The organism is Paraliobacillus salinarum (assembly GCF_014083865.1).
GTDB classification, from domain to species: Bacteria; Bacillota; Bacilli; order Bacillales; family Amphibacillaceae; genus Paraliobacillus; species Paraliobacillus salinarum.
On record NZ_JACEFA010000009.1, the window covers coordinates 1 to 104,001 of the forward strand.

A 104,001-nucleotide genomic window follows, 5' to 3' on the forward strand; every position below is an offset into this window, starting at 1 on the left:
ATAATTCGCCCATGGAGAACTTTTTTGGTTTACTAAAACAAGAGATGTATTACGGAGAGGCACTGTGCTCGTTTGAAGAATTAAAAAATAAAATTAAGGAACATATCAATTATTATAATAATAAGCGCATAAAGCAAAAATTAGCAGGCATGAGTCCAGTTCAATACCGAATTCACACCAGCCAATTAGCTGCTTAATATAATACTCTAACTTTTTGGGGTCACATCAAAAATGCAGTGCTTCTTGATTGTAAATTAAAGTTTTACGATAGGTGACGGAACCCATTATAACAAACAGTTTCCTTTTTTGAAATTAATGATTTTCTTCGTACATAGCTGCTTCTTTTGTTTGATGAACCGTACCAAACGGATGCTCAGGCGGTGCATAAATCGAATATAGTTTCAGTGGACAATTACCTGTATTCACAAGATTATGCCAAGCACCAGCTGGAATCATAATTGCATCTCCATCTGTTACATATTGTCTGAACTCTAACTGATTTGGCCCTTTGCCCATTAACACAAGTCCTTGACCTGCTTCTATTCGTAAAAACTGGTCTGTATTAGGGTGTGTTTCTAAACCAATATCTTCACCTACTCCAATACACATTAACGTAACTTGCAGGTGTGTTCCTGTCCATATCGCAGTACGATAGGTGTTATTTCTTTTTGTAGCTTCCTCAATATTGACAACATAAGGACGACCACCAAAGTCTTGACACATCGATTGCATAGTATAAGGGTTAGCTTGCTGGTGGGAATGATTCCAATTCATATAGTTAGGATAAGCATTCATCATAGGCATCCATTGATTTTGTTGATAAGCTGGGTAATTATAATACACGCGTTCTCCTCCTCTTTTCTCCATTTCTATTTATCTTATGCAACTGCCTATGGAAATGGAAACAGATTAGAGGTAGATTGGGCGCAGGATCTTGCTAAATTGTTTATCTATAATCATACAAATGAGCTTTATCATTTTAAATAGATGACAAAGCTCATTATTGAGTATATATGAAATTTTTTATTGTTTTATTGTACGAATATGAAAAACAAAGTAATAATGCTTATACAAAGCAATTAAAACTAATAGTATTTTCAACCATAGATAATCAACGATAAAGATAGATAAAAGAATCATCGAATCAGCCATAATGTTAATATATATCTTTTTTCTAAGTGTGAGCGCCCTCTCTCTTAGAAACGGCTCTACTTCCTTCATGTATAGTTTCGTTCCCTTAAACCAAGTATCCAAGCGATCAGATCCTCTAAAAAAACAGATCGAAGCCAATATTAAAAAAGGAATACTAGGTAGCAATGGTAAAATAACACCTAGGAACCCTATCGTCATAAAAATAAAACCAAATAATATGTAAATTGCCTTTTTCAAAACTTGAAACATCATCATACTCCTCAATAAAACACTCTATTTACTATCAAGTATAATGAATTTACGCTAACAATGCTACTCAACCATTTTTAAAAATGCTTTTGTTTTTCCTCTTAGTATTTTTTAAAAATCCTCTTAGTATTTCTACTAAGAGGATTAAGTTATTTTCTGAAAAATATTTATTTATTCTTACACTCACGTTCTATAAAACACCATCATTTTGCATTTCTGCTAAAAGCTCTTCAGCTAGACGCAGATAATTATCCCAAGCTGTATTTCTTGTTGTATAGCCACTTGCAGCATAGTCACCTGATTCACCAATTGCAGGAAGATCAGAAAGGTCTAATAAATCCTGTTTTTCAACAACGCTCTCATTTAAAGCATCCATCTGAACATTAAAGCCAATACGTGAAGGCTCATGGTATTCTACGCTTTGATATTTAGATTGTCGATAAAATCGTTTTAATGCTGGATCTTCAATCTCATTTGGTGAATCAGCAAAAATTTCGTCGTATGACACAGAAATTATTTTCTTATCACTTACTACTACCTTTAGTAAACCAGTAAGTCCACCATCTAACTCTTCTGCGATGCTATAATATTTTTGATCAGATGGCTGATCTAATGTAGGTTCAATCTTTTCTGCTAGAGGTACCATTGCTTGATTAATACTATTAGATGCTCCAGATACTACATCAAACTCTCCTGTAATTCGTTGTTCATCTTCCATTTGTTGTTCAACTTTTACAACACTTTGAATCCAAGCAGCACCCTTCTTCTCACCCATAGAGAAGTTGTACTCAGACATACGTTTCGGCACATCTTGGAAATAACGGTGGTAATAGTTCGGTCTTGTTTGCTCATTAAACTCCACATGTGCTATTTCCCCATTATTTGTAACAACTTCCAATTGACCTAAGTGGCCTTGTCTAAAGCGTTCTTCCGCATAATAGTAATCACCCTTAGTAATTCCCAGTTCTGGCTGTATGCTCCACTCTAAATCTGTTTGTTCCTCTCCAGCAGTCGCTTCTTCGTCCTCGCCTGAACAAGCTGCCAATAAAGCAACAAGTAGCATAATGCTAAATAAACTTGCTAGTCTTGATTTGGTTAAATTCATATGTACCTCTCCTTTTTTATGACTGAAAGTTTGTGATATATTTAACATACTTGATCATAAGGAAAGGCACAATGTAAGAACTAAGGATTAAACCCTCATAAAATACAGATTCAATGTTCATCAATTATTTGACAGTTTTTAAATGCTACTGGAGAGTATCCAGTATATCTTTTGAAAATCTTTGAAAAGTATTCTACATTTTTATAACCTAATTGATCTGCTATTTCATAGTTCTTTAAACCATCTTTTAATAAAAGCAGTTTTGCTTTCTCTATTTTTGTCATCATTATATAATTTTTTACTGTTATACCTGTCTCTTGCTTAAAAAGATTTCCTATATAATTTTTCGTAAGGAACAAAGCTTGTGCAATGTTACCCATATTAATTTCTTTGTCCATATTATTCAGTACATAATGACAAACTTGTTCTACAGTCGGACATGAATATGACTGATAGATAAGACGTTTAATGATTGAAACACAATATTCTACTCTTTTCATCAATTTTTCTTGTATCATTTCAAGTGTTTGGTAATGCGTCAAGCTTATACTACTATGGGAATTCATATCTAAAAATTGATCTATCCAACTATATTCTCCTTTTAAGTGAGAAAAAAGATCCCTATAAAATTTTTCTAGCAGCAGTGCGGTCTTCAACCGATCATTATCTAATGTTGTAAAGGCATCTTCTACAATACTTTTCATTAAATCAACAGCTTCCATATTTCCCTTTTTAACTAATTCAATCATGACATGTAACTGTGCTGTGGGATAAAATAAAGTTGTTTGCTCTGTTAATTTGTTCTCTAAAGTTTGAATGTGCGTTTGCACTTGATTGCTTTTTTCCAACTTACTTTTAACCTTATTTAATAGTTCTTCTAACCCTTCTTCACTTACTGGTTTTACTAGATAATTAAAAATACCATTTTCAATCGCCTGCTTTGCATAATCAAACTCGCTGTGTTCACTTAAAAAAACTACACATTTCGCTAAATCATTTTGTTGCACCTCTTTTAAGAGCTCAACACCATTTATTCGAGGCATTCCTATGTCAGTTATTAGTAAATCAACAGGAGCTTGTTGTAGTTTTTCAAGTGCATCTTGTCCATCTTCTGCTTCAGCAATAATGCTAAAATTAGAATCTTCTCCCCATAATGGAAGTCTTTTTATCTGTCTTCTTATAATTTCCATGTCATCTACAATCATTACCTTGAACATTGTTGTCACCCTCTTTATGTTAATCGTTGATGAAAGGTATCGTGAAATACAGTGTTGCCCCTTGATTCTCTTCCCCTTCAATCCAAACATTACCACCGTGTTTTTGAATAATTTTTTTTATTGTAGCAAGACCAATACCTGTCCCTTCAAAATCGTTCGTACGGTGCAACCGTTGAAATACATGAAAAAGTTTATCCGAATACTTCATATTAAATCCGATACCATTATCTTTAATGTAAAAAATGTAGGCATTACCAGTTTTTTTGCAACCTACTGTGATTTGAATGGTTTCTTTATTTCTCGAAAACTTAATTGCATTGGATATTCCGTTTGACATGACTTGTTTAAAAAGTGTGTTATCGACAGAGATTGTTGGGAACTCACCTTCAAATTTTAATTGTATATTGGATGTTGATGCTACAAACTTTTGCTCATTAAAAACCGTGCTCACTATATTCTTTACATCTATTTGTTCTTTTTTTAATGTAGCCTTTGATGTTATAGCATACTCTAATAATCTATTAGTTAAACAAATCATATTTTTACTTATGTCCTGTATAGATTCGATCATCTCATTTGCATCATTATTCAGGGCTCGACCATAGTCCTCTTGCATCATTGTGCTGTATCCTTCAATTGCTCTAAGAGGAGATTTAAGATCGTGCGAAATGGTATAGGCAAAACCCTCTAATTCAGAAACAGTAGTTTCTAATTCAGCAGTTCTATTTGCAATCCGTTGTTCTAACCCTTCATTTAAAGCTTTAATTTCCGTTACTGCATTTTCAAGTTGTTTTTCTCTAATTCTTAAATCATCTTGTACTTCGAGCATTCTCTGGACATACCGAACCGTAATTCCACCCATGATGAAAAATAAGATAGTAGTAAGTAAGAAAGTAATCTTTGTTTTTTCGTTGGGATGCAATAACCAATACAGTATGTGATGTTGATCAATAATATAGTTGTGAATTGCAAGAATAACAAGTGCGAAACTTAATCCAAAAAGTACAATAGTTATCATAATTTTAGTATTATGTTTAGCACTATTGGTAGTTTTAAGCCTGAAAAATTTCCTTACAAATGGTAAGAGAAGTAACGCATCACAAAGCGCCAAAAAAATAGATTCTACAATGATTCCCTTAATTGCAAACAATAAGAGCAATTCATTATCAATGCTTGTTATGATGTCTGTGTTCCAAACAGGTGGTTGGATATTGTTTAAGCGAATCAGTAGTGGAAAAATAAACAAATAAATTAGCATACGTAGAATAATGTAAACAAACTGCAGAAAATAAATATTAAAGTAAATACTTTTACTTTTCTCTCTTTTTTGGGAGCCATAACCATGTATAATAATCCACAAACACAAAGAGATAGCCGGAACCAATGATGCCCATCCATTATAGCTTCCTAAAATAAAAGGATATACAATTACTAAGCCCAAAATTATGCTTACTACACCAAATTTTATGCCCCACGCTAGAGATACTAATAGTGGCAATATAAGACTCCATGTAAAGTTAACTGAAAATCCGTTAAAGTCAAAACTACTTGATAGAAATATCCCAATAAAACCAAAAAAACCCATCGCTACTGAGACAAAAATTTTATATAAACTAATATCTTTCAACTGATTGACGTACATATTTTTAATCATTTTAGTAATCTCCTAGATGTTATTGTCCATGCAATTAAATTATTTGCGCGTTTTTTGTGAATTTATTCACAATTATACTTATAAGGATTAGAAGGTTTGTCCCCATTTCCCATTTAAAAACTTCCTACAAAAGAACAGTTAATCTTTCTATTATTTTAACGTCATACAAGATAGTAAATCAAGGTGGTTTAGTATATAGCTAAAATAAGGTAACAATTGTAATTTTCATCATTAATTTTATAAAAGCTTAATTAATCGATTGATATGACAAAAGACTAATTGAAATTAAATGGGGGCTATAATATAATATATAGACCAGTCGGTTTATGAATGGAGAGATATAATAATGAAAGTCAAAGAAAACGCAAAAGTAAAATTATTAAAAACTGCTTCTCGGCTTTTTCAGTTGCAAGGTTATCATGGTACAGGTTTAAATCAGATTACAAAAGAAAGCGGTGCTCCTAAAGGGTCTTTATATTATCACTTTCCAAATGGTAAAGAACAACTCGCATTAGAGTCAGTTAAATTCACTGCTGAGTCTGTTGCAGAACAAATAGCAGTAGGATTGCAGCAATCAACGGAGCCAGTAAAAGCAATTCAAGATTTTATTAATGACTTGGCAGATCGTTTTACTAAAGAAAGCGCTAAAGATGGAATTCCAATTGCCGCTATTGCTCTAGAAACTTCACTTACAAGCGAAACATTAAGAAAAGCTTGCCAAACTGCTTATGGAAGTTACCAAGCTATTTTCACTAAAAAATTAATGGACGCAGGTTTTGACGAACCAAAAGCTAAACAGCTAGGTGTTTTTATAAATGCAACAATTGAGGGGGCTTTTCTTTTGTCATTTACTACAGGGAACAGTCAACCGTTGCAAATAGCTGCACAACAAATCCCAATCCTTTTAAAAAGAAGTTAAATTTATTGTTTATTATATAGACTGGTCTAATAAAAAACAGTTACATAATTAATTGCAGAAAGAAGGATGAAAATGAAAGTACTAGTCACAGGTGCTTCTGGAAATGTAGGTCAATATGTTACAAAAGCATTAATAGATAAAGGAGAACAAGTAGTTGTAGCAGGGACAAACATTAAAAAATTAGCACGTATGTTTAATAGTGATGTTGATTCTGTTTTACTTGATTTCACAAAAAAAGATACTTTCGATAATGCGCTTAAAAACGTAGACAGAGTATTTTTAATGAGGCCACCTCACCTTGGAAAAGCAGAAGATATGTATCCTTTTATCGATGCTATGAAACGTCATCAAATAAAACTGGTATCCTTTTTATCTTTAATGGGAATTGAATCGAATCCAATTCCTCCGCACTATAAGATCGAAAAATATCTTGAATCATCTGATATTCCTTTTGCCCATGTTCGTCCTGGTTTTTTTATGCAAAACTTGTCCGGAATTCACTCGGTGGAAATTAGGGAAAAGAATGAGGTTTTTGTTCCGGCAGGTAATAGTAAAACAAGTTTTATAGATGCTAAAGACATCGGTCTAGCTATAGCAACCGTATTAAATAACTCAGACATTCACAAAAATACTACGCATACAATCACTGGTGCAGAGGCTTTAGATTATTATCAGATTGCAGAAAAACTTAGTGAAATTACAGGAAGAGAAATTTCATACACTAAACCTGGATATTTAAAATATAGAAAGTACTATATCAATAATAGAGGACTTCCTAAAGCATATGTAGATGTAACCGTAGCATTATATTTTATGACAAGGATCGGTACAGCAAAAAAAGTAACAGATGACTTTTTTAAGTTGACTGGGAAAAAGCCAAGGACTTTCGAAACCTTCGCGCTTGAACACCTAAGCTGCTTCCAATAAACAAAATGGGACATTGGGGTCAGACCCTTTTGTCCCATTTCTACAATTATAATTCTCCTGATGTTATATTTCCTTTATACATAACTGCCTTCCGATTAGGAATTCGTGCTATAGCTTCTGCGGAACAAGTAGCATCCAAAAACACAATATTAGCATCGTCTCCTACTTTAGGCCATTGACGATCTCCTTTATTATCTAAAGGCATTTTCCCCTCTGTGATAAAGCCTAGTGCTCTTGTCAACGAATACTCATCAATCCAACCAAATTTTTCTGCCATTCGACTTGCTCTTTGTAGAAGATCCCCACTACCAAAAGGACTCCAATGATCGTTAATATTATCATTAACAATATGAACTTTAACTCCCTTTTCATGAAGTAACGGAATTGGCGGAGAGGGTACATCTATTGGTACTGTTGTAGCTACGCTAATTTGTTGTTCTACCATATATTCAGCCAACTCACTTACTTCCTCTATAGAACTTTCCCCCATACAATACGCGTGACTAATATTGACTCGCCCTTTCCAATTTGCTTCCTCTACCATTTGAGTAAGTCGTTTAATTGTATATAGACCTAGTGAGCCACCATCATGTAAATGTATATCTACATCGGCATTGAATTCTACTGCAATATCCATCATTTTTTCTAGAGATGCTTCAATATTGTTATCGATGGTAGCTGGATCTAATCCACCTACTACTTTCATACCATTTCGCATCGCGTCTTTCATTAGGCTTGCAGAATTACTTCTTAATAACCCATGTTGCGGAAAAGCTACTAATTCATAATTCAATTTATCTTTATATTCGTCTAAAGCATTTCTAACCCTTTCCATATTACCCAATCCTATAACAGGGTCTACATTACAATGGACGCGAGCAGAAGTTACTCCGTTGTCTGTAATCAACTGTAACAAGCTCTTCGCTCGTTCCGTTGTATGTGTTAGAAATTCAGGGAGAAATTCTACTTCCTCTTTTATCCGATCAAAAACACCACGAAAAGGTGTGCTTGCCTTCCATGGCCCCCCAAAATGTCCTTTATCTAAATGAATATGCTTTTCTGTAAAAGAAGGTAATGCCAATGATTGCTTAGCATCTATAACAGGTATATCACCCGATTCCAATTCACCTTTTTTAATGGCGACAACTTTACCATCTTTAATTAATAAGTGCTCTACTGTTTTCTGCGTAGAAACAATCTCATTATCTTTATACACAAAACCATTCTCTAACAAAACATTGCTTAACCAAAACTGATTATCCATACTCGACTCCTTTCAAAAATGGACAAGGAGTTAGACCCCTTGTCTCAATTAACGATGTAATTTAAAATTATAATGGATAAACCATAGATTAACAACTCCAACTCAACTCTTTACGCCCGTATTGTTTGTATTATAGATTGGAATTCCTCTAGTGAAATTTCCCCACGAGCATAGCGTAGTTTAGCAGCTTCTTCTGCTTCAATTACAGTTGTTTGCTTCTTTTGATTTGGTGAAACCATTGTTTGTTGTTTTCGGTTTTTAAATATCATATATAAAACAATCAAAATTAGTATAAGCAAAATGAAGCTCATAAATGAATTAGTAAACATTCCATCAAACCAATTTGAAGCTGAGTGCATTTCGTTATAACCATAAAATCCGCCGTTATTATTTCCAAAGGAGCCCATATGTCCTCCACCCATCATGTCATTTCCCTCTTTTCTGTTGATTGTATGTCAGTTTCAGTTCTATAGTAAAGCTTTTAGTTTATTATATTCTTCTGCAGATATTTGCCCTGAAGCGTATCTATAGTCAATAGTAGCTTTAATATTATTTGATGTATTATTTTTATTTGTTTGCATATTGCTGAATAGCTTTTGTAGCTCACCGTTTTGATACAAATAAAAAACAATCGCCAAAATTAGTAATAAATACATCATCTATTTCCTCCAAATATTATTTTTGTTTGATGAAATTTGGTAATCAAAGTCGCCTAATGCTATTAATTATGCATATTTCCCATTTCTCTAAACCCTCTATCTTCATTCGAGTCACGATTCATTCCTCGTTCTCTACTTTCAGGACGTTGCACATCAAAATTCCTATGCATCTCATCCATATACTGATACATCTCTTCATTATTCACATGTTCTTCTTCCATGTATCTTTCCATACTTTCGAAATCTTCTTCTGCCATCCAATTACCTGTTTTTTCAACGCCAACTTCCTTCGCATGCACAGGTGCTACTCCATCCATCCAATCATCCATTTCCTCGTATTGCGTTTCTTCTTCTTGAAAACGATTTTGGTGATCAATTGATTTCTCTCTATCATTTGTTCTAAAGCTTCTCATATGATCAAAGTCCATACCATTATTTTTCATAAATTTCTCCATACGATCAAAATCACCCATACGCATCCAATCGAACATTGTTTCAACATGAACGGTTGGATTCTCAAAAAAATTAGGTTGATTTACTTCTTCTTTTCCCGAAAATAACGATAAGCCCATTCCTCCAGAAAAAGCTACAGTTGCTGCTAATATTCCACTAAGTATGTTCATTTTTACATTCTCTCCTTGCTATGGTTGTTTTTGTTTTAGTTGAAAATCTTTATTATTAGCTAATTTGTTGCTTTATTTGTTCGTATTCCTCAGCTGTTATTTCGCCTCTAGCCAATCTAGATTTGGCAATTTCAAGCGCATCTGAATTATTTTGCTGATCATTTCGGTTTTGAGTAGATGATTGTTGATTGTTTACTCCTAAATAAATGAGATAACCAACTAATAAAATGATGACGATCATCATAAACGAACCACCTCCAAATCCAAACATTCCTGAACCATGTCCAATTCCCATCATCGCTTATCTCTCCTTTCAATACCCATATTACCCCCTATCCATGAAGAACTTATGAGCAACATATGTGAAAGTTATGAAGATTTTTTTTGAAAAAAAATGGGACATTGGGGTCAGTCCCCAATGTCCCATTACTTATTTGGATTTACTATAATTTTTCTTACAATAGTTGAAAATAGGTGTTCTTGTTCTTCAATTACTAGATCTGCTTTCTTAATATTGTTCATCGTTCTTCTATTTATGTTGGCTCCCCACATATTAACGGAAATGGGGTTTAATACATCCATTACTTTTCCTACTAATTCATTGTCACTTCTCATATGTTCTAGTAAAAGTATTTTTCCCTCTGGCTTACACACTCTGCGCATTTCTTTTAGTCCCTCGATTGGATCAGGTACCGAACAATAAACACAGGTAGCTACAACAAAATCAAATGTGTTGTCAGGAAAGTCCATCTGTTGTGCATTCATCTCCATCAATGTTACTGGATAAGTTAGCTCAAGCTTATCCGCTTTCTGTTTCACACGTGCTAACATCCCTGGACTGAAGTCAATACCCGTTAAATGCAGGTCGCCAGAATAGAACGGTAAATTTGCGCCTGTACCGATTCCAACTTCCAACACATTTCCTGATATATTCTTAAGCAAGCCTTTTCTCCAGCTTTCCTTGATCATTGCATCCATTGAATCATATATTTTCGAAACCCGATCATATCGCTTCTTAATCGTTTCAGTTAACTTTTGATCCATCTTACACCACTCCTTTGCATAAGATTGGGACAAAAGGGTCTGACCCCAATGTCCCACTTTTGTTTATTTGGTTGGGAGCTGCACTTTGGCTGTTGTTCCGACGCCTAGTTCACTTTCAATCTGAATGTTTCCGCCATGTGCTTCGACAAGAGCCTTCACGATCGACAATCCAATGCCTATGCCTCCTGTTTTTCGGTCGCGAGATTTGTCTCCTCGATAAAATCTTTCATATAAGAAAGGAAGATCATCTACATGAATTCCTTTTCCTTGATCTTGAACAATAAAAGTTAATTCATCGCTTGTTCCTTTAACAGTAATAAAAACACTTTTTCCTTCTGGTGTGTATTGCAACGCATTGTTAATTAGATTAGTTAAAATCTGAATCACTTTATCACGATCTCCAAAGAACCAACGCTCACCCTCAGAATAGTCGATCTTTAAATCCACACCTTTCTTCATAAATAAAGAACTAAATTGACTTTCAATAGAAGACAATAATTTCCCCACTTCAATCTTTGTCTTATCTAATCTGATTTGAGGGTTTTCTGCGGCAATCAATTTTTCTAATTCATTAACTAAGCGAACTAATCGCATCAACTCATCATGGCACTGCCCCAACTTATTTTCATCCGGCTCCCATACCCCATCTTGAAAGGCTTCGATATGACTTCTTAATGTAGCAAGCGGTGTTCGAATCTCATGAGCAAAATTTGCCGTGAATTGTTTCCGCAATGATTCCTCTTGTGCCAATGATTCAGCTAATTCATTAAACGACTCACCTAACGGGCGCATTTCATCTGTCAATTCTTCAACAGGTACTCGACTTTTCCGTTGTGAATTACGGAACCCTGTAACCGCATGAATAATTTTTTTCAAACCTGAAGTTAATCGATTAGAAAATAATAAACTGAATAGCACTGATAAAACAACCGTGACAATTACAGCGAGTATAATATTTCGTTTAATTTCATTTAAGAAAATAAAATCCTCACCCGTTAATTCGTCTGGGTAAAAAACAACCAAAGCTCCGACGGTTCGTCCGTTTTTAGTCAAAGGATAGGAATCTGATTGTAAATCATCTGTCGCATCCGACCTTGAGCCATGCATACCATTCATCATCCCCATCATGGAATGAGACGAGGTAGTATCTAATAACAAATCACCGTCTCCGTCATAAAGCTGATAATATAAGTCCTCTGACATCGCATGCCGGTGCGTAATATCATCTATTTGTTCATTCATTAATTCACCATTTCTTTCATATTGGGAAATGGCTATTTGTTTAATTTCCTCGACTTGCTCTTCTCTACTTTTTTGAAGATAATTAGAGAATTGATTTTCCACACCGAAAAAAATAGTGAAACTCGTAATAAAAACACCACTTAAAGAAACAATTAATAGATAAATAAATATTCTTGATCTAAAGGTTAGATTCATCCTTTTCTCCCCCAAACTTATAACCCATTCCAAATACGGTGAGAATAAATTCCGGATGACGCGTATCTGTTTCGATTTTTTTCCGTAAATTCTTTATATGCGTATCAATGCTTCTCTCGTACCCTTCAAAATAAATATCATCTTCTTGTATCTTTTCTAATAAATCAGCCCTGCTGTAAACTCTACCAGGATAACTAGCCATTGTTATTAAAATTTTATATTCATTAGGAGTGAGTGATAGTATATGCGAATCGAATTTCACTTCTTTTTTAACATGATCTATCATTAGTTTTTGATTGTTAAAACTAAGTTGCTTTGCATTCGTCAACTGTTGTGTTCTTCTTAACAAAGCCTTCACTCTCACTACCACTTCTCTCGGGCTAAATGGTTTTGTGACATAATCATCCGCTCCAATGACGATTCCATTTATTAAATCGTCCTCGGAGGATTTAGCAGTCAGCATAATAATTGGTACATTACTATCTTTTCTTACCAATCGACATACTTCTTCACCAGAAATATCAGGTAACATTAAATCCAACACAATTAAATCTGGTCTCTGCTCTTTCGCTAGCTTCAAGGCTTCTACACCATTAGAAGCAAAATATATTTCCCATCCTTCTTTTTCGAAGTAGGCTTCTAACACCTCAAGTATTACTTTTTCATCATCAACTACAAGTATCTTAGCCATACAATCACCTCTTATATGCATATTATCATTTTCTGTTAGTAAAAAGACAATCTCCACAATTTCCACACAACTTAAACATAGAAACGACATATGTGATGGATATAATAAACGTAACGAAGAAAGGAGATGGAACGAAATGAAAAAAGTTATCGTAAGTTTATTAGGTGCTACCGTACTCATAGGAGGTGCAGCAACCTACACATTTGCACATTCCAACAATGATAATTTTAATAATAATGAACGGTTTAATTATGAAGAAATGAGACCATATATACAAGAGATGCATCCCAATTGGTCAAGTCAAGAACAAAGAGAAATGTTTGAGCTATGCCATTAAGTGAAGCGATTATTAATAAATCGGAATAGTATTGACCTCAAAAAAACATATACGGTTTATGCTCCAAGGTAACTAGGGCTTAAACTGTTCATTTTTTTACTAGACATATGTAATTCATGTGAAAAATTCGCTTGTTTTACTTCTCAAAAATAATGTTTAGACCATTTTTGATTGGGAATATTAACTAATATGTACAAGTGTTTACTGGTAAACCTTGCTTGTTCATGAGACGATACAACACTTTAAAAACAACAAAGACAACAGGAGGAATAACATTGAAAAAAATTATTATCACACTACTTACTATTACCAGTATGCTTTTTCTAGCGGCTTGTGGTGGAGAAGAACCAAAGCCTGAGGAAACGACAGAAACAGAACAACAGAATCAAGAACAAACAGACAGTAGCGATCATGGTGACATGAATATGAGTGGCTCTGGTGAGGTTCCAGAAGGATTAGAAAAAGCAGAGAACCCAACCTATGAAGTTGGCAGTCAAGCTACCGTTGAAAAAGATCATATGGAAGGTATGAAAGGTGCCCAAGCAACAATTGCTGGAGCGTATGACACCACTGTATATACTGTTTCCTATACACCAACAACTGGTGGAGAAAAAGTAACAGATCATAAGTGGGTCATCCACGAAGAGCTAAAAGATGTCTCAGAACAACCGTTAGAACCTGGTGAAGAAGCAACCATTCAAGCTGATCATATGGAAGGCATGAATGGTGCTCAAGCAACGATCGACTCAGCAAAACAAACAACTGTTTATATGATTGATTTCGAACTAACTACGTCTGGTGAGAAAGTAACAAATCATAAGTGGGTAACGGAGGATGAGCTTTCTCCACCTGAATAAATTGTTACCATAAACACACAATTCACTATACTGAAAACGTATACAATCTTAAAAGAGCCTTCAGTTTGGTGGTTTCGTTACTCCCCCCCCCCAAAAGAAGGCTCTTTTCTATCAAACTAAATTTATGTTCTTCACTTTAATCAGTATTTTCATTTTATTGTTTGCTAAATTGCAACTAGTTGTTTTCTCTACTGCTAATAACATTTTCGGTATTTATAAGAAAAACTATCCTTCCCATATTGCACTTCTCCTACTTTGATAAAACCTCTATTTTCATAGAAAGTATGATTATCCTTTCTAAAATCAGATGCTTCTAATTCAAGAATTTCTAAATCATCAAATGTTTCCTCTATATACTTAAAAACCTTTGTTCCAACACCCATTCCTTGATAGGACGGTGCGACAAACAGTCTAACCAACTCATACTTTCCTGGCTCTAAATATAGCAAATAAAATCCGCCAATGATTGTGTTCTCGTCTGTTATTTTATAGTACAAATGACTACCCATCAGCTCTACTTGCCGATCTACTGAATCATAACCTGGTGGACCTCCTCCACAAATAGCAACATCTATTTGAAAGGCTTTAACTTGAACTTCTACTAAGTACTTGGCTTCATATACTGTAGCCTTGGATATCTTGAAGATGTTACTCATCCTCTCTGTTATGTAACCTTACATACTTATGTATTTCACTATAACACATTTAACAACTATTGCTTCTAAGGCCCGTCACTCAAATTTTTTAATCGTAATAAAAGTGCTACTCTTAAGTTTAAGTAGCACTTTTCCATCTCACATCTCAATAGTTGATATTATTTAGCTAATTTATCCCACATTTCATAAAAATAATATACTTCTTCTATAATTGCTTTATCATCATAAATTTTAATCCCACCTCTAATGCGAGAAAGTATACCATTAATCTCAATAATATATTCTTTTTCTACACTATATTGGATTCTTCTCACTATTTTTTTCCACGCATTTTCAGAATAAGCTATATTCTCTTCTGCCATCTCCCATTTCTTCTCTAAAACGTTTTGTTCAATTTGAGTAATGGCTTCATATAATCTATCGTCATCTCCAAATGGCCCTTTTAAAAAATAACCGCTGTTCATAACAACTATAAAAGAGGCAATGGTGAGTATGGGGATAAAATATAATAAAAATTTTTTCACTTTATTCACCTCGTCTACTAATAAGGTCCTTCATAATCGCCCATATCTGCTTCGTCACCTATGTGATCTTCGTATTTATCAATATATAATTGTTCGTTTGGCAAAATCAGAGCATATGCTACTTCTTTAACATCTGTTATTCCACGTCCTTTCAATTGTCCATTTAACCAATCTATATCTTTTTTCCTTTGCTTTAAATTTTGTTCAATAACAATACCATCTTGAATAACCTCTGTCGATAAACGACTTGGTGTGCTTGGTATATGCAAATCTTTTGGTGTTACAGGAAGATTATTAGCTTTTTGTAATACAGAAAGCCCACCATTGATTTCTATAATCGCGTATTCAACCTGGGTAATATCAAAAACTCCTTTATCACGTAATAACATCATTAACTCGCTCATCTTAATTCGCATCTTCTTTAAATTTTTTTCTAAAATTTTTCCGTTTTCTATAACAACAGTTGGTTCTCCATCTAGAACTTTTCCTAAGTAACGATTTTTAACGGTAACATATTGCAAAACGCCAGTTAAAATCGCGTATCCTGCTAAACCTACCCAATGTGCCCAAACTTTAGAGGAAAGATCTGTAGCAAGAGTTGCTGCAATCGAACCTATTGTAATACCATTAATATAATCAAAAAAAGTTAATTGTCCCACTTCTTGCTTTCCAAGAATTCTTGTGAAAATTAAGAGAGAAAAAAAAGATATAACTACTCTTACAATAACAACGAGTGCTTCGTCTAACATTCCATCCCTCCTCCCATAATGCTCTAACTAAAACGACTATTGAACTCACCAAAAATCTACTCATTTTACAGTCAGAACCATATCCAGTTTTTGCATTTTTTAAAGTATATTTTAAAAAACATACATTGTAGTTAAAACTGTTATTTTTATTGTATTAATAAAATTTGCAAAATCAGCATTTTTATACAGAAATTTCATACAGTTTCAGGAAAATCCTTATTTAACACACGTCGTTTGTCTCAATGGATCTCTACTTATTTTTGTTTAGTTAGGGTAATTAGGTACAATATCTAAGCCCGTCGCATAAGATAACTCGAAAAACTAGAAGGGATTGAAATAAATGTACTATGTGCCTTATATCCACCCGTATCAACCCTATTATGCCAACATGCCAATATATAATGACGGAAGACAACTTGTCTATTCAAATTATTCAGATAGATTAGAGCATCCAAACAGATACGACTTTGTTCGCTCTTCAAACATTAATGGAAAGATTCCTTTAAAAGATTATGGCCCAAATCCATTTGTTGTTAATATTAATGAAGCAACGAAGCAAAATAATACGTACCGCACTGCACTATGGACAGGACCTCACTTACAAGTTACTTTAATGAGCATCGATGTTGGTGAAGATATCGGATTGGAAATACACCCTGATGTTGATCAATTTTTACGTATTGAACAAGGTCAAGGAATTGTGCAAATGGGGAAAAGTAGAGATAATTTGAATTTTGAAAGAGATGCATATGATGACTTCGCAATAATGATACCGGCTGGAACATGGCATAATGTTACCAACACAGGTAATACACCAATCAAACTTTATTCGATTTACGCTCCTCCTAACCATCCATTTGGTACGGTTCATGTTACCAAAGCAGATGCTGCAGAAGAAGGTCACGCTCATAATGAGAGCACAGTTATTTTTGGTATGACTCCGGATGAATGGATCAAGCATACTGAATTCTTAGTAAATGAAGGATTAGAGGATGTTGAGAGAGGGATCAATGCTACGCACATTCTTCAAGAATTTATTCTAATGGGCGTTCTTGTAGGAAAAGGCTATTCACCTGAAAGGGCCTATGAAACAGTAGAGGAATGGGAGCGTACAGGGGAATCCAAGCTTCTTCAGCAAAGTAAGAAAATGTAGAAATAGAGCGAATGCATATGTATTTATTACAAAGAAAATGAGCACCTTCATCAGCCAAATAGATAAAGGTGCTCACTTATTATTTTTCGTAAGAGTACCAATCAGCGAGTTGTAATGCTGATTCAACATCCACTTCATTTAACATCACATGTCTACCTGCTAATCTACTTAATATTGCCGTATCAATGCTTGCTAGATTATGCCGTCGGTGCAGGAAATGTTGCTTGACTGCAAAAGATTGTAATCGATGATGTTTTAATAAGAGAATATCTTTATTTAACACCCTGGTTTGAATCATTAACTGATGATTAGATAATTGATAACGAGCAGAACGATATTGAAAATACCCTATAACAGCGGACAATATAAATACAATAAGGGCAACAGCAATCCAATCTACAGCAATAAACGCTACTATAATAGATGCGATAAGCGGAATAAATGCTGTTCTAACCAAGTAGTAAGGAAGAGCACGCTTAGGTAATTTCATTTGTTTTTCTATTGGTAGATGATACTCTGGCAATATTTCAGCTAAAAAGGAATGTATGTTTTTTCGGTTCATTAACGGAAAAACTAGTGTTTTCATATCACCACTATTGTTGATATCACCACTAGCAATTTCAACATATACAGTAGAAAAGCCAAAAAGCTGTCTGATGATTGTTTCCTTTATGCCCACTGCTTGAATTCTTTTTAATGGGATCGTCATCTGCTTTTTCTCTAACAGTCCACGTGTAATAAATAGTTCTTTTTCATAACGCGTAATCGTAAATTTCCAGTATTGAAATAAGGTGACTAAAATTCCTAGGGCCCATATTATAATAAAGAAAGTTAGCGCCATGACTATCATTGCTTGTATCGTTAAATTCACCACCCAAGCAGATGCTTGATTGTAAAACGAATCAGGGATAATGACTTCTAACTCTGAAAATCCCAACGCAAATAAACCAATGATAAAACCAAAGCTAGCTGACGTTGATCCAGCAATTAATAGTTCCTTTGTGCTTACCTGTTTTGAAGGGTAGCTCACCACTTCGACTTGATCATCGGTACGCTGCATTTCTACTGTCTGTTTATATTTTAATTGATCGTGTAATTTCTTTCCCTCTTGTAACGTGACTGCGTGAAGCGCTGCATCTATTTTATGATCGCTTCCTGCTGTTTCTATCTGCACCTTTGTTAATCCAAACAATCGATGAATGATATTTTGTGATAGGTCAATCGATTGAATTCTGTGCTTAGATATTGTTCTTTTTTTCCGTATAAAAACACCGTGTTCGATCCGTAACTGGTCCTCTTCTACTTGATACGTGTATCGCATCCAAGTTAATACACTGAACCCAACTATAAGTAACAACAGCACACCTATACCTAATACTAAGTAAAAAAACATACCATCACCAATTGCTAAAATAGCTATTGGCAAGAACCCCAATATTAATTGTTTAAATGTTTGAATCGTCGTGAAGATGACAGATACAGGATGAAGACGTTTCGGCTCAAACATCATCTTGTTCCACCCTTGCTAATTCAGAAATCTGATCACGAAGATTCGATGCTTCTTCTTCTAAAAGTGCTGGTATTTCATGCGTAGTCGCTGCTGTTGAAATAGTTAAACTAGCAAGCTTGTAATTTTTTAAAATTGGCCCTTGCTTCGTATCCACATGCTGAATTCTAATCATAGGGATAATTGTTCTTGTAACTACTAAAATACCATGTTGTACATAGATTTCTTGATCAAAAATTTGATAACGCCAACGATTCCACCTTATTTTCGGGATAAACACAATAGTTACAACCGCTTCTATTATAGTAAATACAGTTAGACCAATAGCAAACCAATAACTGAATTCGAAATAATAAGCAAGAACAAATAAAGCGATCGTTATTAATAATGGAATAATAGATAACATAATGGCTGATACTTTCCATGCTTTTATCGCATCTGTTGCAATTCTTTCAGTCGGTGCGTTTCTCATAGTAACCCTCATTTCTTATTTGTTCTTCTATGGTTTACGACAAGACTAATGAATAAGTTTCATACTCTTTGCTTAATTTCATAGCTGTATAAATCTATTCTATTGATTTCTTCATTAGATAATTTGTTAACAGAACGCCTCGTCTAATAACTTCTTGTTCCTTGATTATTTTAAAGCCTCTCCTAATAAAGAACTGCTTCGCGGTAATAGATGCACAAGTTGTGATGGCATCTGCATCAACCGATTTTTCTAGGCCGTTACATAGTATAGTCGCTATGCCTTGGTTCTGGTAGTCTTTATGTACATACAATCTATTTAAATACCCTGTTTTCTCTATATCTCCAAAACCCACTATTCTGTCATCTTCCACAGCAACAAGTGTTACATGTTCCATAAAAGAATTGTTCCATTCGTTTAAATCAACTGATCCTGTCGCCCAAACATTTAACTGCTCCTGGTCATAGTCCTTTGCATTTACTGTGTGTACCGTATCGTAAAATAACTCAGCTATGTATTTACAATCTTCGGGTTTGTATTTTCTAATAATCATCTCAAAGTACCCCTATAAAAACATAATAGTATACTACGTAAGAAATTCCCTAGAATATGCTCCCTTACTCCAACTTCATTCAGCTTAATCTATATATATTAGAATAACATGTACTGCGCATTTATTCGATGCGTGCTTTTTGAATAAGTTAATTAAAAATATAATCATTTTGTAATTTTCTTACCTAAAAAATATACCTCTCTAATATTTTCACCAATAAAATTGAACATCTTCCCTTGACAGTTAACGGTATTATGTAATACTATATACCGGTAGTAAGTAATACTCATTACCAATACTACACTGAGATTTAAAAAATAAAGACATAAAAAAAGGTGATAAATTTGGAAAATATCACAGGAATGCTGAAAGGTGTGCTCGAAGGCTGTGTGATAGAAATTATTAGTCGTGGTGAAACTTACGGCTATGAAATTACGCAACAACTACGAGAGCTTGGCTTTACTGATGTGGTTGAAGGAACAGTTTACACTATTACCATGCGACTTGAGAAAAACAAGTTAGTAAATATCGAAAAAAAAAGATCCAATGTGGGGCCTCCAAGAAAATTTTATACACTCAATGCAGCAGGTCGTGAGCAACTTGAACTTTTCTGGCTGAAGTGGGGTTTCATCTCAACGAAAATGAACGAACTCAAGACTAAAGAAATTAAAAGGAGAAGGTAAAATGAGTTTTATTGAGAAAATCATTGGAAGTCTAGATGATAAGCGAGAATGGAAAGCAATTCAGGAGCGTGCGAAAACACTTCCAAGTGAGTACTATAACGCCTATAAAGCTATTCAAAAATATATGTCAATAGCTGGTGGTCCCACCGACTGGAAGGATACTAGTCGTATCTTCAACGGTATTATTGACTTGTTTGAGGAAGGTGCAGCAGAAGGAAAGAAAGTCATTGAACTCACTGGTGAAGACGTTGCCACTTTCTGTGATGAACTAATGAAGGACGTAAAAACTTGGAATGACAAATATCGCGCAAAGTTGAACGATACAATTGGTCGTGACTAAAGCCGAAGATAAATTGTTTTTTCAAGTATGGAAATAGAGAAACTTACTTAATACTTCTATAAAACAAACAGAACCGAAATAGCGTACTTTTAGCACGTATTCGGTTCTATTTAACTATACATAAACACGTCACATTACAAGAACGCTTGTATTTATTGATAAACTAAAACTTAATGTTTATCTATTATTCATGTCTTGATTAGTAATTATCAACTATCCCACCTAAAGAAGCTGCTTTCACAGCAGGATTTTTCATAATTTCTAAAACCTCATCTTTCGTTCCATACACAACTACACCTAATACTTCTACTTCTTTAATATCTTTATCCTTGATTGCTTCATATGCTTTATGATGTTGGATTGAAATACTCGTTTGAAGTAAATCAAGAAAATTTTCATATTCATAACTCAAATAATTAGATGAATAATGACTCGTTTGAGTTGAAAAACCTAAAGCTTCATTTTCATTAATAAATGTTGCAGACCAATCATATTCTGCTGCTTCTTTTTGAAATGTTTCTATTTGGCTATCCGTATAGGTATTAATCCAAAACCAAGTCAACGGAGGCAGTCCAAAAAAAGGTAACTCATTTTGTTTGTATGGCTTATCAAAGGAGAGTGCAACCTCATATATTTTGTCTCCTTTCATATCATTAATAAGTTCTTTGTCATTATTATATCTTTTATAAGTGACGCTTGGATGGAAAAACATCATTTCTCTCCAGCCATTATCTTTATATGAAAATTGCCATTCCTCACCTGTGGTCCCAACACCTCCACCTGAACCCCTTGAAACCAAAATAGACGGGACAAGGCCAAATGAATATTGACTTTGGTCAATTACAACTGATTTTCTTTTCATGTCTTTTGAAACTTTATAACTACTAGTTCCGCCAAGAAAACCTTTTGAATCTATTGTTTCACTTATATAACCATTAGGAGTAGTAAGTCTGACATAAGCATCCCATTGTTTAAATGCCTTCTGACTATAATGAGTTGAAATTGCAAAATTAGCGATGTTTAATATAACAAAAACCAATAAAGAAACAATAACAATCGTTATTATTGTTTTTATTTTACCTTTTTTAATTGCCTTTTTTATCTTCTTTTCATCAAAAACATCATCTTTATAATCACTCATGAAGATCCCTCCACTTCTTTTGAAATTCTCGCTTTGCTCGAAATAAATAAGTCCTAATCGTCTCTTCCTTCATTCCTAGTAACAAACCGATCTCTTTATAGCTTAGCTCCAGTTCATACTTCAATAATAAAAGCTGCTTGTATACTTCTTGTATCTGATTTAAGATTAATAATATTTCATTATTCATTTCTAGATTTAGTACGCTAGATTCAGTATCATCGTCATTAGCAAAGTTATTCCAAAATCGATTATTATCAATTGAAATGACTTGTTCTTTTCCTTTTTTCTTTAGTAATCTCTTGAATTCATTCATAGCAATGGAAAAAATATAAGCAAGTGCCTTATCAGAGGAGACACCACTACTATAAGCTATATATTTCGTATAGCTTTCTTGAACAATATCTTCTGCGTCTTCATGTCTACAGCCATTCTTTCGTAAATAGTAATAGATCATTTTTGCTTGTTTATTATATAATTGCAACAAAAGCTGAGAATTCATAGTGCCTCCTTTCAAATAACCCTCTATAATATAGAGTTCTATCCCCTTAATAAGTTTACAGGAAAATGCAAATTAAATGTAAAACAATATAAAAAAGCCATTCTGCATGGAGAATAGCCTTATCACATATATGCTGAAATAATATTTTAAAAAAATACAGAATATGTTGAGTGCAATATTACTGTTCTGCCGTTATATTTAAGCCTTTCACTAATCTCACAATAATCTTCTTTATTTAAAGAAAATCTGAACTGATTTTTTCAGAGTCAATACTCTTTGAAATCTTCAATCCCATGTATGAAGCATCAATAGTTTTTATTACTGGCAAGTCTCGCAGATCTTTGTTAAAGAACAACCAATAAATAGGTACCACTGCAATTCCAAGTGCGATAAAACCAAACACAATTTGACTGCCAATCCATTCGGTTAGCGTACCACCAATTAAAGATCCAATTGGCATAGCGATTGTATTGATGCTCATTAATACAGAAAACACTCGTCCAAATAAATTTTCTGGAATAGTTGTTTGAAGTAAAGCTGCGAAAAGTACATTCGTCATCCCAATTGGAATCCAAGCCATACCGAATAAAGCAATGCTCACAGCAGTCCACGGGGCAATCGACGAAAGAACCCACAAGACTGAACCAATTAAAAAAGAAATAACAGAAAATATACCTAGGGGATATTTTTCAGCCCATGAAGCAAATAGTGCACCTATTAAACTTCCAGCGGATAATGCCGCTAAGTAATAGCCGTAAATATCAGAACCACCCAACGTATCTGCTAGAACGGGTAAGACTGCAATCGTCATACCAACTGCAAAATTCGCAACCACGCTTCCGAGAATGATTTTCACAAGTAAACTACCACGTATGACAGATACTCCCTCTTTTATCTCATCTATATAAGTACGCATTACAGCTTTAAATGATTGCTTTGATTTTTTGCTTCGATTTTTCTCTTTTTGCGGAACGTTCAACGATAAAAATAGTAATGCTGCAATAAGAAACGTAATGGAATCAATAATGTATAAAGATACAGCACCTACTGCTGCAACAAGAAGTCCAGCAACAGCATTAAAAGTTAAATCGACAGCTTGGTAAGCAAAAGAAAAAGCAGCATTTCCTTTAACCAGCTCTTCTTTTGACAAAATTTTCGGTAGGCTTGCGGATTGTGCAGGATAAGCAATCTGATTAACAAGTGTTGCGAGTGGCATAACAGTGAGGACCACAGATACATTTAGCAAACCAAAATAATAAAAAATAGGAATAATAATAATAAGACAAAATTCTATAAGTTGAGAAATTACTAATGTCCATTTTAATTGCCAGCGGTCAACAAGCGGACCTGCTAGAAATTGGAGTGATTGAGGTAATAGTGTTAAGAAACCAGCTAATCCTGTATAAAAAGCCGATCCTCCTAAATCATAGACAAGCCACATAGCCGCTACAGCATAAAGGCTATCTCCAGCATTGGAAACTAATCTCCCTAAGAACAAAACTAAGAAATTTCTATTTTTAAATACACTTATCATCATTTGCACTCCTCATTGTTTACTACGGTAACTAAAGTATAAATTTGATTAAACGCTTATTAAACCATCCAAAACAGTAAATCAATTCAGCCTTCAGGCGTAATTAAATAAGAATTTTCGCTAAGAATAAGACTCCTTTTAATAGTTTTAGGTCTATTTAACTATATAAAACCACATTGTCTACCGCACGGTTTATTGCAAATTTTTTAAAATAAAATTTACTTTATTGGAAATCTTTGTGACTTTATATCTAGTTTCCACTTTTAAACAATGATTAATTATACCCTTTATTTTTAAAAGTATCTAAACTAGAATAGCAGTAAATAACATTATAATGTTATAATAAAATAGGATGGGAGGGAAATATTCAACTAGACTCACAAACTATGTATAGTAAAACAAAAATGAAAGGATGATTATGTTGGAACTACAGGCAATGAAGTTTAGACCTATTTATCTATTCGTTGGTTTTTTGTTATTTATGATAGCGTTTTCCTTGGGTTTTAGTAATACAGCTTCTGCACATGGCTATGTAAATAGTCCAGAAAGTAGAGCTGTTTTATGTGAACAAGGAATTAACATTGATTGTGGGGCTGTTGTTTATGAACCTCAAAGTATTGAAGGCCCCGGGAATTTCCCAGAAGCTGGTGTTCCAGATGGGCAAATTGCTAGTGGTGGAGGAGTTTTCCCTAAACTAGATGAACAAAGTGAAAATCGATGGGCACAAGTTCCAATGTCTAGTGGTGCTAACACATTTAGTTGGTCATTAACAGCGGCACATGCTACTCAGAATTGGGATTATTATATTACAAAAGAAAATTGGAATCCGAATGAACCATTAAAAAGATCGGACCTTGAACTATTTTGCTCTATTGATGATGGCGGCAAACGACCAGATTTTAACGTATCACACGATTGTGTTGTCCCTCAACGTACTGGCTATCATGTGATCCTTGCTTATTGGGAAGTTGCTGATACGGATAATGCTTTCTACCAAGTGATCGATGCAAATTTTGATGGTGAATTTGTCGAGCCAGGAGATCCAGTAGATCCAGGAAACCCAGGTGAAACAGCACCAGAATGGGATGCAACAAAAGCTTATTTAGGTGGAGATGAAGTAACATATAACGGTAACACTTATCGAGCAAAGTGGTGGACACAAGGAGAAGTTCCAGGAGAATCTAATGTATGGGCACTCGTTTCATCAGGAGGAGATGTTACAAATCCTGAAGTATTAGAATGGAGTGCTGATTCTACCTACACAAATGGAGATTTGGTTTTATATGACGGTCAAACATATAGGGCACAATGGTGGACACAGGGAGAAACACCAGGGGTTTCTAATGTGTGGCAACTTTAATGAATAACAAGCTTCTTTGACAGGTCATAAATATTTCATACAAGTTGTTACCCGAGAAGGGCTCTTTCTATATGTATTGTCTTTATTGGCATACATTTTATGACAGAGCACCTTCTCTTTTTAAGGAATCTAATAAACGGATAGTGTAATGAATAATTGATGGGAATTGTTTTTTGTTTTACATAAAGGAGGTCTAAGGGGAGAAAATTAGAAGTTGTTTGTATACATCATAAACTTGTATTCAAGCTTGACTAATCATCACTAGATTATAAGTTTCCATTTAATAGAATGGGTAAAGACAAAAACTATTAAATACGAATATAATCAGGAGGAACAAATGAATACGTTTATATTGTCTAAAAAAAGAGTAGGTTTGATTGCTTTACTGTTTAGTATTCTACTAGTAGTTTCATTCGTTTTATCATACTTAGTATCTGAAGAAACTGTTCTAGCGAATGACGGAAGCGACAAAGTAGTTTTAGGTTATTATGCGTCTTGGGCACCACCTGAGAATTTAGATCCCAATAAAATTACGCACCTAAACTATTCCTTTGGTGATATATGCTGGGATGGCGAGCACGGGAATCCTAACAATGAAGAGATTCCTGCAGGTGAACAAAAAGTCTGGGCATGTACTGACCTGGACGGTAATGAAAACAAAGAATTACCGAATGGCACAATTGTATTGTATGATCCGGAAACAGATTTAGAAGAACTCCCTAAGGTCGAGGCATTAAAAAATGAAAATCCAGATTTAAAAACATTGTTATCCGTTGGAGGATGGACATTGTCACACAACTTATCTGATGTAGCTGCGGATGAACAAGCAAGGAAAGTATTTGCTCAATCAGCAGTAGATTTTGTACGTAAATTCAATATGGATGGTTTAGATATAGACTGGGAGTGGCCTGGTGCTGAAGGACATCCTGGAAACGCAATTAGACCCAATGACGGTGAAAATTATGTAAAGTTATTACAAGCAGTTCGTGATGCATTTGATGTTGCTGGTGAAGAGGACGGACAGCATTATTTAGTGACAATTGCAGGTGCTCAAACATGGACTTTTGATACAAATAATGACTTACAAGCAATTGGTGAAATTGTTGATTATGCAGCAATTATGACCTATGACACAAATGGTACGTGGTCTGGCTTGACAGGTCACAATGCGCCTGTATATTTAGATGATTTGGAGGCAGAATTACGTGGTTGGCATAGCGGTAGCGCCGATAGTGCATCAAACATGTATTTATGGGGAGGAATTCCACCAGAAAAAGTTGTACTAGGTGTTCCTTTCTATGGACAAATTTGGGCTGGATGTAACGTCGATAATGATGGGGCCTATCAACCTGAACGTGGCGCATACCAAGAATGTGCCGCTGGTAAACAAGATATTTTACCTGACAATGGATATAACGCCATTAAGCCACTTGTTAACGAAGATGGATATAAATATTACTGGGATGATGTAGCAAAAGTTCCTTATTTATATAACGAGGAAAAAGGTGTATTTGTTTCATTTGACAATGTTGAATCTTTAACAGAAAAGGTACGTTTAGTGAAAGAAAAAGGACTTGGCGGAATCATGATCTGGGATTTAGGCACAGACGATGAAAATTGGAATCTACTAAAAGCAGTTTCATATGGTTTAGGTATTTCCAATGAGGCGCCAACACCTGATAAGAAACAGTATGTCACGGATGTTATAACAGAAGAATCTGAAACAGGTGTGGTTTCGAAAGTTACACTAGAGTTTGGTGACATCACCACAGCTGGCGTCTCGAAGTACATTTTATATCGTGATGGTGAGCAAATTGCAGAGTTTTCACTAGAGGATGTCGTTGATGGTGTCATTCGTTATTCTGAAGAAGTAGAGCCAGGTAATGAATATGTTTATACACTTAACGGAATCCACTCTGATTTTGCAACCGAAATGGAAGTGGCACAAGTAACAGTAACTGCCGAAGCCTATGATCCAGGTACAGATCCAGGTAATGGGTCTGATGGCGATGGTGATGGTTCCGACGGTGATGGCAATGGTGATGGTGCTGACGGCGACGGTGATGGCTCTAACGGTGATGTTGATGGCGATGGTGCTGACGGTGACGAAAATGGCGAAACTGAAAACGGTGATAATGAAGACAGTGGCGCTAACGATGAGGATGAAGAAAATGACGAAGCGGGCTTAGTATTAGATAAAGATGACAATGGTTCTAACACTAGTGGTCAAAAACTTCCCGATACTGCGACAAACATGTTTAACTATATCGTAATTGGTTTAGTTGTTCTACTTATTGGACTTACCGCGTTTTTTTTCCATAGAAGAAGAGAACACGCACATCAATAATTATTAATCTATTAAAGTAGCAGATACAATTACAGGCTATAAAACCAATGATATCGCATGCTTTGGAGATACAAATCATATATGATTTTGTATCTCCATATTTATTTTTAAAGGCATTGTGAATGTTACACGACTAATAAGTAATACATAAGTTTTGGTGTTTACTTTCTCAACATAGTAATATATTGTAAAAACAAGAGAGGTGGTAATGGAAAACAATGAAAATTTATGGAGTAGTTTTAATTGTTGTTTCTGTGCTTATATTATTGATTTTACCAAAAATGATTTTTCCAAATCCTAACGATGTGGATTCAACAGGCATAGTAAACACAATAAGGTTTACTGCTTTATCATTAATTTTTGCCGCCATAGGAATTAAAATTTTGTTCAGAAGATGAATAGTTTTTTTAGTGTTATCATTAGAATTGATTAACTCTAATTTTTAATTTTAAGGAGGTTGTTGAAATGCACAAAATGAAAGCTTATGTCAGAACAAGCCCTCAAAGCATGGATGTCGAATTAACAGAACTAGACATTCCTGAGATTGACGAAGATGAGCTGCTCGTAAAGGTGGCAGCATTCGGAGTTGGCATTCACGACCGCTATTTTATTCCAAGCAATACTAATTTCCCCTACCCCATTGGATCTGAAGCATCAGGTGTCATTGTAAAAAAAGGAACCCTTATTACCGACTTTCAAGTTGGTGATCGCGTGATTCTATCAAGTAGTCTCCTTCCAAAAGGTGGTTGTTGGGCAGAATATGTAGCCGTCCCATCAAAAGCACTTATCCCCATGCCAGATATACTTGAATTTATAGAAGGAGCAGCAATTCCCGTGGCTGGAAAGACAGCATTGGAGTGTATGCATACACTAGATCTGAAGGAAGGAAATACATTATTTATCGCAGGTGCTTCCGGCGCAATTGGTACATTGGTTATCCAATTGGCGGCAGCCAGAGGTATTCGAGTAATTGGTTCAGCCTCTAGTAGAAATCATGAATATATGCGATCACTTGGTGCAGAAAAAACAGTTGACTATTCAAGCCCCACTTGGCAAGAAGATGTGAAAGCTTTGTTCCCAGATGGCGTAGATGCAGCATTGGCAATTCAACCAGGCACGGCGGAAGATAGCATGATGGTGGTGAAGGATGGCGGAAGAGTTATTACAGTCTCCGGTGATAGAGTCCAGCCAACTAGAGGGATTACCGTAGAGCAATTCCAGCATCAGTTAAATTTACAGGAAGCTTTAGGTAGTTTAGTAAATGACATTGCTTCAGGTAAGGTTCGCTTAGTAATTGAACATGTCTATGCATTCACTCAAGCTCTACGGGCATTGGAGAAAACAGAAACAAGACATGCTAGAGGAAAGCTTGTAGTTTCCATGCAAAAAGATTAATTTTTTTAGAGATTCGAGGTTAAATATAACTTATAAAATCCATTTTGATTGATCTCTTTTCAAAATGGATTTTTAAGTTTACTTCATGTAGTACAATCTTTAAATTTTTCCACAAAGGGCAAGGTTGTTGACAGATTATAATAAGAAAAGCACCTATTCAATGTAGATGCTCATCATTATCTATTCTTCCACTATTAATTCACAACAGTAATTTTTATGATCTTAAGCTATGCTATTCATTTTTCGAGCATATTTATATACTTTTTCAATTTTTTCATGATGCTTCCCCTTTGGATTTTCCATATTGCCAAACTCAAAAAACTTTACCTTTTTAATGCCTACGTATTGAAATAATGCCTTACGCATTAAAGCTTTATGAGCATTATTTAGCCAAAACATTGGATAAAAGGTTGGACCCTTCATTACAGAAATACATACAACTGATTTCCCCTTCAACAGACCGTCTGGTAACAACTTACCGTTATCTTTATATGCAAATCCTGAAGCAAACATTTTATCAATATATCCCAATAACATCGCAGGAGGTCTTCCCCACCATATAGGGTAGATAAAAATAATCTTGTCAGCCCACGATAGTTGATTACGATATTTTTCTAATTCTGGATCTTTATGCATGTTTCTTCTCTTCTTTTTCTCCCCAAAATTAAGAACCGGATTAAAATTTTCACCATACAAATCTAAAACTTGAACATTTTGTATAACATGATTTTCCTCACACCCTCGAATTACCCCTTGTAAAAATGAGTAACTCAAGCTTTGGTGATTTGGATGGGTAAATACAATTAAAGCATTCATAAAAACACCCCTCGTTTAGTTATCTTTTGATAACTAAATAGTAACATCCATTTGGTTTAGTTGTCAATTGATAATTGTTTTTTGATAATATATTTGATAATTTGTATATGAGGTGATACATATGAACAAAAATAAGCTTTTCCAACAGTTTGTTCGCTTTACTACATCTGTACATCAAGTGACATACGATATGACAAAAGAAATCAGAATTGAAAATGTAACTACCGTTCAATATAAAATATTAGAGTTAATTACAGTTAGCCAACCTGTAACCCTCAGTGAAATAAGTGAATGCCTACATTTATCTTTACCTAATGCTAGCCGTGAGTTAAAAAAATTAATCCAATACCAACTATGCGAAAAAATTATTGATCCGAATGATCGACGCAAGTTTGACATTCGTCTTACTGAAGAAGGAACAGTGCTAATGAATAAAGTATTTCAACAGCTTGAAATAAACTTCCAAGAGCGAATTAATAATTTGTCAGAGCCCGAACTAAAAGAAATTCAAAATGCATTTGAAATTTTACAGACTAAATTTTTTGCATAGGTGAATTGGAAAGGTCCAAGATGAAATATATCATAAACTGATATGTTAATTTTAAAAAGTTATATTAAAACTCTTATTGCTGTAAGAAAAACCTTTAACATTTGCATTTTCATGTTAAATTAAAACCTCGGGGGGCAAAAAATCCCCCGAACCATTAGGATTTAACACTTACTGAAGTACATACCGAAGTTAGGACTGAATCTAATGCTGACGAGGAATCGGAGGGATATTGCACACAAGGAAAAGGACTGAATCACTATTGGGATCCAGCCCGAATTTGTATTGATTTTATATATTGAACTGACTTATTCCACACAACACAGAATTATAGTTATCTTTTATGCTTTTTTCACAAATTCCGACTTTAATTTCATGGCACCAAAACCATCAATTTTACAATCGATATTATGACCATCTGCTGAATCATGTACTAATCGTATATTTTTTACTTTTGTTCCTTTTTTTATTGATGAAGAACTGCCTTTTATTTTTAAATCTCGAATCACGAGAACTGAATCCCCATCATTTAGTACATTTCCATTTGAATCTTTGATCACGGCATCTGCTTCTTCCATGTTTGTTAATAAAGTCCATTCATGAGCACATTCAGGACATACTAGAAGCGCTCCGTCTTCATAAGTGTATTCTGAGTTGCACTTTGGACAATTCGGTAAATTAGTCATATTTTTCTCCTTTTTTGTTCTGTAATACAAACTACTATTGTACAACTATAATAAACTCCTGCCAAATCCAATCTCTCAAACCCGAATTCCACCGTTTGAGTTAAAATAAAGTTTTGCTACGGAACCCTCATTTCAAACGATTCTTAGTTTAAAAATACTCGTTTTTCACTGTTTTATCAGAGTTGGAAATGAGTTAGTTTTAAAACATTTAGAGATAAAATTGAAGAAACACTTGACTGACAAGAATTTGGATATAAAAAGCCCCGAAATCGCAAGTGTTGATTTTTACGAAATCAGTGTCGAAATAGAATATATTTATTTTAACTAGCCAAATATTATTTAATTGGACAATTATTTCTCCGGCAGCACAGCTGCTTACACGTGGGACGAGCAACCAAGCTTGATGTCTAGGAATTTTTTAAGGGTTAGTACGTATGTGGGAATAGGTCAATCAACTATCTGATTCATTCTTAACATTTTTTATCTATTTATTCTTCATTAGTCTTTCTAACAATCCCATCTGTTCGACAATTTTAATATCATTCATAAAACGTTGTAAACTACGCTTATACTTTTTGATTTCTAACTCCTTTGAATATCCAAGACATAAGTTAAAAATACTGTCTAATTTTTCTGCATTCCCACTACAGAAATAACTTGTGAGTACACCGTCGCTTTCACTTGCAAGTACGACAACAGTTGCCATTCCTAAAACATATTCAATATCACACGTAGAGATAGAACGCTCTTTCCCTTTCCTTTCTTTAAATTCATAACTGTAGATAGACTGAAACCTTCCTTCAAGTAACTGGAGAATTGATTGCTTATAAATGACATAAACTCCTTGAATGACACTTATAACAGGACAAAATGGTTCATTTAAATAATACCTTAATCGTTCATTTTCTTTTGAAACTTTTAAAGCATCTAAATCATATAGTTACATCTCTTCTACTTCTTTTATTGTCATAGGTGCAAATATACATTCTTCATATCTCATAAACTTTATCTCCTTACATGAACATGTATCACGACGATTTCTATTTTGTAATACATAATATTTCTATGAAAAGGAAATGGAGGAGTATTTTTGACATACTATTATTACATTGCATCTAACCAAACAATACAGTTTTCAGTGGGTCAGTAGATGATGACATTGGGAATTATGTTAGTGGATTCGATACTCCCATTCAATTTGAAATGTATACCCCAGAAATTGAAAAAGAATTATTCCCTTTATATTTATGCATTAAATATCATTTTGAACGTTATCCATATAGTACCGTTCAAATTGCAAACTATTTAAGTTCTAATATAGAAGATTGTATGATTGATAAGAAGGTATCAATCCAATTAAAAAAGCTAACTGGGACGAAGCTACTTGCACTTGATGTAGGCGAGCTCATAACGATTAAAAAATAAACAGTCCCGTATTTGAGACTGTTTATTTTTTAATATATTTAACTTTCTAGGAAAGAGGAAGTGAGATTTCTAAATAAATAGGTGTATGGTCTTGTCTTGGACCAGAATCAATCATCTCTGACTTTTTAATTTTATCCTTGGCGCGATCACTTACGAGACAGTAGTCAATTCTCCAGCCTGAATTATTTATTTTACTCGTTTTTGCTATTTGTGCCCACCAAGAATAAACTCCTTCTACATCACCATGAATGTAACGAAAACTGTCTGTAAAACCCTTTTTTAAAAGTTGATTGAATCCATGTCTTTCTTCCTCGGTAAATCCTGCAGAATTACGGTTATTATTGGGATTTGCTAGATCAATTTCTTTATGAGCAACATTGTAATCTCCAGTTGCTAAAACAATTTTCTTTTTATCTAATTGTTTTACATATGTAGCATACTTTTCATCCCAAATTTGACGATCCCCAAGGCGTACAAGCTTATCACCTGCGTTTGGTGTGTATACCTGTGTAATATAAAAGTCCTAAAATTCCAATGTTATTATACGCCCCTCATCATCCATTGTTCTAGGTGCGCCAATTTTAGGATAGGTTACTTCAGGTGTTAAATGGTTTTTATACAAAAACATCGTTCCTGCATAACCTTTACGTGCCGGTTCTACGCTTGAACACCAAACAATGTCATAGTCAGGAAAATAATCCACTAAGATTTGTAGGTGCTTTTTGGTTGGACCTGCCTGTGGTAATTTAGTCTCCTGAATCGCAATAACATCCGCATTATAGTTAATTATTGTATCTAATACTTCACGTGACATATGTGCACGATTTGAATCACTCGTTAATGCTGCGTTTAATGAATCAATATTCCATGAAATTAACTTCATTGTTCTACCCCTTTATTATCTTTTCTTAATTATATTTATTTAAAGTAACCCATCTAATAATAAAGGCTTGCGCCAGTTATGAATTTAAATAAGTATACATTCTTTTTTTAGAGCAAAAACATCTATCGCACCTGATTTACAAAATGAATGTATTTCTTAAAACCTTGTTATATCATTGTTAATCCCTAGACATCAATGCTACCACCTCGATATGATGTACTTAGGCTATTCCAAAGTTTGATAGAACTATACAAAACCCTGTGTTTATATACCTTTGACATCTATTGTATCAACTCTAATGGTCTTTTTGATTAGGCTATTATATATTTTACAAACTTAAAGATTATTAATATTTTAATTCTGCTTGTAAATACTTATGATCACTATTGCCCCAATCTTTTTCAATAACAACTTTATAATCTAGATCAGAGTTAAAATTAATAAATATGTGATCAATCGGTGTTTGTCCAATATAAGTTGGGATGTCATCAGAGACTATATCTTTTGCAACTCTAGTTAGCTCTATAAATCTTTTTTCCGTTAATTTATTTTTACATCCAATATATCCATTAAAATCTCCTGCGATTATGAGTTTTTCATTGTTGGCTTTCTTATCAGCAGTATACTCAATTAATTCTCGCCACATATGATCATTTTGATCATCTTCTTTAAAGTTAGTAGGCATATGTACACCCAAAACTGTTATGTCATCACCAAGGCTTAATCCAATTGTTCTATTGTTACAAGGTTTATAGTTTATGTCACTATTAAATATTCCTTTTTTAAAAATTGCAACAGTACACCTCGTTATATAATTCCTAGATATATTTTCAAGTATCTCAAATTCATTGGTAGGAAAATCATTGTGCAGTTTCTTATGATAGTCGCACTCTAACCACATAACACCTTTTTTTAATTTATAAGGAACTTCTTGCAATAATACAATTGCATTTTGTCGACTATCCAAAAAATCTTTAATATCTTTTACAATATTAATATAAGCATTTATATCATAATCATTTTCATTATATTCCCATTCTTGCCCCGACCTCTTCTTATTCCTAAACCAATCAACATTCCATGTTTTTATATTAATTATATTCTTTGCTCCCACCTCATTTTTCATTTCCCTTTCCCCCCATACTATTTATTGTTTTTCTTTGAGCTATACTTACTACTCTTTCTCTGGCTACCTTCTTTGCTTTTGAGAACATTACTCCTATTTTTCTTCTCCACTTGCACAGCTTCAAACCTCTCTTTAGAAATTATGGGTGGATGATTATTTTCAGAAACATAATGTTCTCGATTTTCTCCCGCATTAAGTAGTCTAACTACACCGATATATTTTTCATTGCTCAGCATGACGTTTATATCCCAATTTAATGTTTTCACTTCGAGATTCATTTTCTGCTTGGGCAATGGATTCAATAATCGAAATCATCAAGGCATTATCTGTATCGGCTGTATCTAATCCTTCTTGTTCAAAAATAACACGTACTCCCAGTTCTCTTAGTTTGTTCAATCCTTCGAGTACTTCAACCGTATCTCTACCAAATCGACTAATGTTTTTCGTCATCACCATTTTTAAGTCTTTGAATTCACAATCTTTTATCAGACGATGAAATGCTTTACGGTTAGACTTCGCTTTTCCTGAAGCAATATCTATATACGTATCTACAAGTAACCAGTTAGGGGTAGACGCTGTTAATCTAGTTAAGGCAGGTACTTGGGCTGTTAAACTATTCAATTGTTCCATACTATTGGAACTTACTCGACAATAAATTCCTACTCATTTCTCACGTTTAACAGGCTTTGGCGGAATAAAATGTACCCTGCGCTGATCAGTCATCTCCTTATCTCCCGGCACTTATTTTTTTATGTCCATTTATTTGATAGGTTTTTGCGATATGTGATTAGTCTAAATTTAGCACATTTTACTCTTTACATCTATCCTATCAACTCCCCTACCTAAAATCTATTTTATCAACTCAACCCGAAATTCCAGTGCTTCTAAAGTCAATAACAAAAAGGGTTTCACCTATTTATTCATCTAAAATAAACATAGGCGAAACCCTACATACCTTGTTATATCAACGCTTTAATTATTGGTGTGTTTATTCCCTAGACATCAACGCTACACACTCCACGTGATTCGTCTGTGGAAACATGTCAACTGGCTGTACTTCTTTCGTTTTATAGCCACCATCTTCTAGTATTCGTAAATCGCGTGCTAATGTAGATGGATTACAAGATACATACACAATACGTTCTGGATTCATCGCAAGCATCGCTTCTAATAATGCTTCATCACAACCTTTTCGTGGTGGATCGACAACGATCACATCTGGTTTCAACCCTTGCGATGTCCACCATGGCATTACTTTTTCTGCTTGTCCAACAAAAAATTCAACGTTATCTATATTGTTTAATTTTGCGTTTTCCTTTGCATCAGCGATTGCTTCTCCTACTATTTCCACACCATAAACCTTTTTTGCTTGTTGTGCTAAAAATAGTGAAATCGTTCCAATACCACAATACGCATCAATCACTGTTTCTTTACCTGTTAGTTGTGCATATTCTAGTGCTTTATCATATAATTGTTTCGTTTGCGTAGGATTGACTTGATAAAATGACTTCGCAGATATGGCAAAAGTAATGTCACCGATTTTATCATGAATATAGGATTCACCCCAAAGTACTTTGGTTTCTTTACCAAGGATCACGTTGGTGCGATCTTTATTAATATTTTGCATAATCGATGTCACATTCGGATAGGCTTCTCTAATTTCATTGATAAGTTGCTTCTTATTAGGAAGCTCTTTCGTTCGGGTAACAATCACGATCATTGTTTCATTCGTCATTTCGCCAGTTCGCACCATAATATGACGAAGCACGCCACGATGGGTTCTTTCATCATATGCAGGGATATTTAGTCGATTTGCGATACTGCGCACTGCTTCAACCATACGATCATTCACTTCAGATGTGATGATACAACGATCCATTCCCTCAATAATATCGTGACTTTTCTTTCGATAGAATCCGGTAATTAACTCACCGTTCTTTTCAGCAACAGGAATTTGGACTTTATTGCGATAACGCCATGGATCTTCCATTCCCATTGTAGGGTGCACATTTACCCCCTCTATATGTCCAATCTTTTTTAGTGCATTTACTACTTGTGTGCGCTTCATTTCGTTTTGCAACGTATAGCTCATATGTTGAAGCTGACAGCCACCACATTGGTAATAAACATTACATGGAGGTTCTACTCGATCAGCACTTTTATTTTCTATTTCTATTAATTTACCTACAGCAAAATTTTTCTTTACCTTAATCACTTTCACTTGTGCTGTTTCACCTGGCAAGGCATAAGGTACAAAAACTGGGTAACCATCTATTTTCCCGACACCATTTCCTTCATGAGTCATATCTTCGAATACTAATGTTATCATTTCATTTTTTTGCACAGGGGCTTTTTGCTTTTCCATTATTAATCAACGTCCTTTATTTTCAAATCCTTCTCAAAGTTTATCATAAATGTGTGATCCAAGAAATATGCACATTTCATCTATGATTCCACTATTTCTTTAGCTACTTTAAAATTCATCCGACATTTCCCGGGAAATATTCGAATATTGACGAAACAAAGTAGACAAAAAAATAGAAAGAAGAACGCCTTGTGCTAGCTATCTTCTTTCACTTCGAATGTTTCAGGGACAAAATATTCAATATGCTGATGTAAATTAACAAATTCACCAGGTAAAAGCCCACCAAATTCACCATCAACATTTAATTGCATTTTTTCATCTGTGCTCACTTTTATTCGCTTGGCACGAGTATACAGGATTCGATCATCTTCTAAATGGTTTCCTTTTAATGCTTGTGTGGCAATTCGTACGAATTCTGCTAGATTTGTCTTCTTTAAAATTAATAAATCGAATACACCATCGTTCATTTCTGCATCAGGAGCTAATTTTTCAAATCCGCCAATTGAGTTTGTATTCGCGACAAGAAATAACATAATTTCATCTTCAAATAGTGTTCCATCATATTCAATTCGAACATTAATTGGTCGTAAAGATGGTAGCATCTCTATTCCTTTAAGATAGTATGCTAATTGACCAATCATCGTTTTTAACTTGCTAGGTGCCTCATAAGATAGTTCAGTTAATTTTCCTCCACCAGCAATATTCATGAAGTAATGATCATTTACTCTTCCTATATCTAAGGCTACAGAGCGATTTGCCAAAATCACATCAACTGCTTTATCAATTTGACGTGGTATATGCAGTGCGCGGGCAAAATCATTAGTTGTTCCTACTGGTATAATACCTAGCTTTGGTCGATTGTCTTTCTCAGCCATACCATTGATGACCTCATTTATCGTTCCATCGCCACCAGCAGCTACGATAACATCAAAGCCTCGATCGACAGCTTGACTTGCTGCAGTTGTTGCGTCGCCAATACCTGTTGTTGCGTGAACAGAAGTTTCATATCCTGCTTGTTCAAATCGTTGCAACACTAAAGGTAATTCCTTTTTAAATAACTCACGTCCAGAAGTTGGGTTATATATTATTCGAGCACGTTGCATTAGAAGGCCCTCCCTACTTTCACTTTACTAACTAACATCATAGCCGTTTTCATCGAAAAAGAAAAGCTATTGACTATTTTTCCTCGACAATAAAAGGCTTTCCTCTTTTATCCGTGTAAAAAGAAGGCTACATTTCGTAGCCCTCTCCCCTTATTATCTCTTTTCCATTTCTGCTAAAATGATTTTGTTTACCATCGGTGGATTTGCTTGGCCTTTAGTTTCTTTCATTACTTGTCCTACTAAAAATCCAAGTGCTTTGTCTTTTCCATTTTTGAAATCGACAATAGATTGTTCGTTTTTATCTAGGATAGCGGAGATGATTTCTGTTAGTTGACCTTCATCAGAAATTTGAACAAGTCCTTTATCTTTGACAATCTTTTCTGGATCTCCACCTTTTTCAACTAGCTCTGCAAATACTTTTTTCGCAATTTTAGAAGAAATCGTGCCATCTTCAATTAAGCGAATCATTTTTGCTAGCGCTTCTGGTGTTAAAGCAAGATCATGTAGCTCTTTTTGTTGTTTATTCATGTAGGCAGATACTTCACCCATCAACCAGTTTGATGCTTGTTTCACATCAGCACCAGCTGTAATGGTTGCTTCGAAAAAGTCTGACATCTCTTTTGTGCTAGTCAGTACCATCGCATCATATGCCGGGAGTTCTAGCTCTTTAATATAACGCGCTTTTCTTGCATCTGGAAGCTCTGGAATCTCTGCACGAATGCGTTCCTTCCATGCATCATCGATATAAAGTGGTACAAGATCTGGTTCTGGGAAATAACGATAGTCGTCTGATCCTTCTTTCACACGCATTAAGATGGTTTCTTTTGTTTGCTCATCGTAACGACGTGTTTCTTGAAGGATTTCCCCGCCAGCTAATAACACTTCTTGTTGACGTTTTTCTTCATACTCTAGTCCTTTTTGAACAAAGGAGAAAGAGTTTAGGTTCTTCAATTCTGATTTAACACCAAATTGTTCTTGACCAATTGGGCGAATTGAAATGTTCGCATCACAACGTAACGAACCTTCTTCCATCTTACAATCAGAAACACCAGTATACTGGATAATATTTTTTAGTTTTTCTAAATATGCATACGCTTCGGCTGGTGAACGTAGATCTGGCTCAGAAACGATCTCTACTAATGGCGTACCCTGACGGTTATAGTCGACTAACGAGTAACCATCGTCACTGTGAGTTAATTTACCTGCGTCCTCTTCCATATGCAAACGTGTAATACCGATTCGTTTCGTCTTTCCTTCTACTTCAATTTCAATCCATCCGTTTTCTCCGATTGGCTGATCAAACTGTGATATTTGATAAGCTTTCGGATTGTCTGGATAGAAATAATTTTTTCGATCAAACTTAGTATCTGTGGCAATCTCACAATTAAGTGCCATTGCTGCTTTCATTGCAAAGTTTACTGCTTCTTCATTCAATACTGGAAGCACACCTGGATAACCTAAATCGATTGGGTTTGTATTTTCATTCGGCTCGGCACCGAAATGATTAAAGCTTGGACTAAATATTTTTGAATCTGTCTTTAGCTCAACGTGTACTTCTAGACCAATAATTGTTTCAAAATTCATTACTTCGCACCTCCCAATGTTGGGCGTTTTTTATGATGATCGGTTGCTTGTTCAAACGCATATGCAGTGCGATAAATCGTTGTTTCATCAAAGTGTTTCCCTATAATTTGCAAACCGATCGGTAAGCCTTCACTCGAAAAACCACAAGGAAGAGACATACCTGGTACGCCTGCTAGATTGACAGGAATCGTTAGAATATCATTTGCATACATCGTTAATGGATCATCAATGATTTCACCGACTTTAAATGCTGGAGTTGGTGTTGTTGGTCCAATAATTACATCATAATCTTCAAATACTTTTTCAAAGTCATCTTTAATTAATGTACGTACTTTTTGCGCTTTTTTGTAATACGCATCATAATAACCTGAGCTTAGAGCAAATGTTCCTAGCATAATACGGCGTTTTACTTCATCTCCAAAACCTTCGCTACGAGATAGTTTAAACATATCTAACATATTCGTTGCATTTTCTGAACGAACACCATAGCGCACACCGTCAAAACGTGCAAGGTTTGCAGAAGCTTCAGAAGAAGACAGTAAATAATACGCTGCTACTGCATATTTAGAGTGTGGAAGAGATACTTCTTCCCATGTTGCACCTAAATCTTCATATACTTTAAGTGCTTGAAGAACAGATTCTTTTACTTCAGGATCGATTCCTTCTTGTAAGTATTCCTTAGGCACAGCAATTTTTAATCCTTTAACATCTTCTTTAAAAGCATCACTGTAGTTTGGCACTTCTAAATTAGCAGAAGTAGAATCCATTTTATCGTGTCCAGCAATTGCTTGAAGCACATGTGCGTTGTCTTCTACTGTTCTTGTAATTGGGCCAACTTGATCTAATGATGAAGCAAATGCTACAAGACCAAAACGAGAAACTAATCCATAAGTAGGTTTTAATCCTACAACGCCGCAAAATGCCGCTGGCTGACGAATGGATCCACCTGTATCAGAACCAAGTGAAAAGAACACTTCATTTGCTGCTACGGCTGCTGCTGAACCACCACTTGATCCACCTGGGACATAATCTGTGTTCCATGGGTTACGTGTAGCTGCATAGCTTGAGTTCTCATTGGATGATCCCATCGCAAACTCATCCATATTTAATTTACCAATTGTAACGGTGTTTTTATCTTCTAGTCTATCTACAACTGTTGCATTATAAAGTGGATCATTAAAGTTATCTAACAATTGACTTGCACAAGTTGTACGTAGTCCTTTTGTTACTAGATTATCTTTAATTCCAGCAGGGATACCAAATAATAGATTGTCTTGCTCATGAGCTAATTTCTCTAATTCATTTGCCTTTTCACGTGCACCTTCTTCATTTAAGGTTAGGAAGGCATGAACTTGGTCATCTACTTCATTAATTCGTTCGTATGATGCATCTACTAAATCGGTAATGGTAATCTCTTTTTTATGTAGCTTTTCTTGTAGTTCCTTCAATGTATAATCAAATAACGACATGCTTTGTTTCCCTCCCTATTCTAATATAGATGGCACGCGGAATTGGCCGTCTTTAACATCTGGCGCGTTCTTTAGTGCATCCTCTTTTTCAATCCATTTTCTAGGTTCATCTTTACGCATTACGTTTTTCAAATCTAATACGTGTGTTGTTGGTTTTACGTCTTCTGTATCTAGCTCATTTAAAAGTGTCGCATAGTTAATAATGTCACCTAGCTGTTTCGTCATTGTCTCTACTTCTTCATCTGTAATAGCTAATCTTGCTAAGTGTGCAACGTGCTTCACTTGTTCTTTTGAAATTTCTGACATATCTGTCCACCTCCAGCTTTTTTTCTACGTAAATATACAATACTTAAGATAATAGCAAATAATTGATACTATTATCAACTTTACTTAATCATAGATATGCACATTTGGCTCTTTTTCTCCTGCTTTTCGATAGATTAAGCTTTCTTGTTTATCGCTAGAAGTAATGTTAACTTCTAAGTCAAAATGATCTTCAAACCCATCTACAATTAAGCCATAAACATACTGTGTAAATCCTACTACTTCTGCTTTTCCTTTAAATCTAATCGGTATTTCTAAAGTGAGTTTCTTTAATTGGTCATCAACATAGAACCCTTCTCCAATTACTCCTACATAATTCGGAAAATACTCTGATACATCTATTTCAAAATCTTCTAAATTAGCATTTGTATCAGGGTCAATGTCTGTTAATTCAGATGAAGGATATAGAACATATTCTTCATTAATTGCTTTCCAATCTTTAATCGTGGAACTTCCACCTTTAACGTTTGTTTTAGCGACAAAGTTTCCTGGTACGAGGGAATCTCTTCCTTCTTCTCGATAAATGGCAACCATAATCGGCACATCATCTAATCCATCCATTTGACGCATACGATTAACTACTTCTTTCGCCACCCTATTTGCTTCACTCAGCATTTTTTTCTTTGAAATATCTTCATAATAATATGGACCACCTACTTCGGTTTGGAAGCGATAGTTAGATTTCATCGCAATTGCAATAGAAACCCCACCTAATTGTACGGCATTTTCACTCGTTTTCATTAAATAATTTTGTTCTAAAATGTGAGAAACATATTTCGGATTGTTTCGTTCTGCTTCGATTAACTCTTCCTTATCCTTTTCGTCCACATTAGGGAGTGCTGGATTAAGACCCAACGGATTATCCTTCCCAGAATCTTCTTTTGCATATCTTTCCAACCATTTATATACGACATCAGAAGTGAGTTTCTGTCCTTCTTGGAAATAGTAATCATCTGGATCGTATACTTCGGTTGAATGCCTCCGTAATCCTTGTTCAATTGCATCAATATCTAAACGATTGGCAATTTGGTTTGTTATTACTCCGCGCGACTGGCTCATCTTGTATGGTAATAACACTTGATACTCTTGTTCAGATACACTGTGGCTAGGTATAATCGCAGTTTCTCCACTATCCTGTTCTGATGTGTTATCCTCCACTACATCCTCTTTATTGTCATAAGAAGGGGCACAGCTCGCTAATATAATTAAAGCAGCAATGCTCATCGTTGCTATTTTTTTATTCAATGTTCGCTCCTCCTTCCCTAAGAACTATTTCTCCATCTCATTTAACGCATCGATCAATTGTTGTTCGTCCCAAACAGTTATCCCTAATTCGTTCGCTTTATCCAACTTAGAACCTGCCTCTTCACCAGCGATAACAAGCGATGTCTTTTTACTTACACTGCCTGTTACTTTACCACCAAGCGATTCAATTCGTTCTTTGGCTTCTGGACGAGTTAACTCTTCCATTTTACCAGTTAACACAATCGTTTTGTCATAAAAAGGCGAATCAGCTATTTCTTCTACTTTTGGCTTTTGTCCTAAGTAGCTCATATTAAGCTCTAAATCCTTTAGTTGATCGACCAATTGTTGTACTTCCTCTTCAGAAAAATATTGGACAATGGAATCGGCCATTTTATCACCAATTTCATTGACTGCAATTAAGTCTTCATAAGTAGCTGCCTTCAAATTATTCATTGTTTCAAAATGCATCGCTAACGTTTTTGCTGCTTTCGAGCCAACATAACGAATACCTAAACCGAATAATAATTTTTCAAGAGAATTGCTTTTTGATACGTCAATCGCTTGCAGTAGATTATCAACTGATTTTTCCCCCATACGCTCTAGTGGCAACAGTTGCTCCCGTTTAAGTTGATAAATATCAGCAATGCTTTTCACAAGATTAGCTTCAAACAATTGCTCTATCACTTTTTCTCCTAAACCATCGATATTCATCGCATTACGTGAGACAAAGTGAATCAATCCCTCTTTTAGCTGAGCCGGACAATTTGGATTAATACAGCGTAACGCTACTTCCTCATCTAAACGAACCAATTCACTGTCACATGCTGGGCACTGGCTTGGCATATGGTAAGGTTGCTCTGTTCCTTCACGCTCTTCTGTTACAACTCGAACAACTTCTGGAATAATATCTCCTGCTTTTTTTATTACAACCGTATCATTAATTCGAATGTCTTTTTCACGAATTAAATCCTCATTATGTAATGAAGCGCGTTGGACAGTTGTTCCAGCTACCTTTACTGGTTCCAAAACCGCAGTCGGAGTTACCACACCTGTGCGTCCTACACTTAATTCGATATCATACAATTTCGTTATAGCCTCTTCTGCAGGAAACTTATATGCAATCGCCCAGCGTGGACTCTTTGCTGTTGCACCTAATTGTTCTTGATATACTAATTGATCGACTTTAATGACAATACCATCAATTTCATAGGATAGATCGGATCGCTTTGTTACCCAGCCATTCACATATGCAATGACATCATCGATTGTTGCACATTTTTCCCACTCTGGATTTGTTTTAAATCCTAGATTAGATAAATGTTCTAACCTTTCACTATGCGCAGTCAAGGCGCCACTTTCCCACTGACCAACCGCATATAAGAAAATATCTAAATTGCGTTTTGCTGCAATCTTTGGATCTAACTGACGTAATGATCCAGCCGCTGCATTACGAGGATTAGCAAATGGCTCTTCACCATTTTCTTCTTTAGCTTCATTTAAAGCTAAAAAAGATCGCTGTGGCATGAAAGCCTCGCCTCGCACTTCAATTGTTTCTGTTTCATTTATTCGTAACGGAATACTTTTGATCGTTCGTAAATTACTTGTAATATCTTCGCCTGTTGTCCCGTCTCCACGTGTAGCCCCTTGTGTAAAGACACCATTTTCATAGCGGAGAGAAACAGCTAAACCATCTATCTTCAACTCACAAACGTAAGTGACTTCTTCTACACCAAGCCCGTCTTTCACACGACGATCGAAATCTCTTAAGTCATTCTCATTGAACGCATTGGATAAACTAAGCATTGGTACTTGATGCTGTACTTTATTAAAAGAATCAAGTGGTTCTCCTCCGACGCGCTGTGTTGGTGAGTCAGCTGTAATAAGATGAGGGAACGCTGTTTCTAATTCTTTTAGTTGGTGCAATTTTTGATCATAAATTGCATCAGATACGCTTGGTTGATCTAGGACATAATATTCGTGATTATATTTATTCAAATCTTCTCGCAAGCTATTTATTTCTTCTCTTGCTTTCATTTCTTCCATGCTTCCATCCACCTCAGTTTATTGTTTGGTAATCGGAGCAAATTTCGCTAACAAACGTTTAATACCAGTTGGTGCAGGAAACGCAATATCCAGCTCCATTGATTCACCTTGTCCGGTAACTTTTACTACTGTACCTTGTCCCCATTTTTTATGATCTGCTTTATCGCCAACTTGCCAGCCTACCTTTTCTCCACCTGTCGTTGTCTGTTTTGCTCGTCTCTTCACAGGAACAGGCTCTTTAGGTGTGGTTGCAAATGGGTTTGTGCGGGACTCTTGCTTCTTATTAAATCCAAACATCTTTTCCTTTGCTTCTTCCATTCCTTCTAATAAATCATCAGGAATTTCATGAATAAAGCGACTAATAGGGTTCAAATTCGTCCGACCGAATAATGTTCGCATTTTTGCATGGGATAGATGAAGAATTTTTTCTGCTCGGGTAATTCCAACATAAGCAAGCCGACGTTCCTCTTCCATTTCTTCATCATCCATAAGTGAACGACTGTGCGGAAAGACGTTTTCTTCCATCCCAATTAAAAACACAACAGGAAATTCAAGCCCTTTTGCTGCATGTAAAGTCATCATGGTTACTTTATTATCTGCAAATGGGTCATCATCCATACGGTCTATATCAGCCACTAAAGCAAGGTCGGTAAGAAAGGCAAGTAATGTTTTATCTTCGCTGTTCTTTTCAAAATGCTTACTTACGGTTTTAAATTCTTCTATGTTCTCTAGACGACTTTGTGCTTCAATGCTTCGCTCATTCTTTAGCATTTCTTCATAGCCTGTTCGTTTTAATACCTCTTCCACCATATCTGTAGCAGTTAAGAACTCTTGTTGTTGTGTCCATTGCTTGATCATTGCACCAAAGTCAGCTAATGATTTTGCCGCTTTTCCACTTACGCCTGCAAAATCAACTTCCTGAACGGCAGTATAGAGTGATATATCATTGCTAGCTGCATATGCCTGAAGCTTCTCTAATGACGTTTTTCCTACGCCTCGTTTTGGTTCATTCACTACTCGAGTAAAGCTAATATCATCATCAGGATTGGAAATCAAACGTAAATACGCCAAAATATCTTTAATTTCTTTACGATCATAGAACTTTGTACCGCCGACAATTTGATAAGGTATGTTTGCCTTCACAAACGTTTCCTCGACTGCACGAGATTGTGCGTTCGTACGATACAAAATCGCCATATCACGGTAGTTATATCCTTCCGACTTCAGATATTCTTCTATTTTATCTGCAACATAAAGTCCTTCATATTGTTCTGTTGCCGCTTCATGATAATAAATTTTTGATCCTGATGTATTGTCTGTCCATAGTTTCTTCGGCTTTCGACCTGGATTATTTACTATAACACTATTTGCCGCTTGTAAAATAGATTGAGTTGAGCGATAATTTTGTTCAAGTAAAACCACATGTGCATTTGGATAATCTTTTTCAAATGACATAATGTTTTGAATATCTGCACCACGCCAACGATAAATGGACTGATCGGAATCTCCCACTACACAAAGGTTCTGAAAACGAGCTGCTAGTTGTTTTACAAGAAAGTATTGTGCATGGTTTGTATCTTGATACTCGTCGACATGAATGTATTGAAAACGTCGTTGATAATACTCTAGTACTTCAGGTACACGATCAAATAAGCGGATCGTTTGCATGATTAAATCATCAAAATCCAACGATTGGTTTTTGATTAATGTCTTTTGATACCCTTCGTAAACGACTGCAATTTGTTGTTCATAGAAATTACCCGCTTCTTCCTTGTATTGCTTTGGGGTAATTAAGCTATTTTTTGCTGAACTAATTGCACCAAGCATGGCACGTGGGTCGAATTTTTTTGAATCGATATCTTTATCTTTTAAAACTTTTTTAATAACAGATAATTGGTCCCCACTATCTAAAATAGAGAAATTACGACTATATCCAATTCGTTCAATATCTCTTCTTAAAATCCGTACACACATGGAGTGAAAAGTAGACACCCATATCTTATCTGCTTCTGGGCCAACTAAACGAGCCACTCGATCCTTCATTTCTCGTGCCGCTTTATTAGTAAACGTAATTGCAAGAATACTGCGTGGAGATATTTCCTTTTCATCTAATAAATAGGCAATACGATGTGTTAAGACACGTGTTTTTCCACTACCGGCTCCTGCCATAATTAGTAATGGTCCATCGGTTTTTCTTACTGCCTCTTGTTGTTTTTTATTTAAACTTTTAATTAATGTTTGAATTGCTTGGCCCATCTATGTCACCGCCCTTTTAAATCTGCTTTACTGCACGTACTGTTTGAATAGCTTGGTTAAAGTCTTCATACAAGCTGTTTCCTACAACAATGACATCTGCATACTCTGCCATTTCTTTTGCTTGTTCTTTAGTTGTAATGCCCCCACCATAAAACAGTTTCGTTTGATCCAATTGCTTTTTCACCTGTTTTACTAATGATGGATCACCATATGTCCCGCTATATTCTAAATAAAAGATAGGCAGATGGAATAAGTGCTCCGACATTTGGGCATAGGCGACCACATCGTCATCACTTGGTACAAAACAATTCGCATGGGTAAAAGCCTTTGCTTCTGGATTAACGATACAATAGCCTTCCGCGATAAGCTCGTCCCAATCTAGTATATGTCCAAAATCTTTTACTGCTTGATGTTGTATATCCATCATCCATTTTTTATCCTTACTATTTAAAACCATTGGTATATAATAAAAATCAAAACCAGGAGTTACTGCTTCCATTGTTGATACTTCTAAAATGCACGGAACGGTGTATCTGCGAATTTGACTTAGTAAATCCAATACGCCATCTAGTGTGACATCATCCGTACCACCAACGATGATAGCATCTGTTCCTGATTCACAGATCTGTGCTAGTTTATCATCTGATATTTCTTTGTTTGGATCTAATTTAAATACATGTTTCCATTCTTTCCAATTATACAAAATGATAGCCTCCATCCACTACTAATCCATTGTTTCATTATATCAAAAATATCGTTTTTTTCATCCTTTGACACAGATTAATTTTGGTTTTCTACTATTTAAAAAACTGTACCGATGATTGTTATGTACAATCATCGGTACAGTGAGTATTACTTATCTGCTGGAAAGGTTAGTCCGATTTGTTTTCTTGCTTCTTCTAGGATTGTGGCTGTCGTGTAAGATTTTTCGTACGTATTAACTGGTGATTCAGTTTGTCCTGCATGAATGGCATCAATAAAGCCTTTCGCTTCGTAATACATCGAATTCTCTTTTTGCGGGCGAGTAATATCTTCTATTGTTCCATCCTTATAGTAAATTTCTACTTTTGTCGGACGACTGATTTTGTCTATTACGATAGATCCTTCTTCACCTTGAATTTCAGATGGCAAATAGGAATTTGTAATTTTTGAATACATTACTGCACCGTTTAACTCATCATAATCAAACATTACACTTCCTTGTCCATCTACTCCTGAGTCTAGCATATATGCATTGGCATATACTTTATTTGGCTTACCAAAAAGGGCAACCATTGGATAAATACAGTATATTCCTATATCCATTAATGAGCCATTTGATAATTCAGGTTTAAATGCATTCAGAACTGTACCTTCTTTATACGCATCATATCGTGATGAATATTGGCAAAAGCTTGAGAAATACCGACGAACCTGACCAATCTTATGTAGGTTGTCTTGTATTGCTTGGAAATTCGGCAAGAACGTCGTTTTCAAAGCTTCCATCAAGACGACGTTATTTGCTTTTGCAACATCAAACATTTCTTGTACCTCTCTTGTATTCGAGGCCATCGGTTTTTCAACAATGACGTGTTTGCCATGCTGCATCGCTTGAATCGCTTGCTTTGCGTGAAATGCATTGGGACTTGCTATATAGACAGCATCTAGCTTATCATGTTGAAAAAAAGCGTCTAAATCTGTAAATGTTTCTATAGAAGCCTCGAACTTATTCGCAAATTCCTCTGCTTTTTCTTTTGTTCGAGAATAAACACTCGTTAATTCAAATTCTTCTATTTCTGATGCTCCATTAATAAAACTTTCGGTAATCCAATTCGTCCCGATAATACCAAAACGGACCATTATACCCCTCCTAGTCAAACTATTAATTATCTTTTTGTTCTGAGTCTTGCAAACGCCCTAACACCATCTGATAGCCATCATTTCCGTATGTCAAACAGCGCTTTACACGCGAAATTGTTGTTGTTGATGCTCTAGATTCTTCAACAATTGCGTGATACGTTCGTCCTTCTTCTAGCATTTTTGCTACTTGTAGTCGTTGAGCGAACGATTGGACTTCACTCATCGTTGCTATATCATCAAAAAATTGATAGCATTCCTCTCTTGTTTCAAGGGTTAGAATTGCATCAAATAACTGATCTAATTGCTCCCCGCGCAATTTATCTATTTGCATGTAGTTCATTCATCCTTTCATTATTCAGTAATCGTCACACCTTCTAAGCCTGGGCTAGATGGAATTACATTGATCCATGTTTTCCCTGGTACTAATCCAACAGGTTCCCCCTGTCTGACAGGAATAATTTTACCGTCGCGATTTTCCCATTGAATTTTTTGAACTTTACCTTTTTGTAATAAGTATGCATTACCACCAGATGTTAAATCAATTTCTCTTCTACCTGCACTGTCTACAACCTTATGATATGTTTCTAAAATAAACACGTTATCTAATTGAATAGGTGCTTCTGATTTCAATTCCTTTGTCTGGCTTTGTCCATTAAAACGCTGATATTTCTCTGTTTCTGTATCATAAACATATCGTACTGGAGTCGAATTATAATTAAATGATACTTCTGTCGCTGCACCGCCATCAATAGTAGCTTCTTCATCTAAAAATTCTAAAACCTTATGATTAGCAGTAATGTCGTACCCTTTTTGTTCAGCTACATCATAAACAGATTGAAACTGTAAATATGAATTGTGAGGGGCTACTCGTGAGCTTGAGCGCTTAAATAAATGACCGTCATTATCATAATAAGCACCATTTAAATAGTCAGCCGCTCCTCCTGCTAGCATATCTTCAATAAACCCAGCCGCTCCATGATAGACATATAATGCGCCATAATCATCAGCCGTATTAAAATAATATGGACGTGCACTTCTTACCGGGCCAACTTCTTCAGGCTGTTCACTTTGGTAAATCGCCATAAAGCGTGTAATATTTCCTTCTGCTAAAATTTCAAAAACAATATCTGCTTTCGATAACCCTGTTTGAGGCCTTGCTTTCGGATGATTATTAACCATCACAGCAACAGCCCGATTGTCTACGGTTTGATTTGTTTTTACACCAGTTAACGGATATGTATTCGATAACTCTTGTTTGTCTGAAACTTCAGGTTCTTTTTTTGGCTCTAAGTCCTCTCCAGCCTTTTCATCTTTAGAGCATCCAACTGTCAAAAAAAGAAGTAGGATAAAAAAAGAAATGATGACTGATCGTTTTTTCATTGTATACGCACATCCTTTATTCATTATCTGGTTTCTATCATTTCCATTGCTAATACTTTATTTGATTATAACAAACTTAATCGGAACTATCATTGATTTATTTGTTAAACGAAAAAAACGCTGTTGACCGTTATCTATGAATCAAACAAAAGTACTATTTTCAATAATTAAAATTGATAGCTATTTGACTATCTATCTGTTATGATTTAATCTCTATTTTTTAATAAGGAAAATTCAATGTTTCACAATATTAATTATAGGGTAATAAAGAAACTATATTACTTCCAGGAGGAAAATTATCATGCACCAAGAAAAAAATTGCCTTTTCGGCAAAAAATCCAGTTTAGAATAGTTATATCTCTCGTTTTAGTTCTATTATTTAATACGACCATCTCTAATTTTATTATTAATCTCATTGAAATGACCAACATTAACTTAGGAGTCATTGGTATCTGGTTAAATAATTTTATGAATATTATTGTAGCTACACTATTAATTAGTGTCTTATTACAATACTTCATTCTACGACCTATCAAACAGATGGAGAAGAAAATCCAATTGTTTGAAAACGGCGATAGCGATGTACATATTGAATTGAAAGAAACAAATGAAATTGGGTTATTAGGAGCTAGATTAAATCTATTATTTGATAATATTAGACAATTTCAGAGCAGACAACATAAACAAATCCAAGTAGTGGAGGATAAATCAACAAGCATTTCAAAAAATATGAATGAACTTACAGATAAGATCACTTCGCTGCATCAACATTTTGAGACTATTACAGCATCTTCTCAAGAACAATTAGGCGGCTTTGAAGAAACATCAGCCGTAGCAGAAAATATGAACGAAAAATTCAAGTCAATCGCTTCTGAAGTAAATAACATTACTACATCATTTAACTATATGAAAATAAAAACAGAAGAAGGAGTAGTGAAAATTAATCACTCCTCTAACATTATGGAAGAAATAGCTGCTAGCTCAGAGAGTGCGAAGAATAGCATGGTAGAGCTAGCTGAGGAAGTCAGAAAAATTGTTGAAATTGTTACAGTAATTAATGATATCTCAGAACAAACAAATTTATTAGCATTAAATGCTTCCATTGAGGCTGCAAGAGCCGGCGAAAATGGGAAAGGTTTTTCTGTTGTAGCAGAGGAAGTGCGGAAACTTGCAGAAAGATCCGTTGAAGCTACAAAGCAAATTAAGAATACAGTAAGTCACGTCCTTCAAGACGTAGATTACATTACTAAACAATCAGAAAATCGCGCCCAACATATTAATGAAGAAGCAAAAAAAATCTTATCCATAAATGAAGGTTTTGAAGACATTGCATCAAACATTGTTGCTAAAATTCGTGTAATTGAAAATGTGAACCAACATACACAAGAAGTAACAATATCAAGTGATGAAATCTCCACAACAATGGAACAGCTAACAACAAAAACAGAACAAACAACAGATAGTATAATGGATCTAAACACAACGGTAACAAACGCTTTAACAAAAACTAAAGAAGTTGAAGACGAAGTACATGAATTAAACTCATCTTTTAAAACCATTATATAAAATTCACATTAACAAAAAGCGTTAGATAGCTAATAAGGCTTATCTAACGCTTTTTCTACTAACACGTAATTGAAGTGCTTCATTTTATTTTACTTCTTTTTATATTTCTCAACTTTTGCAATAATGTTTTGTTCAACAGCTAATTTTCTTGCCACTTGGATTGCTCCCCATAATGTAGGTAGCATAATGAAAGAGACCGGAACAGCTGTCACGACAATCGCATTCTGAATTGCCTCAATACTATTTTCACCGATTGCTAGAAGAACAATGGATAACACACCAAACATCAATACCCAGAAAACACGCATTATTCGACTTGGCTGATCGTTTCCGGTTAATGAAACCGATACAGTATATGAAATAGAATCAACTGTTGTTGCTACAAAGACTAGCGTTACAATTAAGAAGCCAATGGCTAAGAAAAAGCCAAACGGAAGCTGATCCATAATTGCCATTACTCCAGCAGGCATTCCACCAGCATCTAATGGTGCTGAAATTGAACCTGGTGAATCTATTTCTGCTTTAATCCCTGTTCCACCAACGATCGCAAACCAAAAGTTAGTCACAAGTGGTGAAATAATGGCTACTGCAAGAACTAATTCGCGGATTGTTCTGCCTCGTGAAATTCTAGCGATAAAAATAGCCATCATTGGACCATAGCCTAAAAACCATCCCCAGAAAAAGACTGTCCACCAGCTTAACCAGGCTGGATCACCTTGATATAAAGCCATAGTTAAGAAATTTTCTAAATAGAATCCTTGACCAGAAATAAATTTATTTATAATGAACATTGTAGGACCTACAATAAGCATGCAAGCAGCTAAAAATACGGTTAAACCGACATTGATTCGACTTAGAAGTTGAATTCCTCGGTCTACACCACTCGCAACCGAAATTGCCGCCATTATTATTAATACTGTCACTACAATAATATTCGTTACCAATGTATTAGGAATACCGAATAATTCATGTAATCCGTAGCCTAACTGAAGACCAAGAAAACCAATTGGCCCCATCGTACCACCTGCTACAGCCACAATTGAAATAACATCAGTAGCAGTTCCTATAATACTTTTTTTCGAGAATATCTTTTCACCAAATAACGGATAAAGCATACCTCTTGGCTTCATTGGATAGCCTTTATGATAATGCACATACATTAATACAACAGTAGCCAACGTTCCTAACATCGACCATGCAAGAAATCCCCAATGCAAGAAACTCTGTGCAAGAGCCGCATTCACTCCACCCATTGTTCCAGATTGATTATCAAACAATGGTGGTGTAGTAATAAAATGCATCATCGGTTCTGAAGCTGCCCAGAACACTCCACCACTCGCAAGTAATGTACATAGAATCATCGCAATCCATCGATAATAACCATTCTCTGGACTATCCATTTTACCTAATCGAATTTTTCCATATTTCGAAATTGCTAAGCCGATTGCAATGACAAAATTCGCTAACAACAATAATTCCCAATATGAACCGAAATATTTAGCCGCAAAATTAAAAGAGGAATTAATCCACTCTTGTACCATATTTAAATCAATAATTGCTAAAAATACAAATGAAAGTAACAACCCTCCACTAATATAAAAGACGGGTTTGTCCATTTTGTGTTTATCTGTATTACCTTCTTCTTTTCCCACTGTTTTCCTCCTAGTTTTTGTTAGAGGCAAGTGCCAACAACTAAGTTTCTTCACCTTAGTTTAAGCAATTGTTTGTAAGTTCATTCAGTATGCAATAATAGAATTTTTCTAGAAATTAATTAACTATCTCGTTCCTATTTAATAACAAACCACTTGCGCACTATTTTTTGTCAAACTGTGCTAATTACATACTCATATATCCAAGCACACGAAAAGCGATTATATATTTTTGAATAAAAATAGTCAATTATTTTAATTTATCATCTGTGTAAATGATTTAGTGAGAATTTGGTGAATTGGATTCGATTAGGGCGTATGGGATGGAAAATCGGAAGCTTGTGTTCGAATCGATAGTTTTTCGGTCACTAAGGATGGAGAATCAGGTGCTTTTGTTCGAATTAATCAGTATTTCGATCACTAGGGGCAGAAAATCGCGGGCTTTTGTTCAAATTAATATGTATTTCAATCACTAGAGACAGAAAATCGCGGGCTTTTGTTCAAATTAATATGTATTTCGGTCGCTAGGGATGGAAAATCGGATCCTTGTGTTCGAATTAATCGGTATTTCGATCACTAGAGGCAGAAAATCGCGGGCTTGTGCTCGAAAACGGACTAATGCATATCCAAACAGCCATTTAATTCTAAAACAAATGCCGAGTTTTGATTAGTATCAAAATTCGGCATTTGTTAATCAACTTTTAGCTATTCTTAACGTTTATTTTTGTTCGGCCTATATCTCTCCGAAAGAAAAAGTCATTTGTTTGTTCGAATTGCTTTAAAAAGTTATAAACAGATTGATGGGCTTTCTCTATTGTTTCTTCAACCGCACCAACTAATAGGACTCGCCCACCTATCGCTTGATAAGTGTTGTTCTCCGCAAGTATTGTTCCTGCATGCACAACATAACTTTCAGCATTTTCGATAAAACTTGGCAAAGGAATTTGTTTTTCGTAAGTCCCTGGGTATCCTTTTGAGGCAACAACGACTCCAATTGCATATCCCTCTTTCCATTTCAACACAGGGTCTTTTTCATTCATTACATCTTCAATAACTTGTATAAGATCATTTTCTAATAATGGGAGAACAACTTGTGTTTCTGGATCTCCTAATCGAGCATTAAACTCAATTACTTTCGGACCATTCATCGTTTCAATTATTCCTGCATAAAGAATGCCTGTAAAAGGTCTATCTTCTTGCACCATTCCTTCTGCTGCCTTTTGTAAAATATGTTCTTCTACCTCTCGAATGACGGACTGGTCCAGATCAGGGACTGGCGAATAGGCTCCCATCCCTCCAGTGTTTGGCCCTTGGTCATCGTCATATGCGCGTTTATGATCTCTCGCAGGTAATAATGGATAAACTTTTGACCCATTTACAAATGCCATCAAAGTAAATTCTTTTCCTTCAAGAAATTCTTCAATAACGACGCGGCTTCCAGCACCACCAAATCGATTGTCTAATAACATCGATTCTACTGCTTCAATTGCTTGCTCAACGGTTGTAGCAACAACAACACCTTTGCCCGCCGCTAGTCCATCGGCTTTAATAACAATAGGAGCGCCATTTTTTTGAATATAGGCTTTTGCTTGGTCACAGTCAGTAAATGTAGCATAGTTAGCTGTTGGAATATGATGACGTTTCATAAAAGCTTTTGCAAAATCTTTACTTCCCTCAATGATTGCAGCTTTTTTAGTCGGACCAAATATGCGTAAATCGGCTAGCTGAAATGCATCAACAATACCTTCAATCAAAGGAACTTCTGGGCCAACAATTGTCCAATCGATTTGCATATCTCGAGCAAAAGTAACTAATTTATCGATTTCTGTTTCACGAATGTCGACACAAGTAGCTTCTGCTGAAATGCCGCCATTCCCAGGTGCAGCATAAATATTGGATACTTGATTGCTTTCAACTAACTTTTTTACAATGCTATGTTCTCTCCCGCCACTTCCAACAACTAATACCTTCATTAAACCGCCCCCATTATTATAAATATTTTCCCTGTATAAACTGTTTATACCGATTAATGTTTAAAGTGACGCATGCTTGTAAATACCATTGCGACACCATATTGGTTACAAACATCAATAGAATCCTGGTCACGTTTTGAACCACCTGGTTGAATAATTGCTTTAATCCCCGCTTTTGCTGCAGCTTCCACTGTGTCAGGCATTGGGAAAAACGCGTCAGATGCTAGTACAGCTCCGTTTGCTTTGTCTGCTGCTTGCTCGAGAGCGATGGTCGCTGCTCCAACACGATTCATTTGCCCTGCACCAACGCCAAGTGTTTGTTCGTCGTTAGCTACAACAATAGCATTTGACTTCACGTGCTTTACTACTTTCCAAGCAAACAACATTGAGGCTAATTCTGATTCGTTTGGTTTTCGATCGGTTGCAATCGTCAACGCATCCGTGTTTACTTCACCAAAGTCACGATCTTGCACTAATAAACCGCCTACCACACTGACAACTTTCTTTTTGTCATTTTCATTCATTTCTATCGGCGTTTCTAATAATCGGATATTTGGTTTTATTGTTAAAATATCTAATGCTTCTTTCGTAAAGCTAGGCGCAATTACGATTTCAAGGAAAATATCTTTTAATTGATTTGCGGTAGCTACATCCACTTCACGATTTAACGCAACTATTCCACCAAAAATAGAAGTAGAATCAGCTTCATATGCTTTAGCGAATGCATCCGAAATAGTAGAGCCGATTCCAACCCCACATGGATTCATATGTTTTACCGCTACGGCTGCTGGATGCTCACCAAATTCTAAAACAATCTCTAATGCCGCATTGGCGTCCTGTATATTGTTATATGACAGCTCTTTTCCATGTAATTGTTTCGCATGCGCAATCGATGCTCCCTTACTATTTGGATCTCGATAAAAAGCTGCCTGTTGGTGCGGATTCTCACCGTAACGCAATGTTTGTACCTTTTCATATGTGCTTGTATATGTATCTGGCGTATCTTCATCGGTAATCTCATTAAAATAATTTGCAATTAGCGCATCATAATTTGCTGTGTGACGAAACACTTTTGCTGCTAACCGTTTGCGAAACGCTACGTTTTTTTCTTTTTCTACCGCTAGTTGTTGCACTGCTTCTTGATAATCAGCAGGGTCCACCACTACCGTTACATCTTGAAAATTCTTTGCGGCAGCACGTAACATTGTCGGACCACCAATATCAATATTCTCAATCGCATCCGCTTCTGTAACGCCTTCTTTTGCAATTGTTTCTTTAAATGGATATAAATTAACGACAACTACATCAATCGGGGCAATTTCACGCTCTTCTAATTGTTGTTGATGCTCAAGGTCATCACGACGCGCTAATAATCCTGCATGAATGTAAGGATGAAGTGTTTTCACTCTTCCATCTAATATTTCTTCAAAATTAGTTACCGAAGAAACTGGTTTTGCATCAACACCTGCATCTTGCAATACATTTAATGTTCCACCTGTTGAAATGATTTCATAATCTAAATCTTCCAATCCCTTTGCAAAAGAAACGATTTCTCTCTTATCTGATACACTAATTAAAGCGCGTTTTTTCATCATTCTGTTTGTCCTCCTACTTTCATCCTTATGTAATTACTTGTTGAATTGTCTCTGGGTAAAGTTGATGCTCTATCCGTTGTATCTGTTCTTGCAAATGCTGTTTATTACTATTACTAGAAATCCTCACCGGTTCTTGCGCTATAATTTTGCCTGTATCCATTCCTTCATCCACATAATGAATCGTCACACCCGTTACCTTCACTCCTGCTTGAAATGCTTGACCGATCGCATCTAACCCTGGAAAAGCAGGAAGTAATGATGGGTGGATATTAATTATTTTTCTTTCATACGCTTGAAGTAAGGTTGGACCAATCAATCGCATATAACCAGCTAAAATAATCCAATCAACTTTATATGAACGCAATTGTTCTAGCACAGCTGATTCAAAGTCCGCCTTCGTTGCATAATCCGATAGTTGAAAGGCAGCATAGGCTGTATTGTTATCTTGCGCCTTTTCAATTACCTTTGCAGATGGCTGATCTGTAATAAGTAAAGCTAAATCACAGATCAATTCTCCTTTTTCAATTGCTTCAAAAATGGCTTGATAATTACTACCTGATCCTGAGGCAAACACAGCAATCTTTGGCTTAGTCATCAATCACATTCACCCCTGGTTGCTCTGTTACTTCACCGATAATAGTAGCTTGTTCACCACAATCCTGTAATATGCTGATCGCTTTTTGCACATTTTCTTCCGCTACAACGATCGCCATGCCAACCCCCATATTAAATACACCGAACATATCCTCCATCGTGAGATTCGCTTGCTCCTGTAAAAATGGGAAAATTTTAGGTACAGTCCAGCTTCCTTGATAGATCGTAGCACCTAGATGATCTGGTAAGGCTCTTGGAATATTTTCATAAAAACCACCACCAGTAATATGGCTAATTCCTCTGAGTTCCATTATATCTTTTAATTGTTTCACCGCTTTAGCATAAATCCTTGTCGGTGTCAGCAAAGCTTCTCCTAAAGTCATACCAAGTGATTCAATGAAATCATGATAATTTAGTGCTTGATCAGCAATAATTTTTCTTACTAATGAAAATCCATTCGCATGAACACCACTTGATGAAATACCAATAATCTTATCTCCTGACTGAATATGCTCGCCTGTAATAATCTTATTCTTCTCTGCAATCCCAACAACAAATCCAGCTAAATCATATTCCCCCTGCTGATACATTCCTGGCATTTCTGCTGTTTCTCCGCCAATAAGTGCACAACCACTATCTACACACCCTGTACTAATCCCTTTCACAATTTGCTCAATTTGTTCCGGGTCATTTTTTCCACAAGCTATATAATCTAGAAAAAAGAGTGGATCTGCTCCTTGTGCAACAATATCATTCACACACATCGCGACTAAGTCAATGCCTACAGTGTCATGCTTATTCATTGAAAAAGCTAGCTTAAGCTTCGTACCAACACCGTCCGTACCAGAAACTAAAACAGGCTGCTTATAATGAAATTCGCTTAAATCAAACAATCCCGCAAATGCACCTACTCCACCAATTACTTCTTCTCTATTAGTAGTTTTAATATGCTTTTTCATTAAATCAACTGCTTTATAGCCTGCATGTACATCTACACCAGCTTCTTTATATCGATCGCTCATTTGCTTCGCTCCTTTTGCAAGATTACTCCTTATAAGCAGGGATAACTGTTTCTGGATAAATTTCCGTTGGATAGTTACCTGTAAAACAAGCTTTACATATGCCGTGCTCCATTGAATCTGATTCTGTTACAATTGATTTTTCTAATCCTTCTGTTGTAAGGAATACTAAGCTATCTGCACCAATAATCTCACGCATTTCTTCCAACCCATGATTAGCTGCGATTAACTCTCCCTTTGTAGAAGTATCAATCCCGTAATAACAAGGATTTTCAATTGGAGGGGAAGCAATCCGAACATGCACCTCTTTTGCTCCTGCTTCTTTTAACAACCGAACAATACGTCTACTTGTTGTACCTCGAACAATCGAGTCATCTACCATGACAACTCGCTTCCCATTCACAATACCTCTAACTGGAGATAGTTTCATTTTCACTCCTTGCTCGCGAAGCTCTTGAGAAGGCTGAATAAAAGTACGGCCAACATAACGATTTTTAATTAAACCAAGTTCATAAGGGATACCACTCGCTTCTGAAAAGCCGATAGCCGCAGAAATACTAGAGTCTGGCACACCAGTAACAACATCTGCTTCAACAGGTGATTCATAAGCAAGCTGTTTGCCCATTATCTTTCTACTTGCATGCACATTTAAACCGTTCAAATTACTATCAGGTCGAGAGAAATAAACATATTCCATCGAACAAAGGGTACGCTGCATCGGTGAAGAAAAGGTTGTTGTTGTAAGTCCTGTATCATCAATTGTAATTAATTCTCCAGGCTTTACTTCACGCTCATACGTTGCGCCAATTAAATCGAATGCACAAGTTTCTGATGCAATAACATAGGCATCGCCTAATTTGCCAATAGAGAGAGGACGCAAACCTCTTGGATCTAACGCAACATACAATTTATCCTCGGTTAAAATGGAAAAAGCATAAGCTCCTTTAATCATTCCTAGCGCTTGCTTGATTGCCTCTTCCATGTTCAAGTGGCCACTACGTTTAATTAAATGAGCAATCACTTCTGTATCAGCAGTCGTTTGCAGAATACTCCCTTGTGCCTCTAATTGATTTTTCAACGCATAGGCATTTACTAAATTTCCGTTATGAGCTAATGCCATACTGTTTTTTTGCGAACGGAATAGTAACGGCTGAACGTTTTCGTATCCGCCACCACCTTGTGTTGCATAACGAACATGACCTAAGGCAGCCCTTCCTCTTAAACGATTAAATTCGCCTTTTTGAAACACCTCATTGATCAATCCATTTCCTTTATGGAGGTGAAGCATCTCACCGTCACTTGCTACAATACCAGCACCTTCTTGTCCGCGATGCTGCATAGCATGTAAACCATAATAGGTCATCTCAGCCGCTTTATCATGCCCCCATATTGCAAACACACCACATTCTTCATTTAAGCCTTTGATTTCAGCAAGCATGGAATAGCTCCCTTCCATAAATCACATAAATCCGCTACTGACTCTTTGATTGCCACTTGGTTATCATGACGAATAACAAGCTCTTTACTATCCGTAACTTCACCAATACATTTTGCGTCCTCTACTGCTGCTTCAAACGCTGATTGATTCGCTTGTTTTACTGTCACTAGAAAACGAGATTGGGTTTCACTAAATAGTGCTGTTGTTAAATCACCTTCCACTGCAATCTCACAGCCGAGTTGCTTTTCTGAAAATAAACTTTCCGCAAGCGCTACAGCAAGACCACCTTCAGCTAAGTCTTGAGCTGATTCAACTAAATCAGCTTGAATCGCTTGTAACAATGCATTTTGACGCTTTGCTTCAATTGTCAAATCAATTGCTGGCGCTTTTCCGAAATAGCGTTTTTCTAAGATGTTTTGTAGCTCACTACCACCAAACTCAGCTTTCGTTTCACCAATTATATAAATTAAGTCGCCGTTCGATTGAAAGAAAGATGGTGTAATATCTTTAAGCGATTGATGTAAGCCAACCATCCCTACAATTGGTGTTGGGAAAATCGCCTGTTCATTGGATTGATTATACAAAGAAACATTTCCACTAATAACGGGTGTGTTTAAAGCTAGACTCGCTTCACTCATACCATCTACGCTTTTTTCCATTTGCCAGAAGATCTCTGGTTTATCTGGATTACCAAAATTTAATCCATCCGTTAATGCCAAAGGTTTCGCACCAGAACAGACAATATTACGTGCTGCTTCTGCGACAGCGATTTTTCCACCTGTCTCCGGATCTAAATACAGATATCTAGAGTTACAATCTGTTGTCATTGCTAATGCTTTATCATATCCGCGAACACGAACAACTGCAGCAGAAGAACCTGGAGCAAGAACAGTATTTGCCTGAACCATTGAATCATATTGATCATAAACGTATTCTTTACTTGCAATGGTTGGTTGCTGTAAAAGCTGCTTTAATACTGCTTGGTGATCGGTCACTTGTGGTAAGTAATCGTCCATTGCCTGATATTCCTCAAAATAACTTGGTACTTTTGAAGGTTTATAATAAACTGGTGCATCTTCTGCTAGCGCATCAACAGGAACATCTGTCACGACTTTTCCATGGTGAAGTAAACGAAATTGCTTATCATCCGTAACCGTTCCAACCGCCACTGCTTCTAAATCATATTTAGCAAACACGTCTTGGATTTCTTGTTCGCGACCTTGCTTCACCACAAGTAGCATGCGTTCTTGCGATTCAGAAAGCATCATTTCATAGGCTGTCATGTTTTCTTCCCTTTGTGGAATGAAATCTAGATTAAGCTCCATTCCTGTACCAGCTTTACTCGCCATTTCACTCGCTGAGGAAGTTAAGCCAGCCGCTCCCATATCTTGCATACCAACAAGCGCGTCAGAATGGATGACTTCTAGGCACGCTTCTATTAATAATTTTTCCATAAATGGGTCGCCAACTTGTACAGATGAACGTTTACTTTCCGAATCTTCTGTTAAATCTTCGGATGCAAAGGTTGCACCATGAATACCATCCCTACCTGTTTTAGAACCAACATACAATACTGTATTGCCGATACCTGATGCTATTCCTTTTTGCATATCCTTTTGATCAATCAGACCAACACACATCGCATTCACTAATGGATTACCTTCATAACTATCATCAAATTGGATTTCCCCACCGACAGTCGGTACACCTACACAGTTTCCGTAACCAGCTATCCCATGAACTACTTCATCAAATAAATACTTCACTCGGCCATTCGTAAGATTTCCGAAACGTAACGAGTTTAGCGTGGCAATTGGACGTGCGCCCATTGAAAATACATCTCTAATAATTCCACCAACACCTGTAGCCGCTCCTTGATAAGGCTCAACTGCAGACGGATGATTGTGACTTTCTATTTTAAAAACAACTGCTTGCCCATCTCCAATATCTACAACCCCTGCTCCCTCACCTGGCCCTTGCAGAACATGCGGTGCTTTGGTTGGAAACTTCTTTAATAACGGTTTAGAGGTTTTATAACTACAGTGCTCTGACCACATCACAGAAAAGATACCGATCTCCGTGAAATTAGGCAAACGACCTAAGATTTCTTTTATGGTAGAGAACTCTTCATCAGTAAGACCCATTTCTTGATAGACTCGTTTTTCCTCAATTACTTCTGGTGTAAGCTCAGGCTCCTGTAACATATGCTTTCCTCCAATTCTCTACGATTGATTGAAATAGTTTTAAACCATCAGCTGAACCTAAAATTGATTCTGCTGCACGTTCTGGGTGTGGCATCATCCCTAATACATTTCCTGCTTCGTTAATAATACCTGCAATATCTTCTACAGAACCGTTTGGATTATTCTCATATGTAAAGACAATTTGATTGTTCGCCTTAAGTTTTGCCAATGTCTCCTCATCACAATAATAATTTCCTTCTCCATGAGCAACTGGAATTGAGATAATCTCATCTTGCTCATAAGCCGTGGTGAACATAGAGTGATGATTGACAACACGCAGATCCTCATGATGACAAATAAATTTTAAATCTTTGTTCCGCATCATAGCACCTGGAAGTAGACCTGATTCTAGTAAAATTTGAAATCCATTACATACACCTAAGACAGATTTACCTTTCCTTACATGTTCCTTTAATTGGGCAACAATATCAGAGGTGGAAGCAATCGCACCTGAACGAAGATAGTCACCATAAGAAAAACCACCTGGAAGTAAAATAGCATCATAGTTTTCTAGTTTTGCACCTTGATACCAAACTAAATCAGCTTCTTCTCCTAGTGCATCAGTTACGGCATGGTACATATCACGATCACAATTGGATCCCGGAAAGACAATCACAGCAAACTTCACAGTGTGACAACCTCCTCTATCGTATAGGTATAGTTTTCAATCACTGGATTTGCTAAAAGCTTTTCACACATTTCTTCTACCTGTGCTTCAACCGCACCTTCATCTTCTATTAAAAGCTCTAAATATTTACCTACCCGCACTTCTTTAACCCCTGCATAGCCAAGCGTATCTAAGGAATGCTGAACCGTCTTCCCTTGTGGGTCTAGTACACCTTCTTTTAACGTAATGTAAACTAATGCTTTTTTCATTTGACAGCCTCCAGTCGATTTAAGATTGCTTCATACACCTCTACTAAATCACCTAATCCTTCTCGAAACACATCTTTATCCATCTTTGCCCCTGTTTTTATATCCCAAAGTCTGCATGTATCTGGTGATATTTCATCTGACAGAACAATTGCATTAGAATAATTTCTACCAAACTCAAGCTTGAAGTCAATTAATTGTAAGCCCACTTCTGCAAAAAATGGCTGTAGCTTCTGATTAACTAGTAACGACAACTGCTTTATTTGTTCTATTTCTTCTGAAGTCACATCTGTCAGTAATAATGCATGGGCATCATTAATTAACGGATCTCCAAGCTGATCATCCTTATAATAAAACTCTACAAGTGGGGATGGAAACGCCGTTTTTTCTTCAATTCCTAGTCGTCTTGTAATACTTCCAGCCGCAATATTTCTAACAACTACTTCTAATGGAATAATTGTTGTTCTTTCTACTAACTGTTCTGTATCATTCAAAACATGTTTAAAATGACTCGCTACACCTTGCTCACTTAGATAAGTAAAAATAGCAGCAGAAATTAAATTGTTGTATCGACCTTTTCCTTCGAATACATCTCGCTTCTCTCCATTAAATGCTGTAGCATCATGTTTATAAGACAAAACAAGCGAGTTAACATCTTCATGTACACAATATACTTTCTTTGCTTTTCCTTCATAAAGTAATTCAGCCTTCACGTTCCATCCCCCTTGATTTATCTTTTATTCTAAACCAATTTTCTTAAAAATCTGATCTACGTTTTTTAAATGGTACGTATAATCAAAACAATCATCTAATTGTTCTTTCGATAAAGTTGCGGTTATCTTATCTTCTTGTTCAATTAATTGACGGAATGGTGTGGCAGTTTCCCACGCCTTCATCGCGTTTGGTTGTACTATGTCATATGCTTCTTCACGACTCATCCCTTGATCAATTAGCGAAAGCAATACACGTTGAGAGAAAATAACCCCATATGTTCTATCAATATTTCGCTTCATGTTTTCAGGAAATACGGTCAAGTTTTTCACAATATTACTGAAACGATTTAACATATAATTCAAAGCAATCGTTGCATCTGGCAAAATGACACGTTCCGCTGATGAATGGGAAATATCTCGTTCATGCCATAGTGAAACGTTCTCGTATGCTGTCATCATGTAGCCTCTGATCACACGAGCCATACCTGTCATGTTCTCAGAACCGATTGGATTTCGTTTATGTGGCATCGCAGAAGATCCTTTTTGACCTTTCGCAAAAAACTCCTCCACTTCACGTGTTTCCGTTTTTTGTAGTCCTCTAATTTCTGTAGCAAACTTTTCAATAGAAGTAGCGATTAGCGCTAGGGCGGACATGTATTGTGCATGACGATCACGTTGTAATGTTTGTGTTGATACAGGCGCTGCCGCTAACCCTAATTTGTCACAAACAAAGCTTTCAACAAATGGATCGATATTGGCGTATGTTCCAACTGCACCAGATAACTTCCCTGTTTCAATCACCTTTGCTGCTGCATTAAATCGCTCTAAGTTTCGCTTCATTTCTTCATACCATAGTGCCATTTTCAATCCAAAAGTTGTTGGTTCAGCATGCACACCATGCGTTCTCCCCATCATAACCGTATGTTTATGCTCGATTGCTTTGTCTTTTAAAATAGCAATAAAACGTTCTACATCTTTGCGAATGATGTCATTTGCCTGCTTCAATAAATAAGATAAAGCTGTATCCACTACATCTGTAGAAGTAAGGCCATAATGAACCCATTTCTTTTCTTCTCCTAAGCTCTCTGATACGGCGCGGGTAAATGCAACAACATCATGTCGCGTTTCTTGTTCAATTTCCAAAATACGATCAATATCAAAAGATGCGTGTTCACGAATCTTCTTCACATCTTCTTTTGGAATAAATCCTAGTTCACTCCAAGCTTCGCAAGCCAAAATTTCCACCTCTAGCCAAGCTTGATATTTATTCTCTTCTGTCCAAATAGCGCCCATTTCTTCTCTTGTATAACGTTCAATCATAAGCTGCCTCCTAAATCTTTATCTGTTTTTTATTTACCAATGTCTCATATAATACATCAAGATCGTTCCCTATATAAGTAACATGCCCCATTTTTCTCTTTGGTTTAATCGCTGCTTTACCGTACATATGAATATGAGCTGGGTAATCATCAATTTGTTTAAAATAAGGAGCAACATCCTCGCCTAACAAGTTGATCATGATTGATGCACCATGAAAATATACAGGAATCGGCTTCAAACCGCAAATCGCGCGAATGTGCTGTTCAAATTGCGATACATTGCATGCTTCTATTGTATAATGCCCTGAATTATGCGGACGAGGTGCTAACTCATTGACATACACTTGATTATCCTTCACAAACATTTCAATTGTAAACGTTCCAACCACTTTAATCGTTTCTGCTATTGCTTTCGCAGCATCTTTAGCTTTATTAGCTAAATCAGGAGTGATTCTTGCAGGTGCGATCGTCATATATAAAATATGATCCCGATGTACATTTTCAGCGACAGGAAAATAGCTTATCTCCCCATTTGCAAAACGTGTAAACACAATAGAAATCTCTTTGTCAAATGGAATCCAACGTTCAACGATTAGTCGATTGTGTTGATGCAGTAGCTCTATTGCTTCTGGAAGATCTTTCTCTGTCTCTAGCTTGACTTGACCTTTTCCATCATATCCCCCACGACACGTTTTAACCACACATGGATAACCAATTTCTTTTACTGCTTTGTCTAGATCAGTTACTGTATGAATAATTGCGTATGGCGCAACAGGTTGATCGCTTTTCACCATCGCAGCTTTTTCTTTTTCTCTATCCTGTGTGATCGCTAACGACTCTGCTCCTTGTGGCAATAAGCCTTTCTCTTCTATGTACTGCGCACGATCTAAGTCAACATTTTCAAATTCATATGTGATTACATGACATTTATTTACTAATTGATCAATCGCCTGCTTATCATCATATGCTGCAACAATTTGTTCGTCTGCCACTTGAGCTGTCGGGCAATCTGAAGTAGGATCTAACACGACAATTCGATAACCCATATGCTTAGCAGCTGTTGCCATCATTCGTCCTAATTGTCCGCCACCAATAATTCCAATCGTTGATCCATGAAGATATTTATTTATCTGCAAGCTCTTCCCTCATTTCCGCTACCTTTTGCTTCAAGAGTTCTTGATATCTTTCTAAGCGTGTTGCTACCGTTGCATCGAACGCTCCAATTATTTGTGCAGCTAATATTGCAGCATTTTTTGCTCCTGCATGGCCAATAGCTACGGTTGCAACAGGGACACCGGCTGGCATTTGTACAATTGATAAAAGAGAGTCCATGCCATCTAGCGCTTTAGATTGTACCGGAACACCAATGACAGGAAGTGTTGTTTTCGCTGCAACCATTCCAGGTAAATGTGCAGCTCCTCCAGCTCCAGCAATAATGACTTTTAATCCTTTATCACGTGCTGTACTTGCATAATCAAACATGTCTTCTGGTGTTCGATGTGCTGAGATGATTTGTTTTTCGTAATCTATGTTTAATTGGTCTAACGTATCGCATGTATGTTGCATAGTTTCCCAGTCAGAAATACTTCCCATAATCACGCCAACCCTCGCCATATTCATCCACCTTTCATACTTAAGGTAATTTTTAAAAAAACAAAAACCTATCCACCTCTCTATGGAGAGAAGATGAATAGGTTGATCACATAAAAAGCTACAGCAGCATTCATTATCACTATGTATGTTATTGTTAAGAAAATAAACTATCTACCGATCCAATTTCAACGGTAAAATAGAGTTCTTTCCTTAAAAAAACTACTAATGTGAATGCAACATGCATCATCTTCCCTCATAGTCCGTCATTTACGGTGACAGGTAGAAACAGTCAGGCCTTATCCCTGAAATTATATGAGGTACTTACATTTAATTGTTATTCTACAAAATCTATGTTTAGCATAACAAGGAATGCAACAGACGTCAATATAAAATCGAACGTTTTTTTATAAATGTAGGTTATTGTTCGTTTTTAGCTAAAACTGTATCAAATACAATTTCACTTGCTACAGGCTCAACTCCTGATTGACATTCCTTAAATATCGGTTTCTCTGTACGCCTTACCGGTTGATAACCAGCTTCTTTTATTCGATCTAAGCATGCTTCAATCGTTTCATTTTCTTGAACAATAAATCGTAGCTTATTCGGTTGTTTGTTTTGCTTCTTCTTGCTTTTTGACACTTTTTGAAATGCGCCCCCTTTTTACTTGTTTCACCCAGAAACCACCATGAATTTGTTTAGGTTCATACGCTATAATAAATGCTTTCGGATCAATTGTTTTAATCGTCTCATAGAGATTCAACTCGTATTTTCTAGGTGTTAAAATTTGCATAGAAAGACGATCACCATCCATTCCATATGCATACCAACTTGTCACTCCATAGCCTTTCTCTCTTAACTGTTTTGTAAACGAAATATCTGGATCAGATGAAATAACATTTACAGTAATGTACCCTAAAGCAAGCTTATCTTCAATTTTGGATCCAACGATTACACCTATCCCGAAACCTAGTGCATAGGCAATTAAATTTTCAATTCGATCAAGATTGTCTAATACTAACCCTAACCCTACAACATAAATCGTTATTTCAGCCATTCCAATAACTGCGGCGATATACCGTCTTCCCTTTAATGTCAATATCATACGAATAGTTAAAAATGATACGTAGCAAATATTAATTACTAAAATTATTGCCACCATCACAATAGCATTATCTAACAAAACGCATCCTCCCTTACTAACTGTTTTCACTTATATTTAAAGATACCACACAATATATTCATCTAACCCTTGATTATTGTCAATCAAAATATTTTGATTATATGAACCATTTCTTAGGAAGGATCATATAGTGTAATACCCATCTTAGATGATTTTACTTTACATGAAAAAGAAAACACAAGTACGTTTTAAAAAAAGTGAGGAAAATGTGATGAATCCTTTTGAACAAATGCAAGGCTGGAAGCAAAATATGGATCATTTTTTCGGAGAGAACTTTTGGAATGGTTTTGATGATGTATTAAAGCCACCACTTCCACAGGTCAATATGTATCAGGGGGAAAAGGAAATAGTTTGTTATGTGAACTTGCCAGGTATTCAACAAATAAGAGATATTGATGTGCATGTTACGCAATCAACGTTAGTAATTAATGGTGATATTAAACTTGAACATCACCACGGTCAAGTTATCAAAGAAGAAATTATTCACGGAGCATTCGACCGTACAATAGAATTACCCTTTGCTGTACGTAAAGATAAAATAGATGCAACATATCGTCATGGGTTACTTGTGCTACGATTACATCGACAATTTCAGCAAAATGAAGATCGCAGACATATTACGATTACACAGTTAGAGGAAGAATGACAAGCACGCGAATATGTGCGGCAGAGCTGTCGAGAGATTTTTGACAAAAAAAGTGTTGATGTGCATGATAACACATCAACACTTTTTCTATTAGCTTAAGAATGTTAAATAAAGAATAAACACAACAAACAAGAACCACATAATCGGGTTAACTTCTTTCATTTTTCCTTTTGCCACCATTGTAACTGGATAGAATACAAATCCGATCGCAATACCAGTTGCAATACTATAAGCAAGTGGCATCATAATTAATGTAAGGAATGCAGGAACAGCAATCTCAAATTGATCCCATTCAATTTCTTTCAATGAGCTCACCATCATCACACCAACAATAATCAATGCTGGAGCCGTAACTGCTGATGTTACAACATTTAATAATGGAGAAAAGAACAATGCTAACAAGAACATCATCGCTGTCACAACAGCTGTAAAACCTGAACGTCCCCCGGCACTAACACCAGTAGTAGATTCTACATACGAAGTAGTTGTAGATGTACCTAACGCCGCACCAACTACTGTCGCAGCTGAGTCTGCAAATAATGCTTTTCCTGCTTTAGGTAGCTTATTATCTTTCATTAATCCAGCTTTAGTCGCAACCGCAACAAGCGTTCCAGCTGTATCAAAAAAGTCTACAAATAGGAATGTCAATATTACACCAATCATTTGTACTGTAAATACATCACCTATATTTGTAAAAGCTTGCCCGAATGTCGGCGCTAAACTTGGTGGTGCATCAAAAATCATTGTCGGAGTATCAATCAAACCTACGATGATACCTGCGATAGAAGTAATAATCATACCATAGAACACGCCACCCTTAATGTTAAGCGTGATGAGAACAACCGTTACAAACACACCGAATATAGCAAGTAATGTATTTCCATTTGTTAGATCACCTAACCCAACAATCGTCGCTGGATTCGAAATGATAATACCAGCATTCTGAAAACCTACAAATGCAATAAACAAACCAATCCCCGCTCCAACAGCCATCTTCAAGCTAGCAGGAATCGCATTAATAATTTTTTCGCGAATACCAGAAATCGTTAATAGGATAAAAATAAGACCAGAAACAAGTACAGCGCTTAGTGCAGTTTCCCAAGGCACGCCATTTCCAAGCACTACCGTGTAAGCAAAGAACGCATTCAATCCCATACCAGGCGCAAGTGCAATTGGATATTTAGCTAAGAGCCCCATAATCAACGTACCAACAGCCGCCGCTACCGCTGTCGCAGTAAACACAGCACCTGCATCCATACCAGTACCTTCCGCTGCTAATGTTGCTGGGTTTACGAATAAAATATAAGCCATAGATAAGAACGTTGTGACCCCAGCAATCGTTTCGGTACGGAAATCAGTACCTAGCTTGTCAAACTCAAAAAACTTCTTCATTTTTTCTTCCTCCTCTTTCGTCTTGCCTTGCATAACTCTTGATGAAGCTAACAAAACAACAAAAAACACCCTTACCTTTGTTGGAAAGAGTGTTCTATAACTAGTCAGAAGTTCAGAATGTACCCATTTGTTATCAATAACAAATAGATTTTACAAGAGAATAATAGATAGTATTCCCCTATGATTAGTAAACATTCTTCTTCGTAGCCAGACCATTTACGGTGGTCGAGTAGAAACTCTAGAGCCTTATCCTCAAGATTATACGACGAATTTTCTTATGAAATTTTAATATATTTAATATCTTACAAGGGAAAAAGGAACTAGTCAAGCTAAAAACGAATGTTTTAAATTTTTAAACAATTATCGTTCGGATATGGGAATTGTTTCCGGTGGTTTTATAAAATATCACACCAAAGTTTCAGCATTATATTTCTTAAAAAAATGTATTAGTTAGTAATTTTACATATTATTTTATAGAGCAATTTTAAACTTTTCACCCACCTATATAAATATTGGTTGATTTTCATTAATTTAACGATGATATTTTCAAACTTTTTGCCTTCGCCGCTAGAGGCTCAGATTTCAATCCACGCACCCATATAGGATGCGATGATTTACTACATGAAGCGGGTGTGCAATACAAAATATTTCAATCCACGCACCCATATAGGATGCGATAGCAAATGAGTGGAGAGGGTTTAAGTTTTGGAGTATTTCAATCCACGCACCCATATAGGATGCGATCGAACGGAAGATTACGGAGTTGCGGACACAACGATTTCAATCCACGCACCCATATAGGATGCGATGACGTATTCGCTGCGTCCCCTCCGGTTGTTCTCATTTCAATCCACGCACCCATATAGGATGCGATCTTGTATAAAAGGTAAGTTTGTAGCGATTGAAGTATTTCAATCCACGCACCCATATAGGATGCGATTAGCAACATCTTGTACGTTCCTGATTGCTTCTTAACATTTCAATCCACGCACCCATATAGGATGCGATCATCGTAGTATGCTTGATCTTCGACTTCCTCGTCCATTTCAATCCACGCACCCATATAGGATGCGATGCCACCACCAGTAAATAAGAAGGTATCTATTTGAATTTCAATCCACGCACCCATATAGGATGCGATAAGCCTTCATCATTAGGATGAAGTCCATCTACTGTATTTCAATCCACGCACCCATATAGGATGCGATCTATTGGATTTGTAATCACATCAATGATTGAATCATTTCAATCCACGCACCCATATAGGATGCGATCCAAAACAAGAAGATAAGGTAACCTCTCTTAGAAAAATTTCAATCCACGCACCCATATAGGATGCGATTTAAGTTGCTGGCTGATAGATCAAAAGAGGTAATTTCAATCCACGCACCCATATAGGATGCGATATTTAGATGACACAAACATATTAACAGCATTAGCATTTCAATCCACGCACCCATATAGGATGCGATAAATATTTTTAGGAGTGATGGAATGACGGAGCAAATTTCAATCCACGCACCCATATAGGATGCGATAAGATTACACGCAGGCTACATGACGAAGGAACGATTTCAATCCACGCACCCATATAGGATGCGATTGATCCCAACCCTTTAATGTCAGCGCAAATGCTACAAATTTCAATCCACGCACCCATATAGGATGCGATTTCGATAAAAATAAAATCAATCACGAAAGACAAATTTCAATCCACGCACCCATATAGGATGCGATAGCAGATAATGTATGTTCGAGATCAAGACGATAATTTCAATCCACGCACCCATATAGGATGCGATGCCAAAATCTTTTTGGTTGTGGCTGTTTTTATCATTTCAATCCACGCACCCATATAGGATGCGATTAGACAGTACATTACATTAGTACCTGGTTGGAATATTTCAATCCACGCACCCATATAGGATGCGATTCACGATAGCTTCACTTGACCATTCAGAGCCTAATTTCAATCCACGCACCCATATAGGATGCGATCAAGTTTTCCTCGAATGATTCCGGAGCCTTATCATTTCAATCCACGCACCCATATAGGATGCGATTGAATATAGCTGGGTTATTGCTAGAAACGATGAAATTTCAATCCACGCACCCATATAGGATGCGATAATTACTTACCTCGATAGGTAGAGGGGAAATGACGATTTCAATCCACGCACCCATATAGGATGCGATCATTGGACGATACAAGACAATCCGATCATTACAATTTCAATCCACGCACCCATATAGGATGCGATCAAAACAAAACAAATTTAGTCGATGCTACTAATATTTCAATCCACGCACCCATATAGGATGCGATTTTCAATCGCTTCTTTTGATTTATCTAAACTGTAATTTCAATCCACGCACCCATATAGGATGCGATTACGTCAAAAGGCAAATCACAAAAGTATGTAATCATTTCAATCCACGCACCCATATAGGATGCGATTTCCATTCTCGTTATATAAGCCGATATTGATAGCAATTTCAATCCACGCACCCATATAGGATGCGATCAAGGTCCTCAACATTACCTGCAACCGTTGAAATATTTCAATCCACGCACCCATATAGGATGCGATATCGCTGTCCACAACGTTCCGAAACTCGTTTTTTATTTCAATCCACGCACCCATATAGGATGCGATTTGTTTGATGGAAGAGAAGAAGTTTCAAATCAAATTTCAATCCACGCACCCATATAGGATGCGATATTAATGTTTAAACAAAATAAAAATAATTATAATATTTCAATCCACGCACCCATATAGGATGCGATAATGTTCTTATAAAACCAACAACAACAGAGCCTAATTTCAATCCACGCACCCATATAGGATGCGATATAGTAAATGATTGTGCAAAAACATTTGATACGGATTTCAATCCACGCACCCATATAGGATGCGATTGTAAATCAAGCCATCTTTGTTTTTATATAATTATTTCAATCCACGCACCCATATAGGATGCGATTCCAACGCAATTCATAGTTATTACTATCTTGTTGATTTCAATCCACGCACCCATATAGGATGCGATTCTTTAATCGGTTAGCCTCGTCTACCTTTTCCTTATTTCAATCCACGCACCCATATAGGATGCGATAGCCAATTTCAGCTAATTTTAAGAATGTACGTTCTCAAAATTCATGGTTTCAAGTGTTTTTAAAGATCTTTTTAAGGAAACTACCAATATTTGTAGTTCATAATAAAATAAAAGGTGGTTTTTTAGTGCTAACCATCCTGAAATATCGTGTACGCTTCATGTTAGCACTATTAGAACAATAATGGTTCTTCTAAATCTATTGATTTTTTCACACCCATGTGCTCAACTTTTGTTTTGTAGTTATTTCCTAACTTGTAAAACCTAAGACTGTCTTTCGAGGTATCTATGAGCTTTTCTAATTCAATTTTCAGAGACAGGTATTGCGCTGCATCTACATTACACTCAAAAACTGAGTTTTGAACACGTTGTCCATAATTTTGACAGACTTTAGAAACTTTTCTGAGTCTTTTATTACCACCTATACTTGAAGTGCTTACATCATATGTGATGAGTACTAACAAAATCAATCACCTACTTCCATAAGAATGGCGGATATTCATCTAAATCTCCTCTTAAATAACGAGCTAGCAATAAAGACTGTGCATAAGGCACAAGTCCCCAAGATATTTTCTCACCTAAAAAAGGATGGGTTATCGTCTCTTGCTTTTTCATTTGCCATGATTTTAAAAACTTTTTTCTAGCTTCTTCTGTCATGATAACAGCGCCATTTTCTTTCTTTAAAAAGCTATCCTCTGTGACCTCTTTTCGATTTATTAAAGACAAAACAAATTTATCCGCCAACACTCCTCTTAATTCTTCCATTATATCAAGAGCCAAAGAAGCTCTTCCTGGTCTATCTTGGTGCATAAATCCAACGTATGCATCAAGTCCAACTGTTTCTAAAGCAGCACTCGTATCATTAGCAAGTAAAGTATATGCAAAAGACAGCATTGCATTGACATTATCAAGGGGAGGTCTTCTTGTTCTTAAACGAAAGCTAAATACATCCTTTTGTTGTAAAATCATAGAATCAAACACTTTGTTGTAAACTATTGCGGCTTGTCCCTCCCAGCCTCTTAAACTTTCAAGGTCTTCACACTGCTTGATTTCATCTAATATTAAAGATAGTTGTTTTGATGTAGTCTTGAACTTATCCACATCAATTCTTAAAGGATAGTTTCTTGTCATTCTTTCAATCATCCATTTATTGTTATAAACTTTTCCAACAATAAAGTTGCGGGAGATTCGAACAGAATTAACCTCGTCCTCAGACAATTGATATTGTTTTTTTCTCAATAATACATTTCCTTTACTTTTTCCAATCACACGTGCTAGAAACCTGCCGTTTTTCGTTAAAAAAGCAATAGAAATATTTCGTTCCGCACAATACCCCATTAAAGCTGGACTTGCTCCTGTATAGCCAAAGGTAACTATACCTTCTAAGTTATGCAAAGGAAGTCTTCCAAGCTTTTCTTTTTCTTTTACTAACACAATATTGTCTCCATCCAATGACAAGTAAACATCTGATTGAGTTACAAATAAGGTGTTTAATAGCTTCCTCACTCTTCTAACTTCCTTTCGATATAGCTTTTCACACTTCGTTTAGACATTAAGTTAGGTAAGCAAATGTGTTGTAAAGAACAACTCTTACAGTGCTGACCAGTCTTTACTTTTGGGGTATACCTTTTGTCATAATAATGATGCATTTCTTGAGACATTTTTATTACTGTATTTCTTAAATCATTAGTTATCGGGATTTCTACTCGACGTTTAATCTCATTATAGAAAAAATAACCTTTATCTACGCTACAAAGTAACATTTCTTCTAGACAAATTGCTTGCGCTACTAGCTGAAGTACGTCTTCGTCACCTTTCTTTGGCTTGCCACGTTTATATTCAACTGGATAAGCTCTATACAATCCATCTATACCATTTAGCTTTACCCCATCTGCATCTTGAACGAATTCGACCACGTCACATATTCCATTTAATCTCAATTTATGTGATTGAACAGGCATGGCTCTAACTATTAATTTTTGACCTCGTTTTTCACGTATAAAAGGCTGATCTGCCTTCTCGTGTAAATGCTTCCCTTCAATTGTTTTAACATTTTCTTCCCACTGTTGTTCAATATGAATTAAAGCCCATTGACGACGGCAAAACTGAAAATGCTGTAACCCAGATAACATTAGATAGTTATCTTCTTTATTGTCCATCAAGCGTATCCACTTTTAATCCCTCTAAATTCGTTAATTCAATTGTATAATCATCCATAGATTTTGGTGTTTCTGTATTAGATTCCACTTTTAGAGAACGATGAACCTTAGCAGATGAGTGCTGCCCTAATTTGGAATTATGTTCCCACCAATAAACTTTATGGACTTCCATGCTTCCATCTGGTCTTGCAGAAGAACTATTATTTTCAAAAAGAGTAAGTAGTGTTTCTTTCAACTTTTCTGCATCCTCATGTGTAAAGCCTGTTTTCTCAGCAAGTTGAGTGTTTATACTACCCTTAAATACATAAACCCCAAAGTCTACTCGGTGCTTCATCCCCATTGTATCAGAGCTTCTTGTTTCACTCGTTACCGAGTTTACACTTTTTGTAATTTGAATACTTGTAATATCTATCGGATCAACACTAGTTGCTGTTTGGATAGATACAGGTCCTCTTACCCCCACAGATAAATTGGATCCTTTGAAAGCAAACACTTGCCCGAAGCTCCGTACATCGATCCATTCTTTACAAGCAATAGATGCAAATACATCTTCAGAAGCTTTTTTATCTTTAAGCATTTTTGCTAATTCTTCCTTTGAATCCGCTCTTTCCTTCAAACTCTTATACTCATCTGATTTTCGGTCATCAGACTGAACAAAAACGGATTCACCCATATCTTGAAATCTATTTCTGATCTTACGTTTAATCGCAACATCTGAGATTTCACCATGTCCATCATAATTTTGACGTGGGCGATTCCCATTTAAGGGATCTCCATTCGGATTAGCTTTTGTAACAGACAACACAACAGCAAAATCAATTTTGCGGTCTAAAATACTCATTATACAGTCTCCTCACTCTCGTTTTTATTTTCTTTCTTTTTATAAAGTTCCCGTCTTTGGCTATAGAAGCCTAATAGGTATTTTTCTGATAAAGGTTTATTATTAAACTCATCTAAATTAAACTGGTCGGCTACTTCATCAATCAATCGAGTTAAATCTGTCACTTTCACGCCTAACTTAGCTTGGTAAGGCTGTAAACTTTCTTGTAAGGTCTTCCATGTTCTACTTGGATTCTTTGAAAATGAATTCATATAACGGACAGCATTGGTTGCTCTTTTTTCTTCTTTAGGAAGTGCCCTTCTTTCCAAAACATCTGCAATTGCTAGAAGTCTACCAAATAGGTAACTACGATCTTTTGTCTCATGATCTAACGCCACATTCCATACCTCCTTTTTATCAATCAAATCTTTTCTAATTAATGCACAAGTTATAGTTAAGTTTTTTTCCCAATCCCAACCTTCTACAGCAACCGGGTTTGAAGATCGATGAAAAGCACTCTTTATGATATCCCTGGGTATTTTTTTACCGTCAACAATACAAGGTAGCATTCTCTCCATTAAACCTTTGACTATTTTGTCATTCGCCCTTGGTCCATACGTAGCATAAGCAATATCCCTTGTTGCAGGAGCACCATAGAAACTAATAGGTTCTCCATCTTTTTTTCGGTAATGGTGAGACCAAGCACATTCTTCATGCCATCTTTCTAATCTTTTTAAATAGAGTTTTTTATCCATGTTACGATAATAAAGAATGCCCAATCGTCCTACTGTGGCAGAATCTAAAATGAGAAAATTAACTTCAGATTGATAGGTAAGATCGGAGCCAAATCCAGCAATTGCTTTCTTTACTTTTTCCGCAAATGGTTTATCTGTGTCTGCTGGTCTGTCTAGACTTTCATTTGATCCTAACATCAAATCCCACGCATCTTCATTAGGGTCTGGTACTTGATTATTATCATTACCCCAAACAAGAAAGACGCGGTTATCAATTGTTTTACCTTGGCGTTGAATTAACCATTTCAAAGCATTATGTGCTTTTTGAGAAACATCATAGCTAATGCTAGCAGCTTGTCTACTCGTATCAAATCTTCCTCTGAACGTAAAGCCTGTACTATCATTGGCTGATATTAACTTTGCCTTGTCTGCAGCATGACGTATCTTATTGGCGTGTCTTGCGGTTGAGGGTGATAAATTTCCTGTTACATAATCAATATCTTCTTCACTGATTTTTTCATTATAAAAAGCGATAAAAGAGTTATATACTTGCTTATCTTTCCAAACAACTTGAGATGATGTAGGAGAGTAAACGTTGAATCGAACAAATACACTGAATTGATCTGTTGCTCCACTTGAGAATATTTTCGGCTTCTCTGCAAAAAGCTCTTCATATTTCTTGTTCCACTTTTCTATTAATAATCCGTCTTTATCTAAAACAAGTAATTCATGTTTTACTAAGTCTTCAATTAATGTTCCTTTGCTCAAATATTTATAAATACTTTTCACTTTATCTACTGCGAAATTAGATTCTGCCCATTCTCGAAGGTTGGTTATGTAAGCATCAAAGGGCAAGTCGTTTTCATTCTTCACTACACCTCCATAGTCTACGAAGTCACCAGCGACATAGCTTAATTTGTCATGAAGTGGATATGGAGCTATCTTTGCCCCAGATCTACTTGCAGAATCATTTGTACAAGGGATAATCGTATTTTCCTTCTCCAGAATATGCGCGGATAAAAAATCTCCTTCTTCATCAACAGTTAATTCAACATGAGCATTCTGGGTAGTGTGAGAGATAGGTAATAAAGTATACTCTTTGTCATTAGGCTTCTTTATTGTTTTCCCAATTTGGCTTTCATTTGCTTGATATGTCTCATACAATTGCAATAACCAGCTCAACTTATTCACCTCCTATACGATTAAATAATGATTCTACAGATTCTACATTTTCTGCATTAAATTTCTTTGGTTCCATGTCTTTAATAGGACGAATAATCGAGCATTCGGTAGGTTTAGGGAATTGGATATACCCTTTTTTCATCACTGGATGCCATAGTCTAACTTCTAAACTATCTCTTCCTGTTTCGTCAGGATAATTAAATCCATGTACCATTGTTCCTAAATGGTGATCTTGTTGCACATCATCATAATAGCCAACGCCACTACCAAATTCACAAGGCTCAATATACCCCTGGCACTCTCTAGTTCCAAGAAAAATATCTCTGCGTCCACCCGCTTTTAAAGATCTTTGTAAAATATTAAAGTGTTTCCCTTCGTTGCGATCAAAAGCCATATCAGGTCGATTCGTGTTAAATTCGAAATGAGCTTTCACTTGATAATGAACATCCTTTAGGTAAGTATAGTTTGCTAATGTATTGCCACCAGTGTATTCGATAGGACGTACACCTTTTGATTCCATTTGAATTGGCTTCATGACTCGAAGTTCATCTATTACAAAAATAATAGTCGGTTTCCAATAAATAGACTCTGTAATTCCCTTTAAGGATTGGTAAGTAGGAATGCTATAAGTTAGCTTCTCACCACCAATTTTAGTAAGTGGATCTGTAAACAGCGCATAATCGCCAAAAAGTTCAAATTGAATTTCATTTTTGTGTCTCATCGCTAACTGTCACCTCCTTATGATTATTAATTTAACCCTGCCCACTAGATAAAAATATTTACTTAGCAGGCAAGAATCATGTTACCAACTTAGCTGTAAAGTTTATTTATGTTTTTCATAAATATAGAAGTAAATTTTCTTTTATCGATATACTTAACATTTAATTTAACTTTCAACATATTGCATCTCACCTCCTGAATTTTGTATGGTTATTATTAAACACAAAATTTTTTTTATTCCTTTATATAAAAATTCATTTATATTTATTATTGAATGTAAATAAATAATTGTTTATTTTTCATTATTTAGTCGTATACTAATCTAATCGCTTAAAAAAGCGCGGATTGAAAAAATAATAAATATAAATGGAGCCTATCTTACTTATTAAAAGGTGGGCTTTATAAAATTAGATCACTCATAATCCCTTCACCTGTCAAATCTAGACCGTATTCATCGCTATACCAGTTTTCTCTCAATTCATAAAAAGCTCCTTCTAAATGCATGATCAGTGCATTATCTCTTTTTAACTCCGCTAGTACATTTGGATAAACATTAACCGTAAATTGCTGTACTTTTTTAAATAATCGAGATAAGTCTTCAGATCTATCAGCGCTGTTTAAACTTGCAATAATTTCTTTTCCTTCTCCATATGGTACAAGGATGGAAGTTGTCGATTGATCAATTGCCTGAAAATACTCTGCAGCTGTTTTGTAACTGCCGGCAAGAAGTAATGGTAAATTCCTATTAGTACTGTTTTTATAACTTTTTACATACTCACTATGTTTGCGTTCTGTCATCAATAAAACTGTCATGTCAGTATCAATTTTTGAAATGTAGTAATTCAAATCACTGCTCATTTTTTGATAGAAATGAAGAAAGTATTCTCTCATAGCAATTTCAGACAATAAATCACTGTTATACATATAGGGTTTCTTTTTGTAAAAAGCTAATATGTTTTTGGTGATCTTTTTTCCTTCGTCAATCTCCTTTAACTTAGATAAATTCTCTTCCGCATGATCAATAACATAGACTTCTTGTTGATCCGCTTCACCATGACGGTTACATCTACCAGCAGCTTGAGCAATTGAATCTAATCCTGCCAACGATCGTATCACTCGCTTAAAGCTTACATCTACTCCTGCTTCAATTAGTTGCGTAGTTACACAAACAAAAGGGACGTCCTCGTTCAATTTTTGTCTAATTTCGTTCAATTGGTCTTTACGGTGGGATGCACACATCGATGTACTCAAATGGTAAACAGTAAGTCCCTCTTCTTTTAAATCTTTATATAGACGCCTCACTACTGCCTTTGTATTCAAAATGACTAATGTACTGCCGGTGCTTTCTGAATCTTCTTTTAACCATTTAACTAGGTGATCATTTGTTGTAGGTTGAGCTGTTTTATCAATTATTTCAACACGCTTAAAAGCTTGTGAAACAGTTTTTAAATTGTCAATAATCTCTCCATCTCTATCTTTCAAAAGATTGTGTGCTACATTCTCTAAAGTTGGTTGCGTTGCAGTACAGAGCAGAATACTACTCGACATCTTATTTTTCAAGAAGTTCAAGGATTCGTTAAAAAGAGAAATGCACTTAGTTGGAATTTTTTGAACTTCATCAAAAATAAGTATAGAATTACTTAAATTATGCAATCGACGCGTGTTACGATTGCCCTTAGCATAAAATACATTCAAATATTGAACCATTGTTGTAAAAATGATCGGACTATCCCAGTTATCACGAGCAAGCTTCAGTTTTTGTTTTTTATCAATAAGAACGTCTTCTTGCTCGTCATCACCTGTATCTTCAATTACATTAGAATGGTGCTCCAAGATATTCTCATCATCTTCTAGTATTTTCCTTACTTCTTCGGCATTCTGCTCAATAATCGTTGTAAATGGAACAATATAAATAATTCGCTGTTTGTTATGCACCTGTGCATGTTCTAACGCATATCTCAAACTTGCTAGTGTCTTCCCACCGCCTGTCGGTATAGATAGGGTGAAGATACCAGATGGCCTGTTTGCAAAACGCTCTGCTTTTATAGACATTTCTTCACGTAACAAGTTAATCGATGTGTAAGCGTTATCTTTATTTTTGAATGAATTTAGTTTATTTAGTAATTTCTCGTAGTAGTTTTGAAATAGTAAATTAGGTTTTAAATCTTGATTAAAATCTTTTTTTTCTTCAAATAATCTAGTATCCGTTCTATCTGCATCTACTAGACAACTAAAAATAAATTTAGTTAAAAAAAAGCTCTGTGTTGGAGTATTGTCGGTAAATGTCTCTAGCTCTATTACCGCTTTATTAATATATTTTTCAAAGTCCGCTTTAGACATAACTTTCTCGAAAAAACGTTCAACAGCTTGGGGAAATTCAGGTAGTTCTTTATCAAATACCCTGTTTAGGAATCCGGATTTAATCTGAGGTGATATGTAGTCGTGTAGATTACTATGGTGAGAAATAATTGCATTTCCTACTATTTCAGCAAGTAACATTTCGTTTGGAGTGTTATTCTTTATATTATGATACATAGAAAATAGTAATTTACCTCCATAGGATGCATGGTCCACATCACCACGCTTCTTACTTGCATTCTCCGGGGTAAATACTGCCTCATAAATATATTGTTGAAATTCGTCACTATACTTACCTAAGTCATGAAGTAAGCCAGCTAAACCAGCTACATGCTTTAGTTGGATTTTAGCACCATATATTTCTGCTAATTGTTTAGCACCAAGCAAGTGAGCCTTTACAGATTGAATTTTTCGGTCTTCTTCTCTGACATGAGCAATGTAATCCATTTAACACGCTCCCATTATAGAAAATTGTTGAAAAATCAAATAAAATATAAGTATATTGTATCTAATATACTTATATTTGTAAATCTTATATAACATTTTACCTAAATATTTGTTATTTTATATTAAAATTCGAGATTCTGCTTTTACAATTAATTTATTAAAATCTGATACTTCGATACCTAGAAACAAAAAATCCTCCCCACTATTCCTTGGAGAGAATTTTAAATTCATCCACACATCTCAACCAACCCGCACTTTAATCACCGCTTTTTTCACGGGAACTGCCTCCTGCACATTTAGTGATGTCATATGCACATCTTGAGGATAGAAGATCGCAAACATGTCTTGATCTAATGTTATAAAATCACCTTCACCCGAAAATAGCCAATAATCGTCTTTTTCGTCATAGGCCTGACTCACTTTTAGTTTATCTATATTTGCAAAACCGATTTTCTCGCATCCTTCTATCATATAGTGTATATCAATATATTTTTTATGCGCTTCCCATACACCATCAGCCAGGTCTTTTGTATGGTAGTTTTGCATCATCAGAAAGACCTCATCGCCATCAATATCATGTCTGCCTATCTCTAATTTACTAAGATCATTTTGGTCAATATAATCAAACGCTAACTTCATTTTACCATTTAATGCCTCATATTCTTTATGGTTACGATAGCTATCAATAATCATTAACAAACCAGTCATTTCAACATAATTTCTATACGAAGAAACACCACTACTACTGTGATGTTTATTTCGTCAATATAATTTATTGGCTATGTTTTTCGTTATTTCCATTCTCACTTTTTCTGAATTCTTATAATTATTAATGGTCACTCCTGTACAGATCAAATCAATTAAAAATAACTGTGTCACTTTAGAAACGAGCGAACCACTATCTAATGGATTTTCTTTTGCTGAAGTGAGTAAAACGTAATCAGCATATCGTGTTAATGGTGATTTGACATAGTTCGTTAACGCAATGACTGTGGCACCGCGCTCCTTAGCAATTGCAACAGTATCCACAATGTCCTTTGTTCCTCCGGTTAAACTAATCGCAATGACCACTGTGTTTTCATTCATAGATGAAGCACGCATCGCCATGAAATGTGGATCAATTGTTACATGGACATGCTTACCTATTCGCATTAATCGTGTTTGCATATCCAATGCCGCAATACCAGAAGAGCCCACACCAAAGACAACTACATCATCAGATGAATTAATGGCGTCGACAGACTTCTGTAATGTTTCCTCATCAATAATTTCATAGGAATCTTCAACAGCTCGAACGACATTATTTTTGATTTTTTCCATGTACGTATTCTCATGGTCATGTGTTGTAAGAACAGAAACCTCTTGAGCCAGTAAAAATTTAAAATCTTGAAAGCCTTTGAAGCCTAACTTTCTAAAAAAACGTAAAACAGTAGCTTCAGCAACTTCACTAGCTTCCGACAACTCCGTTAAGGAATGATAAAGTACATCATGATTGTTATCTTTAATATAGTTATAAATTTTCTGTTCAGATTTCGTGAAATTTTGTTTGTGTTGTTCCATTAATAAAGTTGGTTTCATTCCGTTGTGTGGGTTTAACATAATCACACATCCTTTAAAATGTTTAATTACATTTTACTATAAAAATGTTTAATTGCACCCAGTAAATTAGCTTTATTTTCATATTTAGCCATTTTTATTGATAAATTACTTTTATGATTTGGCATGAGCTTGTTGAACAACGAGTCATGAATATACTCTAATAGAAAGTCACCTTGGGCAGATATACCACCACCAATAACAATCATTTCTGGATTAAATGTATGTACAATCGATTGCAACCCAGTAGTTAAATGGTCTACCCATCTTTCTAAAACTTGTCTACTAGCCTGATCACCACTTCTTACATTTTCAAAAAACAGCTTCAAGTTTATCTTCTGATTAAAAGTCTCTTCAACCATCTCTTGTAACGCCAAGCTAGAAGCATATTTTTCGTAACAGCCATTATTTCCACACGTACAAGCTTTTCCATTTGGATATAAATTAATATGGCCAACTTCACCAGCTGAATAGTTCGAACCGGTAAACAACTCACCATTTACAAAAATCGCTCCACCAATACCTGTTCCAATCGTTACACAAATAAAGTTTTTCACACCTTGTGCAGCACCCATCCAATGCTCACCAAGTGCTGTACAGTTCACATCATTCTCTACTTCGACTGGCAAACCAGTTACAGAATGAATTAATTTAGAAACTTCCATTCCAGTATAACCAGGTATGTTGTCTGTTGCATAAACAACTACACCATTCTCATTATCAATTTGTCCAGCAGAGCTGATTGTAATTCCTTCAATTTCCCACGTTTTCTTTAACTCCATACTCGTTTGAATTATTTTATCAATAACAGCTTTTCCACCTTGAAAAGCTTCTGTAGGAAATGAATCTTCGAGTAAAAAATTAGCTTTTTCATCAGAAACAGCATATTTGATTGATGTTCCTCCAATATCAAAAACAGCTATTCGCATCATTATTGTGCTCCTTTGCTAAAAGTTGAAAGAGAGAAAAACCTTATGGCCTTTCTCTCCTTCGTATTATGGACTAAAAAGATTCGGCAAGAATAGTACCAGATCTGGAAATATAGTGATAATAAGTAATGTTATAACTAACGGAATCCAAAAAGGTATTACACCTCTCGTTATGGTGTGTATTGGAATGTTACCCACTTTCGAAACAACAAACAGTGCCATTCCCATTGGTGGAGTTAATATTCCAATCATTAAGTTAAGTATAACAATAATCCCGAAGTGAACAGGGTCAACACCTGCAGCAACTACAACTGGTACTAGAATTGGTATTAGCAAAATAAGTAATGCTAACGACTCGATAAATGTTCCTAACAAGATCAATAATAAGTTGATCAATAGTAGTAAAATAACAGGATCACTTGTTAGAGCTAAGAAAAAGTCTGCAATTGTGATTGCTATTCTTTCATGAGCAATCATTTGCCCAAAGAATTCAACCGCCATAATCATTAGTACAGCGACTCCTGTTAATTTCAATGAATCTACTACATTATCAAAGAATTTTTTCAATGTTAGTTCACGATATACAAAGAAACCTAGAATCATAGCATACACAGTTGCAATAACTGCCGCTTCCGTTGGTGTGAATTTCCCTGAGAAAATACCACCAATAATAATGACCGGAGTTAATAATGCTAAAAACGCTTTTCTAAAATGATAGACACGTTGTTTAAATGTGGCTTTTTCTTCTTTAGGAAAACCACGTTTTTTAGCAAAAGTATAAGCAACAATCATTAAACTAACCGCCATAATCAGTCCTGGGATTGCACCTGCTAGAAATAATTTAGCAATCGATTGATCGGATACAACACCATAGATGATTAAAGGAATACTAGGAGGAATGATCGGTCCGATAATTGCAGACGCTGCAGTTAATCCACCTGCATAGTCATCATCATATTTCCCATCACGCATCGATTTGATTTCCAACTGTCCTAATCCACCGGCATCCGCTAATGCTGAACCGGACATTCCAGAGAATAGTACACTAGCCATAATGTTTACATGGCCCAATCCTCCAGTGAAATGACCTACTAAAGATCTAGCAAAAGTAAATATTCGTTCGGTAATACCGGATGAATTCATCAACGTTCCAGTTAGAATAAAGAATGGAACAGCAAGCAATGAAAAAACATCAATACTATCAACTAATTTTGCCGCTGTGAAAAAAACTAAGTTCCAATCATTGGTGATGAAATAAACAAATGTTGAAACCAATAGCGTAAAACCTACCGGCATCCCTAATAGTAAAAGCACAATCCATAATAGTAAGATTAAGAATACATCCATTTATTTCACCACCTTTTTTTGTCTAATTTCTTTGATGTTTCTTTCAATTAATCGATAAAGCATTAGAATAGACAATACAGGCGATGCCATATATAGATACACATAAGAGATTCTCAGAGAAACAATTTCAACTGGCAACTTACGCATAGACATCTCATAGCCTACATAAATAATTAGTAAAAGCACAGCAGCAATCATTACTTGGAAAATATAATACATTACTGTACGCACTTTTTCCGGGAATTTATCATAGAAGTACTCTATTCTTACATGCCCATCATGTTTAATTTCAGAAGCTACCGCAAGATAGGCTACATAAACAAATATGAATCTAGCTAGTTGTTCTGACCAAGTGATCGGACTATCTAACACTTGTCTTGAGAAAATCTGTGCAACTAAAACAACTAGCATAACAATGAATAATGACCCACCGACGATCTCTTCAAAATTCCTAAAAAACTTTTTCATAGTTCTCACCTAAATTTTTGTGATTTTATTTTGCGTCTGCTATTTGTTGTAAAAATGCCTCGCCATCGCCCTCAATATCCTTTAGATATTTAGGGTAAGCTTCTGATACAGCTTCTCTAAATGGTGCTAAATCAGGCTCAGTAACCGTAACGCCTTCTTCTTCAAATTTAGATATTAGACTAGCTTCTTCTTCATTAAATAATTTTGTATGTTCTTCCGCTGCTTTATCCAATCCGTCTTGCAAGATAGTTTGTAAATCTTCAGGTAATGACTCCCAAGTATCTTTACTTACTACATAGTTCGCATCGTTAACAACATGATTGGTTAGAGCTAAGTAATCTTGTACTTCATAGAACTTCTGAGCATCAATTGTTGATAACGGGTTTTCTTGCCCATCAACAGAACCAGTTTGTAATGCTAAGTAAACTTCAGTAAATGCCATTGGTGTTGGAGATGCACCAGTAAATTCTGCATAATCTAGTAATGTATCTGCTTCTGGAACACGTAATTTTAACCCTTCCATATCACTTAGTTCTTCAATTGCACGATTAGAAGTTGTTTGTCTTGTACCATTGTATGCTGTTGCAGCTATTTTCCAATTATGTTCATTGTATAATTCCTCATGTAAGTCTTTTCCGAAATCAGTTTCGTAAATAGCACGTTTCAAGTGATCAAAATCATCAACGATATAAGGCAAGCCTAACAATGATGCACGTGGTACCCAGATACCAAAACGTCCAGACTCAGCAAGTGTGATATCTAATGTGTTCTCTCTTACTTGCTCAAGCATTGCACGGTCATCACCTAATTGTGAATCAGCATAAATATCTAAAGTAAGTTGTCCGTCACTCTCTGTTTCAATATAATCAGCCAATACTTCTGCAGCTTTATATTCATTTTGAGCAGTACCTGCAACCATACCAAACTTTAATTTGTAGCTTTCTGCTTCCTCTCCACCATCATCCGTTGAAGATGCAGTATCATCATTCGAACAAGCTACTAAACCAATAAGTAAAGCTACTAAAGCCCCTAAAAACATTAATTTCTTTTTCATAAGAAAGACCCTCTCCTTTTATAAATTAAAATTAAATTAAATTTAGTAATACAATGATGTCAATTTAATTACATGCGCCATACTGTTTATTTCCTTAGGTTTTATGCTAGAAAAATATCCACCTCCCTAATAGAATAAAATATAAAGCGTTTTCATTGTTGGTAATAAAATTTAACCTATTGGGTGCTATTCATTGGTGTATTGATTTTAAATGATCATTTCAACTTATCTTTTCTCTTACAAATATTTTTCTCCAATATGCTTAGCAATAGTGATTCCTTCAGAAGATAACGCCTTCATTGGTTTTCTACATAAACCAGCATCCACGCCTTTGGTTTTCAAGATTTCTTTTATTGTTTGATAAAGGCCGTTTTCTAGAATCTCAGCAATTAAATCATTGGTAACCTTCTGAATTTCTCTTGCTTCATCAATTCGTCCAGATTGTGCAAGTTCAAAGATTTGCTTCGCTCTATGCCCATTAACATTAAACGTACTTCCGATAGCTCCATCGACGTTCAACACGCTAGCAGAAAGCATCATTTCATCAAATCCTGAATATACGAGTTTTTCAGGGAAATAGTGTCTAATTCTTTCTAATAAGAAGAAATCTGGTGCAGTAAATTTAACCCCGATAACTTTATCATTTTCAAACAATTCACCAAACTGCTCAAGATTCATATTCACACCAGTTAGTGCAGGTATAGAATAAATAATTAAATCATTGTCCACACTTTCTAAGATCGTGTTGTAATAGTCCTTAATTTCTTCAAAATCAAATTTATAATAGAATGGTGTAACTGCAGAAATCGCGTCATAACCTAGATCTGTGGCAAACTTAGCTAAATCAACTGCTTCATCAATATTTAGCGCTCCTACTTGCGCAATCAATTTAACTTGATCTCCTACTTCATCTTTAACAATTTCAAAGATCTGCTTTTTTTGTTCGGTGGAAATTAAGAAATTCTCGCCTGTACTTCCATTGACATATAAACCATCCATTTGCATGACATCAATATTGTAACGAATAATTTCTCTTAAACCGCTTTCATTTATCTGCCCTTTTTCATCAAATGAACACATCAATGCTGTAAATAATCCTTTCATACGATCCTCTCCTTATTAATAGTTTGATAGTTTATTTTGTTATTGTGTTACACCTTCGTTGACCGCATCTGCAAATTTCTTAGTTATGTATTGTGGTCTAGTAATAGCTGACCCTACAACTACAGCATGCGCCCCTATGTGCAACGCTTGTTTCACCTTTTCTGGTGTATCGAAGTTCCCTTCAGCAATAACCGGAATAGAGACATGATCTATCAATTCTTCTAATAGATTCATAGGTACGGTTCCTTTCGAATACGGTGTGTAACCTGTCAATGTTGGTGCAACAACATCCACTCCCGCTTTCTCAGCTGCAATTCCTTCCTCAAGTGTTGACACATCAGCCATAAACAATTGTTTAGGATACTTTGCTCTTACTTCCGTAAAGAATTCTAAAAAAGTTTTCCCATCTGGTCGTTCTTGTTTTGTTGCATCAAACGCAATAATATCAATGCCTTCTTGAAAAAGTTCATCTACCTCTTTCAAAGTTGGTGTAATAAAAACATTACTTCCTTGATAATCCTTTTTTATAATTCCAATAATAGGGAGGTCTACTTCTTGTTTTATAGCCTGTATGTCTTTGACTGTATTTGCACGGATGCCTGTTGCACCACCCTGCTTAGCTGCCAATGCCATCTTAGACATAATATATGGATCATGAAGTGGTTCATCTGGCAATGCTTGGCAGGAAACAATCAAATTTTTCTGTATCTGCTCCAATATGCACATAAATAATCTCCTCACTATTTATTTATGATTGTACTATAACAAAAATGACAATCAGTTGTCAACGCTTTCATAAAAATGATGACGCGAAATCATCATTTTTATGAAAGCGTTGGTTAACCAACCATTGTTATATACGCCATTAGATGGGTTTAAGAAAAAAAATAAACCCCAATAATTTTGTCAATGGTGGTTTATTTTTGATTTAAATTTGAATTTAATTTGTTGATAAAACTTGATTACTCTCTCATCCAAAACCTCAGAATCATATACAGACTAGTAATCTCGGCTGTTTATATAATCAAGCACCTATCATGTTGCTGTAAAATCAAATCGATATGGAATTTCTGTTATTTCTCCATATAATTCTTGGTGCATATCTCTCCATAGTTCACCGATTCCAACTTCTCCTTCTCTAATATCCTCCACAATAAGGCCGCCATCTGCACAAAGTAAATCATACGCTTGTTGCACCTGACCTGTTTTGTATAATGCAAGAATATAATAAAAAGTTAATCTACTATTATTTTGCTCTTTTTCATCCAAAGATTGATAAAGTTCAAGTGTTTTCTCATATCCTGCACAAATCGATAGCATTCTGAAACCTTCCTTGAGATAAGAAAGATCATGTTTTTGCATCTGTATTCCTTTGGCAATCATAACAATGGATTTATCCCATCTTTCTATCATTACATATACTGACGCCAAGCCATGATATGCCCATGCATTTTCTTTTGCTAGGTTAGACTGATGAAATTCTTTTTCCGCTGCTTGATAGTTTCCTTTTTCAAAATAAAGAATACCAAGCTGATAATGTGCATACCAGTTCTTCTCTGGATTTTCTTCTACCATTGTTTTAAGCTTCGCAAAAAACAAATCATCATTCATAAAAGGAGGTGGCGCAAGTGTACTATCAGGTTCTTCTAACACTCCGGTCTCTAAAAAACAACGCCAAATACGTTCTTCTTCACTAGCATGAAATTCTAAATGCTTGGATATATCAACTTTTCCTTGTACCTTTTGCTCTATATTTTTTAATGCTCCTATCCCGCTTCCTTTTTGATAAAGTTTCGCACTTTGCTTAGCCATTTGTTCCGTATTTGATAAAACCTTCTCCATTTCTTGAAATGATGATTTACTTTTTACCGCCTGAGTAACGGTCTCTCTAGTTTCTTCAAAAGATTTCTCTAAGTGTGCTTCATCTAGTTGAAAAGCACCATATCGTTCAAGCCACTCCCATGTAGTATTTGGTTCCATTAGAAGACAGCCATACTGTGTTTTCCCTAGACCGGCTTGTAATTCAATATATCTTCCAGCATCCTCCGTCAAAAATTCTTGCCAGTGATCTGCGGCCTGTTTGCTTCCCCATGTAAATAGTTTTCTTGATTGAAGTCGGCTAGTAGACATATGCAGAAGTCCATATCCATTCTCATCCATATGTGCAATATACTTTGGATCATCTTTATGCATGTCAAAGAAATAATCTACTGCTGCCGGGATATTTTTGTACTTGGTAATATCCACATCACCTACAATCGGAATGTCTACTTTATACACACCACCCTCATGAAACGTATATGCTTGCTTAGCTGGAACAACAATTCGGCCATTTTCATGCTCAGGCACTGCAATATTACTCCACCAATACATTGGCACTACTTCTTCCCCAAAATTAACAATTCGTATTCTGGCATTTAAAAATTCGTCTTTTTCCCCTAACCAGAAGTCCATCTGATACGTCACACCACGGACTCGTTCATACTCATACATCCGTAAAATTGGCTCTCCATCATCACCTTCTAATACCGCAGTGTACAAAGGCAATGTTGTAAATGGAGAATGTCCGATCACTCCAATGTTCCATTCTACCCCTCCACTAAACCATGCGTTCCTGATAGCCAAATTACTAAAGCGGATTACATCATTGGTATATAACAAATTGCGATTCCGTTTCTTATCCCAGAGTGACCATAGCCTTCCACCTAATTCAGGTAAAAAAACAGCCTTCAAATAATCGTTTTCAAGCACGATTGTTTTTACAGAGCTTTCTTTTAGTTCTCTAGAGTAGTTATTGAATTGTCGGTAAGGGTATGAATTTAAACGTTTTCCATAACCACCATGAATATCGTCCTCTTCATCTAAATGAAATTCCAGATCATTCTGTAGAATCAGTCCACCAATTAGATCCGGAACAGATGCCTCTTCCCCTAGTTTTCCTCTTTTTATATTTTGTTGCTCAAAACGAATGGTAGGTTTCAATTTTTTTGTCACCCTTTCTTTAAAAATATAGCTTTATTATATCTAGCAAACAGCTTGATAACATTGTATTTAATTGCTCATTCATTTTAAAAAATTGCTATTTTTAATTTGTTTAGTTAAGATAAAATTATAATTTTACATAGGAGAATTATTTATGATTGTAAACGATTCCAAAATTGCAGTGGATTCACATTACTATATTTATACCCCAAGCGTACTAGCAGAAAAACTGTATTTGTATCCTCTATCTATCGGCCACTTTTTCTATGAACCGAACTATTCTCTTACGCGTGAAAAATTCGATAGTTTTCTTATTATGTTTATCGTTAAAGGGACATGTGATATAACCAATGGTGCAAATCAATTCACTGCAAGAAGTGGACAGTTTGTTTTGCTAGACTGCTATTCACCACACAGTTATGAAAGCTTGGAATCATGGGAAGCGCTTTGGATACACTTCGACGGTCAGCTTGCTCGAAGTTATTTTCAAGAAATCAGTAATCAGCATGGACATGTACTTACTCTTGAGGATACTACAACGACCTATCTTCATTTAGAACAAATCTATACCCTATTTCACTCCTCTTCTGCTATATCAGAGGCTAACATTTCGACTCTTATTACCGAACTGTTAAACGATCTACTCAGGGGAAAAGAAAATAAATTGCACGGGAACCACTCCGAGCCTGTAGCAAGAGCTGTTAAATATATAAACCAAAATTTCAAAAAAAACTCTCTATTGAAACATTAGCGAAAAAAGCAAATAGTAGCACCTATCATTTCATTCGTACTTTCACTAAAGAAACCGGCGTGACACCTTATCAGTATGTGATGAATACTCGAATTGCCGCTGCACGATTTCTATTAAAAGCTTCAGATGCTTCTATAAAAGACATTGCTTTTTCTACTGGCTTTCAAAGTGAAAGTAGTTTCTGTACTTGCTTTAAGAAAATCGAGCAACTTACTCCAAGTCAATATCGGAAACAGATTGACTGAATTAACTAATGTATTTTCCAAATGAAATTTCAACATTAATTATTAATGCTTCTTGTAAGTATACAGATACAAATATATACTCTAAGTAAACACTTTCATTAACTTATAGGAGGTACATATGGTCGGTATAAGAGATGTCGCCAACAAAGCAAGGGTTTCAGCTGGTGCAGTTTCAAGATACTTAAATCAAGATCCTACTTTATCTATATCAACTGAAACTAAGTCTCGAATTGATTCTGCCATACGAGAACTAAATTATTCTAAGGATAAAAAAAAAGGTGGTAGAAAAACCAAAAGTTCGTCTATTGGAATCATAACAGCGATAAGTCCCAAAATGGAAATGGACGATCCATACTTTCGCGATATTAGATCAGGCATTGAATTGGAGGCAAAACGTTTAAAAATAGCAGCTAATCGACGTTTTAGTTTATATGAGGGCATTTCAGATAAAGATTTTACTAGCCTTTCTAGCTTAGGAGCATTAATTATTATCGGTAATATTTCGGAAGACACATTAGCTAGTATTAATGAAATTAATGACAATATCATTTTAGTTGATAACCATTCTCCTAAGGTTGGAGATAGTATTCAAGTTGATTTTGAAACTAGTGTGTATCAAAGTTTGGATTCTCTTTACCAATTAGGTCATAGAAAAATTTCTTTTATAGGTGGTAAGCATTACGAATATGGTTTAAATCAATTAAGAAATTATACAGAAAATGAAATTCGCTTTAGATCATATTTGCAATGGATGAATGATAAAGGATTAGAAAAGTATATCCAATTTCGCTTAGGAGATTGGACACCTATTGAGGGAAAAGAGATGGTTGAAGAAATCTTAAGTCAAGAACTTCTTCCTACAGCAATTATGGTAGCCAGTGATCCATTAGCCGTGGGGGTTTATCGTGGAATCCAAAAAAGAGGATATAAAATACCACAGGATATTTCTGTTGTTAGCTTTGATGATATTGAAATTGCTCAATTCTTAACTCCAGAATTATCTACTTCAGCAGTAGACTCAAATTATCTTGGCAGATTATCTGTGAAATTAGCAGAAGAACGAATTAAGTTTGAACGCAAGCTTCCAATAAAGATTTTGATACCTACAGAATACAGATCTAGAGAGAGTACATTAAAAATAAATCAAAATAATGCTTGACACAAGAATGAAGTAAACAATAAATTCTAAGTATAGTTTACCTTTATAGTTTACTAAAGAATTAATGTTTACTTTTTTTGGCCAAAAATGTAATCGTTAACAATCTGAGGAGGATGTATAATGATGAAACAGAAGAGATCGTTTAAATTTGTTCATGCAGTAATTCCAATTGTTGCGCTTATATTTATTATTGTTTTTGGATTAATAATTCAGCCACGCTTTTTTACGCCAGATTTCAGCATGCCATTAGAGCTTATTTTTATACTTGCTACTATAGTAAGTGTATCTGTCCTTTTTTATTTAGGGTACTCATGGGACGAAATGCAAAAAACTATGGTGCAAAAAATATCAGAAGGAATACCTTCCATTTTCATACTGTTTTCCATTGGTATGTTAATTGGTAGTTGGGTGATAGCAGGAACTATTCCTATGATGATTTTTTATGGAATTAAGCTAATTATACCCAGTGTTATTTATTTAGTTGGGTTTATTGTTCCTGCTATTTTTTCTATCGTGACAGGTACTTCTTGGGGATCTGTCGGAACTATTGGTATTGTAATATTTGGTATAGGAGAGTTAATTGGTGCACATCCTGCTATTTTAGCGGGTGCCATTGTGGCCGGCGCCTACTTTGGCGATAAAATGTCTCCATTATCTGATACTACAAATGTAGCCGCAATGGCAACAGGTGTGAACTTATATGAACATATTAAGTCAATGTTATACACTACAGGTCCTTCTGCATTAATCGCTGGATCATTATATTTTGTATTAGGATTTATTTTCCCGCCTACAATTACGGAAATAGGTACTAATTCTCAAATTGCAACTACATTAACAACATTAACTAATATTTACACATTTAACCCATTATTATTATTGCCCCCCGCAATAGTTTTATATGGTGCGTTAAAGAAAAAACCTACAGCTCCTGTAATAATTATTTCATCATTAGTTGGTGCATTATTAGCTTTGATTTTTCAGAAATTTAGTTTAGAGAGTGTAATAACAACATTAATAAATGGATTTAATACTGACATGATTACTTGGGAAAGTAATCTTCCCGAAAATTTAGTTACCTTACTAACTAGAGGCGGCTTATATCAGCTAATTAGTGCTATTACCATCTGTATCGCTGCCTTTATTTTTATAGGCTCTATGTCTGTTACGAACTCCTTAGAAATTGTTGTGACACGCGTAACAAAAGGATTAAGAACTAAATCACAAACAATAATTGCAGCTTTATTTTCAACATCTATTACAAACGCTTTAACTTCTAACCAATTTGCTACAAGTTTTATTACTGCTGGAGCGTATGAAAAGAAATTTAAGCAAATGAAAATTTCTCCTAAAGTTTTATCAAGGACGTTAGAAGATGGAGGAACAATGGTAGAAAATGTGATACCTTGGACAACAACCGGAGTGTTTATGGCAGGTACTTTAGGTATCCCTGTTCTTACTTATGCTCCTTGGCAATTACTTGTTTGGATTAATTATATAGTAGCAATAACGTTAGCAATTACAGGAAAAGGTTGTTTTGAAAAAGAGATGAGATTAAAAGATAATAATATTAATAGCGAAAAAGTCTCATAATCTTATTTATAGGGAGGACATAATTTAAAAATGAAAAGTGACATTACAAAATTATTAGATAGAGATAACTATGAGAATATGGATCAAAAGCCAGTTGTTCCACCTATCTATCAAAATACTCTATTTACTTTTGACAATTGGGAAGCTATTGATAAGGCTTATGACGATCCAACTAATAACTGCATCTATACTAGAGGGAAAAATCCATCAAACGATATTGTAGAACGCAAATTAGCTGAGCTTGCTCATGGAGAGAAAGCAAAACTATTTAGTTCTGGGATGTCTGCCATTTCAGCTGCCTTATTTCATTATGCTAAACCGAATGGACACATTATTGCCATTAAAAATATTTACGGACCAGCAAATAATTTTATTCAGCACTATTTGGTAGATAAAATGGGTATGTCTGTTACTTTTATAACTGGAAATGATTTAAGTGAATTTGAAGACTCTATTAAAGAAGATACTTGTATCATATACTTAGAGAGCCCATCAAGTGTTGTATTCAGTCTTCAAGATTTAGAGGGTGTTAGTAAATTGGCAAAAAAATCAGGCATAAAAACAGTAGTTGATAACACATGGGCCACTCCCCTTTATCAAAAACCATTGGATTTTGGGGTTGATATGGAGGTACATTCCTGTTCAAAATATCTTGGTGGACATAGTGATATTGTTGCTGGCATTGCCATTGGATCAGAAGCGGATATTGATCAAATATACAATCACGAACATGCATTTATAGGTGGGAAAATGTCCCCTTTTGAGTCATGGTTGTTATTACGAAGTCTAAGAACACTACACTTACGAATGAATCAGCATCAGAAAAGTGGAATGAAGGTTGCAAACTTCTTAGAGAATCACCCTGAAGTTTCCAAAGTATATTATCCTGGTCTGGATTCATTTGACCAAGCTGATCTCGCCAAAAAACAAATGACCGGATTTACTAGTTTGATGTCATTTGAATTAGTAACACAAGATTTAAACAAGATAAAGAAATTTGTTAATAGCCTGAAAGTTTTTCAAATTGGTGTAAGTTGGGGCGGATTTGAAAGTTTGGTTTACGTTCCTGCAATAAGCTACCTTAAAGAAATGTCACCAGAAACATTCAAAAAAACTGGACTTTCCTTATCTAATATTCGAATCTCTGTAGGCTTAGAGGATTCAGAAGATATAATTTCTGATTTAAATAACGCTTTGGAGATAATAAGAGAATGATATTAAAAAATACAGTTCTACAAAAGTATAGATGCATAAATATGCATTGTTAATACAAAATGTCCTAACATCTCTTTTGATTTGATGAGGGAGTTAGGACATTTTATTAGAATTTGAGGGTAATTTCAGATTCTGACAACAAACCATCATCTTGCTTTTCGTAACTAGCGTATGCTTTTGTACGTGTATCATATTTTAATAACGGAATAGTGTTGCTTCTATTTGTTTCTCCATCAATATAAAAGTGGCTTTGCCCATCCCAAAACACCTTACCTAAATAATCATCGTCTTTAGCAATCTCAGCAGTTGATACATGACCCGCAATAATATCTTTGTAGAAACCACCTGTCTCAGCGGGGTATTTCCAATAAAAATCGTCCGACTCTGTTGCCTGTTTCCAAAGCCCTTCATCTACTTCACAAATTCCAGCATGTACATATATTTGATTTTCCGTTTCATAATAAGGCTTTTGCTTACTTTTTTCAGTTAACCAATTTAATAGTTCTATATGCTGCTTCTTCATCTCTTGCACTAAGTATTGACTAACCTCCACATAAGAGCCCTTACTTACCTCTGGTCGTTCTTCGATCAAGGTAAAATGTTCCTCCGTAAAGAAACTCTTAATAGTAAGCAGTTTGAGATCAAACATTAGCCATTGCATTTTATCGTTGTAAGTCGTATACCAATCAATAAACATCTTCTCGTGATTTCCAATTAAAACAATAACTTGGTCCGGATACTTTTTTTCTAATTCTTTTATATGATAAAGAACGCGACAACTATCCTTTCCCCCATCAACATAATCCCCTAATAAAATCAATTTATTTTCCTTATTCGTCTCCAAATCTACTAAGCGAAGTACACCAATCATAGCTTCATAATGTCCATGAATATCACTGATCGCAAATATGGTTGCCACTTAACCGCTCCTTTTTCAATCTGATTTACTACTATTATACCTAATAATATTATTAGATGATTTGCTCATTTTAGAAAAAAATGCAATCATAGAATCGTGTAATACTATGAGTTTCAAATAATAAGATAGACTTTGCAACATTTCTGTTTCAGGGGTTATCCTAATCTAGCACTCAAAATTTTAAAAAAGAAAAGGTGGAACGAATCAATGAAAAACTATAAAGCGATTATTTATGATATTGATGGCACTGTATTAAATACGTTAAATATGAATATGTATCCACTAATGAAAATTATTAAGGAAGAAACCGGGCAAGATTATACCTTTGAAGAGGTCTTGAAATTCTCACCTTATCCAGGTATGAAGGTCATGGAAGAACTAAATTTTAAGGATAAAGAGAATACCTATGCTAGATGGGTACAATATGTCAATGAGTATGAAGAAGGCGCTACACTTTATGATGGATTTGAGGAAGTACTTGAAAAATTCAAATCTAGTGGAATCATTCAAGCAGTTGTATCTGCTAAAACGATTGAACAATATGAGATAGATTTTATTTCAAAAGGATTGGATCAATATATGGCTGCAGCTGTACTTGCCGATGATACAGAAAAACACAAACCTGATCCAGAGCCACTTTTCGAATGCTTAAAAAGATTAAACATAGACGCTAGTGAAGCAATTTATATTGGCGATTCTTTATCCGATTACAAAGCAGCAAACCATGCACAAATGGATTTTGGATACGCAAAATGGGGCAGTGTTTCAGGTGAGGGTATTGTAGAGCCTGATTATGTTTTTGAAGAGCCAAAAGAGTTGTTGGAATTGCTGTAGAATAAGAAAGATTTTATAAATATTAATAAAAGTCATCATTATATAAAAAAATAGTAATGTAGACACATCTGATTATTTACTTTCTTTTAAGCTTCTTAGATAAGAAAAACAAAACAAACGATGAAAAAGCAGCAATTAAGATAACCCAATCAGAAAATCTATTTTCACTAAATAAATTATATAATAGAAAAATAAGAATAAGAAAAGATAAAATTCGGATTACTGTTCTCATTGTATTAACTCCTTTAAAATCACAATTTACTTTATAGATATAATACTAAATTGTTTGAATGCCTGTAAAACCTGTATGCTAATTAGAGATTGAAAGGAATGCTGTTAGATCAGCATTCTTTTATTTCATCGACTATGGACTATGCTATTATTGCTACTCTTTTATTATCAACAGACTTATAGCATACGATCGTTGATTTATAGGGATTCTAGATTAAATATAACCAAAATAATGAGGTTATACATGGTTACGGTGGTGACATAAATGACTATCTATAATCCATTTTAAACCTTTTATAATTATATTTTCGTACTTATATCGTCTCCATTTATTACGGTCACAGTAACGTAACACTTCTGCCATGTTTTGTAACATCAGTTTCCACGGATTTCACCACTCTCTATCAACACATTTGCCAACAGAAATAGTTTAGAGATATTGAATTTCAAAGTCCTAATCCTCCTTTTTTACCGTTGGATTAAGATTTTAGATCTCTGGAATCGTGATATTTCTAGACTATCATCTTCTATCGCATAATACGTTGTACTGTGTAGCAAATGAATCCTATAATAAGTTGAACTGCTTTCTTATGTGCTCATCAGAAAATTTTTTCAATAAGTTCACTAATTTTTCGTTTACTATACTATTCTAAAGAAATCAAATTTACTTCGCTTATCTTTTAAATCAAAAAATGGATTGTGTTCAAATTTACCAGGAACAACGTCTGAATATAGTCGTATATATAGTCTTTTAGTATCAATTTCAACAGAAATATAATCCACATTTTCTTTAAATAAATCTGAATATTCAATATGTGTTCTTGAAGGAAATCTATACTTCATTTTGTCATTATATTTTGGTTGGAAATACCTTATTAAAGCAGCTTCCGTAAAATTTATTTCCTGTTTTTTAGTGATTAATTCCGGTCGCTCATTTAATTTCAGTTGTTTCATGAAAATATCAATACTTTTTTGATTATCAGACTCTATAGGTGCCAAAGATCCTATTGTGTTCCTATCATAATTCCAAGCTGACAAAAAGATATTCTTATCATCTTCTTTCTCAGCATAAATTCTTTGTAAAGTTGAATGTGATTTTAATCTATCATAGACAGTTCTCTCACCTTCATTACGAAAAGAACGTCCAATATAAACTACTTCACAATCCATTATATATCCATTATTAATTAATAACATAAATGAGTTTGCCTTAAGTGCATAATTACCAAGCTCATCCTTAATTTCTATATCATCTTTATTTGAACTCAATACTACTTCTAATTCTTGTTGTTTTAAATTATTTGTTAATTTAAAATCGATTTCATTAACAGGTCTATCATCAGTTATTCTAATTTTAAAATCTATATATTTTTTATCTATCTTTATTGAATCATGAACAAAAATTATTTTAGGTACTTTAATAACCATATAAATATGCATTTTAGGTATGACATTGTACTTAATTTCAAGATCTAACAAAGAAAAAACATCCCATATGACTCCACCATAGAGATACCAAAGTTCGATCCAATGGTTGATTCTACCTTATTCTTCATTTTACTCCCCCGTCTCATTCATTTTGTATAATTCGGATATCTAAATTTTCCAAACCCTATACGAGATTAATAAACATACAAAATATAATTCTACTTACCTCTCTCACATCATTCTCATGTTTATAATACTATACAATATTATCTAGTGAAAAAAACTAAATGATTAACTAAAGCTAAGTGGGGGACTATGTATTATTTAGACTTACTTATAATGGAATCTACTAAGTTAGTAATTCTTCCATTGTATTATTTTACATATCTCTTTGGATATTGTACATTATGCTATTTTCTTTTTAAACATAGTTGTGGAATAATATGTGCAGGTTTCAAACTACTTTAAGCTCTATGTCTGGCACTATTAACCCTTTTTGTGTCCCAAGATATTGACGTAGATCCAGTTCGTTTATATATATTGTGTTTAACTTAAAAGTTTCGCGTATAGCTCACTTACTTTATCATTATAAAAGATACAGAATATGTAGAAATTAGTCACAATATTCTTTAAAATAGAGATAACGACTTAAAGCCAAAAGTCACAAAAAAGAGCCTCATATTAATGAACTAGGAGGGAATTAAGTGCAAATTAGCAAGATTTGTAACATAACAAACTATAGAAATTTGTCAGGAATGAAAGTCGATTTTCATGAAAATATTAATTTTATTGTCGGGAAAAATAACACAGGAAAATCCAACCTACTTGAGCTTCTAAATATTTTAATAAATACAGGGAAATTCTATGAAAGTGATTTTCATGATGTAATAGCCCCAATAGAGGTTTCATTCCAAGTAAAATATACTGATGCTGAAGTTGGGTATTTTGAGGATAATTTTGATGTGGATGATAAACTTCAAATTACTGTAGTGGCAAAACAAAATTCTGTTGATGATAGAATTGAATATTATCATAAAGATTCAGAAACATTCATTAGTCCCAAAAAGATTAAGGGCTTAAATTTTATTTATTATTCTTCACTCAGAATTCCAAGTAAAGAATTAAACTTTATTAAAAATTTAGGGACAGGAAAAGTTTTAAATTACCTAATGAAAGAAAGCCTAAAAAAAGAATCCGTTAATGATGTCGATTTATTAGACAAGGATAAAATAGATAAGGTTATTGAGGTTCTAAATGGTCAAATAAAAAAACTTAATGGATTAAGTACTGAAAAGGTAGAAGCTTACATTAATAATGATAATGAGAATCTAATAAATAGAATTGTTGAAATTGGTGATAGTTTCAAAAGAAATCTTAATGATCTTGGTGACGGAATAAGATATGGATTTAATATTTTCCTGCACATCTTAGAGCTATTGGTTCATTTAAAAACTACTACTAAAGAAGAAAATTTTGAAAAACTTATGATTTCCATGCCAGATGATAAAAAATATTTACCACTAATTCTCGGCTTAGATGAACCTGAAATTCATCAGCATCCATATAGACAGAGAGCATTGATAAAAAGTGTACAAAAAATAATCAATAACGCGAATCAAGAATTTTCAGAACTACTAAAAGAATTATTTGGAATTGATGGGTTCTTGGGACAGGTATTTGTTGTCACACATTCTCCAAACATATTATTGAATGAATATAAAGAAATAATTAGACTTTATAATCAAAAAGGCGAAGTAAAAGCAATTAGTGGTAGTAACATTAATTTTGATCCAAAAGTACATAAACATTTGCTCCGTAGTTTCACCTATGTAAAAGAAGCCATGTTTAGTGAATCTGTAATCCTAGTTGAAGGTGACACTGAATTTGGTGCCGTTCCCATTTTTGCTAGTAGGATGGGACATGATTTAGATGAAGATGGTATAGGAGTTATTAGACTGGATGGTGCTGATAGTGTTAAACGTTGTTTACAATTATACAGAGCTTTTAAAATTCCAGTTAATGCTATAATAGACAAGGATAAAGAAGCTTCCTACACAGGTGAAAGAGACATATTATTCACAAGTGAAATTGATTTTGAAGAAGAAGTTTACTCTCATTATACTTTAAAAGAGTACATGAAATACCTGATGGAAGTTGATAAAATAGGTAGTCTCATAAGTACTTTCAAACAGGAAATAGACCAATTTAATGTCAGAGAGTTTTTAGAGAATCCACTAGAATATGAAATAAATGAGACAATAGCGGAAAAAATTATGACAAGAATTAATGAAGAACAGCTTCAATTTTTGAAGAATAATAAAACTGCTATTAATGGAGCACTACTATCTACTTATGTTAACGAGATTCCTAGTTGTTTTAAGTCAGTAATTGAGAATGCATTAAGGGGTAGATTAAATGAATAAGGAAGAGCTTCGAGCTAAATTTACTGAAATTCACGGTAACGATCAGGAACAACTTAACTTTATTCTTTCTGATGAAAACAAAATAATTGTTACTGCACCAGCAGGATGTGGGAAAACAAAAGCAATGATTAGCAAAGTAGCACATGAGATAATTACTAATGAGTATCTAAATAATAAAAGAATACTTGCATTAACTTTTAGTGTAAATTCTGCAGCTAAAATTCGCGAAGATATAAAAGAGACCTTGCCAACCTTACTTGATAGAACTAATTATGAAGTCGATGATAAACTGGACGTTTCTAATTATCATGGTTTTGCAAATAGAATTCTTAGGAAACATGGATATATACTCCATGAAAATTTTAAGAATATAAATGATTTCATAAGGGCATCCGATTTTAATGGTGGGCTCAGAAACAATCTTGTATCAGAAGAAATAAGAATTCTCGAAGATTTTGATGAAAGTATAAAAAAAATGGATTTTAAAGCAGCAGACAGACTACAAGGTTCTTATATAGATATCATTTTAACTAAATTAGTTCCGCGAAATATAATCACTTACAATGGAATATTGTTATTAGCGATACAAATACTCGATAAGAAAACCATTAGTGACTTTTACAAATTATATTATCAAATGGTAATTATTGATGAATTTCAAGATACAAATTACTTAGCTTTGCAGTTTCTAAAGCGGATAGTAAAAACTAATAAAGTTATTCTAATGGGCGATGACATTCAGAAGATTTATGGGTTCTTGGGAGCTGTACCAAACATTTTCAAAAAAATGGAGACAGAATATAATATGTTTCCTATGGAATTTAAAACAAACTATAGATTTAAAGATAATAAAAATATGAAGCAGTTAGACAGCTATATACGTGGCATCTTTAAAAATTACAATAATATTAATACCTATTCCAAAACTGCTAATATAAATTTCAAGTTATTCAAAACTGATAATAAAGAAGCAACTTTTCTCTATAAAGATATACTAAAATATGTAAAATTAGATAATAAAGTAGCAATCCTTTTTAGAGCAAAATATTTGGCAAACGATCTAATTAATATTTTTGAGAAGAATAAACTTACGTATTTTAACGGACTATTTGATGATAGCGATCCTGAATATATAAAATTCCATAAAGAAGCTCTTGAAATTTTCATTAATGAAAGCGGAGTAAGAAAATCTATTAGTAGAACGGTTATTACAAATGTAAAAGGAAAATTAAACTCAAAAAAACAAACAATCACCGATAATGAAACTATGTTTAACTCTTTAATGAGATTACTAGATGCTCTACTTGAAACGACAAAAACCAAAAATATTTCTACAGAGGAAAAATATGAAGCAATAATATTTACTCTAAATAATAATAGTCTTAAAAGACTTATGAATGAGATAAATGAAAAAGTAACCTTAACTACAATTCATTCTTCAAAAGGATTGGAGTGGGATTATGTATATTTACCCCATATGACATCCTTTAGCTTCCCGACAAGCAGATCACTTTGTACGTTATGCAGCCGAAACAACGGACGAAGCGTATATGAAAAACACTGTAAATTTGATTTTGTGCCTGGGTTAGAAAAACCTTTCTTTGAAGAATTAAGTGTTCTTTATGTAGCGCTAACTAGAGGGAAAAAAGATGTCTTCCTTACAGCTAATATAGGACCGAATCAACATGGTTATAATAAGAAAGTAAATTGTTTTTTAACACTCCCGAACTTTAAGATAATTAGGTATTTTTGAGGAATTAAGAACTAAACTGGTAAGAAAGAGTCATATGCTCTGCTCTCTTAACTTACACAGTTTAGTTTACACTCCCATCTCAGGCTTTATCGCCAGCTAAGTGTTGGTTTGTTTCATATTCTTCAAGTAACGTAATAACTCTCTGTTTTTTAAGACCAATTTCACTTTGTAATAACTCTGTGTTTTGGATTTATAGTACGATTTCCCTTTTTAATGTGGTGTAGATTAACACCTGATATTGCAAGGATCGCTCCTATCTCATTTAGTGTTAAACCTAGTGCTTTTCTTATCTTATATAGCGTTACGTGATGCAATTACATTACGATACCCAATTAATAAGTTATTTATAACATTTGTATAAAATAAAAAAGCCGGCAAACTGAAGTGACCCCTTAAAGTTAGACACGGTTATTTCATTAGGCAGCTTGTTCAAAATGAGTTCGGTATTGTACCGGACTCATTTTAAATTTCGCCTTTATCCGTTTCATATTATAGTATTCTATATAT

General features: G+C 35.2%; 100 protein-coding genes, 1 pseudogene, 1 CRISPR repeat array and 2 riboswitches. Of the genes and pseudogenes, 23 read left to right on the top strand and 78 right to left on the bottom strand.

What is annotated here, in order from left to right:
* Window positions 1–197: IS3 family transposase (locus tag HP569_RS09565; RefSeq protein WP_182199027.1), on the top strand; the 197-nt coding region annotated here is incomplete at its 5' end.
* 115 nt (window positions 198–312) lie between these two features.
* On the opposite strand, the gene HP569_RS09570 is transcribed toward HP569_RS09565, so the two are convergent.
* The 5 genes from HP569_RS09570 to HP569_RS09590 all read right to left on the bottom strand — a co-directional run bounded on the left by HP569_RS09570 (window position 313) and on the right by HP569_RS09590 (window position 5,377).
* Window positions 313–867: a cupin domain-containing protein gene (locus HP569_RS09570; RefSeq protein ID WP_182200956.1), complete on the bottom strand. Its 555-nt coding sequence runs from the start codon at window positions 865–867 to the stop codon at window positions 313–315.
* Between the two features lie 156 nt (window positions 868–1,023).
* Window positions 1,024–1,401, bottom strand: a complete 378-nt coding sequence (locus HP569_RS09575) for a YbaN family protein (protein WP_182200957.1) — start codon at window positions 1,399–1,401, stop codon at window positions 1,024–1,026.
* 190 nt (window positions 1,402–1,591) lie between these two features.
* Window positions 1,592–2,506 carry an FMN-binding protein gene (locus tag HP569_RS09580; RefSeq protein WP_182200958.1) on the bottom strand — a complete coding sequence of 305 codons (915 nt, stop codon included), beginning with the start codon at window positions 2,504–2,506 and terminating at the stop codon, window positions 1,592–1,594.
* A gap of 110 nt (window positions 2,507–2,616) precedes the next feature.
* Window positions 2,617–3,723 (bottom strand): response regulator, encoded by a 1,107-nt coding sequence (locus HP569_RS09585; protein WP_182200959.1) that lies wholly within the window; start codon window positions 3,721–3,723, stop codon window positions 2,617–2,619.
* A 19-nt stretch (window positions 3,724–3,742) separates the two neighbouring features.
* Window positions 3,743–5,377 (bottom strand): sensor histidine kinase, encoded by a 1,635-nt coding sequence (locus tag HP569_RS09590; protein ID WP_220464458.1) that lies wholly within the window; start codon window positions 5,375–5,377, stop codon window positions 3,743–3,745.
* 346 nt (window positions 5,378–5,723) lie between these two features.
* Between HP569_RS09590 and HP569_RS09595 the strand changes: the two genes are divergently transcribed.
* Both HP569_RS09595 and HP569_RS09600 read left to right on the top strand, forming a co-directional pair.
* On the top strand, window positions 5,724–6,296 hold the full coding sequence (locus HP569_RS09595; protein ID WP_182200960.1) for a TetR/AcrR family transcriptional regulator: 573 nt from the start codon (window positions 5,724–5,726) through the stop codon (window positions 6,294–6,296).
* 66 nt (window positions 6,297–6,362) lie between these two features.
* Window positions 6,363–7,223 (top strand): SDR family oxidoreductase, encoded by an 861-nt coding sequence (locus HP569_RS09600; protein WP_246367075.1) that lies wholly within the window; start codon window positions 6,363–6,365, stop codon window positions 7,221–7,223.
* A 46-nt stretch (window positions 7,224–7,269) separates the two neighbouring features.
* Here HP569_RS09600 and HP569_RS09605 read toward each other — a convergent pair whose 3' ends face one another.
* From HP569_RS09605 to HP569_RS09640, 8 genes are all read right to left on the bottom strand, one after another.
* On the bottom strand, window positions 7,270–8,487 hold the full coding sequence (locus HP569_RS09605) for an amidohydrolase (RefSeq protein WP_182200962.1): 1,218 nt from the start codon (window positions 8,485–8,487) through the stop codon (window positions 7,270–7,272).
* 110 nt (window positions 8,488–8,597) lie between these two features.
* Window positions 8,598–8,912 carry an SHOCT domain-containing protein gene (locus HP569_RS09610; protein WP_182200963.1) on the bottom strand — a complete coding sequence of 105 codons (315 nt, stop codon included), beginning with the start codon at window positions 8,910–8,912 and terminating at the stop codon, window positions 8,598–8,600.
* A 42-nt stretch (window positions 8,913–8,954) separates the two neighbouring features.
* The gene (locus tag HP569_RS09615; protein ID WP_246367076.1) at window positions 8,955–9,146 is read right to left on the bottom strand and encodes an SHOCT domain-containing protein; all 192 of its coding nucleotides are present in this window, start codon (window positions 9,144–9,146) and stop codon (window positions 8,955–8,957) included.
* A 62-nt stretch (window positions 9,147–9,208) separates the two neighbouring features.
* Entirely contained in the window at window positions 9,209–9,769 is a 561-nt protein-coding gene (locus HP569_RS09620) for a hypothetical protein (RefSeq protein WP_182200964.1), read from the bottom strand.
* A gap of 55 nt (window positions 9,770–9,824) precedes the next feature.
* Entirely contained in the window at window positions 9,825–10,067 is a 243-nt protein-coding gene (locus HP569_RS09625) for an SHOCT domain-containing protein (protein WP_182200965.1), read from the bottom strand.
* A gap of 128 nt (window positions 10,068–10,195) precedes the next feature.
* A complete protein-coding gene (locus tag HP569_RS09630; protein WP_182200966.1) occupies window positions 10,196–10,813 on the bottom strand; it encodes a class I SAM-dependent methyltransferase in 618 nt (205 codons plus the stop codon).
* Between the two features lie 63 nt (window positions 10,814–10,876).
* A complete protein-coding gene (locus tag HP569_RS09635) occupies window positions 10,877–12,250 on the bottom strand; it encodes a sensor histidine kinase (protein WP_182200967.1) in 1,374 nt (457 codons plus the stop codon).
* Entirely contained in the window at window positions 12,234–12,941 is a 708-nt protein-coding gene (locus tag HP569_RS09640) for a response regulator transcription factor (RefSeq protein ID WP_182200968.1), read from the bottom strand. The genes HP569_RS09635 and HP569_RS09640 overlap by 17 nt, the downstream gene beginning before the upstream one ends.
* Window positions 12,942–13,077: 136 nt before the next feature.
* On the opposite strand from HP569_RS09640, the gene HP569_RS09645 reads away from it, so the two are divergent.
* Complete coding sequence (locus HP569_RS09645; protein ID WP_182200969.1) at window positions 13,078–13,278, top strand: hypothetical protein; 201 nt, start codon at window positions 13,078–13,080, stop codon at window positions 13,276–13,278.
* Window positions 13,279–13,547: 269 nt separating this feature from the next.
* Window positions 13,548–14,135, top strand: a complete 588-nt coding sequence (locus HP569_RS09650; protein WP_246367095.1) for a YdhK family protein — start codon at window positions 13,548–13,550, stop codon at window positions 14,133–14,135.
* A 194-nt stretch (window positions 14,136–14,329) separates the two neighbouring features.
* On the opposite strand, the gene HP569_RS09655 is transcribed toward HP569_RS09650, so the two are convergent.
* From HP569_RS09655 to HP569_RS09665, 3 genes are all read right to left on the bottom strand, one after another.
* Complete coding sequence (locus HP569_RS09655) at window positions 14,330–14,791, bottom strand: GNAT family N-acetyltransferase (RefSeq protein ID WP_182200971.1); 462 nt, start codon at window positions 14,789–14,791, stop codon at window positions 14,330–14,332.
* Between the two features lie 158 nt (window positions 14,792–14,949).
* A complete protein-coding gene (locus HP569_RS09660; protein WP_182200972.1) occupies window positions 14,950–15,315 on the bottom strand; it encodes a DUF4363 family protein in 366 nt (121 codons plus the stop codon).
* Window positions 15,316–15,332: 17 nt separating this feature from the next.
* A complete protein-coding gene (locus HP569_RS09665; RefSeq protein ID WP_182200973.1) occupies window positions 15,333–16,064 on the bottom strand; it encodes a DUF421 domain-containing protein in 732 nt (243 codons plus the stop codon).
* 388 nt (window positions 16,065–16,452) lie between these two features.
* Between HP569_RS09665 and HP569_RS09670 the strand changes: the two genes are divergently transcribed.
* Window positions 16,453–17,217 carry a cupin domain-containing protein gene (locus HP569_RS09670; RefSeq protein WP_425501858.1) on the top strand — a complete coding sequence of 255 codons (765 nt, stop codon included), beginning with the start codon at window positions 16,453–16,455 and terminating at the stop codon, window positions 17,215–17,217.
* A 79-nt stretch (window positions 17,218–17,296) separates the two neighbouring features.
* On the opposite strand, the gene HP569_RS09675 is transcribed toward HP569_RS09670, so the two are convergent.
* From HP569_RS09675 to HP569_RS09685, 3 genes are all read right to left on the bottom strand, one after another.
* Window positions 17,297–18,727: a PH domain-containing protein gene (locus HP569_RS09675; protein ID WP_182200975.1), complete on the bottom strand. Its 1,431-nt coding sequence runs from the start codon at window positions 18,725–18,727 to the stop codon at window positions 17,297–17,299.
* A complete protein-coding gene (locus tag HP569_RS09680) occupies window positions 18,717–19,196 on the bottom strand; it encodes a PH domain-containing protein (protein WP_182200976.1) in 480 nt (159 codons plus the stop codon). Before HP569_RS09680 ends, HP569_RS09675 begins: the two co-directional genes overlap by 11 nt.
* Window positions 19,197–19,290: 94 nt before the next feature.
* Window positions 19,291–19,746: a GNAT family N-acetyltransferase gene (locus HP569_RS09685; protein WP_182200977.1), complete on the bottom strand. Its 456-nt coding sequence runs from the start codon at window positions 19,744–19,746 to the stop codon at window positions 19,291–19,293.
* Between the two features lie 344 nt (window positions 19,747–20,090).
* Between HP569_RS09685 and HP569_RS09690 the strand changes: the two genes are divergently transcribed.
* Together HP569_RS09690 and HP569_RS09695 are read left to right on the top strand one after the other, a co-directional pair.
* Window positions 20,091–20,429 (top strand): PadR family transcriptional regulator, encoded by a 339-nt coding sequence (locus tag HP569_RS09690; protein WP_182200978.1) that lies wholly within the window; start codon window positions 20,091–20,093, stop codon window positions 20,427–20,429.
* 1 nt (window position 20,430) lies between these two features.
* Entirely contained in the window at window positions 20,431–20,769 is a 339-nt protein-coding gene (locus HP569_RS09695; RefSeq protein ID WP_182200979.1) for a DUF1048 domain-containing protein, read from the top strand.
* A gap of 199 nt (window positions 20,770–20,968) precedes the next feature.
* Here HP569_RS09695 and HP569_RS09700 read toward each other — a convergent pair whose 3' ends face one another.
* The 3 genes from HP569_RS09700 to HP569_RS09710 all read right to left on the bottom strand — a co-directional run bounded on the left by HP569_RS09700 (window position 20,969) and on the right by HP569_RS09710 (window position 23,940).
* Complete coding sequence (locus tag HP569_RS09700) at window positions 20,969–21,910, bottom strand: anti sigma factor C-terminal domain-containing protein (protein ID WP_182200980.1); 942 nt, start codon at window positions 21,908–21,910, stop codon at window positions 20,969–20,971.
* On the bottom strand, window positions 21,903–22,409 hold the full coding sequence (locus tag HP569_RS09705; RefSeq protein ID WP_182200981.1) for an RNA polymerase sigma factor: 507 nt from the start codon (window positions 22,407–22,409) through the stop codon (window positions 21,903–21,905). Before HP569_RS09705 ends, HP569_RS09700 begins: the two co-directional genes overlap by 8 nt.
* A gap of 235 nt (window positions 22,410–22,644) precedes the next feature.
* Entirely contained in the window at window positions 22,645–23,940 is a 1,296-nt protein-coding gene (locus HP569_RS09710; RefSeq protein ID WP_425501861.1) for an MFS transporter, read from the bottom strand.
* A 421-nt stretch (window positions 23,941–24,361) separates the two neighbouring features.
* On the opposite strand from HP569_RS09710, the gene HP569_RS09715 reads away from it, so the two are divergent.
* Together HP569_RS09715 and HP569_RS09720 are read left to right on the top strand one after the other, a co-directional pair.
* A complete protein-coding gene (locus HP569_RS09715; RefSeq protein ID WP_425501859.1) occupies window positions 24,362–25,303 on the top strand; it encodes a lytic polysaccharide monooxygenase in 942 nt (313 codons plus the stop codon).
* Window positions 25,304–25,640: 337 nt separating this feature from the next.
* Window positions 25,641–27,650 (top strand): glycoside hydrolase family 18 protein, encoded by a 2,010-nt coding sequence (locus HP569_RS09720; RefSeq protein WP_182200984.1) that lies wholly within the window; start codon window positions 25,641–25,643, stop codon window positions 27,648–27,650.
* A gap of 226 nt (window positions 27,651–27,876) precedes the next feature.
* On the opposite strand, the gene HP569_RS09725 is transcribed toward HP569_RS09720, so the two are convergent.
* Complete coding sequence (locus tag HP569_RS09725) at window positions 27,877–28,020, bottom strand: hypothetical protein (protein ID WP_182200985.1); 144 nt, start codon at window positions 28,018–28,020, stop codon at window positions 27,877–27,879.
* A 95-nt stretch (window positions 28,021–28,115) separates the two neighbouring features.
* Between HP569_RS09725 and HP569_RS09730 the strand changes: the two genes are divergently transcribed.
* Entirely contained in the window at window positions 28,116–29,045 is a 930-nt protein-coding gene (locus HP569_RS09730; RefSeq protein WP_220464459.1) for an NADP-dependent oxidoreductase, read from the top strand.
* 222 nt (window positions 29,046–29,267) lie between these two features.
* Here the strand turns inward: HP569_RS09730 and HP569_RS09735 are convergent, their stop codons facing one another.
* Window positions 29,268–29,861 carry an NAD(P)H-dependent oxidoreductase gene (locus tag HP569_RS09735; RefSeq protein ID WP_182200986.1) on the bottom strand — a complete coding sequence of 198 codons (594 nt, stop codon included), beginning with the start codon at window positions 29,859–29,861 and terminating at the stop codon, window positions 29,268–29,270.
* 121 nt (window positions 29,862–29,982) lie between these two features.
* On the opposite strand from HP569_RS09735, the gene HP569_RS09740 reads away from it, so the two are divergent.
* Window positions 29,983–30,411: a MarR family winged helix-turn-helix transcriptional regulator gene (locus tag HP569_RS09740; RefSeq protein ID WP_182200987.1), complete on the top strand. Its 429-nt coding sequence runs from the start codon at window positions 29,983–29,985 to the stop codon at window positions 30,409–30,411.
* Between the two features lie 338 nt (window positions 30,412–30,749).
* On the opposite strand, the gene HP569_RS09745 is transcribed toward HP569_RS09740, so the two are convergent.
* On the bottom strand, window positions 30,750–31,094 hold the full coding sequence (locus tag HP569_RS09745) for a zinc ribbon domain-containing protein YjdM (protein WP_182200988.1): 345 nt from the start codon (window positions 31,092–31,094) through the stop codon (window positions 30,750–30,752).
* A gap of 484 nt (window positions 31,095–31,578) precedes the next feature.
* A complete protein-coding gene (locus HP569_RS14470) occupies window positions 31,579–31,800 on the bottom strand; it encodes a hypothetical protein (RefSeq protein WP_246367078.1) in 222 nt (73 codons plus the stop codon).
* A gap of 497 nt (window positions 31,801–32,297) precedes the next feature.
* On the opposite strand from HP569_RS14470, the gene HP569_RS09755 reads away from it, so the two are divergent.
* Window positions 32,298–32,519 carry a hypothetical protein gene (locus HP569_RS09755; protein ID WP_182200989.1) on the top strand — a complete coding sequence of 74 codons (222 nt, stop codon included), beginning with the start codon at window positions 32,298–32,300 and terminating at the stop codon, window positions 32,517–32,519.
* Between the two features lie 46 nt (window positions 32,520–32,565).
* Here HP569_RS09755 and HP569_RS14475 read toward each other — a convergent pair.
* The 16 genes and pseudogenes from HP569_RS14475 to HP569_RS09830 form a co-directional block, all read right to left on the bottom strand.
* Window positions 32,566–33,402 (bottom strand): annotated as a pseudogene (locus HP569_RS14475) (exodeoxyribonuclease III).
* Window positions 33,403–33,748: 346 nt separating this feature from the next.
* Window positions 33,749–34,528: an exonuclease/endonuclease/phosphatase family protein gene (locus HP569_RS09765; protein WP_182200990.1), complete on the bottom strand. Its 780-nt coding sequence runs from the start codon at window positions 34,526–34,528 to the stop codon at window positions 33,749–33,751.
* A gap of 17 nt (window positions 34,529–34,545) precedes the next feature.
* Window positions 34,546–34,764 (bottom strand): recombinase family protein, encoded by a 219-nt coding sequence (locus HP569_RS14365; protein ID WP_220464461.1) that lies wholly within the window; start codon window positions 34,762–34,764, stop codon window positions 34,546–34,548.
* Window positions 34,751–35,158 carry a recombinase family protein gene (locus tag HP569_RS14370; RefSeq protein WP_220464462.1) on the bottom strand — a complete coding sequence of 136 codons (408 nt, stop codon included), beginning with the start codon at window positions 35,156–35,158 and terminating at the stop codon, window positions 34,751–34,753. The genes HP569_RS14365 and HP569_RS14370 overlap by 14 nt, the downstream gene beginning before the upstream one ends.
* A 358-nt stretch (window positions 35,159–35,516) precedes the next feature.
* The gene (gene rlmD, locus HP569_RS09775; RefSeq protein ID WP_182200991.1) at window positions 35,517–36,893 is read right to left on the bottom strand and encodes a 23S rRNA (uracil(1939)-C(5))-methyltransferase RlmD; all 1,377 of its coding nucleotides are present in this window, start codon (window positions 36,891–36,893) and stop codon (window positions 35,517–35,519) included.
* A gap of 194 nt (window positions 36,894–37,087) precedes the next feature.
* Complete coding sequence (locus tag HP569_RS09780; protein ID WP_182200992.1) at window positions 37,088–37,996, bottom strand: diacylglycerol kinase; 909 nt, start codon at window positions 37,994–37,996, stop codon at window positions 37,088–37,090.
* A gap of 153 nt (window positions 37,997–38,149) precedes the next feature.
* A complete protein-coding gene (gatB, locus tag HP569_RS09785; protein WP_182200993.1) occupies window positions 38,150–39,580 on the bottom strand; it encodes an Asp-tRNA(Asn)/Glu-tRNA(Gln) amidotransferase subunit GatB in 1,431 nt (476 codons plus the stop codon).
* A complete protein-coding gene (gene gatA, locus HP569_RS09790) occupies window positions 39,580–41,049 on the bottom strand; it encodes an Asp-tRNA(Asn)/Glu-tRNA(Gln) amidotransferase subunit GatA (RefSeq protein WP_182200994.1) in 1,470 nt (489 codons plus the stop codon). The genes gatB and gatA overlap by 1 nt, the downstream gene beginning before the upstream one ends.
* A gap of 15 nt (window positions 41,050–41,064) precedes the next feature.
* Window positions 41,065–41,355, bottom strand: a complete 291-nt coding sequence (gene gatC, locus HP569_RS09795) for an Asp-tRNA(Asn)/Glu-tRNA(Gln) amidotransferase subunit GatC (protein ID WP_182200995.1) — start codon at window positions 41,353–41,355, stop codon at window positions 41,065–41,067.
* A gap of 84 nt (window positions 41,356–41,439) precedes the next feature.
* Window positions 41,440–42,618 carry a CamS family sex pheromone protein gene (locus tag HP569_RS09800; RefSeq protein ID WP_246367080.1) on the bottom strand — a complete coding sequence of 393 codons (1,179 nt, stop codon included), beginning with the start codon at window positions 42,616–42,618 and terminating at the stop codon, window positions 41,440–41,442.
* Between the two features lie 24 nt (window positions 42,619–42,642).
* On the bottom strand, window positions 42,643–44,661 hold the full coding sequence (ligA, locus tag HP569_RS09805; RefSeq protein ID WP_182200996.1) for an NAD-dependent DNA ligase LigA: 2,019 nt from the start codon (window positions 44,659–44,661) through the stop codon (window positions 42,643–42,645).
* 18 nt (window positions 44,662–44,679) lie between these two features.
* Complete coding sequence (gene pcrA / locus HP569_RS09810) at window positions 44,680–46,917, bottom strand: DNA helicase PcrA (protein WP_182200997.1); 2,238 nt, start codon at window positions 46,915–46,917, stop codon at window positions 44,680–44,682.
* Between the two features lie 16 nt (window positions 46,918–46,933).
* Window positions 46,934–47,635 carry a heptaprenylglyceryl phosphate synthase gene (gene pcrB, locus HP569_RS09815; protein WP_425501860.1) on the bottom strand — a complete coding sequence of 234 codons (702 nt, stop codon included), beginning with the start codon at window positions 47,633–47,635 and terminating at the stop codon, window positions 46,934–46,936.
* Between the two features lie 134 nt (window positions 47,636–47,769).
* The gene (locus HP569_RS09820; protein WP_182200999.1) at window positions 47,770–48,756 is read right to left on the bottom strand and encodes a Gfo/Idh/MocA family protein; all 987 of its coding nucleotides are present in this window, start codon (window positions 48,754–48,756) and stop codon (window positions 47,770–47,772) included.
* A gap of 22 nt (window positions 48,757–48,778) precedes the next feature.
* The gene (locus HP569_RS09825; protein WP_182201000.1) at window positions 48,779–49,087 is read right to left on the bottom strand and encodes a YerC/YecD family TrpR-related protein; all 309 of its coding nucleotides are present in this window, start codon (window positions 49,085–49,087) and stop codon (window positions 48,779–48,781) included.
* Between the two features lie 20 nt (window positions 49,088–49,107).
* Window positions 49,108–50,136 (bottom strand): DUF3048 domain-containing protein, encoded by a 1,029-nt coding sequence (locus tag HP569_RS09830; RefSeq protein WP_182201001.1) that lies wholly within the window; start codon window positions 50,134–50,136, stop codon window positions 49,108–49,110.
* Between the two features lie 420 nt (window positions 50,137–50,556).
* On the opposite strand from HP569_RS09830, the gene HP569_RS09835 reads away from it, so the two are divergent.
* On the top strand, window positions 50,557–51,702 hold the full coding sequence (locus HP569_RS09835) for a methyl-accepting chemotaxis protein (protein ID WP_182201002.1): 1,146 nt from the start codon (window positions 50,557–50,559) through the stop codon (window positions 51,700–51,702).
* A gap of 89 nt (window positions 51,703–51,791) precedes the next feature.
* Here the strand turns inward: HP569_RS09835 and HP569_RS09840 are convergent, their stop codons facing one another.
* From HP569_RS09840 to HP569_RS09910, 15 genes are all read right to left on the bottom strand, one after another.
* Entirely contained in the window at window positions 51,792–53,318 is a 1,527-nt protein-coding gene (locus tag HP569_RS09840; RefSeq protein ID WP_182201042.1) for a BCCT family transporter, read from the bottom strand.
* A gap of 734 nt (window positions 53,319–54,052) precedes the next feature.
* Window positions 54,053–55,324, bottom strand: coding sequence for a phosphoribosylamine--glycine ligase (gene purD / locus HP569_RS09845; RefSeq protein ID WP_182201003.1), 1,272 nt, complete (start codon window positions 55,322–55,324; stop codon window positions 54,053–54,055).
* Between the two features lie 53 nt (window positions 55,325–55,377).
* Window positions 55,378–56,916: a bifunctional phosphoribosylaminoimidazolecarboxamide formyltransferase/IMP cyclohydrolase gene (purH, locus tag HP569_RS09850; RefSeq protein WP_182201043.1), complete on the bottom strand. Its 1,539-nt coding sequence runs from the start codon at window positions 56,914–56,916 to the stop codon at window positions 55,378–55,380.
* Between the two features lie 28 nt (window positions 56,917–56,944).
* Window positions 56,945–57,514 (bottom strand): phosphoribosylglycinamide formyltransferase, encoded by a 570-nt coding sequence (gene purN, locus HP569_RS09855; protein ID WP_182201004.1) that lies wholly within the window; start codon window positions 57,512–57,514, stop codon window positions 56,945–56,947.
* On the bottom strand, window positions 57,507–58,535 hold the full coding sequence (gene purM / locus HP569_RS09860) for a phosphoribosylformylglycinamidine cyclo-ligase (RefSeq protein WP_182201005.1): 1,029 nt from the start codon (window positions 58,533–58,535) through the stop codon (window positions 57,507–57,509). The genes purN and purM overlap by 8 nt, the downstream gene beginning before the upstream one ends.
* Window positions 58,536–58,557: 22 nt before the next feature.
* Window positions 58,558–59,970 carry an amidophosphoribosyltransferase gene (purF, locus tag HP569_RS09865; RefSeq protein WP_182201006.1) on the bottom strand — a complete coding sequence of 471 codons (1,413 nt, stop codon included), beginning with the start codon at window positions 59,968–59,970 and terminating at the stop codon, window positions 58,558–58,560.
* Window positions 59,946–62,174, bottom strand: coding sequence for a phosphoribosylformylglycinamidine synthase subunit PurL (gene purL, locus HP569_RS09870; protein WP_182201007.1), 2,229 nt, complete (start codon window positions 62,172–62,174; stop codon window positions 59,946–59,948). The genes purF and purL overlap by 25 nt, the downstream gene beginning before the upstream one ends.
* Window positions 62,158–62,841 (bottom strand): phosphoribosylformylglycinamidine synthase subunit PurQ, encoded by a 684-nt coding sequence (gene purQ, locus HP569_RS09875; RefSeq protein WP_182201008.1) that lies wholly within the window; start codon window positions 62,839–62,841, stop codon window positions 62,158–62,160. Before purQ ends, purL begins: the two co-directional genes overlap by 17 nt.
* Window positions 62,838–63,089: a phosphoribosylformylglycinamidine synthase subunit PurS gene (gene purS, locus HP569_RS09880; protein WP_182201009.1), complete on the bottom strand. Its 252-nt coding sequence runs from the start codon at window positions 63,087–63,089 to the stop codon at window positions 62,838–62,840. The genes purQ and purS overlap by 4 nt, the downstream gene beginning before the upstream one ends.
* Window positions 63,086–63,799: a phosphoribosylaminoimidazolesuccinocarboxamide synthase gene (purC, locus tag HP569_RS09885; protein WP_182201010.1), complete on the bottom strand. Its 714-nt coding sequence runs from the start codon at window positions 63,797–63,799 to the stop codon at window positions 63,086–63,088. The genes purS and purC overlap by 4 nt, the downstream gene beginning before the upstream one ends.
* A 24-nt stretch (window positions 63,800–63,823) precedes the next feature.
* Complete coding sequence (purB, locus tag HP569_RS09890) at window positions 63,824–65,119, bottom strand: adenylosuccinate lyase (protein ID WP_182201011.1); 1,296 nt, start codon at window positions 65,117–65,119, stop codon at window positions 63,824–63,826.
* Window positions 65,120–65,129: 10 nt separating this feature from the next.
* A complete protein-coding gene (gene purK / locus HP569_RS09895) occupies window positions 65,130–66,254 on the bottom strand; it encodes a 5-(carboxyamino)imidazole ribonucleotide synthase (protein WP_182201012.1) in 1,125 nt (374 codons plus the stop codon).
* Window positions 66,241–66,732 (bottom strand): 5-(carboxyamino)imidazole ribonucleotide mutase, encoded by a 492-nt coding sequence (gene purE / locus HP569_RS09900; RefSeq protein ID WP_182201013.1) that lies wholly within the window; start codon window positions 66,730–66,732, stop codon window positions 66,241–66,243. Before purE ends, purK begins: the two co-directional genes overlap by 14 nt.
* 215 nt (window positions 66,733–66,947) lie before the next feature.
* Window positions 66,948–67,047: riboswitch (purine riboswitch) on the bottom strand.
* Between the two features lie 81 nt (window positions 67,048–67,128).
* Window positions 67,129–67,350, bottom strand: a complete 222-nt coding sequence (locus HP569_RS09905; RefSeq protein ID WP_182201014.1) for an NETI motif-containing protein — start codon at window positions 67,348–67,350, stop codon at window positions 67,129–67,131.
* A complete protein-coding gene (locus HP569_RS09910) occupies window positions 67,310–67,891 on the bottom strand; it encodes a DUF2179 domain-containing protein (protein ID WP_182201015.1) in 582 nt (193 codons plus the stop codon). Before HP569_RS09910 ends, HP569_RS09905 begins: the two co-directional genes overlap by 41 nt.
* A 163-nt stretch (window positions 67,892–68,054) precedes the next feature.
* On the opposite strand from HP569_RS09910, the gene HP569_RS09915 reads away from it, so the two are divergent.
* The gene (locus HP569_RS09915; protein ID WP_246367081.1) at window positions 68,055–68,537 is read left to right on the top strand and encodes an Hsp20/alpha crystallin family protein; all 483 of its coding nucleotides are present in this window, start codon (window positions 68,055–68,057) and stop codon (window positions 68,535–68,537) included.
* A 90-nt stretch (window positions 68,538–68,627) separates the two neighbouring features.
* Here the strand turns inward: HP569_RS09915 and HP569_RS09920 are convergent, their stop codons facing one another.
* The 17 genes from HP569_RS09920 to HP569_RS09995 all read right to left on the bottom strand — a co-directional run bounded on the left by HP569_RS09920 (window position 68,628) and on the right by HP569_RS09995 (window position 90,943).
* A complete protein-coding gene (locus HP569_RS09920; RefSeq protein WP_182201016.1) occupies window positions 68,628–69,929 on the bottom strand; it encodes an NCS2 family permease in 1,302 nt (433 codons plus the stop codon).
* A 184-nt stretch (window positions 69,930–70,113) separates the two neighbouring features.
* Window positions 70,114–70,215, bottom strand: a riboswitch (purine riboswitch).
* A gap of 293 nt (window positions 70,216–70,508) precedes the next feature.
* Window positions 70,509–73,046: direct repeats of the CRISPR family, unit length 32 nt; unit sequence ATTTCAATCCACGCACCCATATAGGATGCGAT.
* A 170-nt stretch (window positions 73,047–73,216) separates the two neighbouring features.
* On the bottom strand, window positions 73,217–73,507 hold the full coding sequence (gene cas2, locus HP569_RS09925) for a CRISPR-associated endonuclease Cas2 (protein ID WP_182201017.1): 291 nt from the start codon (window positions 73,505–73,507) through the stop codon (window positions 73,217–73,219).
* A gap of 10 nt (window positions 73,508–73,517) precedes the next feature.
* Complete coding sequence (gene cas1c / locus HP569_RS09930; protein WP_182201018.1) at window positions 73,518–74,549, bottom strand: type I-C CRISPR-associated endonuclease Cas1c; 1,032 nt, start codon at window positions 74,547–74,549, stop codon at window positions 73,518–73,520.
* Window positions 74,546–75,202 (bottom strand): CRISPR-associated protein Cas4, encoded by a 657-nt coding sequence (gene cas4 / locus HP569_RS09935; protein WP_182201019.1) that lies wholly within the window; start codon window positions 75,200–75,202, stop codon window positions 74,546–74,548. Before cas4 ends, cas1c begins: the two co-directional genes overlap by 4 nt.
* Entirely contained in the window at window positions 75,192–76,043 is an 852-nt protein-coding gene (cas7c, locus tag HP569_RS09940) for a type I-C CRISPR-associated protein Cas7/Csd2 (RefSeq protein WP_182201020.1), read from the bottom strand. The genes cas4 and cas7c overlap by 11 nt, the downstream gene beginning before the upstream one ends.
* Window positions 76,043–77,938: a type I-C CRISPR-associated protein Cas8c/Csd1 gene (gene cas8c, locus HP569_RS09945; RefSeq protein WP_182201021.1), complete on the bottom strand. Its 1,896-nt coding sequence runs from the start codon at window positions 77,936–77,938 to the stop codon at window positions 76,043–76,045. Before cas8c ends, cas7c begins: the two co-directional genes overlap by 1 nt.
* 1 nt (window position 77,939) lies before the next feature.
* Window positions 77,940–78,659: a type I-C CRISPR-associated protein Cas5c gene (gene cas5c, locus HP569_RS09950; protein ID WP_182201022.1), complete on the bottom strand. Its 720-nt coding sequence runs from the start codon at window positions 78,657–78,659 to the stop codon at window positions 77,940–77,942.
* A gap of 398 nt (window positions 78,660–79,057) precedes the next feature.
* On the bottom strand, window positions 79,058–81,463 hold the full coding sequence (gene cas3, locus HP569_RS09955; protein WP_182201023.1) for a CRISPR-associated helicase Cas3': 2,406 nt from the start codon (window positions 81,461–81,463) through the stop codon (window positions 79,058–79,060).
* 240 nt (window positions 81,464–81,703) lie between these two features.
* Window positions 81,704–82,171, bottom strand: a complete 468-nt coding sequence (locus HP569_RS09960; protein ID WP_182201024.1) for a NanQ anomerase/TabA/YiaL family protein — start codon at window positions 82,169–82,171, stop codon at window positions 81,704–81,706.
* Window positions 82,172–82,225: 54 nt separating this feature from the next.
* The gene (locus tag HP569_RS09965; RefSeq protein ID WP_182201025.1) at window positions 82,226–83,062 is read right to left on the bottom strand and encodes a MurR/RpiR family transcriptional regulator; all 837 of its coding nucleotides are present in this window, start codon (window positions 83,060–83,062) and stop codon (window positions 82,226–82,228) included.
* A gap of 26 nt (window positions 83,063–83,088) precedes the next feature.
* The gene (locus HP569_RS09970) at window positions 83,089–83,991 is read right to left on the bottom strand and encodes an ROK family protein (RefSeq protein ID WP_246367085.1); all 903 of its coding nucleotides are present in this window, start codon (window positions 83,989–83,991) and stop codon (window positions 83,089–83,091) included.
* A gap of 63 nt (window positions 83,992–84,054) precedes the next feature.
* Window positions 84,055–85,335: a TRAP transporter large permease gene (locus tag HP569_RS09975; RefSeq protein ID WP_246367088.1), complete on the bottom strand. Its 1,281-nt coding sequence runs from the start codon at window positions 85,333–85,335 to the stop codon at window positions 84,055–84,057.
* Window positions 85,336–85,803 (bottom strand): TRAP transporter small permease, encoded by a 468-nt coding sequence (locus tag HP569_RS14480; protein ID WP_246367090.1) that lies wholly within the window; start codon window positions 85,801–85,803, stop codon window positions 85,336–85,338.
* A 25-nt stretch (window positions 85,804–85,828) separates the two neighbouring features.
* The gene (locus HP569_RS09980) at window positions 85,829–86,857 is read right to left on the bottom strand and encodes a sialic acid TRAP transporter substrate-binding protein SiaP (protein WP_182201026.1); all 1,029 of its coding nucleotides are present in this window, start codon (window positions 86,855–86,857) and stop codon (window positions 85,829–85,831) included.
* A 237-nt stretch (window positions 86,858–87,094) separates the two neighbouring features.
* Window positions 87,095–87,961, bottom strand: a complete 867-nt coding sequence (locus HP569_RS09985) for an N-acetylneuraminate lyase (RefSeq protein WP_182201027.1) — start codon at window positions 87,959–87,961, stop codon at window positions 87,095–87,097.
* Between the two features lie 39 nt (window positions 87,962–88,000).
* Window positions 88,001–88,687, bottom strand: a complete 687-nt coding sequence (locus HP569_RS09990; RefSeq protein ID WP_182201028.1) for an N-acetylmannosamine-6-phosphate 2-epimerase — start codon at window positions 88,685–88,687, stop codon at window positions 88,001–88,003.
* A gap of 309 nt (window positions 88,688–88,996) precedes the next feature.
* The gene (locus HP569_RS09995; RefSeq protein WP_182201029.1) at window positions 88,997–90,943 is read right to left on the bottom strand and encodes a DUF5107 domain-containing protein; all 1,947 of its coding nucleotides are present in this window, start codon (window positions 90,941–90,943) and stop codon (window positions 88,997–88,999) included.
* A gap of 154 nt (window positions 90,944–91,097) precedes the next feature.
* Between HP569_RS09995 and HP569_RS10000 the strand changes: the two genes are divergently transcribed.
* The 5 genes from HP569_RS10000 (at window position 91,098) to HP569_RS10020 (ending at window position 95,906) form a co-directional block, all read left to right on the top strand.
* The gene (locus HP569_RS10000) at window positions 91,098–91,694 is read left to right on the top strand and encodes an AraC family ligand binding domain-containing protein (RefSeq protein WP_182201030.1); all 597 of its coding nucleotides are present in this window, start codon (window positions 91,098–91,100) and stop codon (window positions 91,692–91,694) included.
* A complete protein-coding gene (locus tag HP569_RS10005) occupies window positions 91,682–91,939 on the top strand; it encodes a helix-turn-helix domain-containing protein (protein WP_425501862.1) in 258 nt (85 codons plus the stop codon). Before HP569_RS10000 ends, HP569_RS10005 begins: the two co-directional genes overlap by 13 nt.
* A 118-nt stretch (window positions 91,940–92,057) precedes the next feature.
* Window positions 92,058–93,098 (top strand): LacI family DNA-binding transcriptional regulator, encoded by a 1,041-nt coding sequence (locus HP569_RS10010; protein ID WP_182201031.1) that lies wholly within the window; start codon window positions 92,058–92,060, stop codon window positions 93,096–93,098.
* A gap of 120 nt (window positions 93,099–93,218) precedes the next feature.
* The gene (gene nhaC, locus HP569_RS10015; RefSeq protein ID WP_220464463.1) at window positions 93,219–94,691 is read left to right on the top strand and encodes a Na+/H+ antiporter NhaC; all 1,473 of its coding nucleotides are present in this window, start codon (window positions 93,219–93,221) and stop codon (window positions 94,689–94,691) included.
* Window positions 94,692–94,721: 30 nt separating this feature from the next.
* Complete coding sequence (locus HP569_RS10020) at window positions 94,722–95,906, top strand: trans-sulfuration enzyme family protein (protein ID WP_182201032.1); 1,185 nt, start codon at window positions 94,722–94,724, stop codon at window positions 95,904–95,906.
* Window positions 95,907–96,012: 106 nt separating this feature from the next.
* On the opposite strand, the gene HP569_RS10025 is transcribed toward HP569_RS10020, so the two are convergent.
* A complete protein-coding gene (locus HP569_RS10025) occupies window positions 96,013–96,825 on the bottom strand; it encodes a metallophosphoesterase (RefSeq protein WP_182201033.1) in 813 nt (270 codons plus the stop codon).
* 207 nt (window positions 96,826–97,032) lie between these two features.
* Between HP569_RS10025 and HP569_RS10030 the strand changes: the two genes are divergently transcribed.
* Entirely contained in the window at window positions 97,033–97,659 is a 627-nt protein-coding gene (locus tag HP569_RS10030; RefSeq protein ID WP_182201034.1) for an HAD family hydrolase, read from the top strand.
* Window positions 97,660–97,735: 76 nt separating this feature from the next.
* Here the strand turns inward: HP569_RS10030 and HP569_RS10035 are convergent, their stop codons facing one another.
* On the bottom strand, window positions 97,736–97,891 hold the full coding sequence (locus tag HP569_RS10035; protein WP_182201035.1) for a hypothetical protein: 156 nt from the start codon (window positions 97,889–97,891) through the stop codon (window positions 97,736–97,738).
* Between the two features lie 638 nt (window positions 97,892–98,529).
* Complete coding sequence (locus tag HP569_RS10040) at window positions 98,530–99,369, bottom strand: hypothetical protein (RefSeq protein ID WP_246367092.1); 840 nt, start codon at window positions 99,367–99,369, stop codon at window positions 98,530–98,532.
* 653 nt (window positions 99,370–100,022) lie between these two features.
* Here HP569_RS10040 and HP569_RS10045 point away from each other — a divergent pair.
* Together HP569_RS10045 and HP569_RS10050 are read left to right on the top strand one after the other, a co-directional pair.
* Window positions 100,023–101,741: an ATP-dependent nuclease gene (locus tag HP569_RS10045; RefSeq protein WP_182201036.1), complete on the top strand. Its 1,719-nt coding sequence runs from the start codon at window positions 100,023–100,025 to the stop codon at window positions 101,739–101,741.
* Complete coding sequence (locus tag HP569_RS10050) at window positions 101,734–103,494, top strand: UvrD-helicase domain-containing protein (RefSeq protein WP_182201037.1); 1,761 nt, start codon at window positions 101,734–101,736, stop codon at window positions 103,492–103,494. The genes HP569_RS10045 and HP569_RS10050 overlap by 8 nt, the downstream gene beginning before the upstream one ends.
* 416 nt (window positions 103,495–103,910) lie before the next feature.
* On the opposite strand, the gene HP569_RS10055 is transcribed toward HP569_RS10050, so the two are convergent.
* Window positions 103,911–104,001, bottom strand: a 91-nt coding sequence (locus HP569_RS10055) for an IS3 family transposase (RefSeq protein ID WP_182200158.1), incomplete at its 5' end; no start/stop codon positions are given.

Coding starts and splice junctions, on each gene's coding strand:
- HP569_RS09580 (WP_182200958.1), bottom strand. CDS start 2,506: ATGAATTTAACCAAATCAAGACTAGCAAGTTTATTTAGCATTATGCTA.
- purH (WP_182201043.1), bottom strand. CDS start 56,916: ATGAAAAAACGCGCTTTAATTAGTGTATCAGATAAGAGAGAAATCGTT.
- HP569_RS09680 (WP_182200976.1), bottom strand. CDS start 19,196: ATGAGAAACGCACCGACTGAAAGAATTGCAACAGATGCGATAAAAGCA.
- pcrB (WP_425501860.1), bottom strand. CDS start 47,635: ATGGAGGCTATCATTTTGTATAATTGGAAAGAATGGAAACATGTATTT.
- HP569_RS09740 (WP_182200987.1), top strand. CDS start 29,983: ATGAACAAAAATAAGCTTTTCCAACAGTTTGTTCGCTTTACTACATCT.
- HP569_RS09635 (WP_182200967.1), bottom strand. CDS start 12,250: ATGAATCTAACCTTTAGATCAAGAATATTTATTTATCTATTAATTGTT.
- cas7c (WP_182201020.1), bottom strand. CDS start 76,043: ATGAGTATTTTAGACCGCAAAATTGATTTTGCTGTTGTGTTGTCTGTT.
- HP569_RS09665 (WP_182200973.1), bottom strand. CDS start 16,064: ATGTTAGACGAAGCACTCGTTGTTATTGTAAGAGTAGTTATATCTTTT.
- HP569_RS09765 (WP_182200990.1), bottom strand. CDS start 34,528: ATGAAAAATGAGGTGGGAGCAAAGAATATAATTAATATAAAAACATGG.
- HP569_RS09600 (WP_246367075.1), top strand. CDS start 6,363: ATGAAAATGAAAGTACTAGTCACAGGTGCTTCTGGAAATGTAGGTCAA.
- purB (WP_182201011.1), bottom strand. CDS start 65,119: ATGATTGAACGTTATACAAGAGAAGAAATGGGCGCTATTTGGACAGAA.
- HP569_RS09615 (WP_246367076.1), bottom strand. CDS start 9,146: ATGATGTATTTATTACTAATTTTGGCGATTGTTTTTTATTTGTATCAA.
- rlmD (WP_182200991.1), bottom strand. CDS start 36,893: ATGGAAAAGCAAAAAGCCCCTGTGCAAAAAAATGAAATGATAACATTA.
- purF (WP_182201006.1), bottom strand. CDS start 59,970: ATGCTTGCTGAAATCAAAGGCTTAAATGAAGAATGTGGTGTGTTTGCA.
- HP569_RS14470 (WP_246367078.1), bottom strand. CDS start 31,800: ATGGCAACTGTTGTCGTACTTGCAAGTGAAAGCGACGGTGTACTCACA.
- gatC (WP_182200995.1), bottom strand. CDS start 41,355: ATGTCAGAAATTTCAAAAGAACAAGTGAAGCACGTTGCACACTTAGCA.
- HP569_RS10035 (WP_182201035.1), bottom strand. CDS start 97,891: ATGAGAACAGTAATCCGAATTTTATCTTTTCTTATTCTTATTTTTCTA.
- HP569_RS10050 (WP_182201037.1), top strand. CDS start 101,734: ATGAATAAGGAAGAGCTTCGAGCTAAATTTACTGAAATTCACGGTAAC.
- HP569_RS10000 (WP_182201030.1), top strand. CDS start 91,098: ATGATTGTAAACGATTCCAAAATTGCAGTGGATTCACATTACTATATT.
- HP569_RS09605 (WP_182200962.1), bottom strand. CDS start 8,487: ATGGATAATCAGTTTTGGTTAAGCAATGTTTTGTTAGAGAATGGTTTT.
- HP569_RS14480 (WP_246367090.1), bottom strand. CDS start 85,803: ATGAAAAAGTTTTTTAGGAATTTTGAAGAGATCGTCGGTGGGTCATTA.
- HP569_RS14370 (WP_220464462.1), bottom strand. CDS start 35,158: ATGGAACAATTGAATAGTTTAACAGCCCAAGTACCTGCCTTAACTAGA.
- HP569_RS09640 (WP_182200968.1), bottom strand. CDS start 12,941: ATGGCTAAGATACTTGTAGTTGATGATGAAAAAGTAATACTTGAGGTG.
- HP569_RS09570 (WP_182200956.1), bottom strand. CDS start 867: ATGGAGAAAAGAGGAGGAGAACGCGTGTATTATAATTACCCAGCTTAT.
- HP569_RS09620 (WP_182200964.1), bottom strand. CDS start 9,769: ATGAACATACTTAGTGGAATATTAGCAGCAACTGTAGCTTTTTCTGGA.
- HP569_RS09590 (WP_220464458.1), bottom strand. CDS start 5,377: ATGATTAAAAATATGTACGTCAATCAGTTGAAAGATATTAGTTTATAT.
- HP569_RS09585 (WP_182200959.1), bottom strand. CDS start 3,723: ATGTTCAAGGTAATGATTGTAGATGACATGGAAATTATAAGAAGACAG.
- HP569_RS09820 (WP_182200999.1), bottom strand. CDS start 48,756: ATGGTCCGTTTTGGTATTATCGGGACGAATTGGATTACCGAAAGTTTT.
- HP569_RS09630 (WP_182200966.1), bottom strand. CDS start 10,813: ATGGATCAAAAGTTAACTGAAACGATTAAGAAGCGATATGATCGGGTT.
- HP569_RS09705 (WP_182200981.1), bottom strand. CDS start 22,409: ATGAATTCTCAGCTTTTGTTGCAATTATATAATAAACAAGCAAAAATG.
- HP569_RS09700 (WP_182200980.1), bottom strand. CDS start 21,910: ATGAGTGATTATAAAGATGATGTTTTTGATGAAAAGAAGATAAAAAAG.
- HP569_RS09840 (WP_182201042.1), bottom strand. CDS start 53,318: ATGGACAAACCCGTCTTTTATATTAGTGGAGGGTTGTTACTTTCATTT.
- HP569_RS09990 (WP_182201028.1), bottom strand. CDS start 88,687: ATGTGCATATTGGAGCAGATACAGAAAAATTTGATTGTTTCCTGCCAA.
- HP569_RS10010 (WP_182201031.1), top strand. CDS start 92,058: ATGGTCGGTATAAGAGATGTCGCCAACAAAGCAAGGGTTTCAGCTGGT.
- HP569_RS09780 (WP_182200992.1), bottom strand. CDS start 37,996: ATGCAACGTGCTCGAATAATATATAACCCAACTTCTGGACGTGAGTTA.
- cas5c (WP_182201022.1), bottom strand. CDS start 78,659: ATGAGACACAAAAATGAAATTCAATTTGAACTTTTTGGCGATTATGCG.
- pcrA (WP_182200997.1), bottom strand. CDS start 46,917: ATGGGCCAAGCAATTCAAACATTAATTAAAAGTTTAAATAAAAAACAA.
- HP569_RS09985 (WP_182201027.1), bottom strand. CDS start 87,961: ATGAAAGGATTATTTACAGCATTGATGTGTTCATTTGATGAAAAAGGG.
- HP569_RS09975 (WP_246367088.1), bottom strand. CDS start 85,335: ATGGATGTATTCTTAATCTTACTATTATGGATTGTGCTTTTACTATTA.
- HP569_RS09645 (WP_182200969.1), top strand. CDS start 13,078: ATGAAAAAAGTTATCGTAAGTTTATTAGGTGCTACCGTACTCATAGGA.
- purS (WP_182201009.1), bottom strand. CDS start 63,089: ATGAAAAAAGCATTAGTTTACATTACGTTAAAAGAAGGTGTACTAGAC.
- HP569_RS09610 (WP_182200963.1), bottom strand. CDS start 8,912: ATGATGGGTGGAGGACATATGGGCTCCTTTGGAAATAATAACGGCGGA.
- nhaC (WP_220464463.1), top strand. CDS start 93,219: ATGATGAAACAGAAGAGATCGTTTAAATTTGTTCATGCAGTAATTCCA.
- HP569_RS09755 (WP_182200989.1), top strand. CDS start 32,298: ATGTATACCCCAGAAATTGAAAAAGAATTATTCCCTTTATATTTATGC.
- cas3 (WP_182201023.1), bottom strand. CDS start 81,463: ATGGATTACATTGCTCATGTCAGAGAAGAAGACCGAAAAATTCAATCT.
- HP569_RS09980 (WP_182201026.1), bottom strand. CDS start 86,857: ATGAAAAAGAAATTAATGTTTTTAGGGGCTTTAGTAGCTTTACTTATT.
- HP569_RS09725 (WP_182200985.1), bottom strand. CDS start 28,020: ATGGCGGCAAAAATTAATGATAAAGCAGTAAACCTTATTGTGTTTACT.
- ligA (WP_182200996.1), bottom strand. CDS start 44,661: ATGGAAGAAATGAAAGCAAGAGAAGAAATAAATAGCTTGCGAGAAGAT.
- HP569_RS09670 (WP_425501858.1), top strand. CDS start 16,453: ATGCCAATATATAATGACGGAAGACAACTTGTCTATTCAAATTATTCA.
- HP569_RS09835 (WP_182201002.1), top strand. CDS start 50,557: ATGACCAACATTAACTTAGGAGTCATTGGTATCTGGTTAAATAATTTT.
- HP569_RS09960 (WP_182201024.1), bottom strand. CDS start 82,171: ATGACTGGTTTGTTAATGATTATTGATAGCTATCGTAACCATAAAGAA.
- purE (WP_182201013.1), bottom strand. CDS start 66,732: ATGGCGAGGGTTGGCGTGATTATGGGAAGTATTTCTGACTGGGAAACT.
- purL (WP_182201007.1), bottom strand. CDS start 62,174: ATGTTACAGGAGCCTGAGCTTACACCAGAAGTAATTGAGGAAAAACGA.
- HP569_RS09915 (WP_246367081.1), top strand. CDS start 68,055: ATGAAAAAGAAAACACAAGTACGTTTTAAAAAAAGTGAGGAAAATGTG.
- HP569_RS09595 (WP_182200960.1), top strand. CDS start 5,724: ATGAAAGTCAAAGAAAACGCAAAAGTAAAATTATTAAAAACTGCTTCT.
- HP569_RS09675 (WP_182200975.1), bottom strand. CDS start 18,727: ATGATGTTTGAGCCGAAACGTCTTCATCCTGTATCTGTCATCTTCACG.
- gatB (WP_182200993.1), bottom strand. CDS start 39,580: ATGAATTTTGAAACAATTATTGGTCTAGAAGTACACGTTGAGCTAAAG.
- HP569_RS09965 (WP_182201025.1), bottom strand. CDS start 83,062: ATGTTAAACCCACACAACGGAATGAAACCAACTTTATTAATGGAACAA.
- purM (WP_182201005.1), bottom strand. CDS start 58,535: ATGAGCGATCGATATAAAGAAGCTGGTGTAGATGTACATGCAGGCTAT.
- HP569_RS10020 (WP_182201032.1), top strand. CDS start 94,722: ATGAAAAGTGACATTACAAAATTATTAGATAGAGATAACTATGAGAAT.
- cas4 (WP_182201019.1), bottom strand. CDS start 75,202: ATGGACAATAAAGAAGATAACTATCTAATGTTATCTGGGTTACAGCAT.
- HP569_RS09655 (WP_182200971.1), bottom strand. CDS start 14,791: ATGAGTAACATCTTCAAGATATCCAAGGCTACAGTATATGAAGCCAAG.
- HP569_RS09685 (WP_182200977.1), bottom strand. CDS start 19,746: ATGATTATTAGAAAATACAAACCCGAAGATTGTAAATACATAGCTGAG.
- HP569_RS09625 (WP_182200965.1), bottom strand. CDS start 10,067: ATGATGGGAATTGGACATGGTTCAGGAATGTTTGGATTTGGAGGTGGT.
- HP569_RS09825 (WP_182201000.1), bottom strand. CDS start 49,087: ATGCAAATAGATAAATTGCGCGGGGAGCAATTAGATCAGTTATTTGAT.
- HP569_RS09920 (WP_182201016.1), bottom strand. CDS start 69,929: ATGAAGAAGTTTTTTGAGTTTGACAAGCTAGGTACTGATTTCCGTACC.
- HP569_RS09695 (WP_182200979.1), top strand. CDS start 20,431: ATGAGTTTTATTGAGAAAATCATTGGAAGTCTAGATGATAAGCGAGAA.
- HP569_RS09575 (WP_182200957.1), bottom strand. CDS start 1,401: ATGTTTCAAGTTTTGAAAAAGGCAATTTACATATTATTTGGTTTTATT.
- HP569_RS09730 (WP_220464459.1), top strand. CDS start 28,116: ATGCACAAAATGAAAGCTTATGTCAGAACAAGCCCTCAAAGCATGGAT.
- HP569_RS09720 (WP_182200984.1), top strand. CDS start 25,641: ATGAATACGTTTATATTGTCTAAAAAAAGAGTAGGTTTGATTGCTTTA.
- purD (WP_182201003.1), bottom strand. CDS start 55,324: ATGAAGGTATTAGTTGTTGGAAGTGGCGGGAGAGAACATAGCATTGTA.
- HP569_RS09745 (WP_182200988.1), bottom strand. CDS start 31,094: ATGACTAATTTACCGAATTGTCCAAAGTGCAACTCAGAATACACTTAT.
- purN (WP_182201004.1), bottom strand. CDS start 57,514: ATGACTAAGCCAAAGATTGCTGTGTTTGCCTCAGGATCAGGTAGTAAT.
- HP569_RS09830 (WP_182201001.1), bottom strand. CDS start 50,136: ATGAAAAAACGATCAGTCATCATTTCTTTTTTTATCCTACTTCTTTTT.
- HP569_RS09715 (WP_425501859.1), top strand. CDS start 24,362: ATGTTGGAACTACAGGCAATGAAGTTTAGACCTATTTATCTATTCGTT.
- HP569_RS10030 (WP_182201034.1), top strand. CDS start 97,033: ATGAAAAACTATAAAGCGATTATTTATGATATTGATGGCACTGTATTA.
- HP569_RS14365 (WP_220464461.1), bottom strand. CDS start 34,764: ATGCTGAGCAATGAAAAATATATCGGTGTAGTTAGACTACTTAATGCG.
- gatA (WP_182200994.1), bottom strand. CDS start 41,049: ATGTCGTTATTTGATTATACATTGAAGGAACTACAAGAAAAGCTACAT.
- HP569_RS09970 (WP_246367085.1), bottom strand. CDS start 83,991: ATGATGCGAATAGCTGTTTTTGATATTGGAGGAACATCAATCAAATAT.
- HP569_RS09735 (WP_182200986.1), bottom strand. CDS start 29,861: ATGAATGCTTTAATTGTATTTACCCATCCAAATCACCAAAGCTTGAGT.